Annotated in this window: 108 protein-coding genes, 2 tRNA genes and 1 pseudogene (2 of these 111 running past the window's edge); 58 read left to right on the forward strand and 53 right to left on the reverse strand. The window is 69.3% G+C overall.

Features of this window, described 5'->3' with window-relative positions:
- The 4 genes from CK500_RS03270 to pyrB form a co-directional block, all read right to left on the reverse strand.
- Nucleotides 1-197 carry the 5' portion of a hypothetical protein gene (locus CK500_RS03270; protein ID WP_095635825.1) on the reverse strand. It extends 106 nt beyond the left edge of the window, so only the first 197 of its 303 coding nucleotides appear in the window; it begins with the start codon at nt 195-197; its stop codon lies off the left edge, out of view.
- A 441-nt stretch (nt 198-638) separates the two neighbouring features.
- Nucleotides 639-1,499 carry a glycoside hydrolase family 10 protein gene (locus tag CK500_RS03275; RefSeq protein ID WP_095635826.1) on the reverse strand — a complete coding sequence of 287 codons (861 nt, stop codon included), beginning with the start codon at nt 1,497-1,499 and terminating at the stop codon, nt 639-641.
- A gap of 355 nt (nt 1,500-1,854) precedes the next feature.
- The gene (pyrI, locus tag CK500_RS03280; RefSeq protein ID WP_050026268.1) at nt 1,855-2,313 is read right to left on the reverse strand and encodes an aspartate carbamoyltransferase regulatory subunit; all 459 of its coding nucleotides are present in this window, start codon (nt 2,311-2,313) and stop codon (nt 1,855-1,857) included.
- Nucleotides 2,310-3,251, reverse strand: coding sequence for an aspartate carbamoyltransferase (pyrB, locus tag CK500_RS03285; RefSeq protein ID WP_095635827.1), 942 nt, complete (start codon nt 3,249-3,251; stop codon nt 2,310-2,312). Before pyrB ends, pyrI begins: the two co-directional genes overlap by 4 nt.
- 188 nt (nt 3,252-3,439) lie before the next feature.
- On the opposite strand from pyrB, the gene CK500_RS03290 reads away from it, so the two are divergent.
- Complete coding sequence (locus CK500_RS03290; RefSeq protein WP_095635828.1) at nt 3,440-3,757, forward strand: ASCH domain-containing protein; 318 nt, start codon at nt 3,440-3,442, stop codon at nt 3,755-3,757.
- 22 nt (nt 3,758-3,779) lie between these two features.
- Here the strand turns inward: CK500_RS03290 and CK500_RS03295 are convergent, their stop codons facing one another.
- Nucleotides 3,780-4,532: a DUF2797 domain-containing protein gene (locus CK500_RS03295; protein WP_095635829.1), complete on the reverse strand. Its 753-nt coding sequence runs from the start codon at nt 4,530-4,532 to the stop codon at nt 3,780-3,782.
- Between the two features lie 114 nt (nt 4,533-4,646).
- On the opposite strand from CK500_RS03295, the gene CK500_RS03300 reads away from it, so the two are divergent.
- On the forward strand, nt 4,647-5,069 hold the full coding sequence (locus CK500_RS03300; protein WP_095635830.1) for a BsuPI-related putative proteinase inhibitor: 423 nt from the start codon (nt 4,647-4,649) through the stop codon (nt 5,067-5,069).
- Nucleotides 5,066-5,392 carry a hypothetical protein gene (locus CK500_RS03305; protein ID WP_198951490.1) on the forward strand — a complete coding sequence of 109 codons (327 nt, stop codon included), beginning with the start codon at nt 5,066-5,068 and terminating at the stop codon, nt 5,390-5,392. Before CK500_RS03300 ends, CK500_RS03305 begins: the two co-directional genes overlap by 4 nt.
- Nucleotides 5,393-5,414: 22 nt before the next feature.
- On the opposite strand, the gene menD is transcribed toward CK500_RS03305, so the two are convergent.
- The 4 genes from menD to CK500_RS03325 form a co-directional block, all read right to left on the reverse strand.
- Nucleotides 5,415-7,325: a 2-succinyl-5-enolpyruvyl-6-hydroxy-3-cyclohexene-1-carboxylic-acid synthase gene (gene menD / locus CK500_RS03310; RefSeq protein WP_095635831.1), complete on the reverse strand. Its 1,911-nt coding sequence runs from the start codon at nt 7,323-7,325 to the stop codon at nt 5,415-5,417.
- 60 nt (nt 7,326-7,385) lie between these two features.
- On the reverse strand, nt 7,386-8,342 hold the full coding sequence (locus CK500_RS03315; RefSeq protein WP_095635832.1) for a DUF1028 domain-containing protein: 957 nt from the start codon (nt 8,340-8,342) through the stop codon (nt 7,386-7,388).
- A 183-nt stretch (nt 8,343-8,525) separates the two neighbouring features.
- On the reverse strand, nt 8,526-9,647 hold the full coding sequence (locus CK500_RS03320) for a TrmB family transcriptional regulator sugar-binding domain-containing protein (RefSeq protein WP_095635833.1): 1,122 nt from the start codon (nt 9,645-9,647) through the stop codon (nt 8,526-8,528).
- Between the two features lie 99 nt (nt 9,648-9,746).
- Nucleotides 9,747-11,102 (reverse strand): sulfatase family protein, encoded by a 1,356-nt coding sequence (locus tag CK500_RS03325; protein WP_095635834.1) that lies wholly within the window; start codon nt 11,100-11,102, stop codon nt 9,747-9,749.
- A 195-nt stretch (nt 11,103-11,297) separates the two neighbouring features.
- On the opposite strand from CK500_RS03325, the gene CK500_RS03330 reads away from it, so the two are divergent.
- A complete protein-coding gene (locus tag CK500_RS03330; RefSeq protein WP_095636240.1) occupies nt 11,298-12,563 on the forward strand; it encodes an ABC transporter substrate-binding protein in 1,266 nt (421 codons plus the stop codon).
- Between the two features lie 2 nt (nt 12,564-12,565).
- Nucleotides 12,566-12,880, forward strand: coding sequence for a hypothetical protein (locus tag CK500_RS03335; RefSeq protein ID WP_095635835.1), 315 nt, complete (start codon nt 12,566-12,568; stop codon nt 12,878-12,880).
- A 333-nt stretch (nt 12,881-13,213) separates the two neighbouring features.
- Here CK500_RS03335 and CK500_RS03340 read toward each other — a convergent pair whose 3' ends face one another.
- A complete protein-coding gene (locus CK500_RS03340; RefSeq protein WP_095635836.1) occupies nt 13,214-14,260 on the reverse strand; it encodes an enolase-like domain-containing protein in 1,047 nt (348 codons plus the stop codon).
- 58 nt (nt 14,261-14,318) lie between these two features.
- Entirely contained in the window at nt 14,319-15,029 is a 711-nt protein-coding gene (locus CK500_RS03345) for a DUF1405 domain-containing protein (RefSeq protein ID WP_095635837.1), read from the reverse strand.
- Nucleotides 15,030-15,163: 134 nt separating this feature from the next.
- Between CK500_RS03345 and CK500_RS03350 the strand changes: the two genes are divergently transcribed.
- The 4 genes from CK500_RS03350 (at nt 15,164) to CK500_RS03360 (ending at nt 17,901) form a co-directional block, all read left to right on the forward strand.
- The gene (locus CK500_RS03350; RefSeq protein ID WP_095635838.1) at nt 15,164-15,823 is read left to right on the forward strand and encodes an FxsA family protein; all 660 of its coding nucleotides are present in this window, start codon (nt 15,164-15,166) and stop codon (nt 15,821-15,823) included.
- Between the two features lie 132 nt (nt 15,824-15,955).
- A tRNA-Ile gene (locus CK500_RS03355) sits at nt 15,956-16,029 on the forward strand.
- Nucleotides 16,030-16,409: 380 nt separating this feature from the next.
- Nucleotides 16,410-16,997, forward strand: coding sequence for a hypothetical protein (locus CK500_RS16765; protein ID WP_144049513.1), 588 nt, complete (start codon nt 16,410-16,412; stop codon nt 16,995-16,997).
- 70 nt (nt 16,998-17,067) lie between these two features.
- On the forward strand, nt 17,068-17,901 hold the full coding sequence (locus CK500_RS03360) for a hypothetical protein (RefSeq protein WP_095635839.1): 834 nt from the start codon (nt 17,068-17,070) through the stop codon (nt 17,899-17,901).
- Between the two features lie 37 nt (nt 17,902-17,938).
- Here the strand turns inward: CK500_RS03360 and CK500_RS16770 are convergent, their stop codons facing one another.
- On the reverse strand, nt 17,939-18,709 hold the full coding sequence (locus tag CK500_RS16770) for a hypothetical protein (protein WP_144049514.1): 771 nt from the start codon (nt 18,707-18,709) through the stop codon (nt 17,939-17,941).
- 190 nt (nt 18,710-18,899) lie between these two features.
- Entirely contained in the window at nt 18,900-19,301 is a 402-nt protein-coding gene (locus tag CK500_RS03365; protein WP_095635840.1) for a TlpA family protein disulfide reductase, read from the reverse strand.
- A 123-nt stretch (nt 19,302-19,424) separates the two neighbouring features.
- On the opposite strand from CK500_RS03365, the gene CK500_RS03370 reads away from it, so the two are divergent.
- Complete coding sequence (locus CK500_RS03370; protein ID WP_095635841.1) at nt 19,425-20,351, forward strand: PLP-dependent cysteine synthase family protein; 927 nt, start codon at nt 19,425-19,427, stop codon at nt 20,349-20,351.
- 727 nt (nt 20,352-21,078) lie between these two features.
- Here the strand turns inward: CK500_RS03370 and CK500_RS03375 are convergent.
- The gene (locus CK500_RS03375) at nt 21,079-21,411 is read right to left on the reverse strand and encodes a DUF5798 family protein (RefSeq protein WP_095635842.1); all 333 of its coding nucleotides are present in this window, start codon (nt 21,409-21,411) and stop codon (nt 21,079-21,081) included.
- A 145-nt stretch (nt 21,412-21,556) separates the two neighbouring features.
- Here CK500_RS03375 and surE point away from each other — a divergent pair, with 145 nt between their 5' ends.
- On the forward strand, nt 21,557-22,375 hold the full coding sequence (gene surE, locus CK500_RS03380; protein WP_095635843.1) for a 5'/3'-nucleotidase SurE: 819 nt from the start codon (nt 21,557-21,559) through the stop codon (nt 22,373-22,375).
- An 18-nt stretch (nt 22,376-22,393) separates the two neighbouring features.
- Here surE and CK500_RS03385 read toward each other — a convergent pair whose 3' ends face one another.
- Together CK500_RS03385 and CK500_RS03390 are read right to left on the reverse strand one after the other, a co-directional pair.
- Entirely contained in the window at nt 22,394-23,056 is a 663-nt protein-coding gene (locus CK500_RS03385; protein WP_095635844.1) for a nucleotide exchange factor GrpE, read from the reverse strand.
- Between the two features lie 98 nt (nt 23,057-23,154).
- Nucleotides 23,155-24,678 (reverse strand): trehalase family glycosidase, encoded by a 1,524-nt coding sequence (locus CK500_RS03390; protein ID WP_095635845.1) that lies wholly within the window; start codon nt 24,676-24,678, stop codon nt 23,155-23,157.
- Between the two features lie 156 nt (nt 24,679-24,834).
- Here CK500_RS03390 and CK500_RS03395 point away from each other — a divergent pair, with 156 nt between their 5' ends.
- The 3 genes from CK500_RS03395 to CK500_RS03405 are packed head-to-tail and all read left to right on the forward strand — an operon-like array spanning nt 24,835 to nt 27,829.
- A complete protein-coding gene (locus CK500_RS03395) occupies nt 24,835-25,884 on the forward strand; it encodes an ABC transporter ATP-binding protein (protein WP_095635846.1) in 1,050 nt (349 codons plus the stop codon).
- Nucleotides 25,885-25,888: 4 nt separating this feature from the next.
- The gene (locus CK500_RS03400) at nt 25,889-26,827 is read left to right on the forward strand and encodes a carbohydrate ABC transporter permease (RefSeq protein ID WP_095635847.1); all 939 of its coding nucleotides are present in this window, start codon (nt 25,889-25,891) and stop codon (nt 26,825-26,827) included.
- Nucleotides 26,828-26,833: 6 nt separating this feature from the next.
- Entirely contained in the window at nt 26,834-27,829 is a 996-nt protein-coding gene (locus CK500_RS03405; protein ID WP_095635848.1) for a carbohydrate ABC transporter permease, read from the forward strand.
- Between the two features lie 678 nt (nt 27,830-28,507).
- Here CK500_RS03405 and CK500_RS03410 read toward each other — a convergent pair.
- From CK500_RS03410 to CK500_RS03420, 3 genes are all read right to left on the reverse strand, one after another.
- Complete coding sequence (locus CK500_RS03410; RefSeq protein WP_095635849.1) at nt 28,508-30,454, reverse strand: rhomboid family intramembrane serine protease; 1,947 nt, start codon at nt 30,452-30,454, stop codon at nt 28,508-28,510.
- An 80-nt stretch (nt 30,455-30,534) separates the two neighbouring features.
- A complete protein-coding gene (locus tag CK500_RS03415; protein ID WP_008849824.1) occupies nt 30,535-30,813 on the reverse strand; it encodes a UPF0058 family protein in 279 nt (92 codons plus the stop codon).
- A gap of 241 nt (nt 30,814-31,054) precedes the next feature.
- Complete coding sequence (locus tag CK500_RS03420; RefSeq protein ID WP_004045951.1) at nt 31,055-31,270, reverse strand: DUF7120 family protein; 216 nt, start codon at nt 31,268-31,270, stop codon at nt 31,055-31,057.
- A 234-nt stretch (nt 31,271-31,504) separates the two neighbouring features.
- On the opposite strand from CK500_RS03420, the gene CK500_RS03425 reads away from it, so the two are divergent.
- On the forward strand, nt 31,505-32,143 hold the full coding sequence (locus tag CK500_RS03425) for a sulfite oxidase-like oxidoreductase (RefSeq protein ID WP_095635850.1): 639 nt from the start codon (nt 31,505-31,507) through the stop codon (nt 32,141-32,143).
- 74 nt (nt 32,144-32,217) lie between these two features.
- Nucleotides 32,218-33,570, forward strand: a complete 1,353-nt coding sequence (locus CK500_RS03430) for an isochorismate synthase (RefSeq protein WP_095635851.1) — start codon at nt 32,218-32,220, stop codon at nt 33,568-33,570.
- A gap of 33 nt (nt 33,571-33,603) precedes the next feature.
- On the opposite strand, the gene CK500_RS03435 is transcribed toward CK500_RS03430, so the two are convergent.
- Entirely contained in the window at nt 33,604-34,344 is a 741-nt protein-coding gene (locus tag CK500_RS03435) for a proteasome assembly chaperone family protein (RefSeq protein ID WP_095635852.1), read from the reverse strand.
- 131 nt (nt 34,345-34,475) lie between these two features.
- On the opposite strand from CK500_RS03435, the gene CK500_RS03440 reads away from it, so the two are divergent.
- Both CK500_RS03440 and CK500_RS03445 read left to right on the forward strand, forming a co-directional pair.
- A complete protein-coding gene (locus tag CK500_RS03440) occupies nt 34,476-35,417 on the forward strand; it encodes an RsmB/NOP family class I SAM-dependent RNA methyltransferase (RefSeq protein ID WP_095635853.1) in 942 nt (313 codons plus the stop codon).
- On the forward strand, nt 35,414-35,974 hold the full coding sequence (locus CK500_RS03445; protein ID WP_095635854.1) for a DUF7122 family protein: 561 nt from the start codon (nt 35,414-35,416) through the stop codon (nt 35,972-35,974). The genes CK500_RS03440 and CK500_RS03445 overlap by 4 nt, the downstream gene beginning before the upstream one ends.
- A 20-nt stretch (nt 35,975-35,994) precedes the next feature.
- Here the strand turns inward: CK500_RS03445 and CK500_RS03450 are convergent, their stop codons facing one another.
- Both CK500_RS03450 and thiC read right to left on the reverse strand, forming a co-directional pair.
- Complete coding sequence (locus CK500_RS03450; RefSeq protein ID WP_095635855.1) at nt 35,995-37,512, reverse strand: DUF790 family protein; 1,518 nt, start codon at nt 37,510-37,512, stop codon at nt 35,995-35,997.
- A gap of 85 nt (nt 37,513-37,597) precedes the next feature.
- Nucleotides 37,598-39,040 (reverse strand): phosphomethylpyrimidine synthase ThiC, encoded by a 1,443-nt coding sequence (gene thiC / locus CK500_RS03455; protein WP_095635856.1) that lies wholly within the window; start codon nt 39,038-39,040, stop codon nt 37,598-37,600.
- Between the two features lie 117 nt (nt 39,041-39,157).
- Between thiC and CK500_RS03460 the strand changes: the two genes are divergently transcribed.
- The 8 genes and pseudogenes from CK500_RS03460 (at nt 39,158) to CK500_RS03495 (ending at nt 48,987) form a co-directional block, all read left to right on the forward strand.
- The gene (locus tag CK500_RS03460; protein ID WP_095635857.1) at nt 39,158-40,897 is read left to right on the forward strand and encodes a tRNA uridine(34) 5-carboxymethylaminomethyl modification radical SAM/GNAT enzyme Elp3; all 1,740 of its coding nucleotides are present in this window, start codon (nt 39,158-39,160) and stop codon (nt 40,895-40,897) included.
- A 220-nt stretch (nt 40,898-41,117) separates the two neighbouring features.
- Nucleotides 41,118-42,551 carry a S8 family peptidase gene (locus CK500_RS03465; RefSeq protein WP_233138730.1) on the forward strand — a complete coding sequence of 478 codons (1,434 nt, stop codon included), beginning with the start codon at nt 41,118-41,120 and terminating at the stop codon, nt 42,549-42,551.
- Nucleotides 42,552-42,646: 95 nt separating this feature from the next.
- On the forward strand, nt 42,647-44,833 hold the full coding sequence (gene rqcH, locus CK500_RS03470) for a ribosome rescue protein RqcH (RefSeq protein ID WP_095635858.1): 2,187 nt from the start codon (nt 42,647-42,649) through the stop codon (nt 44,831-44,833).
- 96 nt (nt 44,834-44,929) lie between these two features.
- Entirely contained in the window at nt 44,930-45,301 is a 372-nt protein-coding gene (locus CK500_RS03475) for a MarR family transcriptional regulator (RefSeq protein WP_095635859.1), read from the forward strand.
- Nucleotides 45,298-45,648 (forward strand): annotated as a pseudogene (locus CK500_RS03480) (type II toxin-antitoxin system PemK/MazF family toxin); the annotation flags it as partial. The gene CK500_RS03475 and the pseudogene CK500_RS03480, both read left to right, overlap by 4 nt.
- A 56-nt stretch (nt 45,649-45,704) precedes the next feature.
- Nucleotides 45,705-46,088, forward strand: coding sequence for a DUF5820 family protein (locus tag CK500_RS03485; RefSeq protein WP_095635861.1), 384 nt, complete (start codon nt 45,705-45,707; stop codon nt 46,086-46,088).
- 181 nt (nt 46,089-46,269) lie between these two features.
- The gene (gene purF / locus CK500_RS03490) at nt 46,270-47,769 is read left to right on the forward strand and encodes an amidophosphoribosyltransferase (RefSeq protein ID WP_095635862.1); all 1,500 of its coding nucleotides are present in this window, start codon (nt 46,270-46,272) and stop codon (nt 47,767-47,769) included.
- A 153-nt stretch (nt 47,770-47,922) separates the two neighbouring features.
- On the forward strand, nt 47,923-48,987 hold the full coding sequence (locus tag CK500_RS03495; RefSeq protein WP_095635863.1) for a halocyanin domain-containing protein: 1,065 nt from the start codon (nt 47,923-47,925) through the stop codon (nt 48,985-48,987).
- A gap of 132 nt (nt 48,988-49,119) precedes the next feature.
- On the opposite strand, the gene CK500_RS03500 is transcribed toward CK500_RS03495, so the two are convergent.
- Nucleotides 49,120-49,680, reverse strand: a complete 561-nt coding sequence (locus tag CK500_RS03500) for a DUF420 domain-containing protein (protein ID WP_095635864.1) — start codon at nt 49,678-49,680, stop codon at nt 49,120-49,122.
- A gap of 174 nt (nt 49,681-49,854) precedes the next feature.
- Between CK500_RS03500 and CK500_RS03505 the strand changes: the two genes are divergently transcribed.
- Together CK500_RS03505 and gatE are read left to right on the forward strand one after the other, a co-directional pair.
- Nucleotides 49,855-49,939, forward strand: a tRNA-Leu gene (locus CK500_RS03505).
- 620 nt (nt 49,940-50,559) lie between these two features.
- A complete protein-coding gene (gatE, locus tag CK500_RS03510; protein WP_095635865.1) occupies nt 50,560-52,443 on the forward strand; it encodes a Glu-tRNA(Gln) amidotransferase subunit GatE in 1,884 nt (627 codons plus the stop codon).
- Nucleotides 52,444-52,504: 61 nt separating this feature from the next.
- Here the strand turns inward: gatE and CK500_RS03515 are convergent, their stop codons facing one another.
- Nucleotides 52,505-52,759, reverse strand: coding sequence for a hypothetical protein (locus CK500_RS03515; protein WP_095635866.1), 255 nt, complete (start codon nt 52,757-52,759; stop codon nt 52,505-52,507).
- 524 nt (nt 52,760-53,283) lie between these two features.
- The gene (locus CK500_RS03520) at nt 53,284-53,766 is read right to left on the reverse strand and encodes an Lrp/AsnC family transcriptional regulator (protein WP_095635867.1); all 483 of its coding nucleotides are present in this window, start codon (nt 53,764-53,766) and stop codon (nt 53,284-53,286) included.
- A 182-nt stretch (nt 53,767-53,948) separates the two neighbouring features.
- On the opposite strand from CK500_RS03520, the gene CK500_RS03525 reads away from it, so the two are divergent.
- Nucleotides 53,949-54,896, forward strand: coding sequence for a DMT family transporter (locus CK500_RS03525; protein WP_095635868.1), 948 nt, complete (start codon nt 53,949-53,951; stop codon nt 54,894-54,896).
- Nucleotides 54,897-54,924: 28 nt separating this feature from the next.
- Here CK500_RS03525 and CK500_RS03530 read toward each other — a convergent pair whose 3' ends face one another.
- A complete protein-coding gene (locus tag CK500_RS03530) occupies nt 54,925-55,509 on the reverse strand; it encodes a hypothetical protein (RefSeq protein ID WP_095635869.1) in 585 nt (194 codons plus the stop codon).
- 213 nt (nt 55,510-55,722) lie between these two features.
- On the reverse strand, nt 55,723-56,073 hold the full coding sequence (locus CK500_RS03535; protein WP_095635870.1) for a 2Fe-2S iron-sulfur cluster-binding protein: 351 nt from the start codon (nt 56,071-56,073) through the stop codon (nt 55,723-55,725).
- A gap of 107 nt (nt 56,074-56,180) precedes the next feature.
- Between CK500_RS03535 and CK500_RS03540 the strand changes: the two genes are divergently transcribed.
- Nucleotides 56,181-57,221: a biotin--[acetyl-CoA-carboxylase] ligase gene (locus CK500_RS03540; RefSeq protein ID WP_095635871.1), complete on the forward strand. Its 1,041-nt coding sequence runs from the start codon at nt 56,181-56,183 to the stop codon at nt 57,219-57,221.
- Between the two features lie 72 nt (nt 57,222-57,293).
- Here the strand turns inward: CK500_RS03540 and CK500_RS03545 are convergent, their stop codons facing one another.
- Entirely contained in the window at nt 57,294-57,842 is a 549-nt protein-coding gene (locus CK500_RS03545; protein ID WP_095635872.1) for a universal stress protein, read from the reverse strand.
- A gap of 127 nt (nt 57,843-57,969) precedes the next feature.
- Between CK500_RS03545 and CK500_RS03550 the strand changes: the two genes are divergently transcribed.
- The 3 genes from CK500_RS03550 (at nt 57,970) to yqeC (ending at nt 60,411) form a co-directional block, all read left to right on the forward strand.
- On the forward strand, nt 57,970-58,227 hold the full coding sequence (locus CK500_RS03550; RefSeq protein WP_095635873.1) for a DUF5789 family protein: 258 nt from the start codon (nt 57,970-57,972) through the stop codon (nt 58,225-58,227).
- A 123-nt stretch (nt 58,228-58,350) separates the two neighbouring features.
- Nucleotides 58,351-59,553 (forward strand): redox-regulated ATPase YchF, encoded by a 1,203-nt coding sequence (locus CK500_RS03555; protein WP_095635874.1) that lies wholly within the window; start codon nt 58,351-58,353, stop codon nt 59,551-59,553.
- Between the two features lie 93 nt (nt 59,554-59,646).
- Nucleotides 59,647-60,411 carry a selenium cofactor biosynthesis protein YqeC gene (gene yqeC / locus CK500_RS03560; RefSeq protein WP_095635875.1) on the forward strand — a complete coding sequence of 255 codons (765 nt, stop codon included), beginning with the start codon at nt 59,647-59,649 and terminating at the stop codon, nt 60,409-60,411.
- Nucleotides 60,412-60,456: 45 nt separating this feature from the next.
- Here yqeC and CK500_RS03565 read toward each other — a convergent pair whose 3' ends face one another.
- From CK500_RS03565 to CK500_RS03575, 3 genes are all read right to left on the reverse strand, one after another.
- Nucleotides 60,457-61,101 carry a DUF7109 family protein gene (locus tag CK500_RS03565; protein ID WP_095635876.1) on the reverse strand — a complete coding sequence of 215 codons (645 nt, stop codon included), beginning with the start codon at nt 61,099-61,101 and terminating at the stop codon, nt 60,457-60,459.
- 2 nt (nt 61,102-61,103) lie between these two features.
- Nucleotides 61,104-62,297: a glycosyltransferase family protein gene (locus tag CK500_RS03570; protein WP_095635877.1), complete on the reverse strand. Its 1,194-nt coding sequence runs from the start codon at nt 62,295-62,297 to the stop codon at nt 61,104-61,106.
- A gap of 98 nt (nt 62,298-62,395) precedes the next feature.
- Nucleotides 62,396-63,580 carry an MFS transporter gene (locus CK500_RS03575; protein ID WP_095635878.1) on the reverse strand — a complete coding sequence of 395 codons (1,185 nt, stop codon included), beginning with the start codon at nt 63,578-63,580 and terminating at the stop codon, nt 62,396-62,398.
- 100 nt (nt 63,581-63,680) lie between these two features.
- On the opposite strand from CK500_RS03575, the gene CK500_RS17310 reads away from it, so the two are divergent.
- Nucleotides 63,681-63,851, forward strand: a complete 171-nt coding sequence (locus CK500_RS17310; RefSeq protein WP_008849790.1) for an HVO_0758 family zinc finger protein — start codon at nt 63,681-63,683, stop codon at nt 63,849-63,851.
- A 478-nt stretch (nt 63,852-64,329) separates the two neighbouring features.
- Here CK500_RS17310 and CK500_RS03580 read toward each other — a convergent pair whose 3' ends face one another.
- Together CK500_RS03580 and purD are read right to left on the reverse strand one after the other, a co-directional pair.
- Nucleotides 64,330-64,836 carry an acyltransferase gene (locus tag CK500_RS03580; RefSeq protein WP_095636242.1) on the reverse strand — a complete coding sequence of 169 codons (507 nt, stop codon included), beginning with the start codon at nt 64,834-64,836 and terminating at the stop codon, nt 64,330-64,332.
- 186 nt (nt 64,837-65,022) lie between these two features.
- Nucleotides 65,023-66,306, reverse strand: coding sequence for a phosphoribosylamine--glycine ligase (gene purD, locus CK500_RS03585; RefSeq protein ID WP_095635879.1), 1,284 nt, complete (start codon nt 66,304-66,306; stop codon nt 65,023-65,025).
- Between the two features lie 128 nt (nt 66,307-66,434).
- Here purD and CK500_RS03590 point away from each other — a divergent pair, with 128 nt between their 5' ends.
- Together CK500_RS03590 and CK500_RS03595 are read left to right on the forward strand one after the other, a co-directional pair.
- A complete protein-coding gene (locus CK500_RS03590; RefSeq protein ID WP_095635880.1) occupies nt 66,435-68,714 on the forward strand; it encodes a thioredoxin domain-containing protein in 2,280 nt (759 codons plus the stop codon).
- 41 nt (nt 68,715-68,755) lie between these two features.
- Nucleotides 68,756-69,865 (forward strand): geranylgeranyl reductase family protein, encoded by a 1,110-nt coding sequence (locus CK500_RS03595; RefSeq protein WP_095635881.1) that lies wholly within the window; start codon nt 68,756-68,758, stop codon nt 69,863-69,865.
- Between the two features lie 29 nt (nt 69,866-69,894).
- Here CK500_RS03595 and CK500_RS03600 read toward each other — a convergent pair whose 3' ends face one another.
- On the reverse strand, nt 69,895-70,356 hold the full coding sequence (locus CK500_RS03600) for a TRAM domain-containing protein (RefSeq protein WP_095635882.1): 462 nt from the start codon (nt 70,354-70,356) through the stop codon (nt 69,895-69,897).
- A gap of 130 nt (nt 70,357-70,486) precedes the next feature.
- Between CK500_RS03600 and CK500_RS03605 the strand changes: the two genes are divergently transcribed.
- From CK500_RS03605 to CK500_RS03665, 13 genes are all read left to right on the forward strand, one after another.
- Nucleotides 70,487-71,725 carry a mandelate racemase/muconate lactonizing enzyme family protein gene (locus tag CK500_RS03605; protein ID WP_095635883.1) on the forward strand — a complete coding sequence of 413 codons (1,239 nt, stop codon included), beginning with the start codon at nt 70,487-70,489 and terminating at the stop codon, nt 71,723-71,725.
- A gap of 209 nt (nt 71,726-71,934) precedes the next feature.
- Nucleotides 71,935-72,285 (forward strand): DUF2209 family protein, encoded by a 351-nt coding sequence (locus CK500_RS03610; RefSeq protein ID WP_095635884.1) that lies wholly within the window; start codon nt 71,935-71,937, stop codon nt 72,283-72,285.
- Nucleotides 72,282-73,631, forward strand: coding sequence for a GTPase HflX (hflX, locus tag CK500_RS03615; protein WP_095635885.1), 1,350 nt, complete (start codon nt 72,282-72,284; stop codon nt 73,629-73,631). Before CK500_RS03610 ends, hflX begins: the two co-directional genes overlap by 4 nt.
- A gap of 126 nt (nt 73,632-73,757) precedes the next feature.
- Nucleotides 73,758-75,722: an acetate--CoA ligase gene (gene acs / locus CK500_RS03620; protein WP_095635886.1), complete on the forward strand. Its 1,965-nt coding sequence runs from the start codon at nt 73,758-73,760 to the stop codon at nt 75,720-75,722.
- Between the two features lie 73 nt (nt 75,723-75,795).
- Entirely contained in the window at nt 75,796-76,032 is a 237-nt protein-coding gene (locus CK500_RS03625; protein ID WP_095635887.1) for a DUF2061 domain-containing protein, read from the forward strand.
- 255 nt (nt 76,033-76,287) lie between these two features.
- Nucleotides 76,288-78,090, forward strand: a complete 1,803-nt coding sequence (locus CK500_RS03630; RefSeq protein WP_095635888.1) for a bacterio-opsin activator domain-containing protein — start codon at nt 76,288-76,290, stop codon at nt 78,088-78,090.
- Nucleotides 78,091-78,200: 110 nt separating this feature from the next.
- A complete protein-coding gene (acs, locus tag CK500_RS03635; protein ID WP_095635889.1) occupies nt 78,201-80,195 on the forward strand; it encodes an acetate--CoA ligase in 1,995 nt (664 codons plus the stop codon).
- A gap of 108 nt (nt 80,196-80,303) precedes the next feature.
- Complete coding sequence (locus tag CK500_RS03640) at nt 80,304-80,786, forward strand: DUF4212 domain-containing protein (RefSeq protein WP_095635890.1); 483 nt, start codon at nt 80,304-80,306, stop codon at nt 80,784-80,786.
- Complete coding sequence (locus tag CK500_RS03645) at nt 80,783-82,549, forward strand: VC_2705 family sodium/solute symporter (RefSeq protein WP_095635891.1); 1,767 nt, start codon at nt 80,783-80,785, stop codon at nt 82,547-82,549. Before CK500_RS03640 ends, CK500_RS03645 begins: the two co-directional genes overlap by 4 nt.
- 2 nt (nt 82,550-82,551) lie before the next feature.
- Entirely contained in the window at nt 82,552-83,013 is a 462-nt protein-coding gene (locus CK500_RS03650) for a universal stress protein (protein WP_095635892.1), read from the forward strand.
- A gap of 156 nt (nt 83,014-83,169) precedes the next feature.
- Complete coding sequence (locus CK500_RS03655; RefSeq protein ID WP_095635893.1) at nt 83,170-83,439, forward strand: hypothetical protein; 270 nt, start codon at nt 83,170-83,172, stop codon at nt 83,437-83,439.
- A 91-nt stretch (nt 83,440-83,530) separates the two neighbouring features.
- The gene (locus CK500_RS03660) at nt 83,531-83,725 is read left to right on the forward strand and encodes a cold-shock protein (RefSeq protein ID WP_095635894.1); all 195 of its coding nucleotides are present in this window, start codon (nt 83,531-83,533) and stop codon (nt 83,723-83,725) included.
- 117 nt (nt 83,726-83,842) lie between these two features.
- Nucleotides 83,843-84,412 (forward strand): hypothetical protein, encoded by a 570-nt coding sequence (locus CK500_RS03665; RefSeq protein WP_095635895.1) that lies wholly within the window; start codon nt 83,843-83,845, stop codon nt 84,410-84,412.
- Between the two features lie 14 nt (nt 84,413-84,426).
- On the opposite strand, the gene CK500_RS03670 is transcribed toward CK500_RS03665, so the two are convergent.
- On the reverse strand, nt 84,427-85,380 hold the full coding sequence (locus CK500_RS03670) for an oxidoreductase (protein WP_095635896.1): 954 nt from the start codon (nt 85,378-85,380) through the stop codon (nt 84,427-84,429).
- Between the two features lie 170 nt (nt 85,381-85,550).
- Between CK500_RS03670 and CK500_RS03675 the strand changes: the two genes are divergently transcribed.
- Both CK500_RS03675 and CK500_RS03680 read left to right on the forward strand, forming a co-directional pair.
- Nucleotides 85,551-88,001: a DNA topoisomerase VI subunit B gene (locus CK500_RS03675; protein ID WP_095635897.1), complete on the forward strand. Its 2,451-nt coding sequence runs from the start codon at nt 85,551-85,553 to the stop codon at nt 87,999-88,001.
- On the forward strand, nt 88,002-89,087 hold the full coding sequence (locus tag CK500_RS03680) for a DNA topoisomerase IV subunit A (RefSeq protein ID WP_095635898.1): 1,086 nt from the start codon (nt 88,002-88,004) through the stop codon (nt 89,085-89,087).
- 30 nt (nt 89,088-89,117) lie between these two features.
- Here the strand turns inward: CK500_RS03680 and CK500_RS03685 are convergent, their stop codons facing one another.
- On the reverse strand, nt 89,118-89,354 hold the full coding sequence (locus tag CK500_RS03685) for a CDGSH iron-sulfur domain-containing protein (protein WP_095635899.1): 237 nt from the start codon (nt 89,352-89,354) through the stop codon (nt 89,118-89,120).
- A 93-nt stretch (nt 89,355-89,447) separates the two neighbouring features.
- Between CK500_RS03685 and msrB the strand changes: the two genes are divergently transcribed.
- Entirely contained in the window at nt 89,448-89,867 is a 420-nt protein-coding gene (gene msrB / locus CK500_RS03690; RefSeq protein WP_095635900.1) for a peptide-methionine (R)-S-oxide reductase MsrB, read from the forward strand.
- A 21-nt stretch (nt 89,868-89,888) separates the two neighbouring features.
- Here msrB and CK500_RS03695 read toward each other — a convergent pair whose 3' ends face one another.
- The 4 genes from CK500_RS03695 to CK500_RS03710 form a co-directional block, all read right to left on the reverse strand.
- Nucleotides 89,889-91,043 carry an acyl-CoA dehydrogenase family protein gene (locus CK500_RS03695; RefSeq protein WP_095635901.1) on the reverse strand — a complete coding sequence of 385 codons (1,155 nt, stop codon included), beginning with the start codon at nt 91,041-91,043 and terminating at the stop codon, nt 89,889-89,891.
- Nucleotides 91,044-91,142: 99 nt separating this feature from the next.
- Complete coding sequence (locus CK500_RS03700; protein WP_095635902.1) at nt 91,143-91,883, reverse strand: GIDE domain-containing protein; 741 nt, start codon at nt 91,881-91,883, stop codon at nt 91,143-91,145.
- Nucleotides 91,884-91,971: 88 nt separating this feature from the next.
- The gene (locus CK500_RS03705) at nt 91,972-93,114 is read right to left on the reverse strand and encodes a pyridoxal phosphate-dependent aminotransferase (RefSeq protein WP_095635903.1); all 1,143 of its coding nucleotides are present in this window, start codon (nt 93,112-93,114) and stop codon (nt 91,972-91,974) included.
- A complete protein-coding gene (locus CK500_RS03710; RefSeq protein WP_095635904.1) occupies nt 93,111-93,599 on the reverse strand; it encodes an Lrp/AsnC family transcriptional regulator in 489 nt (162 codons plus the stop codon). Before CK500_RS03710 ends, CK500_RS03705 begins: the two co-directional genes overlap by 4 nt.
- A 166-nt stretch (nt 93,600-93,765) precedes the next feature.
- On the opposite strand from CK500_RS03710, the gene CK500_RS03715 reads away from it, so the two are divergent.
- Nucleotides 93,766-94,632 carry an aldo/keto reductase gene (locus tag CK500_RS03715; RefSeq protein ID WP_095635905.1) on the forward strand — a complete coding sequence of 289 codons (867 nt, stop codon included), beginning with the start codon at nt 93,766-93,768 and terminating at the stop codon, nt 94,630-94,632.
- Nucleotides 94,633-94,664: 32 nt separating this feature from the next.
- On the opposite strand, the gene CK500_RS03720 is transcribed toward CK500_RS03715, so the two are convergent.
- On the reverse strand, nt 94,665-96,017 hold the full coding sequence (locus tag CK500_RS03720; protein WP_095635906.1) for an adenylosuccinate synthase: 1,353 nt from the start codon (nt 96,015-96,017) through the stop codon (nt 94,665-94,667).
- 272 nt (nt 96,018-96,289) lie between these two features.
- Here CK500_RS03720 and CK500_RS03725 point away from each other — a divergent pair, with 272 nt between their 5' ends.
- Nucleotides 96,290-96,595 carry a hypothetical protein gene (locus CK500_RS03725; RefSeq protein WP_004045854.1) on the forward strand — a complete coding sequence of 102 codons (306 nt, stop codon included), beginning with the start codon at nt 96,290-96,292 and terminating at the stop codon, nt 96,593-96,595.
- A gap of 176 nt (nt 96,596-96,771) precedes the next feature.
- Here the strand turns inward: CK500_RS03725 and CK500_RS03730 are convergent, their stop codons facing one another.
- The 3 genes from CK500_RS03730 to CK500_RS03740 form a co-directional block, all read right to left on the reverse strand.
- The gene (locus tag CK500_RS03730; RefSeq protein ID WP_449404435.1) at nt 96,772-98,907 is read right to left on the reverse strand and encodes a DUF7527 domain-containing protein; all 2,136 of its coding nucleotides are present in this window, start codon (nt 98,905-98,907) and stop codon (nt 96,772-96,774) included.
- Between the two features lie 352 nt (nt 98,908-99,259).
- Nucleotides 99,260-99,733, reverse strand: coding sequence for an NUDIX hydrolase (locus CK500_RS03735; protein ID WP_095635908.1), 474 nt, complete (start codon nt 99,731-99,733; stop codon nt 99,260-99,262).
- 85 nt (nt 99,734-99,818) lie between these two features.
- Entirely contained in the window at nt 99,819-100,793 is a 975-nt protein-coding gene (locus CK500_RS03740; RefSeq protein WP_095635909.1) for a transcription initiation factor IIB, read from the reverse strand.
- A gap of 312 nt (nt 100,794-101,105) precedes the next feature.
- Here CK500_RS03740 and CK500_RS03745 point away from each other — a divergent pair, with 312 nt between their 5' ends.
- Complete coding sequence (locus CK500_RS03745) at nt 101,106-102,281, forward strand: M24 family metallopeptidase (protein ID WP_095635910.1); 1,176 nt, start codon at nt 101,106-101,108, stop codon at nt 102,279-102,281.
- 39 nt (nt 102,282-102,320) lie between these two features.
- Here the strand turns inward: CK500_RS03745 and CK500_RS03750 are convergent, their stop codons facing one another.
- Nucleotides 102,321-103,088, reverse strand: coding sequence for a hypothetical protein (locus CK500_RS03750; RefSeq protein ID WP_095635911.1), 768 nt, complete (start codon nt 103,086-103,088; stop codon nt 102,321-102,323).
- 139 nt (nt 103,089-103,227) lie between these two features.
- Between CK500_RS03750 and CK500_RS03755 the strand changes: the two genes are divergently transcribed.
- Nucleotides 103,228-104,412, forward strand: coding sequence for an MFS transporter (locus tag CK500_RS03755; protein WP_095635912.1), 1,185 nt, complete (start codon nt 103,228-103,230; stop codon nt 104,410-104,412).
- Nucleotides 104,413-104,458: 46 nt separating this feature from the next.
- Here the strand turns inward: CK500_RS03755 and CK500_RS03760 are convergent, their stop codons facing one another.
- The 8 genes from CK500_RS03760 to CK500_RS03795 form a co-directional block, all read right to left on the reverse strand.
- Nucleotides 104,459-104,695, reverse strand: coding sequence for a hypothetical protein (locus CK500_RS03760; protein WP_008003406.1), 237 nt, complete (start codon nt 104,693-104,695; stop codon nt 104,459-104,461).
- 60 nt (nt 104,696-104,755) lie between these two features.
- Nucleotides 104,756-105,013 (reverse strand): type II toxin-antitoxin system HicA family toxin, encoded by a 258-nt coding sequence (locus CK500_RS03765; RefSeq protein ID WP_095635913.1) that lies wholly within the window; start codon nt 105,011-105,013, stop codon nt 104,756-104,758.
- 2 nt (nt 105,014-105,015) lie between these two features.
- Complete coding sequence (locus tag CK500_RS03770; RefSeq protein WP_095635914.1) at nt 105,016-105,291, reverse strand: type II toxin-antitoxin system HicB family antitoxin; 276 nt, start codon at nt 105,289-105,291, stop codon at nt 105,016-105,018.
- 85 nt (nt 105,292-105,376) lie between these two features.
- Complete coding sequence (locus CK500_RS03775) at nt 105,377-105,979, reverse strand: CDP-alcohol phosphatidyltransferase family protein (RefSeq protein WP_095635915.1); 603 nt, start codon at nt 105,977-105,979, stop codon at nt 105,377-105,379.
- Between the two features lie 26 nt (nt 105,980-106,005).
- The gene (locus CK500_RS03780; protein ID WP_095635916.1) at nt 106,006-106,521 is read right to left on the reverse strand and encodes an adenylate kinase family protein; all 516 of its coding nucleotides are present in this window, start codon (nt 106,519-106,521) and stop codon (nt 106,006-106,008) included.
- Complete coding sequence (hisC, locus tag CK500_RS03785; protein WP_095635917.1) at nt 106,518-107,612, reverse strand: histidinol-phosphate transaminase; 1,095 nt, start codon at nt 107,610-107,612, stop codon at nt 106,518-106,520. The genes CK500_RS03780 and hisC overlap by 4 nt, the downstream gene beginning before the upstream one ends.
- 120 nt (nt 107,613-107,732) lie before the next feature.
- Nucleotides 107,733-108,476, reverse strand: a complete 744-nt coding sequence (locus CK500_RS03790; RefSeq protein WP_095635918.1) for a fumarylacetoacetate hydrolase family protein — start codon at nt 108,474-108,476, stop codon at nt 107,733-107,735.
- A gap of 58 nt (nt 108,477-108,534) precedes the next feature.
- Nucleotides 108,535-109,617 carry a zinc ribbon domain-containing protein gene (locus CK500_RS03795; RefSeq protein ID WP_095635919.1) on the reverse strand — a complete coding sequence of 361 codons (1,083 nt, stop codon included), beginning with the start codon at nt 109,615-109,617 and terminating at the stop codon, nt 108,535-108,537.
- A 102-nt stretch (nt 109,618-109,719) separates the two neighbouring features.
- On the opposite strand from CK500_RS03795, the gene CK500_RS03800 reads away from it, so the two are divergent.
- A complete protein-coding gene (locus CK500_RS03800; protein WP_095635920.1) occupies nt 109,720-110,442 on the forward strand; it encodes a metal-dependent hydrolase in 723 nt (240 codons plus the stop codon).
- A 253-nt stretch (nt 110,443-110,695) separates the two neighbouring features.
- Nucleotides 110,696-112,089: the 5' portion of a sugar porter family MFS transporter gene (locus CK500_RS03805; RefSeq protein WP_095635921.1), read on the forward strand. It continues 4 nt past the right edge of the window; the window shows 1,394 of its 1,398 coding nt (coding positions 1-1,394); its start codon is at nt 110,696-110,698; its stop codon lies beyond the right edge, outside the window.

Here is a 112,089-nt window from a genome sequence, read left to right on the forward strand (position 1 = left end):
TCTGTCGAAAGGGACTCGGCGAATCCGGACAGAGCAAATCCGATTGCCATAATGAGCGAACTGATAGAAGAGCCATCGTGTATAATGTCGAAGTAGACGTAGATACTCAGCATAGCGAGTGAGCCAGCGAACATGACGAACGCGGTCGGTCTGCCGGAGGGTTCACTGAACACAACGTCTTCGATCCTGGAGGGCATGGACCAGCCAATTCACTTGATACTGTAAATAATCACGGTAAAATGAAAACGCTCAAGATGTGATTTCTCCGTGGCACGGAACAGTACGTCTCCCCCCCTTCGCTGACCGGCTGTTTCGGCCGGGAATCTCTCTGACCGAGCAGATCGGGACGGAGTCGTATCCGGCACGTCGGAGAACCGATCGACGAGCCGTCGGCTCTGGACTGTAGGATGACCGCCGCTACGGTGCGGACGTTGAAAGGTGGCCGCCCCACGCGAACGCGAGACGACCAGTGGTGTCGCACACCGGCGGCCGGTCGAGTGAACGTCGGCCGCTCCGGTACTTAAACCCTCGTTCGTGCGGCTCCGACCGGACCGACCCGTGAGTGCGGGTCATCCGGATGCGGGTCGATCCGGGAACGCGGGTCGATCCGGGAACGCGGGCCGATCCGAGAGCGCGGGTCACTCCGGCCGGTGGACCTCGCCCTCGCGCGTGTCCGCGTCCTTCCGGCGGAGCGCGGCGGCGGCGTTGTTGGCGTCGTAGCCGAAGAACACGTCTTTCGCGTACGTCTCCGCGACCTCCGCGGCGTGGATCAGGTCGTCGACGTCGACCTCCACCGCGTACAGCTCCAGCGAGAACGGCGTCTCCGGCGGCGCGCCGTGCACGTCGTAGTCGCCGCCCAGCCGCGAGCGGAACCCCCGGGCGATGGTCTCCAGCCAGTAGGTCGTCGCGTACTCGGTGTCGTACACGGGGACCACGAACTCGTCGACGTGCTCGGCGAGCCGGTCGAGGTCGAGCCCGGCCCGCGCCCGCAGGTGGCCGGGATAGGGGTCCGGATACAGCGTGAGCAGGAGTCGGCCCGGGACCCGGTCGGCGGCGTCGGCGACGAACCTGGAGATTACGTCGGCGCGCCAGTCCGCCCACTCGTCGCGGTCGCTCTCTTCGAACAGCCGCTCACACCGGTCGCAGCGACAGAACCCCTCCCTGGGGAACCCCACGTCGTCGAGGCGCACGTCCTCGTTCTCCGCGGCGCAGTCCTCGACGATCTCCAGTAACCCCTCGCGGTACTCCGAGTGGGTCGGACAGATATACGCCCAGTCGAAGTAGTCGCGGTCGCGGGTCGCCGGCTCGCCACGCTCGTCGACCGGGACGAGGTCGGGATTCTCGCTCGCCGCGGCGTTGTCGCCGAAACACGACACCATGTTCACGGCGTTCGGCAGGGGCGCGGCCGCCCGCCCCGTGACGTCTTTCACCTCGTAGAAGCCGAGGTCGAACGGCTCCATTTCGACCTCGTCGGCGTTGCGCGTGACGACCCCGTACATGGGCACCGCTACGGGACTGACGGGTAAAAACGGCGGGCATCCGCCCGCGTCGACGATCAGAAAACGGTTCCACGGGAGCGGTCGGGGACGGCCCGGCCGAAGGCCGGCGCGTCGGTTTCGCTATTCGACTTCGACCGGCTCCTTGTCGCCGGCGAACAGGAAGTACGCGAGGGCGACCAGCGACAGGACCAAGACGAGCTTCAGTTTCTTGCTCATGACTGATGTGTCGGGCGGCGGGCGCTAAAATCTACCGGAGCCCTCGTCGATCGCCGCCGCGGTCGCCGACCGGAGCGCAGTCGTGGTCGTCGGCCGATCCGACGGGAGCGCCCCCGCCACACGTCGATGTGGTCGCCCGTCACACGTCGATGTGATCGGCGATGTCCGCGCGCAGGATCGTCGAGCAGTAGTCGCAGCGGACGCCGTCGGCGACCACGTCGAACCGGGTGTCGACCGGCTCGTCGGCGTTCGTGATACAGTTGCGGTTCGGACACGAGAGCACGCCGGTCACGCTGTCGGGGCGGGTGACGCGGTTCTTCTCGACGACCTCGAAGTCGCGGACGATGTTAATCGTCGCCTCGGGCGCGATGAGCGAGAGCACGTCGACCTCCGACTGCGAGAGCTCCCGCTCTTCGACCTTCACGATGTCCTTGCGACCGAGCCGGTCCGAGGGGACGTTCATCCCGACGGAGACGCCGAACCCCTCGGAGCCGTCGATGCCGAGGATCGCGAGCACGTTGAGCGCCTGCCCGCCCTCGACGTGGTCGATCACGGTGCCGTCGCGGATCTTCGAGACGCGGAGCTCGTGTTCGCTCATCGGCCCACCTCCATTCCCTCGGCGGCCTCGGCGTTCTCCAGGAGGGTGTCGAGCAGCGCCATCCGCACCGGGACCCCGTTGTGCGCCTGCTCGAAGTAGGTCGCGTGGTCGGTCTCGTCGACGTCCGGCGCGATCTCGTCGACCCGCGGGAGCGGGTGCATCACGGTCAGATCGTCGGAGGCGGCTTCGAGCGTCTCGGCGTCGATCCGGTACTCGCCCGCGACGCGGTGGTACTCGTTCTCGTCCGGGAACCGCTCCTTCTGGATTCGGGTGACGTACAGCACGTCGAGCTCCTCCAAGACCGGGTCGAGCTCCTCGTGTTCGCGGATCTGCGCGCCGGTCTCGTGGAGGTCGAAGCGCACGGAGCGCGGGAGCCGGAGCGACTCCGGGCTGATGAAGTGCTGGTTCACGTCGAACTCCGTGAGCGCGGCCGCCAGCGAGTGGACGGTTCGACCGTACTTCAGGTCGCCCATGATCCCGATTGTGAGGTCGTCGAGCCCGTGATTCTCGCGGATCGTGTGGAGGTCGAGGAGGGTCTGAGAGGGGTGCTGGCCGGCGCCGTCGCCCGCGTTGACGACGGGGACCGAGACGTGCTCCGCGGCCAGCGTCGCGGCGCCCTCGCTCGGGTGGCGGAGCACCAGCGCGTCCGCGTAGCCTTCGATGACGCGGACGGTGTCGGTGAGCGACTCCCCCTTCGAGACCGACGAGGAGTCCACGTCCCCCATGTCGATGGTGTCGATCCCGAGGCGTTTGGCCGCGCTGTCGAAGCTCATCCGGGTGCGCGTGCTCGGCTCGAAAAAGCAGAGCGCGAGCACGCGTCCGGCGTGCCGGTCCGCATAGGCGTCGGGGTCGTCGGCGACCTCGCGGGCCCGGTCGAGCACCGCCTCGATGTCATCCCGCGAGAGCTGGGTCGCGGTGATGAGGTGGTCCTGACGCATCGTCGGAGAAGGGGACCGGCAGTATCTTGAATCCCTCGCCTCGGCCGCCGACGAGGGTGTTCACGTCCGTGGTGATCGCCGCGCTCGGCCGTTTCGAGATTCGCAGAACGCGGGGCGCGTCACCACGGATCGCGTCCCCTCGACCCACCGCCAGCGCTTATAAACCGATCCGCGCCCAACGATCGGACATGTCCGACACCGACCCGGCCGACTTGCTACCGAACGACCGCGTGAAACAGAGCGCGCTCGACGGCGACGTGACCCAGCTCCACCGCGGCAACCGCTACGGCGAGGAAGGCGACACCTTCGAGATCGACGGCGTGACATTCGAACTCACCGAGGTGACGGAGCGCACCCTCGGCGACATGACCGACGAGGACGCGAAACGGGAGGGGTCGCCGTCGCTTTCGGCGTACAAAGAGCGGATGGTCCGCGCGCACGGCGGGAGCTTCGACTGGGACGACGACGCCGACGTGGTGCGACACCGGTTCCGGCGGGTGGAGTGAGCCGTCCCGAAAGTTCCGGCTTTTACCCGCCGAACGCGCCCAGACTCGACTGCAGCTCGCGGTCGGGGACCTCCTCGGTGAGCTCGTAGCCGACCAGATCCCGGGCGTCGACCGCGTACGTCGACCCGTCGCGGTCGAGCACGAGCACGCGCCCCTTCCAGCCGCGCACCGTCCCCGCCGCCATCGTCTCCGCGACGGGCCGGTCGTCGAGGTCGAGGCCGTGATCGAACGCGAACCGCTCGATGGGGTCGAACCCCGCGAGGAGCGACTCCCACGTCGCATCGTCCACGTCCCGGCCGAACCCGGCGAGCTTCGTCGGGACGCGCACGCGGTCGACGAGGTCGTCGCGCTCGGCCAGCTCGGCCTCGATCTCCCTCGCGATCCGCCCGTCCGGATACGTCCGAATGTGCGCCGCCCGGTCGGCGCCCTGCTCGCGCAGCCGGGTCTCCAGCCGCCACAGCCGCGTGACGCCCACCTTCAACACGTCCGGCGCGAACGCGGCGAGGTACACCGCGTGCGCCTCGTGGCAGTCCATCTCGTCTTTCAGACAGGTGCCCGTACAGCGGGCGCAGACCCAGACGTGTCGGTGCGCGTCGCAGTAGGGGGCGTCGTCGGCGTCGCAGGCGACGTGCTCGCCGTCGTGGACCGTCCCGGCGCAGCGGCGGTCGCCGAGCCCGAAGGCGAGCTCCGTGCCGGGCGTCGCCTCGACGAACTCGACGGCGCCGCCGCTGGCGACCGAGAGCCCCTCGCCCGACTCGTAGCCGACGACCTGCACGCGCTCCCGTAGGGGGAGCCGCGACTTAGGCGCGTCGTCGCCGGAAGAGGGGGTTCTGAAACCCTCGGACGCTCGCCACGTGTGTTTAAGCCGATCCCCGCGAGACACACCGGCATGCTCGACGCCGCGCTCGCGATCGACACCGGCGACGACGGCGACGCCAGTGACGACGGCAACGTCAGCGACGCCGGCGGGATCGACCTCGTCCTGACGGTCCGAAACGGAGGCGACGCGCCCGAGACCCTGCGGTTCCGGACCGGCCAGCGCGCCGACTTCGCGGCCTATCGGATCGAGGGGGCGGAAGGGGAAGACGGGGACCGCGAAGAGTCCTCCCTCGACGACGACCCGGTCTGGCGGTACGGCACCGGCCGGATGTTCACGCAGGTGCTCGGAAGCGAGACGCTCGAACCGGGCGAGACGGCCACCTACGAGGCGACGTGGGGAGATCCGCCGCCGGGCCGCTACCGGATCGTCGGCGAGGTGACCGCGGAGGAGTGCGATCTGAGCGCGAGCACCGTCGCTCGGGTGAGTCCGTGAGCGCGTCCCAGTCCGCGGACGCCGAGGGCTCGGTCCGCGTACTGCCCCTGCTGGCGATGCTCGTCGGCGCCGCGCTCGGCGCGCTGGGGCTCCTGCTGCTTCCGGGGTCGCTACTGGGCGGCGTTCACGTCGCCGCGATCGGCGCCTCGCTGTTCCTCTCCGGCGCGGTCTCGACCCGACGGGTCGCGGCCCGGTTCGGTCTGTCGCCGGCGGACCAGCGCCGGTGGTCGCTGGCGTTCGCGACGCTCGCGGGGCTCCTCGCGCTCCTGTTCGTCGTGCTCAACTGGGCCACGTTCGAGGCCGGCGAGCCGATCGCGGAGTGAGCGGGATCGAAACGGGGTGACCTTAGGCGCCGCCGTCGCCGACGGATCCTCCGTGAACCGCGCGCTCGACCGCCGCTTCGAGGCGTTCGCGGGTGCGGTGGCTGGACTCGGCGTCGGTCCGGACCTCGATCAGGTGCGAGCCGTCCGCGTCGCGAGCCCGGGCGTACGCGTCGGCGAGGTCGCCGAGGGCGTCCGCGGCGGACTCGGCGGCGTCAGGTCGCGCGTCTATCCGCGCGTATTCGAGCCCGTGGAGGTCGGAAAGCGGCTCGAACGCGACGCCGTGCGGCGTCTTGAACGCCTCCGTGAACTCCGGTTCGAACGACTCGATCGGGAGCGCGTGGAAGATCCCGCCGCCGTCGTTGTTGATCAGCACGACCGTTACGTCGGCGTCGCAGCGCTCGACGGCGAGCAGGCCGTTGCTGTCGTGGTACAGCGCCAGGTCGCCGACGACGAGGGTGAGGTCGTCGGTCGTCGCCGAGCCGGCGCCGAGCGCGCTTGAGACGATCCCGTCGATGCCGGAGACGCCGCGGTTGCCGAGCGCGGTGACGCTCGTCGTCGTCGGGCCGACGAAGCGGTCGAGGTCGCGGACGGGCATCGAGTTGGAGACGAACAGCGTCGCGGGGTCGGGGAGCGCGTCGGCCACCGCGCGGAGCGCGTCGCCCTCGTGGAAGGGGACGGGCTCGTCGCCGTCGGAGGCGGTGGGAGCGTCGTCGCCCTCTCGGTCGTGGATCTCCCTCGCCGCTCGGTCGGCGTCCTCCCACTGCGCGCGCCAGTCGGGGTCGCTCCCGCCCCCGGGAACGAGCCGGGAGAGGCGGGCGCAGAGGCGGCTCGGCTCGGCGACCACGAGGTCGGTCGCCGCGAACTCGGCCTCGCGCCAGCGCCCGGCGGGGTCGACCTGGTACTGCTCGGCGCCCGTCTCGGCCAGGTACTTGCGGAGGCGCTTGGAGGTGGGCGACGCCCCGAGCCGGACGACGAGTTCGGGGTCGGCCCAGCCGGCGGCGGGGTTCGCGTCGCCGTCGTCTGCCTCCCCGGCGGATCCCTCCCCGACGGATCCCTCGCCGGCGACGGCGGCCGAGAGGTACGCGTCGTAGGCGCCGATCACGGGCGCGACCCGCGTGTGGCCGCCGAACCGCACGCCCGAGAGCGGGTCGGCGAGGACCGGGAACCCCGTCGCGTGCGACAGCGCCGTGACCGCCTCGGCGTCGAGCCCCGGCGGGTCCGCGGGGCCGGCGACGATCAGCCCGCGGTCGGTCGTCGCGAGCTCGTTGGCGAGCCGCTGGAGCTCCTCGTCGCCCGGCTCGGGGGATCCGGGCGTCACGTCCACGTAGGGGCCGTCGCGGCCGCTCTCGGCGACCGGGTCGAGGTCGGCGGGCACGTCACCCGAGACCGGCGTCGGCTCCAGCGGCTTCTTGAAGGGGACGTTGAGGTGGACCGGTCCCGGGTCGGCGCCCTCGGCGGTCCCGACGGCGCGGGCGACGGTGGTCCGGAGCGACCGGAGCGCGCGGTCATTCGGGGCGGGCTCGGGGAGGTCCTTGTAGAACCGGACGGCGTCGCCGTACAGCTTCTCTTGGTCGGCGGTCTGGTTCGCGCCCGAGTCGCGCAGCTCCGGCGGGCGGTCGGCCGTGAGCGCGAGCAGGGGGACGCGGGCCTCGCTCGCCTCCATCACGGCGGGGTGGTAGTTGGCGGCGGCGGTGCCGGAGGTGCAGATCAGCGGCGTCACCGTCCCGGTCCGGCGCGCCCGGCCCAGCGCGAAGTAGGCGGCCGAGCGCTCGTCGAGCTGGGAGAAGACGCGCAGGTCGTCGTTTCGCGCGGCGGCCATCGTCAGCGGCGTCGAGCGACTTCCGGGCGAGGCCACGACGGCGTCGACGCCCGCGGCGACGAGCTCGTCGACGAGGGCGCGCGCCCACAGCGTGTTCCGGTTCGGCGCGGTCATTGCGATCGTTTGGAGGTCGCGATTTAAATACTCCCGCGGGTCGGCCGCGGCGGATTCCGGCTACACCCGATCGAGCCGCGAGAGGCCGTGCCACACCGCGTCGACGAGGCGGTCCTCCCCTTCGCCCTCGGCGTCGGCCCAGCCGCGAGCGAGGGCGTCCTCGAGCACGGGGACCGGGTGGTTCTCGAAGTTGTTCATCCCGCGGAACGTCTCCAAGGCCTCGCGCTCGGGCTCGCCGAACGACTCGGGGTCGTCGCGTGCGGCGGCCTCGCCGCCGGCCTCCGCCTCGTCGAGGAACCCGAGGTCCGCGAGCGCGGCCGCCACCGCCGCGGCGGTCTCGCCGGTCAGCTCCCGGGTGTCGTCGGGCGCCTCGCGCTCCAGGAGAGTCACGTCGTACAGCTTGAACACCCGCTCTAACTCGTCGATCGGGGCGTCGTGGTCGTCGACGCGCACGTCGACCCACCGGTCGTTGCGCCCGTCGTACCCGCCCTCGGGCTTGGCGACGTACAGGGCCGCCGACTGCTCGCCGCGCTTGTCGCCGCCGGCCTCGTTGCCGGCATGGAGCGCCGCGATCAGCCGTTCCGGGAGCCCGCCGGCCGTCTCCTCGAACGCCTCGGCCATCGCGGTCAGCGTCTCGGCGTTCTCCAGGATGTTCCCCTGGACGGTGTAGTTCTCGCCCTGCAGGTCGCCCGCGTGGTCGTGACACTCGTCGCCGGTGAACGCGGCCACCGAGCCGTCGGCGCCGACGACGCCCACCTGTCGCGAGGGCGCCTCGTCGTCGGCGTCGGTGAGCTCGTCGACGACCGCGGCGGCGTCGCGACCCTCCCGCAGGAGGCCGAGCCCGTCGGGGCCGTAGGCGACGTTCGCGTAGCTCTGCGTCGCGATCGCGCCCGCGTCGGCGCTGACGAACGGCACGACGGCGCCGACGCCGACGAACTTCGACTGGACCGCGACGCCGACGGCGTCGGTCTCCGGGTCGCGCGCGGCGATCGAGAAGGTCGAGGGACGCGGATGCATACGAGTCTCGCCTCGGTCGCGGCGAGGATAAATCCGCCCGTAGCGGCGCGTCGCGCCGATTCCCGGTCGGGGTCGGCGGTGCCGGCCGTCACTTCCCGGTCGGGGTCGGCGCCCCCGGCCGTCACTTCCCGGTCGGGGTCGGCGGCCCCGGCCGTCACTTCTCGGTCGTTGGTTCGCCGGCCGTCACTCCGCCGGTTCGGGGCCGTCCGCGGGCGCCGCGTCCAGCACGCCGATCCGGTGCGCCTCCACGTCCTCGTAGGTCGCGCCCCACCCGCCGACGGACCGTCGGGTGTCCCCGTCGTCGACGACGATGGAGGCGGTCCCGGTCAGCGACATCACGCTCGGCTCGCGGTCGGCGTCGGCGTCGGCGCGGCCGTCGTCGACGCCGGTCTCGCCCTCGGCGTGCTCGGCGTCGACGACGGTACCGGAGAAGGTCACGGTCCGGTTGCTGTCGGTCTCGCGGCCCTCGATCTCGACGGCGAGGGGGTCGTCCCCGCGGAGCCGGTCGCGGTTCTCCAAGAGGAACTGACGGATGTCGGCGTACTGCTTCGGCGACCCCGCGTCGCTCTCGTAGACGACGGGCGAGGAGAGCCACGTGAAAAGCAGGAAGTGCCAGAAGAAGACGTACGTGAACGACCGGTTGCGTAAGATTAGCCCGTAATCCTCGATCGCGGCGGGGTTCGGAGCGAACGCGGTGCGTCGCAAGTCGGAGGTGAGCACGAACGGCGCGGGCCGCGAGAGGCTGTGCGCGACGCTCACGGCGCCCCGGTAGTCGTCCTCGTCGAGGGGGTCGTCGCCGTCGCGACGGAGGACCGTGACGTTGACCGTGACGCCGCGGTCGCGGGCGTCGGCGAGGTCGCTCCGCAGGGCCTCGAACTGGTCGCGGGTGAGCGTCGCGTGGACCTGGATGTCGGCGTCGCGGACGAAGGTGCGGGCCGCCTCGAGCACCGTGTCGAAGCGCTTGACGATGCTGACCGTCTGGGTGTCCAGCGTCGGGCGCTCGTAGCGCTCCTCGATCTCCGCGGCCGCCGACTCGAACGCGCTCGCGCGCTCGGTGAGCCCGGTGACGATCGTCTCCGGGTCGGTCGCGCGCGCCTGGAACGTCTCCTGTTCGTACAGCTCCACGTAGCCGAGGTCGTCGAGGTCGCGCAACACGTCGTAGATCCGGGCGTCCGGCACGTCGCTGGCCTGCGCGACCTCCGTCGCGGACGCGGTCCCCAGTTCCAGCAGCGTGACGTACGCGTTCGCCTGATAGTAAGAGAGATCCGCCGCCTGGAGCGTCTCCAGGAGTTCCTCGGTGTCCATGTCGATCTTTTGACTACCCGCGTGTATAAAAGACACCGAGACGGACCGGTCCGGGTCGGGCGGGCGTGACCGGAGCCGCCGACCGGCTCCGAAACGGGCTCACTCCACGTCAGGGTACGGGACCGGCCCTTCCAACAGCGGGTCGTCGGTCGCCGCCATCCACGACTCCAGCTCCTCGCGGAGCCGGTCGAGGGCGTCGGCGTGGGCGGGGTCGGGGTCGCTCGCCGCCGCCGCCGGCTCGAACGGCTTCTTGTCGGAGGCGAGGTTCTCCGACTCGTCGGGATCGGCCTCGAGGTCGTACAGCTCCTCGGTCGGGCGCTGCGGGACGTGGAACCGCTCGTGGACCTCGCGGCCGGAGGCGGTCGGCGCGACGTCCATCGGGACGAACACCTTCGGGAGCACCGAGAAGTTCCGGACGTACTTGTACCGCTCCGTCCGGATCGCGCGGATCGGGTTGTACCGGTCGTGCCAGGTCATCTCGGCGAAGATCCGGTCGCGCCCCTCGTGCGGCTCGCCCCGGAGCAGCGGCGCGAACGACTCCCCCGACGCCTCCGCCGGCGGGTCGACGCCGAGGAGATCGAGCATCGTCGGCGTGAAGTCGACGTTGGTGACCAGGGCGTCGTGGACGTCGCCGCCCTCGACCGAGCCCGGTTGGTGAACCAGGAGCGCGGTCTCGATCCCGGCGTCGTAGCAGGTGCCCTTCGCGCGCGGCATCGCGAGCCCGTGGTCGGTCGTGAACACGAACACCGTCTCCTCCGCCAGCCCGGCGTCGGCGAGTGACTCGCGGTACCGGCCCACCGCCGGGTCGAGGACCTCCGAGATGACCGCGTTCAGGTCGGCGGCGTCCTCGCGGACCCCGGGTTCGTCCGGGAGGTACGGGAAGTCACCGAGGTCGACCGCGTCGGGGTCGGCGCCGTCGTACGTCTCGTCCGGCAGGTACTCGCGCCGGAACGGGCGGTGCGGCTCCTCGATGCCGATCGAGACGAAGAACGGCTCGTCGGCGTCGGCGCGCTCCGCGAAGAAGTCGTCCACCACGTCCACGAGGTCGAGCGCGCGCTTTGTCCCGCTGTCGACGTAGTCGTAGCCGAGCCGCTCGGGCTCGTCGGGGACCTCGTGCTGGAACCCCAGGAGGGCCGTCTCGTACCCCGCCTTCCGGAGGTGTTTCGGGAGGGTCTCCCAGTCGTCGCCGAGCGACCATCCCATGTGCGCGAGCCCCATGACGCCGTTCTCGTGGGGGTAGTACCCGGTCATCATGCTGGACCGGCTCGGCGAGCACTGCGGGGCCGTACAGAAGCTGTTCGCCATCCGGGCGCCGTCGGCGGCGATCCGGTCGATGTTGGGCGTGTCGACGTCGGCGCCGTAACAGCCGAGGTGCTGGCCGAGGTCGTGACAGTGAACCAAGACGAGGTTCGGGCGGTGCGACGGGTCGGAGGCGGAGTCGGCTCCGGCTGCCATGTCCTCGATACTCCGGGATGAGCCAATAAAAAACCGTGATCGCGTTTCGGGACGGGGTCGGTTGTAGTTAGTAACTATAGCAGTAATTAATAAGCAAATTTGAAGTGAGTGGGCCGACAGGGTTGGAACGACATGTCCGATGATCGATCCTGTACTACGCGGCGGGACGTACTGAAGACGACCGGCACCGCGTCGGTGCTCGGGAGCGTTGCGCTCGCCGGCTGTTCCGGCGACGGCGGCGACGGCAGTGACGGTTCGGACGGTTCGGACGGGTCCGACGGCAGCGACGGCTCGGACGGGTCCGACGGAGGCAGCGGCGGGAGCCTCGAGATCACCGGCGTCTGGTCCGGCGGCGAACAGGAGTCGTTCAGCAAGGTGATGGACCACGTGGAGGAGTCGACCGGCACGAGCCTCGAGTACTTCCCGCGCGACACCGACAGCCTGCTCACCGGCACGCTGATGGACTACGAGTCCGGCGTCGCCTCCGCCGACATCGTCGTGATGCCCTCGCCCGCGCGGATCATTTCGGACGCGCAGAACGGGCACCTCGCGCCGGTCGGCGACGCCTGGGACGCGGAGAACTTCGCGGTCGACCCGTCGCGGGTGACCGTCGACGGCGAGGTGTACGCCGCGCCGTTCAAGATGGACCTCAAGCCCGGCTTCTGGTACCGGAAGTCGTTCTTCGACGAGCACGGCCTCTCCGAGCCGGAGAGCTGGGACGAGTTCATGACGCTGCTCGACGAGCTCGCGGCGATCGAGGGGGTCGACGCCCCGATCGCCTCCGGGAACGGGACCGGGTGGCCGCTCAGCGACCTCACCGAGGGCTTCTTCATGCGGCAGGACGACGGCGCCGCACTCCAGCAGGGCCTCATCGACGGCGACGCCTCCTTCACCGACGACCGGATCGCGACCGCCTTCGACGAGATCAAGACCCTCCACGAGGAGGGGTACTTCAGCCAGACGCGCGACTTCGGCGTCCAGTACGAGTACTTCTGGGACAACAGCCTCCCGCTGTACTTCATGGGCTCGTTCACGCCGGCCCAGGACGCGGTCCAGGACCCGTCCGACCTCGGCGTGTTCCGGCTCCCGGGCGTCGACGGCATCTCCTCGTCGGTCAACTGGTTCACCGTGCCGGCGTACTCGGACAACGTCGACGCGGCCCGCGAGGCGCTGAGCTCGTTCGTCTCCGCAGAGGGCCAGCAGGTGTGGGTCGAGGACGGCGGGTTCATCGCCTCCAACACCGAGGTGCCGGACGAGGCCTACGAGATCGAGGTCATGGCGAACCTGCCGGACCTCGCCGCCGAGGTGACGGTCGTGCCCGACCTCGACGACGCGCTCGGGAACCCGTTCCAAGAGGAGTTCTGGTCGGTGCTCAAAGGGCTGTGGGCCTCCCCGGACACGGCGACCGAGGACATCGTCAGCCCGCTCGACACCGCCCACCAGGAGACGCTGGATAACTGACGATGGAGTCGACGTCGACCGCGGACGACCGGGGCGACCGGGGCGACCGCCGCGGGGAGCTCGCCCGGATGTTCGACCCGGAGGAGATCCGGCGCCGGAACCTCGTCTCGCTCGGGATGGACGTGCTCATCCTCGCGACGACCGGCCTCCTCGTAATCCTGTTCACCAAGGGCCTGTGGCCGGCCGTCATCGGAGCGATCCCGATCGCGGCGCTCCTGTACTTCGGATGGGCCTCCTCGAAGGCGTTCTTCGTCGCGCAGGTGCTCGCGATCGGCGTGACGCTGCTCGCCACCGCGACCGGCGTGCTGCCGTACTGACACGAGGGGATTCGGGAGGTCACGTTTTCGTCCCGCCGATCGGACTCGCGTTTTGCTTGAGTCAGGCGCAACGGGTTTGCTTGGGTCAGGCACAGCCGTGCGTGATCGCGCGAGTGAGTCTCACACGGTGGTCGAGTGGTTGCTTATAAGTCGGATCGTCGCGGAGCCGGCGGGTGTTTATGAGCGGTCGTCGCCGTTGCTCACCCTCTTTTAAATACCCTCACGTGTCCACAGATCTGCACTACCGGCTCCCGCCATCACTCACCGCCGTTTCATGCACTGGGTGACGGGGCGTGGGACGCGATCTGTCGTGGAGATCGCCAAGGCCTCCGGCTAGAATTCGAGGCCGACGGCGTCGCGGTCGGGTCGGATCGGGCTCGTCGGGTACGGCGGCGACGCCTCGGGGTCGTTGAACGGCCGGGGGGCCACGTCGTTGGGCGCGCCGGGGTAGAAGAGCGCGGCGAGCGTCTGGATCGCGGTCCGACCGCTGGCGAGCTCGAACTGGCCGCCGCCGTACAGCTCGATCCCCCGTTCCTCGCAGTACGCGATCGTCTCGAACAGCGATTCGAGGGTGCCGAACCGGGAGGGCTTGATGTTGCACCACCCCGGCTCGACCGGGAGCAACTCGAGGCTCTCGACGCCGTCGATCGGGTAGTCGAAGGAGAGCCGGTCCGCCTGCGGCTCGACGAGCGGGCGCGTCTCGGGCGTGAACGCGGCGTCCTCGACGATCGCGGCCGGGAACGCGGCGAACACGTCGCGGTACAGCTCGGGGTCGGCCTCGACGTCGACGTCGGTGTCTTCGTACCAGCCCTTGAGGTCCAAAATGCGGACGGCGTCGGTCTCCCTGAGCGTCACGAACGCCTCCTCGGGCCAGTCGGGCGTCGGGTCGAGCTTGAACTCCAGGTCGTCGTCGAGCGCGAGCAGCTCCTCGACGCGGGCGGTCGTCGGCGGCTCTCCCAGCCGCGTCGAGACGACGAACCGGACCGGATCGGGGTCGATCCCGAGGTATTCGCCGAGCGACTCCCCGCGTTGCCGGAGCGCCAGGTCGAGCGCGGCGCTCTCGACTGCCCACCGGCGGTAGTTGCGGAAGTACTCCCGTTCGGGCGGCTTGTGCGCGAAGAGATCGATCTCGTCTAAACGGGCCGACAGCCCGTCGATCGTCCACTCCCCCTCGATGTCGATCGGGTCGGTCCCGACGAGCGCGGCGTGGTCCTCGGTCTCGTACGTCACGTCCTCGCCGCGGCCGATGACCCCGTCGCCGGTGAGACGGAACTCGGTGGTCGTCCGCTCGAACCCGCTGGTCGTTTTCCCGGTGTACCGGCGCCGGTCCACCGATTCGATCGTCACCGAGAGGTCCGCGATCCGCTCGTACGCGCTCATGGCGTCCCCGACGGTCCGCGGGGACTTAAACGGAGGACGCCGTCGACGGCGTCAGTGGTCAGGTCCGCTCCCCGGTTCGGAGCTGACACCGGAGCGTCGCGACCCGCGTCGCGAGCGCCCAGAACAGCGGGATCACGGTGAGCGCGACGGCGCCGGCGGCCGCGACCTGCAGCACGGTCGTCGTGAACCACGGCTCGGCGTCGGGATAGGGGATCGACGTGTGGGTCACCTCGCCGATCACGGGGATGAAGTAGTCCATCAGGAGGTCGACCGTGTACCACGCGGTCGCGACCCCCACCGCCTTCAGCGGGAAGTCCGTGATCCGGTGGAGCACGAACGCCTGCACGACCATCCCGAGGTGGCTCACGAAGAGGAACGCGTACATCGCGGGCCCCGAGTTCGCGAGGAACGCGGGGTAGAAGACGACGAGCACGTACGGGGTCCAGAGCCCGAGCTTGACGTTCCCGAAGAAGGCGAGCGCCGCGAGCGTGTCGCTCGACCGCCCGAGCGCCCACGCCGCGAGCGCGACCGCGATGAGGAGCGTCGCGCCCGGGCTGTCGGGGATGAAGGGCCACATCTCGACCGGGAGCTCGCGGAACTGGAACCGGTAGTACCAGAAGCCGAACGCGGTGCCGAGGAGGTTGACGGCGACGATCACCCAGACGAGCCGGAAGGCGACGTCTTCCAGCGCCTTCGGAAGCGGGGCGAGCCACCGCGGCAGCGACTCGCGGTCCGGGGGATCGCGGCCGAGCGCGCCGACGATGTCCATACGGTCGGCTCGGACCGCCCGGTCAAAGCCGTGGCGGTCGCGGATCGGTAACGGCGGGGGACGGTGGGGCGAAGGAGAAACGGCGGGAGTCCGGGACGAAAAGGGCTATGGGTCCCCGGCGGGAAGGCGACGGTATGCGCCCGCGAACGCTGCTCGCGCTGCTCCTCGTCGTCCCCCTCGTGGACGCGCTGTTCCTGATCGTCGTCGCGACGCGTCTCGGGTGGGCGGTCACCGTCGCGCTCGTCGTGTTGACGGCCGTTCTCGGGATGCTCCTCCTCCGCGCCGAGGGGCGCGCGACGCTCGCGCGGGTCCAGCGCAAACTGGCCCGCGGCGAGCCCCCGACCGACGAACTGCTCGACGGCGGCCTGTTGATCGCCGCCGGCGCGTTCCTGCTCACGCCGGGGCTCGTCACCGACGCGGTCGGGTTCCTGCTCGCGCTCCCGCTCTCACGGGTTCCGATCCGCATGGCCCTCAAGAAGTACGTGGTGATCCCGTACCTCGACAGCGAGACCGGCGGGTTCACGACCGGCAACGTCTACATCGGCGGGTTCCCCGGCGGCGACGGTGACGGCGCCGGCGGCGGATTCACGATGGGCGGCGGCGCCGGATTCGGCGGCGGGAACTGGGACTTCGGCGGCGGCGACTTCGATCAGGGCGATTTCGGCGACGAGTTCGACGGCGGGAACGCCGGCGGTGACGCCGACGGCGACCGCTTCGACGATCCGGACCACGCGGACGACGTCGTCGACGTGGACTTCACGGTTGAGGACGACGAGTCGGAGCGGACCGACTGAGGCGCGCCTTCTGCGGGCGTTCTCCCTCCCCGTGAGCCGTTTCCGGCGCGATCTGAAACCGACCGCCTGCGGGCGATTCGCGAAAGGAAACCCTTAAAATCCTACCAGCGCAACGAACGAATGCGCTCACCTGGGCCAATAGCTCAGTCAGGTTGAGCGCTCGGCTGATAACCGGGAGGTCCACGGTTCAAATCCGTGTTGGCCCACCTACTGCGCGTCCGGTCTTCGACCGGGCGGGATTGGTGGGCTGGGACTCCCCAGCCACCCAATTTCGGTATTCTAACACTCCTGAGATGAGAGTGCAAAATCAGAGGACGTATCGCAGTTTTAGATAGCTCTCCGTCCGATCAACGAGCTCGAGTTAGAGGATGATTGGATCTGTTCGTGTGAGGATCTGCTGAGGGGTCGAAGGGATGTACGTGGTAGACTGCGACGTGAAGCAGTTAATCAACAACGAGAATATGAGTCGATAAATCGCTCTCCTTCGTCATAATATTCTATCACTCCGCGGTTTCGGAGCTCTAAAATATGTTCTCGGACTGTCGTCCGTGGCATTTATTGGATATACAACTGTTCTTGTTGGTAAATGTCAATTCCTGATTATGCAGAACACATTGACACCGACTTCTGGAAACCCATCTGGGATGGCGTGGTAGAAACTTTAGACATGCTTGATACGCAGTACCAGTCAATCAATCGGTCCGTCATCGAGATCGCCGTTTTGCACTTACATATGACGAATAATATTCTGTATTCAAAAACGGGCCGTGGTCCTGTTGATATGGATTCAATGTATAACGAGCCATATGTTTTTTCTGGAGATTGTGAAGACCAAAGTGTTCAGTTGGCATCAGCGTACAAACATGCGGGATACAGATGCTTGTTAGTCGCTATTCTGGATGCGAACGATTCTAACGGACACCTGCTTGTACTAGTTGAGAATCCGCTTAATTCTCAAGCGGAATTTGAACGCCAATTGAGGCAATTCTATATGTCTATTCATACCCCTGCTGTACCAACGGGTAAGACGAAATACTTCGGTGAAGAGTGGTATATTGCCGACCCAGTCAACAGTATGTTTATCGGTGATGTAACCTCGTCTGGGATGTATATCGACGGAGACCCAAGCGGTTACTTTGAATTTGTGAACGAACTACAGGTCGAGAAGGTTTGAGGTACGGTAAATATATGAATAAAGTCGGGGCTCCCAGTCGCATATAGCTCAATACAAAACGTAGAGTAACATGGTAGAGACAACCTCTCCGCATCATCAAGAATGGAGCTCAGATCTCGCTCTCATTCTATCAGTCCCGATCCTGCTTACATCAATTCTTTTCTTCACACCAACCAGCCTCCAACAGCAACTCGCACTCAGACCAACCGATCCACAGTGGTACACGGTGTTTACGGCGGCGTACGTCCATGCGGGCGTTGACCACCTCCAGAGTAACGTCGTCGGATATCTCCTCGCGGTGAGCTACGCATATTGGCTCTGTCTCCACACTCGTCGACGCCGATGGTTCAGGCGGACGACGGTCGGCCTGCTGATCGTGACGCCGATCGTGGTCAACGGGGTCGATCTGCTGCTCTTCGGTACCTACCTCCCCGAGATCGAGGGACTTTCTCGCGGCTTCTCTGGTGTCGTCGGCGGGTTTGGTGGGTTCCTGTTGGTCGCGTTCGTGGTCGCCGTTCGCGATACCTACAACTCGGAACTCGCGCAGATCGTCGGTGTCGCGCTCGTCCTGCTGCTGTTGCAGCTGATCGACGTGGTGTATGCCGGAATGGTACGGCCACTCGTTGCCGGGCTCGTCACGTTCGGGATTGTCATGCAGGTGATTGGGGTCCTCTACGAGCGTGGGTGGGAAATTCCGGTCATCGAAGCATCACCGCGGACGCTCGCACTTCGCGCCATTTCTGGGACGCTTGTGCTGAGTGTGTTAGCGATTCTGGTGCTCCAAATGTTTCCGGGGACTCTGGTGGAAGGCGGGACGTTCGTGAATATCGTCGCTCATGGAGTGGGATTATTGACTGGGATCGTGTTATCTACGACAGCCACAAAAGTGAGTACACAGCGCTGACAAGAGCTAAGGACGGAAGTTAGTATTCTAGTCACTACTAAAGATCCAGTTGTGGCAGACGGATTACGAAGATAATAGTGATAGCTATTGACCCTAGCGCCGAAAAGATCAAAAGTATAAATCCAGCAAGTTGTTCAGTGTTTGCCCCAAGAGACGCTGCAGTCTGTACAATCCCGGCTAGAAGGAAGAAAACAAATTCGTAATGTGTAGTAGCTCGTTGTCGAACATCTGATTGGATGCTATTATTTATATTAGAAGGCGAATGATGAAAAGTATTTGATCGGCCTTGGAGAAAAATCGCTGTAATTAGATAACTACCAGCTAGAAGCTGCAAATTCACTCTACCGTAGTATCCCAATGTAAATGGCAAAGGCGCAAGCAACAAGACAAATCCCACTGGTGCCAATTGTGAAAAGTAGCTCAAATACTCGTCTTTGTATTCTTGATAAGATCCTCTTTCATCATACGGCTCAGAAAACGCGTCCACATCTGTAGTTGCGCCCCAGATCATATCACCAATACTTTCGATCAGATTGTCAAATTGTTCTATATATTCTGTTGCTGTTACCCACGCCAGAAACAAGAATAAGATTCCCACTGACCATTTGATAAATGTGGGATTCAGGATGTCTAGGTTGACAAGTTCAATCAGATCAAATTGAGCTAAAACCACTGTAATAAATGAGAATATAAACAATGAGAAGGTGAATATAATTACAATAGCAGCCCCCCCAAACACATCATACAATATCCTAATTACGGCAGACCGGATCACATTTCGTATCTTCTTGTCATTTTCTGGATCCACGGGAAGGTCGCTATCATGTTCTGCCATAATTTTCGGATAGTTATTATATCCTACTCAGAGTAATTATAAACAACTTTTTTGTCTGTCGAAATACACTTTTTGTTTTTACGATCCGCTGAGAAGCTAGTTTTATATTGTAGTCAGATCGGTGATCGGCGTCGACCTCGTCAGTGTCGGCTTCGCACTCGTTTCAGGTGCGAACGTCCACGCCCGCCAGCTCCCGCGCGAGGTACTCCGCGATCGACACGTCTTCCTCCTCGACGAACCGGGCGACCTCCTCGCCGTCGGGGGTCTCGACGACGACCGTGGGGATCAGCTCGATCCCGTACTCGTCGACGCCCTCGCCCTCTTTGCCGGTTGGGCCCTTCGTCACCGGGAAGTGTTCGATGCGGTCGTCGGGGACGCCGGCCGCGGCGAGCGCCGCGCCGAAGGTCGGGAGCTGTCGCTGACAGTCGCCACACCAGTCGCCGCCCCACACCTTGAACCGGTAGTCGTCGGCCGCGAGCGCGTCGAGGACGGTCTGGTCGAAGTCGTCGGCGTCGGGGGCGTTCGGGGCGCCCTCGAAGTCGGGATCGAGCGTTTCGAGCGTCATACCCGGTCGTACGCCGGCGACGCTTGTAAACGCCGCGTCGGTGGCAACGGGTCGGTGGGGTCCTTCGGACGCGTTTTGCCGGTGTCCGCCGGGCCTTTGGGCGGCGCCCTCCTCGGGTTGCACATGGACGACGACGCGTTGGACACGCTCGGCTCGCCGCTCGTGCGGGTCGACTCACCGCCGGAGACGACGGTGGCGGCGAAGGTCGAGTCGCGCAATCCCGGCGGCTCCGCGAAGGACCGCCCGGCGCTGTACATGATCGAGGCGGCCGAAGAGTCGGGCGAGCTGACGCCCGGCGACGGGATCGTCGAGCCCACCTCCGGCAACACGGGTATCGGGCTGGCGATGGTCGGCGCGGTGAAGGGGTACGACGTGACGCTCGTGATGCCGGAGGGCAAGTCGATCGAGCGCCGGCGGCTCATGCGCGCGTACGGCGCCGACGTGGAGCTCGTCGACGGCGACATCTCCGACGCCAAGGCGCGCGCCGACGAGCTCGAACGCGACGCGGGCATGGTCCAGCTCCGCCAGTTCGAGAACCCCGCGAACCCCCGGGCCCACTACGAGACGACCGGCCCGGAGGTCCTCGATCAGGTCGGCGACCGCACCGTCGACGCCCTCGTCGCGGGGGTCGGCACGGGCGGGACCATCACCGGGATCGGGCGGCGGCTTCGCGAGGCGTTCCCCGACGTGCGGATCGACGCGGTCGAGCCGAGCGACAACGCCGTGCTCTCGGGCGGCGAGCCCGGAAACGACCGGTTTCAGGGGATGGGTCCGGGGTTCGTCGCGCCGAACCTCGACACGAGCCTGATCGACGAGGTGCACACGGTCGACATCGACAGCGCCGAGGCCGAGTGCCGCCGGCTCGCGCGCGAGGAGGGGCTGCTCGTCGGGCAGTCCTCCGGCGCGTCCAACCTCGCGGCCAAAAATGTCGCCGAGGAACTCCGCGAGTCGGGCGACTTCGCCGGCGACGAGCCCCTCGTCGTCACCGTGTTCTGGGACAGCGGCGAGCGCTACCTCACCGCCGGCACCTTCGGTGCCTTCGACGCCTGAGGGTCCGCCGGCGTCACAGCGACTGGAGGGCGCGGTCGTGTGCGAAACCCGTCTTCTAGTGGCGGGTCAGTCCGACACGGCCGATCGGTACCGACTGATCTGATCGATAGCGGGAGCGTGTCCGTCGAGACGGCGATGTGGTTGTTTATAAACCGGATCGGGGTGTCGCTGTCGGTTGTTTATGAGTGATCGAGGTGCCCGTGCATGGGCGGTGAAGACCTCCAAGGACTCAGCCGCGAGGCTGTACGACGACGCGATCGCTTATAAACCGCTGAGCGACGCGGACGAGACCTCCAAAGCCCCAGCCGTGAAGCGGGCGCACGCTCGCTGCGCTCTTCGGTCGCTCACTTCGTTCGCTCCCTGCGGTGCTTGCGTTGCCTGCGCCCGCTTCACGGCTGCCCCTTTGAGTCCCACCCACCCGCAACCGCACAGCACCTCACGCCTCCCCAGCCTCGCCGCTCGCGCTTAAAAGCGCTCGCGGCGTCCCTCGCGCGTGCTCCTCGGCCGCGAAGCGGCCTCGGAGGCACGCGCCGGCTGCATTGTTCTTATAAGCGGTCGGCGGCGCCGCTCACGGGTGTTTACATCCTGTGTATCCACCACCGATCTGCAACACTCCCGCTATCGCTCATCGCTGTGAGCTTCCACCTCGGTTCGCTGTGACCTACCGGAACCGGACTCGGCCCGTCACACCGTCAGTTCGAGTTCGTCGAGGTCGGTCGTCTCGGAGTTACGTTTCGTCGCCGGACTCGTCGGCGGCGGTCGCGTCGTCGTCGGATTCCGCGTCGCCCGCGTCGTCGGCCGCAGCCGCCTCCTCGGCGTCGGTGATGTGCGCCTCGGTGCTCACGCTCTCCAGATCGACGCCGACCTCCTCGGCGACCGCGTCGAGGACGGCCCGCTGTTCTGCCATCTCGTTTTCGAGCCGCTGAACTCGTTCGGAGGTGTCGAGCACTGTCGACTGCGTCGTCTCGACCTCCTCGCGGAGCTCGTTGATCTTCTGGTACGTGCGCTCCGCCTTGTCGGCGAGCGTCTGGATCTTCTTCGCCGTGTCCCCGAATCCCATACCGGTCGATCGAATCCGAGGTACGTGGGCCTTTCCGTTCGCCGCGGCGGCACACCGCTCCGGCCTCGCCTCCGACGAGTCCGTGGCCACGCTCCGGCCTCGCCTCCGACGGTGGACTTTTGCCCGAACCGCCCGAAGTAACGGTATGAGCGTCGAACGCGTCCTGTTGACGAACGACGACGGGATCGACGCCGTCGGCCTCAGAGCGCTCTACGACGCGCTCGCGGCCGACTACGACGTGGTGGCGGTCGCGCCGACCGAGGATCAATCGTCTACCGGGCGCACCCTCTCCGACGGGGTCGACATCGCGGACCACGAGCTCGGCTACGCCGTCGACGGCACCCCGGTCGACTGCGTCGTCGCGGGGCTCGACGCGCTGGTCCCGGACGCGGACCTCGTGGTCGCGGGCTGTAACGAGGGGGCGAACCTCGGGGCGTACACCCTCGGGCGGTCGGGGACCGTCTCCGCCGCGGTCGAGGCCGCCTTCTTCGGCGTGCCCGCGGTGGCGACCTCGATGTACGTCCCGGGCGGCGACGACTGGTGGAAGCGGGAGCTGGAGCCGGCGGAGTTCGAGCACGCGACCACCGCGACCCGCTACCTCGTCGCCGAGGCGACCGCGACCGGGGCGTTCGACCGCGTGGACTACCTCAACGTCAACGCCCCAATCGCGGGCGCGGACGACGGGTCCGACCCCCCCGCGCCGATGCGCGTCACCGCGCCCTCGCCGTGGTACGGGATGGAGGCGGCCCACGACGGGAACGGCCGCGTCACCTTCTCCGACCCGATCTGGGGGAAGATGAACGCGGGCGACGTGCCCGACCCGGTCGGCACCGACCGCCGGGCCGTCATCGACGGGGAGGTCTCGGTCTCGCCGCTGTCGGTCCCCCACGCCGCGGAGCCGGACGCGGGGATCGACGAGCTGGCGGCCGCGTACGGGCGCGCGACCGAGAACGCTCAGAAATAGCTCCGCAGACCGCCGCGACTACTCCTCGTCGGCGCTGACGGTGACCTTCGCCTCGCTGACCACGCGGTCGCCCATCTCGTAGCCGGGCTCGTACACCTCGTGGACGGTCCCCTCCGGCTGGTCGCTCTCGACCCGCAACATCACCTGATGGCGGGCGGGGTCGACCGCCTCTCCGGGGTCGGGGTCGATGGGTTCGACGCCCTCGTCGGCGAGCACCTCGTCGAACTTCTCCAGCGTCGACTCGACGCCGGGGCGGAGGTCGCTCCCCTCCTCCTGGTCGAGCGCGCGCAGGAGGTCGTTGCGGACCGGGGTGATGCGCTCGACGAGCGCCTCCGAGGCGCGCTCGCGGATCTCGTCCTGCTTCCGCTTGGCGCGCTGCTTGTAGTTGCTGAAGTCGGCCTTCACGCGGGCGAGCTTGCTCGTCAGCTCCTCTACCTCCTCCTCGGCGTCGAGGAGGTCCTCGCGCGTCTCGGCGAGGTCCGCCTCCAGCGCGGCGACCTCCCGGGCGAGCGCCTCGTCGTGCTCGGCGACCGCGGCGGCCAGCGCCTCGCGGTCGCCGGGGGCGTCGGCGTCGCTCCCTTCCCCGGCGGTCGCCTCCGCCGTGCCGTTCGCGCTCGCCGCGTCGGCCGCGGCGTCGTCGGGGGACTCGACCTCGACGTCGACGGCGTCGTCGTCGCTCATGTCCGATCGAAGTCGGTCGGCGTGCATAAGCGTTGCAGAACGGAGCGGGGCGATGCCGGCCGACCCGGGACGGCTCTGGGGGCGCGCGCTCGCGACGACTACTGCCCGGCCGACAGCGCCGTGACGACGCCGTTCGTCCAGCCGAAGCCGTACTGGAGGTCGTACTCGCCCGGATCGGCCGCCTCGCCGACCGAGCGAACGTCGTACTTCTCCGCCATGCGCCCGGTCTCCTCGAAGGAGCTTCGCACGAGGTCGAGCCACCGGCCCGCGATCTCGTCGGCCAGGGCGTCGTGGCCGTACCGCCGGAGCCCGGCGACGGCCATCCACTGGAGGGGCGCCCAGCCGTTCGGCGCGTCCCACTGTTCGCCCGTGTCCTCAAGGGTCGTCACCAGCCCGCCGGGCCGCAGGAAGTCGTCGCGGAGCCGGTCGGCGACCGCCGCCGCGCGGTCCGGCGTCGCGGCCCCGGTGAACAGGGGTACGACGCCGGCGAGGGTGAGCCGCTCTGAGGGGCGCCCGTCGACCCAGGCGTAGTCGACGTAGAACCCCGCGTCCGGGTCCCAGCAGTACCGGTTTATCGCCGTCCGGCGCCGCGCGGCCAGGTCGGCGTACCGCTCGCCGGCCTCGGGCGACCCGACGCGGGGGAGCCACTCGGCCAGCGCCGACTCCATCCCGAACAACACCGCGTTGAGGTCGACCGGCACCAGCTCCGTCGTCCGGATCGAGGTGAGGTCGTCGCCCGCCAGCCACCGCGAGCTGAAGTCCCACCCGGACTCGCAGGCGGCCCGGAGGTTCCGGAACAGCGCCGGTCGGTCGTCGACCGGGACCCGATCGGCGACCCGCCGGTCCTCGAGGTGCGACTCCGGACGCGGGCGGGCGCGGTCGTCCCAGTAGCGGTTGAGGACCGCGCCCGCCGGGAGCCCGACGGTCCGCCGGTGGGCCGCGGCCCCCTCGGCGTCGGCGACGCGGTCGCGCCCGTCCATCCAGAAGCCGTGCTCCGTACGGAGCGCGCCGACGTGAGGCTCGACGGCGTCGAACCCCTCCTCCCGCTCTAACACCCGGAGCATGCGGTAGAACAGCGGGACCTGCGACCGGCTGTCGTAGTACGCCCGGTTCCCGAGCGGGACGAACCCGAACCGGTCGATCAGCGACGCGATGTTCCCGGCCATCCCCGCAACGAGGTCGGTCCGGTCGGCCGCGGCCAGCCCCTCCGCCGTGAAGTAGCTGTCCCAGTAGTACATCTCCCGGAAGCGCCCGCCGGGGACGACGTGGGGGTTGGGGAGGCCGACGAGCGTCGACCCCGCCCCGCCGGCGTCCTCGAACGTCCGGGTCAGCGCCCCCCACAGCGACGAGACGTGTTCCGCCATCGACCGCGAGGCCGCGAGGTCCGGCGACGCTCCGACCGGCTCCGGCAGCTTGAACTGGTCGTCGACGAACGACGCCAGGTCGAAGTCGGGGTCGTCGCGGCGCGCCAGGTACCGCTCGAACACGAGGTCCGGCGACGCGCGGGGCTCGGCGTCGACGATCCGCTTGTCGTCGTCGAAGAGGTCTCGACGCTGTACGGCGCGGAAGAGCTCGCCGGAGATCTGCGGGAAATTGCTGTAGTCGAAGAGACCGGAACTCATCCTCGACACGTAGTGAAAGGATTGATAAGTAATTATTGAATCGACCGGAAACCGAGCGATCCGAACCCGTTGTCGGCCGTCTCTTCATCAATGGACGATGATTAATTATAAGTGCAGTAAATGAGTATCGGCGGGTAGTTGATGACTCGCATTAGCATGCGGTCCGTGAGCAAGTACTTCGACGGGGGTGACACGGTCGCGAACTACAAGCTGGACATGGAGATAGACGACGGGGAGTTCGTCGTGTTCCTCGGTCCGTCCGGCTGCGGGAAGACGACCGCGCTCCGGATGATCGCCGGGTTAGAGGACCCGTCCGACGGGGAGATCTACTTCGACGACGACCGCGTCGACGGCACGCCGCCGGCCGACCGGAACGTCGCGATGGTGTTCCAGAACTACGCGCTGTATCCCCACATGACCGTCCGGGAGAACATCGAATACCCGCTGAAGGTCAGGGGCGTCCCGCCGGAGGAGCGCGACGAGCGCGTCGCGCAGGTCGCCGAGCTGTTGCACATCGAGGACCAGCTGTCGAGCGACCCCGGCGAGATCTCCGGCGGGCAGCGCCAGCGGACCTCGCTGGCGCGGGCGATCGTGCGAGAGCCCTCGGTGTTCCTGCTCGACGAGCCGCTCAGCAACCTCGACGCCAAGCTCCGCTTAGAGATGCGCTCCGAGCTCAAGCGGATCCAGAACGAGCTCGGGATCACGACCGTCTACGTCACGCACAACCAGGAGGAGGCGATGAGCATGGGCGACAAGATCGTCGTGTTGAACGACGGGACGATCCGCCAAGTCGCCGAGCCCCAGGAGCTGTACCGGCGGCCCCGGACCACCTGGGTCGCGAAGTTCATCGGCTCCCCGCCGATGAACCTCTTCGAGGGGGCGAACAATGACGGCACCGTCCAGCTCGACGGGGGGAACTCCCTGCCGACGACCGCGGAGACGTCGTCGCCGACCGTGTCGCTCGGGGTCCGCCCGGAGGACATCGCGCTCTCGACGGAGCCGCCGGACACGGACTGGACCGTGCCGGGCACGGTCAAGACGGTCGAACCGCTCGGGGAGTACGTCCTGGTCAACGTCGAGGTCGGCGGCTCCGTGGTGAACGTCAAGGTTTCCCACACCGACGCGGGGCCGGGCGACCCGGTGCACCTCACGTTCGACCCGGAGGACGCGTACCTCTACGACGAGAACGGGGAGCTGGTGGCCTGAGACGATGTCGGTCGAATCGTACCTCGAGGACAGGCTCGACCGCGACGTGGACGGGGAGAAGCTCACCGCGATCCTCGTGTTCATGCTCCCCGGGCTCACCCTGTTCGCCATCTTCTCCGTCGGGCCGATGGTGTACTCGGCGGTCGGGAGCTTCTTCACCTGGAACGGGTTCGACATCGGGCAGTTCGCCGGCTTCGAGACGTGGGTCGCGACCTTCCAGGACGACGCGATCATCAACTGGAGCAACCTCCGGGCGCTGGAGTACCCGATGGGCGCGCTCCCGCAGAACCTCATCTGGATGCTGGTTCACGTCCCGCTGAGCACCCTGCTCGGGCTCGGCCTCGCGCTGCTCTTCGCCGACCTGCGCGGGCGGAGCGTCCTCCGGTCGATGGTGTTTCTGGCCTTCACGACGCCGACCGTCGTGATCGGGCTCGTGCTGCTGTTCGTCTACGACCCGCAGGCCGGCATCTTCAACGAGCTGCTCCGGGCGCTCGGACTCGAAGGCCAGGTCCGCAACTGGGTCCAAGAGCCGCAGATCGCGATCTACGCGCTGATCGCCGGCGGCGTCTGGGTCCAGACCGGGTTCAGCATGCTGTTGTACAGCTCCGCGCTCGCCGGGATCGATCCGGCGCTCTTAGAGTCGGCCCGGGTCGACGGCGCCGGCCGGTTCCGGCGGTTCAAGGACATCATCTGGCCGCTCGTCAAGCCCGTGACGGCGGTCGTCGTGATCATGAGCATGATCTGGGTGATCCGGATCTTCGCCATCGTCTACGCGGCCGGCGGCCCGTCCGGCGGTCCGGGGGGCGTGTTCTCGGTGCTCGGCCTGGAGGTGTATCAGGCCGCGTTCTCGACGCCGATCGAGTACAGCAAGGCGATGGTCGTCGCGCTCATCGAGCTCGTGATCGCGCTCCCGATGGCGTGGTACATCGCGTCAATGGACTGATCAGCAATGACCGACACACATCACTCAGACGATTCGACCGACGCCGAGCCCGATACCGACCGCGACAGCGACGCCGACACCGATCTCAGCACCGACGGCGGACGCGTCTACCACGAGCCGCCGGAGACCGCGCCGACTGCGGACCGGTCCCCGGTCGAGCGGGTCCGCGCCGCGGTCCCGAGCGGGCCGCGTGCCCTGCGCTACGCGGTCGCCATCGGCGTCGCGCTGCTGTGGCTCGTCCCGCTCATCGGGCTGTTCATGGCCTCCGTCCGCCCCCTCGATCAGGTGATCCAGGGCTGGTGGAGCTTCGAGGGGATGACGATCACCTTCGAGAACTACGCCCGCGCGTGGGAGTTCCAGTCCGGCCCGATGCGGCAGGCGATGTGGAACACCGCGATCGTCACGATCCCGTCCGTCCTCGCCGTGACGCTGCTCGGGACGATGGTCGCGTACCCGTTCGCCCGGTTCGACTTCCCGCTGAAGACCGCGCTGTTCTTCCTGCTCATCGTGGTCATGGCGGCGCCGCCGGAGCTGGTCGCGATGGGCAACTACAACACGCTGCGGACGACCGGGCTGTTCGACACGTACATGGGGCTCATCCTGGTCCACATCGGGTGGGGGATGGGGTGGGTCGTCATGTTCCTCCGGAACTTCCTGCTCGGGCTCCCCGAGGAGCTCGAGGAGGCCGCGCGGATCGACGGCGCGTCCCGGTACCAGATCTTCAAGTCGATCGTGCTGCCGTACTCGGCGCCGGCGCTGGTCTCCGTGGCCGTCATCCAGTTCACGTGGGTGTGGAACTCCTTCTTCTTCCCCCTCGTGTTCATGCGCTCGCGCGAGAACCAGCTCGCGCCGCAGGTGCTCCCGCTGATGAAGGGCCGCCTCCAGATCGACTGGGGGCTCGTCGCCGCCGGATCGGTCCTGACGATGATCGTCCCCATCGTCCTGTTCGTCACGCTCCAGCGGTACTACAAGCAGGGGATGGTGGCCGCGGTCGCGGACTGAGTCGGCCGCCGCGTTCGCCTTTTTAAGTCCGTCGACGCCCCGGGTTCAGAACGTGTGAACCAGTCGTCGCCGAGGTGGGCGCCTCGATCGACAGCGGGAGTGAGTCTCGCACGGTGGTGGAGGTGTTGTTTATAAGTCGGATTGTGGTGGTGCTGGCGGATGTTTATAAGTGATCGATGTGTCTGCGGTGAAGACCTCCAAAGCCCCAGTCGCTGCGGGCGGCTCACGCTCGCTGTCGTTCGAGACGCCTTCGGCGTCTCGTGATGTCGTCAGAACGCAAAGCGTTCTGACTGCTAGCCAGAAATCTGCGATTTCTGGCGATGACGAAACGGCTCCGCCGTTTCGAACCACGCGCCTCACTCGGTCGCTACCCCTCCCTCGTTGCGGTGCTTGTGTCGCCTGCGCCGCCCGCAGCGACTGCCCCTTTGAGTCCCACCCACACCGCAACCGCGCCTCACGCCTCCCCAGCCTCGTCGGCCGGCGGCGAAGCCGCCGGCGACGCCACCGCGCGGTTCTTTATAAGTTCCCATCGCCGTTGCTCACAGCCGTTTAAATACTGTCTCGCCGCTATCGATCTGCAAGACCCATTCCCGCTGTCGATCGAGAGGTGGTCTTCGGCCGCCAACGGTTTCCGAAGTACACATCCGCCGAACGGGAGGTCGACAGGGCGGTCTCGACCTATCGCCGGCCCTCGTACTCCTCCCGCGCCGCGATCCGCACCCGGGTCTCCCCGCGCTCCGCGAACACCGCGTCGTCCTCGCGGACGAACGTGACGCCCCGCAGGGTCACCGACTCGTTCGCCGCCGGGAGCGCGGCGCTCTCGGTCTCGCCCTCACCGTCGACGCGCAGCTCGAACCCGCCCTCGACGGCGGCCACGGTGACGTTCCGTCCGTCGATCCGCGGTTCGGCCCGGGCCGGCTCGCTCGTGAACAGCGTCGAGCGCGTCTCGTTTCGCACTGCGTCGACCCGATAGGTCGGCCCGCCGTTCGCCGCCACCCAGCCGGTGCGCTGGACCCAGACGGTCTCGCGCCACCCCGTCCCGCCCACGTCGACCGCGCGGTACCCCCAGAAGGCGAGATTCCCCTTCGAGACCGCCGTGGTCCAGATCTCCCGGTCGGCGTTCGCCACGATCACCCCGGAGGTGTTGACGCTCGTCGACCGGCCGAACGCCTCCACGTCGACGACGCTCACCACCCGGTCCTCGACGTTCTCGGCGTACGTCACCTGATACCCCTCGACCTCGATCGGGTCGCCCGGGAGCTCGTCGTCGTCGACGGCGACGAGGTTCGGGCCGATCCCCGGTCCGGCCACGACCGCGAGCGCCGAGACGAGCAGCAGCAGGCCGACGGCCGCGGGCGTCGCGGACCGGATCGCCCCCCGGACGGTCTCCGGGTCCGGCACGGCCAGATCCGGACGGAGCGGCTCGTCGCGGCCGGCGACCGCGAGCGCGACGATCGCCGCGAGGACCGCCAGCAAGCCGACCCCGACGGCGCGGTACATCTCGTACCGCTCGTTCCCGAGGTACCAGTAGACGGCCCAGAGCCGCCGCGACGCCCCGAACAGCATTACCGCGCCGAACGCAACCAGCGCGGTCGTCCTCGCCCGCGGGTCGAGCCCCGCGGTCCGCGAATCCTCCGTGGTCCGCGTGCCCGCTGCTGACCGCGCACCCTCCGCGGTCCGCGAACCCTCCGCCCGCCGGCGTCGCCGTCGGACGAGCCACACCGCGGCGAGGATCCCGCCGATCAGCCCAATCGCGTGCCCCTGTATCGCGATGTTCGCCCAGCTCGGCGGCCCGTACGACCCGCTCGCCTCGGAGACGACGACCGGATTTCGGAGGGCCTCGTACGTCACGTTCACCAGCGTCGCCCCCGTGAGCGCGGCGATCGTCGTGATCGGGTAGAAGACGAGCGCGAACCCCCACAGCGCGAACACCACCCCCGAGAAGCCGATCACCGGGCCGAGCGCGAACAGCGACGAGAGGACGCCGAACGACAGCATCGCCCCCGGAACGACGACGAACGCGCGGGCGAAGGGGTTCGCGGCGAGCGATCCGACCGCGAGCGACCGCCGGATCGACCGTCGGGTCGGGAGCGACTCGCGGACCGACTCCCGAGACGGGAGCAATCGCCGGAGCGACACGGACGAGAGCACGGCGGGCAGCGACCCGACCGGCGGCAACGAGCGAACCGACGGCAGCGCGGACCGCAGCGTTCCGGCCCGGTCGTCGACCTCGCGACCGCCGGGGAAGTGCCCGTAGGCGTACTCGGCGAGCGCGCCGGCGACGAGCGTCGACAGGAGGTTCCCGGTGATGTGTCCCCGGCCGGAGTGGGCGAGCCCGGACCAGAGCATCCCCTCCGGGTAGAAGTACGACCACGAGCGGAACGGGATCACCACGGGGCGGCCCGGGTTCTCCAGCCCGCTCTGCACGAACAGGTACACCGCGACGACCGCGGCGACCGCGACGAGCGTCCCCCACGGGATGCCGAGGAGGAACCGGGACCGCAGCGCTCGGGTCCACGCGCCGCTCGGCCTGTCGGTCCGATATACGACCGCGAGCGCGACGGCGACGAGGAGCCCGCCGGCGGCGAGGTGGGCGGTGTCCGACGAGAGCGCCTCCGCGACCATGTGGGTGAGGGGGCGGCCGGGCGCTTAAGCGTTCTCGCGGGGACGGCCCCCTCGCGGGGCGGCTTCGTCGGGGCGGCGGCTCAGATCTTGCTTTCGGCGTCGTCCGCGAGCTCCTCCATCCGCTTGCCGACGCGACCGGCGGGGGAGAACTCGTCTTCGCTCATCGCGTTCGCGAGGGCGTTGCCGAGCACGAACACGGCGTGTTTGTGCTCGCTCTTCGATTTGTGGACGTGGGAGGGGTCGACGTCGAGCTCGTCGTACGGGTCGAAAAGCGAACCGTCGACGGTCTCGTGGCTGCGGAAGTGCTCCATGATCGTCACCATCTGCTCGTGGAGTTCGAGGAGCTCGTCTTTGTGCATGTCCCTTGATACGGGCCGTACGCCCTTTAAGCGTTGTTGAGGGGTATACGCACGGTTCTGGAGCGTTTCGACTCGCGGCCCGCGCCGATCCGGGACGAACCGGGGACGGCGCGGGGTCGAACCTGGAACTGGGAGGGAAGGGAACCGAGACCCGCCCGAAGCGAGCCGGAACACGGGGAGAGAATCGGTGCCGGTCGAAGCGCTCGGACCCGGTCGAGGCGAAGCCGAGCGGATCGCGCTCTCAGAAGACGTACTCGTCCTCGTGGCCCATCATGCCCTCGTCTTCGAACCCGCTGGAGTCCTCGTCGTCTCGCGGACCGCTCGTCTTGAACGCCTTTATCCCCGTCGACAGGAGCTCTTCGACCGCCTCCTCGCGGTTGAGGAACTCCCCCTGCTCGACCATCTGAGCGATCTGCATCTCCAGATGCTCCGGCACGGTTATCTCTACTTGTGGCATTTCCTGCCCGGGAGTAATGGAAATGGGTATATAAATGTGGCGTCGATGCTACGGCTATTAGAAACCGATTTCGGGCGTTATCATAACTCTATTTTCTCCTTTCGAATCTACCTTTCCAAAATCGGAATTTGTGATTTATTTCCAATACTTATTCGGGGCGATCTCTCGACTGTCCTCGTCGCCCGCCGTCGCGAGAGCGACATTCATAGGTGACGCCGGCACCTACGGTCGGTCATGACCGAAGCCGGCGCATCCGACGCCGACGCCGCGAACGCCGACGCGATCGAGGACCTCACCGACCTCTACCGCCAGTACGGGGACGAGCGGCTCCCGCCGGGACAGCGCGAGACCGACCGCTTCCCGGTGCTCTCGAAGAGCGGGACGCCCTCGTGGGACCCCGAGACGTTCGAGTTCGAGGTCTGGGGCGCCGTCGAGGAGCCGCTCGCCTACTCGCTCGCCGAGTTCCGCGACCTCCCCGCAGTGACCCAGCGACAGGACTTCCACTGCGTCACCGGCTGGAGCAAATTCGACTGCGCGTTCACCGGCGTCGAGTTCGGCGAGATCGTCGACCGCGCGGGCGTGCGCGACGACGCCGACCACGTCATGTTCCACGCGCTCGACGGCTACACGACGAACCTCTCGCTGGCGGAGTGCACCCGCGAGGGCGTGCTGTTCGCGTACGGGTTCGACGGGGACGACCTCCCCGCCGACCACGGCGGCCCGATCCGCGTCGTCACGCCGCACAAGTACGCGTACAAGGGGGCGAAATGGGTCACCGGCGTCGAGTTCCTCACGGAGAAGGAGCTCGGCTACTGGGAGAAGCGCGGGTACAGCGACACCGCGAACCCGTGGAACGAGGAGCGGTACAGCTGAGCCTCGCGGGAGCGTTCCGCTGCCGGTCCCCGGGATAGTCAGGATAAAGGGTCCGCGGGCCCGATCCAACGTCAATGGAACGGGTGCGATCGTCCCCGGCGCCGCCCCTCGTTAGCCGCACGACCGGGATCGACGCGCCCGCCTTCGCGGCCGCGTTCGACGCCCTCCCGGCGCCGCGGATGACGTGGAACGCCCCCGACGACGCGCTCGTGCTCGCCAGCGGCGAGGCCGCGACGCTGACCGCGGACGGCCCGGACCGCTTCGCCGAGATCCGGGCCGGCGCCGACGAGCTGTTCGACTCCGGCGACGTCCACGCCGGGACCGAGGCCGCCCGCCCGCGCCTGTTCGGCGGGTTCGCCTTCCACGAGGGGGGCTGCGACGGCGACCCGTGGGAGCCGTTCCCCGAGGCGCGGTTCGTGCTCCCGCGCGTGCAGGTCACGTTCGCGGACAACGGCGCGTGGCTCACGGTGAACGCGGTCGGCGCCGAGGCCGACCCCGACGCGGTCGAGGCCCGACTCGCCGAGGAGCGCGACCGGCTCGCGGGGCTCGGGGAGGCGTCGGATGTCTCGGCGGCGGACCGCCCGCCGCGCCCCGGGATCGCGGCGACCCGCCGGACGACGAGCCGCGAGGCGTGGCGCGAGAGCGTCGAGGCCGCGGTCGACCGGATCCGGGGCGGCGACCTCCGGAAGGTGGTGCTCGCGCAGGCGCTGGAGGCCGACCTCGCCGCGACGTTCCCGCGGGCGGCGACGCTCGACCGGCTCGCGGAGAAGTACCCGGACTGCCACCGCTACTACTTCGAGCCCGACGCCGGCGGGAGCGCCTTCTTCGGCGCGACGCCGGAGCGGCTGGTCGCGCTGCGCGGCCGGACCGTCGAGACCGACGCGCTCGCGGGGACGACCGGTCGGGGGGAGACGCCGGCCGAGGACGAGTGGCTCGCGCAAGAGCTGCTCGACGACGATAAGAACGTCCACGAACACGAACTCGTCGCCGACACCGTCCGCGAGCAGCTGGAGCCGTTCGCGGCCTCCATCTCTCCGGGCGAGCGTCGCGTCCGGCGGCTCGCCACGGTCCAACACCTCCACACGCCGATTACGGCCGAGCTGAGCGCGGACCGCCACGTCCTCGAGCTCGTCGAGGCGCTCCACCCGACCCCCGCGGTCGGCGGGCTCCCGCCGGACCGCGCGCTCGAGACGATCCACGACACGGAGCCGTTCGACCGCGGCTGGTACGCCGCGCCGGTCGGGTGGATCGACGCCGCCGGCAACGGCGCGTTCGCGGTCGCGATCCGCTCCGCGGTGGCGACCCCTCGCCGCGCGACCCTCTTCGCCGGCGTGGGGCTCGTCGCCGACTCGGACCCCGATCTCGAGTGGGACGAGGTCCAGCTCAAGTACCGCCCGATCCTCGACGAGCTGGAAGACGAGGGCTGACGGGTCGCCGCCGGTCGAAGTCCGGGCCGGCCCTCACTGGAACATCTTCAGCGGTTCCGCCTGCGAGCTCTCTTCGGTCGCCTCCTGCATCCGCTTCGCGAACGCCCGCTTCGCGTCCCGGATCTCGGTCGCCTGATCGACGAGCCCCTCGGTGGGCGTCTCCGTCCCGGCGATCGGGTCGATGCCGTCGAGGATGAGGACCCGCGCCGCTTCCGGGTCGGGGAACTGCGGGTCGGACTCGACGACGAGCCCCACCGCGTCGCGGCCGCGCTCCAGCGACTCCGCGAGCATGGCGCCGGTCGGCCCGGAGACGAGCCCCGACTCCGGCGGCTCGTCGACCTCGGCGCGGGAGAGCGCGTCGCCGCCGTTCCCGGTCGCGACGCCGTACAGGTCGGGCGGCGACTCGTCCTTCTCGCGGCCGAGCCCGGAGAGGAACACGGGTAACGCGTCGGTCTCCGCGAACCACGTGTCGAGACAGCCGGCGACCTCGGTCGCGGCGCCGGGATTCACCGGCACGTCGCTCCGGAGCGCGACGAGGTCTCGTTCGGGGTCGGCGTACAGCCGCACCGGCGTCGTCAGCGAGGTCTCCGACTCCTGGTAGACGGCCACCCGCGGGAGCCCGTCGCAGTGGACGTTCGCGTAGTGGACCATGTCGTGGGCCTCGATCATGTGGTCCGTCGCGATCTTGCCGACGAGCCCGATGCCCGGGAACCCCTCGACCAGGGTCGGCTCGTCCAGCGACACCTCGTCGTCGAGCACGGATATGCGCGCCATGCGCTCGCGTACTCCCGCCGCCGACCTAAAGGTGAACTCCCGCCGCCGACCTAAAGGTGAGCCGCGAGGGCGGAGTCTGGCGGCCGACCCCGTCCCGAAACCGACTAACCGTCCGGCGCGCAAGGGGTGCCATGAATCCGTTAGAGCGGTACGAGCCGCTCGTCGACGACGCGGCGGCGTTCCGCGCGGCCTGCGACCGGCCGCTGCCGTCGGTCGTCCGCGTGAACGAGATGGCGGCCTCGCCGGCCCGCGTCCGCGAGGCGTTCGACGACGAGGGCGTGGCCTACGAGCCCGTCGACTGGAACGACGGCCTCTTCCGGCTCCCGGACGGGAACCCCGGCGGGAACTGGCCGTACGTCCACGGCTGGACGCACGGGCAGGAGGAGGTCTCCGTCTTGCCGGGGCTCGCGCTCGACCCGCAGCCCGGCGAGCGGGTGTGGGACGCCTGCGCTGCCCCCGGCAGCAAGACCACCCAGATCGCCGACGCGATGGACGACGAGGGGACCGTCGTCGCCAACGACAACAACCTCGGGCGGCTCTCCGCGCTCCGGCACAACGCCGAGCGGCTCGGGATCACGAACGCGATCGTCACGAACCAGGACGCGCGCAACTTCTCGACGAAGCCGCTCGCGTTCGACGAGTTCGACCGCGCCCTCGTCGACGCGCCCTGCTCGTGTGAGGGGACCTGCCGCAAGAACCCGGACGTGGTCGACCAGTGGACCCTCGACCACGTCCACGCGGTCGCCGGGATCCAGAAGGGGATCCTGGCGCGAGCCGTGCAGGCGACCCGCCCCGGCGGGACCGTCGTCTACTCCACCTGCACGTTCGCACCCGAGGAGAACGAGGCGGTGCTCGACCACGTCTTGGCGGCCGAGGACTGCGAGGTCGTCGAGTTCGAGCTCCCGCTCGACACGGTCCCCGGCGTCACGGAGTGGGAGGGCGAGACCTACGACGAGTCGGTGACGCGCGCGCACCGCGTCTACCCGCATCACAACGACACGGGCGGGTTCTTCTGCGCGAAGCTCCGCGTGGGGGGAGACGAGGCGGTCGACGCCGAGGGGGTGGCCGCGTGACCGACGGCGCCGACACCGCCGGCGACGCGGACGACCCGTCCGCGACCAACGACGGCCAGCGCTTCGACCGGCTCCCGGAGACGCCCGCCGACCGCGAGGTCGACGGGCGCGCGAGCCGGCGGGAGGTGCTCGACTGGTGGGAGGAGCGGTTCGGGGTCGAACCGAGCGTCTTCGAGGGGTACAGCTTCTGGGAGAAGGGCGCGGGGAAGGTCTGGATCTTCAACGGCGAGGCGACGGACCCGAGCCGGGTCGAGGCGATCGGGATGACGTTCCTCCGCACGCGACAGGAGCACTGGAAGCCGACGAGCCGGGCGGTTACCCGGTTCGGACACCACGCGACGGAGAACGTGATCGAGCTGGATCCGGAGCAGGCTGTCACCTTCATGGCCGGCGACGACCAGGACCTCCCCGAGTGGGACGGCGACTGGGGGTACCTGATCGCGACCCATGAGGTCGCCGGCGAGTCGGCGCCGATCGGGGTCGGGCTGTACCTCTACGACGAGCTCCGCTCGGTGGTGCCGAAGGGGAGCCGGGCGGACCTGCCGGTCGTGGAGTAGGCGCTCGGTCGGACCGCCGACTACTCCCCTTTCTCCCGCAGCGTCCCGCCGCCGAGCCCCTCCCACTCCACCCGGAACCCGAGCCGCGAGAGCGCGGCGCTCGCGTCGTCGATGGCGCGCTCGTCGAGGAGCGCCTCGGCCGCCGAGAGCGACATCCCCGCCTCCAGCTCCTCGCCCGCCGCCTCCAACACGGCGGGGCGGACGAGGGTCCGCCCGACCAGTTCGTGGTCCGGGAACGACTTCTCCCCGACCGCCTCGACGCTCACGCCGTGCGCGTCGGCGAGCGCGTCGAGCCCGATCGCGTCCGCGTCCGGCGAGAGCGAGTCGGGGAGGGCGGCGGCGGCGTCGGCGACGAACTCGGCCTCGTACTCGCGGAGCACGTCGACGATTTCTTTCACGCGGACGGTCCCGGAGTAGGTGACGACGCGGTGGTCTCGCGCCGCGATCTCCTCGCCGACCCCGAGGCTCTCGTCGACCGCCACGAGGAGGTCCACGTCCTCCACGTCCGCGAGCTGCGAGAGCTTCTTCTCGACGTATGCGGGGGTCCAAAAGCCCATCACCTCGAAGAACAGCCGGAAGTCGGCGTGGTCGTAGTCGAACGCGAAGTCGGGGATCATCACCCGCGTGCCGGTTTCGAGCGGCTCAGGCTCGCGCACGAGCGTCCAGTCGAGGTCGAGGCCGCGGAAGCGCGCCGCGAAGTCGGCCTCGACCCCGCTGTCGAAGTCGGGCTCCGCGACCGGCTCCACGTCGGGCACCGTCACGTCGCCGTCGGAGAGCCGCATGGTGCGCTCGCGCCCGCGGTCGTCGATCGTCGCCTCCAGGTTCCACTCCGCCGACTCCGCGACGGTCCGGAGCAGGCGCGCGAAGGCGGTCCCGTACCGACGGGTTCGCGAGAACAGCGCGTCCGGGCCGGTGACGACCAGCTCGCGTCCCTCAGGGGTCTTCTCCACCTCGTACATCAGTCGGAGCCGCTTCACGGCCGAGACGAGCCGCTTCGGGTCGTTCGATCGCACCCGGACCTCGGTGGCGTCGAAGAGCGCGGTCTGGGCCAAAGAGAGGTCGTACTGCTCCAAGAGCGAGTCGGGGTCCCACCGCACGTCGGCGTCGACGAGGACCTCGTTGACGTCGCGGTCGGCGTACAGCGAGTCCTCGACGTCCGCGGAGTCGATCCCGAGCGCGGCGGCGGCGCGATCGACCGCCTCGTCGCGCTCCGCCTCGCTCGCGACGCCCACCGCCTCCCCGGCCTCGAACGCGGCCCGCCGGACGCGGCGCGGGGGGACCGGCGCCCGCGTCTCGAAGGCGCACTCGCGCTCGACGAGCGCCGCGAGCCCGCGGACGAGCTTGAAGTCGCCGCCGGCGTCGGCCGCGTCGGCCTCCAGCGCCGCCAGCGCGTCGTCGAGGTCGCCGCGCCGCTCCCCGACGTGGGACTCGAAGGCCCCGAGCACCCGCGCCGCGAGCGGGCGGTGCTCGCGGGTCGCGAAGCGCGGGCGGTAGCCGCCGCCGGCCCGCGAGACGCGCAGGAGGTCTTTTCGTAGCACGCTCTCGCGGTACGGTCCGGGCGACCTAAAACGGGCGGATCCGGTACAGCGCCTCCGGCGACCGGGGGCCGACACCCGGGCGGGATCAGTCGTCGGCGTGCGGCGTCTCCGGCGTGAACGTGACGCCGCCGATCTCGATCTCGTCCGGAACGCCGCTGGCGTCGTGCGTGCCGACCGGCGGCAGGTTTACCGCCGCGGCGTCGGACGCGTCGAGGTCCGTGTCGCCGTCGATGGAGGCCATCTCCCCGTCCGCGTCCCGCGCGTCCTGATCGATGCGCATCGAGCAGAACTCCGCGCCGCACATCGAGCAGAACCGGGCCTCCTTGTAGTTGTCTCCGGGCAGCGTCTGGTCGTGGTAGGCCCGCGCGCGCTCCGGGTCGAGCGCGAGGTCGAACTGCCGTTCCCAGTCGAACTCGTAGCGCGCCTCCGAGAGGGCGTCGTCCCAGTCGCGCGCCCCCGGAAGCCCGTTTGCCACGTCGGCGGCGTGGGCCGCGATCCGGTACGCCGCGAGCCCGTCCCGCACGTCCTCCGCGTTGGGGAGTCCCAGGTGCTCCTTCGGCGTGACGTAGCAGAGCATCGCCGCGCCCGCCCGCGCCGCCTCGGTCGCACCGATCGCGCTCGTGATGTGGTCGTATCCGGGAGCGACGTCGGTCACGAGGGGGCCGAGCACGTAGAAGGGCGCGCCGTCGCACACCGCCTGCTGCCGGTCGACGTTGTCGCCGATCTCGTCCATCGGGACGTGGCCCGGCCCCTCGACCATCACCTGCACCCCGTGATCCCACGCGACGCGGGTGAGCTCGCCGAGGGTCTCGAGCTCGGCGAACTGCGCCTCGTCGCTCGCGTCGGCGAGACAGCCGGGACGGAGGCCGTCCCCGAGCGACACCGTCACGTCGTGCTCCGCGAAGATCTCGCAGATCTCCTCGAACTCCGCGTACAGGGGGTTCTGCATCCCGTTCTCCTCGATCCACTGGGCGAGGATCGAGCCGCCGCGCGAGACGATCCCGGTCTTGCGACCGTCCGTCAGCGGCAGGTGTTCCATCAGCACCCCCGCGTGGATCGTCATGTAATCGACGCCCTGCTCGGCCTGCTTCTCGATCACGTCGAGCAGCAGCTCGTGAGTGATGTCGGCGGGATCGTCGGCCCGCTTCACCGCCTCGTATATCGGGACCGTCCCGACCGGAACCGGCGAGTACGCGACGTTCGCCGCGCGGGTCTCGTCTAAGCGCTCGCCCGTCGAGAGGTCCATGACGGTGTCGGCGCCGTAGTGGACGGCGGCGTGCAGCTTCCGCAGCTCCGCGTCGAGGTCGCTCGTCGTCTCGCTGTTGCCGATGTTGGCGTTGACCTTCGTCGAGAACTCCCTGCCGATGATCATCGGGTCGAGCGAGTCGTGAGCGTGATTGTTCGGGATCACCGCCTGTCCGCCGGCGACCTGCTCACGAACGAACTCCGGGTCGCGCTCCTCGCGCTCCGCCACGCGCTCCATCGCGGGCGTGATCTCCCCGTCTCGGGCACGCTGGATCTGGGTCATCGTTGTGATTACTTTGTTATACCACTAGTTAATATACCCTCGGATCGCCGGGTCGCCGTCTCCGATCGGGGCGCGGGTGCGACACGCTTAACCCCGAAACGCGTCGATCGACGGGTAATGAGTACAGACGCGGCAGGCGACGCGGCCGCCGGAGAGGAGTCCGGCGGCGAGGAGGGCTCCGGCGACGAGCCCGAGGCGTTCGTCCGGACCTGCGAGCACCTCGTCGACCGGATCCTCGCGGGCGAGATCGACCGCGACGACCTCGAGTCCGCCAAGCTCGACGCCTGCTCGGAGTTCGGCTCCCCGAAGGTCCCGAAGAACACCGAGATCTTAGATCACGCGCCCCCGGAGGCCCGCGACGACGTGATCGAGGTCGTCCGGCGGAAGCCGGTCCGGACCGCCTCCGGCGTCTCGCCGGTCGCGATCATGACCTCGCCGAAGCTGTGCCCCCACGGGAAGTGCCTCTACTGTCCCGGCGGGCCGGCCTCGGAGTTCTCCTCGGCGCAGTCGTACACGGGCCACGAGCCCGCCGCGGCCCGGGGCGAGCAGAACGACTACGACCCGTACGGACAGGTCACCCTCCGGCTCGAACAGCTCCGGAAGATCGGTCACCCGGTCGACAAGGTGGAGCTCATCCTGATGGGCGGGACGATGACCGCGCGCTCGCACGACTACCAGGAGTGGTTCGTGAAGCGCGCCTTGCAGGCGATGAACGACTACGACCTCGACAAGGAGCCCGAGCCCGCCGAGGAGGAGTCCTTTGCGCCGGCCCCCGAGGAGACCGAGTTCGAGTACTTAGCGGACGTGATCGCGGAGAACGAGACGAACGAGATCCGCAACATCGGCACGACCTTCGAGACGAAGCCGGACTGGTGTGACCCCGAGCAGATCGACCGCATGCTCGATCTGGGCGGGACGAAGGTCGAGGTCGGCGTCCAGACCACCTACGAGCGGATCAACCGCGAGATGCACCGGGGCCACGGCAACGAGGCCTCTCGCAACGCCAACCGTCGCCTGCGCGACGCCGCGTTCAAGGTCGGCTTCCACATGATGCCGGGCCAGCCGGGGATGACCCGCGAGATGTGTATCGAGGACTTCCGCCAGCTGTTCGAGAACCCCGACTGGCGGCCGGACTACCTGAAGATCTACCCGACCCTCGTCGTCGAGGGGACCCGGATATACGACCGATGGCGCCGCGACGACTTCGAGCCCCTCTCGAACGAGGAGGCGGCCGACGTGGTCGCCGAGGCGATGGACCACATCCCGAAGTACACCCGGCTCCAGCGCGTCCAGCGCGACATCCCCGCCGACTTCATCGAGGGCGGCGTCTGGAAGTCGAACCTCCGGCAGCTCGCCGACCAGCGGGCCGAGGAGAAGGGGATCACCCAGCGCGACATCCGCGCCCGCGAGGTGGGGCACAACGACGCCGATCCGGACCCCGACGACGTGGAGCTCGACGTGCTGACCTACGAGGCCGGCGGCGGGACGGAGCACTTCATCTCCTTCGAGGACCCCGTCCGCGACTTACTCGTCGGCTTTTGTCGCCTACGGTTCCCCTCCTTCGCGCCCGGCCAGCCCGGCGCGCCCGGCACCGAGGACGACGCGATCCGACGCGAGCTGGCGGACGCTGCGCTGATCCGCGAGCTGCACGTGTACGGCAGCGAGGTCGCCATCGGCGGCGACGGCGACTGGCAGCATCAGGGGTACGGGACGAAGCTCCTCGAGCACGCGGAGGAGCTGGCCCGCGACGCCGGCTACCGCAAGCTGGCGATCATCTCGGGGATCGGCGCCCGCGAGTACTACCGCAACAAGCTCGGCTACCACCAGGACGGGCCGTACGTCTCGAAGCGACTCTGATCGGAAGACTCAGACGGTGGAGACGAGGAAGCGCCACGAACGCTTTTTGCGGGTCTCGTGATCGGGCCGACCGAAATCGTTGGCTCGATCTGTCTCGCGATCGATCGGGCCCCCTCGGGTTATGCAGAGAAACACGACCTCGATTTTATCGGATTTAAGTAAGATTTTTTAACCAACTATTCGCGTTTATTGACACCATCTCACATAGTGGATGGCGATCATGAACTTCGACAGACGCTCCCTCTTAAAAGGTATCGGTGCGGCAGGCGTAGCTCCGGCGTTCTCGGGACTGGCGTCCGCCGAAGGCGACGGGGATCCGGCGGCGGATCGGTTCCTCATCGACTTACGGGAGGTGGACCGGGCCGACGTACCGGGCGAGGTCGAAATCGTCCACGACATCTCCGATATCGATCTGTTGGCGGCACGGGGCGATCCCGAGTCGGTTCCGGGTGTCGACTCGACGGCGCCGGACGTCGCCGTCTATCAGGACGACGCGGGATCCGTCCCGGAGAACGCGGGGCCGGCGGCGGAGGTCGATAAGGGGGCCGACAACAGTGGCAGTCCGGGATGGGACGACGGACTGTCTAACAACGAGCTTCAGTGGGACAAGCGCGCCCAGCGGGTTGGAGAGCTCTCCGATCGGCCTGGTAACCAGCGAACGGTCCACGACACGACCACGGGCGAGGGCGCTCGCGTCGCCGTGATCGACAGCGGCGTGTCGGACGCTCACCCCGATCTCGCAGACGTGGTGAACGAGGAACTCTCCGAGAACTTCACGACCGACGAGTACGACTTCCGCCCGAACGGGGCGGGCGACCACGGCACCCACGTCGCGGGAACCGTCGCGGGGACGAACGCGAGCGGCGACGGGGTGCTCGGCACCGCGCCGGACGCGGAGATCGTCTCTCTCCGAGTGTTCTCGGGCGTGGAAGGGGCGAGCGGCGACGTCATCGCGGCGATCGTCGCGGCCGCGAACAGGGGCTGTGACGCCGCAAATCTGAGCCTCGGCTACCCGGTCCCCTTCGTCGATCCCGAGGAGTACCCGTTCCTGTTGGATATTAAGGAGGCCTACGAGCGCGCCGCCGCGTACGCCCGCGAGCAGGGCACCCTCGTGATCAACTCCGCAGGCAACGACGGCATCGACATGGACGCCGAGGGCGTTTTGAGCCTTCCGACGGAGGCGGAGGGGGTCTTCGGCGTCTCCGCGACCGGCCCCATCGGCTTCCTCTGGGACGACCGGCAGCAGCGCGAAGACCTCGCGCTGAAGCGGCTCGCGGACCCGACTTCCTCGCCCGCCTTCTACACGAACTACGGCAGCGCGGTCGACGTGAGCGCGGCCGGGGGAGATGTCGACCTCGAGGCGCTCAACGAGGGCGACAAACCGGCGTACTACGACCTCGTGCTCTCCACGGTCGTGTCCCCGGACGGCGAGGGCGGCGTCGAGCCCGGATACGGGTGGAAGGCCGGCACGTCAATGGCGGCACCGCAGGTGGCGGGCGCCGTCGCGCTCGTGCGGTCGCTTCGGCCGGACGCAAGCGCCGCGGAAGTCGAGTCGCTGATCCGCGAGACGGCGTCGGAGGGCGAGCCCGGCGGCGAGCCGTTCCACGGCGCCGGCCACCTCGACCTGCGACGGCTCGTGAAGGCGGCCCGGTAGGGGCCGACCGGCTCGCGGTCGTATTTGCGGGGCTCGCGGCGCGGCTCGCCGCCGTAACGACACGCCTTTTTCCGGGCCGGCTGTCTCCTTGGAGTATGGACCAGAAGCGGGAGCTGTCGAGCATCGACCTCGGCGCGCTCGTCACCGAGCTCAATCGGTACGCGGGCGCGAAGGTCGACAAGGCGTACCTCTACGACGACGACCTGCTCCGGCTGAAGCTCCGTGACTTCGACCGCGGCCGGGTCGAGCTCATGATCGAGGTGGGCGAGGTCAAGCGCGCCCACGTCGCGGACCCCGAGAACGTCGCGGACGCGCCCGGCCGGCCGCCGAACTTCGCGAAGATGCTCCGGAACCGGATGTCCGGCGCCGACTTCGCGGGCGTCGAGCAGTACGAGTTCGACCGGATCCTCACCTTCGAGTTCGAGCGCGAGGACGAGAACACGACCCTCGTCGCCGAGCTGTTCGGGCAGGGGAACGTCGCCGCGCTCGACGAGACCGGCGAGGTCGTGGGCGCGCTCCAGACCGTCCGGCTCAAGTCCCGGACGGTCGCGCCCGGGTCGCAGTACGAGTACCCCGCCTCGCGGCTCAACCCCCTCGACGTGAGCCTCGGCGGGTTCAAACGGAACATGCGCGAGTCCGACAGCGACGTGGTCCGGACCCTTGCCACGCAGCTGAACCTCGGCGGGCTCTACGCCGAGGAGGTGTGCACCCGCGCGGGCGTCGAGAAGGAGACGCCCATCGACGAGGTCACGGACGACCAGCTCCGCGCGCTCCACGACGCGCTCGAGCGCATCGGCGAGCGGCTCCGCTCCGGCGACGTCGACCCGCGGGTGTACGAGGAGGAACTCGACGGTGAATCCGACGAGGACCGCGACCCCCGCGTCGTCGACGTCACGCCGTTCCCGCTCTCGGAGCACGAGGGCCTCCCGAGCGTCGGCTTCGACTCCTTCAACGCCGCCGTCGACGAGTACTTCCACCGGCTCGAAGGCGAGGACGCCGACGCGGGCGAGGCCCCCGCGGATGCGAGCGCCTCGCGCCCGGACTTCGAGGAGGAGATCGCCAAACAGGAGCGGATCATCGAACAGCAGAAAGGGGCGATCGAGGGGTTCGAGGAGCAGGCGGAGGCGGAGCGCGAGCGCGCGGAGCTGCTGTACGCCCGGTACGACCTCGTCGACGAGGTGCTCTCGACGGTGCAGGAGGCCCGCGAGGACGAGGTCCCGTGGGACGAGATCGCGGAGACCCTCGACGCCGGCGCCGAGCGCGGGATCCCGGCAGCGGAGGCCGTCGTCGACGTCGACGGCGGCGAGGGGACGGTGACCGTCGAGCTCGACGCCGAGGGCGACGACGGGGGGACGACCCGAATCGAACTCGACGCGAGCGCGGGCGTGGAGGTCAACGCCGACCGGCTCTATCAGGAGGCCAAGCGGATCGAGGGGAAGAAGGAGGGCGCGATGGAGGCGATCGAGTCGACCCGGAGGGAGCTGGAGGCGGTCAAGGAGCGGAAGGCCGAGTGGGAGGCGAAGGAGGCGGCCGACGACGGCGACGGGAACGGAGCCGATGACGAGGACGGGGACGAGGACGAGGAGTACGAGACCGACTGGCTCTCGCGGTCGTCCATCCCGATCCGGAGCCCGGACGACTGGTTCGAGCGGTTCCGCTGGTTCCGCACGTCGACGGGGTACCTCGTCATCGGCGGCCGCAACGCCGACCAGAACGAGGAGCTGGTGAAAAAGTACATGGGCAAACACGACCGGTTCTTCCACACGCAGGCCCACGGCGGGCCGGTGACGCTGTTGAAGGCCGCGGGCCCCTCCGAGTCGGCCGACCCGGTCGACTTCTCCGAGGAGACCCTGCGGGAGGCCGCGCAGTTCGCCGTCTCCTACTCGTCGGACTGGAAGGACGGGCGCGGCGCGGGCGACGCGTACATGGTCGAGCCCGATCAGGTGTCGAAGACCCCCGAGAGCGGCGAGTACATCGAGAAGGGGAGCTTCGTGATCCGCGGCGACCGCACCTACTTCGAGGACGTTCCCTGCCGGGTCGCCGTCGGCGTCCAGTGTGAGCCCGTCACCCGCGCCATCGGTGGGCCGCCCTCGGCGATCGTCGACCGCGCCGCGACGAGCGTCACGCTGGAGCCGGGGATGTACGCCCAGAACGACGCCGCGATGATGGTGTACCGCGAGCTGAAGGAGCGCTTCGCCGACACGTCGTTCGTGCGGAAGGTGGCCAGCGCCGACCAGCTCCAGGAGTTCCTGCCGCCGGGCGGCTCGGACATCGTGGACTGATCGCGGTCCGACACCGCACACAACGTCGGGATTTCACGGCTTTCGTTTCTATCGCTCCGAACACTAATTACGCCACGCGCCGTACGTGCTCGCGAGATGTCGATCGATCGGGAGACGTTTGAGAACGCCAGCGAAGACGAGCTCGGCGAACTCTCCGCGCCCGAGCGGGTGCTCGGATTCCTCGTCGCTCACGACGACCGCGCGTTCGAGGCGCGTGAGATTGCGTCGCGGACCGATCTCGACGACGGGGCCGTCAGCACCGCCCTCTCGCGGCTGAAAGACCGTGGTCTCGTCGAACACAAGGCCACGTACTGGGCCGTGACCGACGACAAGGGGCGTCTCGACGAGGTCGGCGGGTACGAACGCGCAACGCGAGCGTTCAACGAGCGGCTCGGCACCGAGGACCGCGACGCCTGGCGCGAGCACGCTCCAGAGGAACCGCATCCGAACGCCGACGACGAACCGTGAGCGACGGCGAATCGACCCCGGTTTTCGAACGCGGAGATGTCGTCTATGGCGTGGACCCGTTCAAACGAGCTGGAGTCGCCCGTCCGTGGCTGATCGTCTCCAATCACGAGGGGCGACCGTTCCACGGCGACCAGTACGTCGCACTCACGCTGACGACGAAGTCGTGGATGGACGGACTCATCGAGGTTCCGGCGGAGAGTTGGATCCGGGGCGGGACACCGGACGAAAGCCGGATCGTTCCCTGGGGCGTCCAGTCTCTCGGCCGAGCGGATATCGACTTCTGGCAGGGTCGTCTCCTGAGCGAACTCGTCGATGCGGCGGTCGAAGCACTGGTCGACGAGATTCGACAGCGCTCGCACACCGGAGCGCGACCCTTTCAAGCCTCCGCCACCGACTCCGCCCCATGAGCTTCGAGGCGCTGCCGGACGGCTGGCGGGTGTGGAACGAGGAGCCGAGCGGCCGGGCGATCCTCGTGTACCGGCCCGACGTGTTCGGCGGCGACGACCTCCCGTCCGAGTGTCTCCCGACGATCTACCTGACGAACGGCGCGCGCAACGCCCGCCCCGGATCGGGTCAGTACGCGACCGAGGAGTGGCACGTCGTTCTCTTCCTCGAGCCCGAGATCGAGGCGGTCTCCGAGACGTACGAGAGCCGCGAGGCCGGCGCGGCCGCCGCCGTCGACGTCGCGGAGCGGTTCGCCGCCGGCGACGTGGACTACCGGGCCGCCTATCAGGTGCCGCGGGAGGAGTACTTCGAGCGGTTGGACGAGCACGTCGGCGGGGAGTAGCCGTCGTCGCTGTCGTACCGTCACCGCTGTTGCGTCGCCCCCGCTGGCGCATCGCCACCGTTGTCGCATCGGGGAGATCAGCCGCGTCTGATCCACGCATGTGGATACTTCGGTAGTTTAAACGGAGTATTGTGCCACGAACACGAGGGTTTTTATCGACTCACGCCCCACCGACGTGTATATGCAAGCCGGTGGGGACAACACCGCTGACGAGCCGCGAGAGAAGTGCGGCGTCGTCGGCGTCTCGCTCGCCGACCGCGAGGCCGCGCGACCGCTGTACTACGCGCTGTACGCGCTCCAACACCGGGGACAGGAGTCCGCGGGGATCGTCACGCACGACGGGTTCCAACAGCACAGCCACGTCGAGCGCGGGCTCGTCGGCGACGCGTTCGACGAGGGCGACCTGGAGTCGCTGTCGGGCGGCACCGGCATCGGCCACGTCCGGTACCCGACCGCCGGGAGCCTCGACAAGAGCTGCGCGCAGCCGTTCTCGGTTTCCTTCAAGTCCGGATCGCTCGGCCTCTCGCACAACGGGAACCTCGTCAACGCGGACGAGGTGCGCGAGGAGCTCGCGGCGGCGGGCCACGCGTTCACCTCCGACGGCGACACCGAGGTGATCGCCCACGACCTCGCGCGCAACCTCCTCGAAGAAGACCTCGTACGGGCGGTCAAACACACGATGAACCGCATCCACGGCTCCTACTCGCTGGCGATCACCCACGACGACACCGTGCTCGGCGTGCGCGACCCGCTCGGGAACCGCCCGCTGTGTCTCGGGAAGATCGACGGCGGCTACGTCCTCGCCAGCGAGTCGGCCGCGATCGACACCCTCGACGGGGAGCTGATCCGGGACGTGCGCCCCGGCGAACTCGTCGTCTTGGACCCCGACGGGACCGGCTACGACACGTATCAGCTCGTCGAGCGCGAGTCGACGGCCCACTGCTTCTTCGAACACGTCTACTTCGCCCGCCCCGACTCCGTCATCGACGAGAGCCTCGTGTACGAGGTGCGCCGGAAGCTCGGCCGGAAGCTCTGGGAGGAGTCCGGCGTCGAGTCGGACGTGGTGATGCCCGTTCCGGACTCCGGGCGCGCGTTCGCCTCCGGCTACGCCGACGCCGCCGGCGAGACGACCGCCGACGGCGACCCCCGTCCGGAGGGCGACGGCGGCATCGAGTTCGCCGAGGGGCTGATGAAGAACCGATACGTCGGGCGGACGTTCATCATGCCGACCCAAGACGAGCGCGAGCGCGCGGTCCGGCTGAAGCTCAACCCGATCCGATCGACCGTCGAGGGGAAGTCGGTCACCATCATCGACGACTCGATCGTGCGGGGGACCACGTCGACCCAGCTCGTCGAGCTGGTCCGCGAGGCGGGCGCCGAGGAGGTCCACCTCCGGATCGGCGCGCCGGCGATCGTCGCGCCCTGCTACTTCGGCATCGATATGGCGACCCGCGAGGAGCTGATCGCCGCCGACGCCTCGACGGAGGAGATCCGGGAAGAAGTGGGGGCGGACTCGCTGTCGTACCTCTCGATCGACGCCGTCGCCGACGCGCTCGGCGAGAGCCGCGCGGACCTCTGTCTGGGGTGTGTCACCGGGGAGTACCCGTTCGACGTGGCGGGCGAAGAGGCGGATCGGGACTTGGAGGGCACCGCGTCGGGCGTGACTCCCGCGGACGACTGAGCGGTCTCAATCCGCCGACGGCTGAGCGGGTCTCACCCCCGGCGCCCGGCCGCGTTCCGCTCACGCCCGCCCTCGCACTCCGCCGACGGCGCGTTCTCACGCCGCGGCGGCGGAATCGGGAATTTAAATACGCCCACGCCGGGAGGTACGCGTATGACATCCGACGCCGACGAGACGACGATGAGTCGCCGCGGGCTGTTCAGGGCCGGGGCCGCGGGGGCCGCCGCCGCGACGGGGCTCGCCGCCGGTTCCGGAGGGGCAGCCGCCCAGTACGACGGCTGGCTGGACGACGTCGACAACTACGACGGCACCCACGACTACCGGGGGGAAGACGAGGTCACGGTCGAAGTCGGCGCGGTCGACGGCCTCAAGTTCGGACCGGCGGCGATCCTGATCGACCCCGGGACGACGGTCGTCTGGGAGTGGACCGGGGAAGGAGGCGCACACAACGTCGTCGCCGACGACGGGACGTTCGACAGCGGCGAGACGGTCAGCGATGAGGGAACCACCTTCGAGTACACCTTCGACGGCGCCGAGGAGGGCGACACGTTCAACTACCTCTGTGTCCCCCACGAGGCGGTCGGGATGAAGGGCTCCGTGGCGGTCGGATCCGTGGACGACGACCTCGTCGATCCCGAGGGCGGCGACGGGAGCGACGGCGGCGACGGGAGCGACGGCGGCGACACCGCCGGCTACGGCGACTGGTTCGAGGACGTCGGCAACTACGACGGCACCCACGACTACCGGGGGGACGACGAGGTCACGGTCGAGGTCGGGGTCGGCGAAAACGGCCTCCTCTTCGGCCCGGCCGCGATCCTCGTCGACCCCGGCGCGACGGTGGTGTGGGAGTGGACCGGGGAGGGAGGCGCACACAACGTCGTCGAGGAGAACGACGCCTTCTCCAGCGGGTCGGCCGTCGACGGGGCGGGCGAGACCTTCGAGCACACCTTCGAGGACGCCTCCGAGGGCGACGTCTTCCGGTACGTCTGCGAGCCCCACGAGGCGGTCGGGATGAAGGGCGCGGTCGCGGTCGGTGCGGTCGACGACGACATCGTCGGTGAGGGGGGCGACGGCGGCGACGGCGGCGACGGCGGGGGCGGCTCGGGCCGCGATCTCACCGCGAGCGACGTCGGCGCGCTGGCGCTCGGCTTCGGCTTCGCCGGGGCGCTTCTCGTCCCGCTGTTCTACGCCGCCCACAAGAAGGCGAGCGAGGAGTAGCGGGCGAGGAGCGGCGAGACGGACGAGGGGCACCGGGATGAAACGAAGCGAGACGGCGAGCAGCGGGCGACTGTTTCGAGGCGAAGTGTTCGAGCGTTTGCGCCCGGATTTCCGTCGGGCTTCCGATCCGCGTCAGAAGACGTGGTACAGCATGAGGTAGACGCCGATCCCCATCGTGAAGGAGACCAGCCAGAGCGCCGCGGCGGCGGCCCCGACCTGCGCGTGCCGGGTGTGGTACAGCTCTTCGTACGGGCGCGTGGCGGCGAGCAGCAGCGCGTGGAAGACGAACGGGACGCAGACGATCGCGAGCAGCACGTGGATCGCCAGAAACGGGAGGTAGACGTAGGTGTAGACGACCTCGGGACCGGGGAACTCGGCGGTCCCGACCAAGATCAGCCGGTAGAGGTAGCTGCCGAGGAACGCGACGAACAGCCCGAACGACGAGAGCATGAGCGCCCTGTGACGGGCGACGTTCCCCCGGGAGATCGCCCGCCAGCCGAGCAGGATGGTGGCGATCGCCGTCGCGGAGATCGCGGCGTTGAGGTGCGGGAGCGCCGCGAGGACCGCGTCGTTCGCGCGCGGCAGCACGCCGCTCGGGATCGCGCCGCCGACGGCGCCGAACACCAGCGCGAGCGCGGCGACGGACAGGAGGGCGGTCAGTAACGGGACGTTCTCGCGGGCCCACTCGGACATGGGCGATCGGACGGACGCCACTCCCAAACCCGTGCCGGTTTCGACGGCGCGGTTCCGGTGGACCGGCTCGTCGCGCCGTCCTTCCCGACCGGTGGCAACCTCCGACACGGTCCGGCCGAATGGAAGGGCTTTTAATTAGGGGAAGGGTACGTGGAGATGCGAAAAAGACAGCGAGCGTGGGTAGCCAAGCCAGGCCAACGGCGCAGCGTTGAGGGCGCTGTCCTGTAGAGGTCCGCCGGTTCAAATCCGGTCCCACGCATCGCTCGGGGCACACCCCCACCGATGCACGGTGTTGTCTCTACGACAGCACCCACGCACAATTCCTTTCCACCGCTACGCGACGAGTGATTACTCTACGGTATGCTTGTGAGGATCGGCTTTCAAGTAGTCACGCTGTTCCAGTCACTTGCTTATAAGCGGTTACTGACGGCTCGACGACGGAGACCTCCAAAGCCCCAGCCGCTCGGCTGTACGATGATGCGATTGCTTATAAGCCTCTGATCGGCGCGGATAAGACCTCCAAAGCCCCAGTCGCGAGGACACCACACGCTCGCTGCGCGCCTCGGTCGCTCACTTCGTTCGCTCCCTGCGGTGCTTGCGTCGCCTGTGGTGTCCTCGCGACTGCCCCTTTGAGTCCCGCCCTGCACAGCGACCGCACCTCACGCCTCCCCAGCCTCGTCAGTCGCCTCCGCTTCGCTCCGGCGACTGACTCCCTCGCGCGTGCGAGTCGCGCCCTCCAGGCGCTCCTCGGCACGCGCCACCGCTGCTCATTTATATATCGTATCGTCGGCCATCGATCGTCACCGCTCTTTTAAACACTCGATCACCGCTCGCGCGAACTGCCACCCTTTTAGTCGCGCGCCGTCGGAGTGAGACGTAATGAGTACGGACGCGACCCCCGAGTACGACTACGAGGAGCTGGGGCTCGTCGCCGGCCTGGAGATCCACCAGCAGCTCGACACCGAGACGAAGCTGTTCTGCGACTCTCCGACCGTCGAGCGCGACCCCGAGGAGTCCGACCGGTCGATCACCCGCCGGCTCCACCCGACGAAGAGCGAACTCGGCGAGCTCGACGACGCCGCCATGGAGGAGAGCCGCGTCGACCGCGAGTTCACCTACCTCGCGTACGACACCACCTGCCTCGTCGAGGAGGACGACGAGCCGCCCCGCCGCGTCGACGACGAGGCGCTCTCGGTCGCCCTCCAGATCGCCGACCTGCTCGACATTTCCGTCGTCGATCAGGCCCACGTCATGCGGAAGCTCGTCATCGACGGCTCGAACACCTCCGGGTTCCAGCGCTCGATCCTCCTCGGACAGGAGGGCGAGATCGAGACGAGCGAGGGGGCCGTGTCGATCGTCGATCTCATGCTCGAGGAGGAGTCGGCGAAGCGCGTCGAGGAGACCGAAGAGGGGGTCGTCTACTCGCTCGACCGGCTCGGCGTCCCCCTCGTCGAGATCGGGACGGGACCGGACATCCGGAGCCCCGAGGGCGCCCGCGAGGCCGCCGCGCGCATCGGGATGCTCCTCCGGTCGACGGGCGCCGTCAAGCGCGGGCTCGGCACGATCCGTCAGGACGTGAACGTCTCCATCGCCGACGGCGCCCGCGTCGAGGTGAAGGGTGTCCAGGACCTCCAGGGCATCGAGGACATCGTCCGCGGCGAGGTCGGCCGGCAGGCGGAGCTGCTCGCCATCCGCGACGAGCTCCGCGAGCGCGACGCGCGCGTCGGCGAGGTCACGGACGTGACCGACACCTTCGCCGACACCGAGTCGGGCGTGATCCGCGGCGCGCTCGATTCGGGCGGGAAGGTCACCGCGGTCCCGCTGTTCGGCTTCGACGGGCTCGTCGGCCGCGAGATCCAGCCGGACCGCCGGCTCGGCACCGAGCTCTCGGACCACGCGAAGCGCCACGGCGCCGGCGGTATCTTCCACACCGACGAGCTGCCGGCGTACGGCGTGACCGAGGAGGAGGTGTCGGCGCTCCGCGACGCGGTCGGCGCCGGTGAGGGCGACGCGGTCGCCATCGTCGCCGCCGACCCTGAGACCGCGGACCTCGCGATCGAGGCCGCCGCCGAGCGCGCCGAGACCGCGATCGAGGGCGTCCCCGAGGAGACCCGCGGCGCGAACGACGACGGGACCACCCGGTACCTCCGCCCGCTCCCCGGCGCCGCCCGGATGTACCCCGAGACGGACGTGCCGCCGGTCGAGCCGGACCCCTCCGACGTGGAGCGGCCCGAGCTGCTCGACGAGAAGGCCGAGCGGTACGCCGACGAGTTCGGGCTCGACGCCGGCCTCGCCGAGCAGGTCGCGTTCGGCCAGCGGTTCCCGCTGTTCGAGACCGCGGTCGACCGCGGCGTCGACCCCACCTTCGCCGCCTCGACGCTGGAGTCGACGACGACGGAGATCCGGCGGGAGGGGGCGGCCGTCGAGAACCTCACCGACGAGCACTTTCTCGACCTGTTCGATCTCGTCGAGGACGGCGACCTCGCGAAGGAGGGCGTTCCGGAAGTGCTGACGACGCTCGCCGAGAGTCCCGAGCTGTCGGCGGCCGAGGCGGTCGAGGAGGCCGGCCTGTCGGGCGTGAGCGAAGAGGAGGTCCGGGAGGCCGTGGTGGAGGTCGTCGAGCGGAACGCGGACCAGATCGAGGCGGAGGGGATGGGCGCCTTCTCCGGGCTGATGGGCGAGGCGATGGGCGCGCTCCGCGGGAAGGCGGACGGCGAGGTCGTCTCCGACGTGCTGCGCGAGGAGATCGGAAAGCGGTCGTAGGTGTTGAGGCGTGTGGTGTGTTCGTTTTTAAGTATCAGCGCGTCATCCCCGAGGATTCGTCTTATCTCCCGTAGAGGAGATAGAGAAGGTACAGACTCGCACCGATTATCAGTGTTCCCGCGATGAGGAGCCCTCCTGTCGCCGCGATCGACGCCGCATGTACTGCAAGCTGGACCAATTGGAGACCTACCAAAATCGTGAAGACGGAGATCAGTGTCCAGACAACGGTTCCCAACAGTGTGCGAGTTGTCCGAGCGAGCTCCTCGCGCACGATCGACCGGACCGTTTGTTCGTCGAGGTCATCGGAGGGCGACATATCTGCACACGTCGCGGTCAGTAGCAATAAACTGTTGGCTGATTGGTGCTACTGAGTTAACGTAGTCGTCAGATACTCAATTCCGGAACTGACCACACATGGGTCAGAGCGAAACACCTTCTGAGAATTTAGCAGATTTACTTGCTTATAAACGGCTGATAGCAAATCGGCGGGGACTATCTCCAAAGCCCCAGCCGTGAGGACGGCGCACACTCGCTGCGCGCTTCAGTCGCTCACTTCGTTCGCTCCTTACAGTGCTTGCATCGCCTGCGCCGTCCTCACGGCTGCCCCTTTGAGTCCCACCCGTCCGCACCGCAACCGCAGCCTCACGCCTCCCCAACCTCGCCGCTCGCTCGGGGCTTCCTTCGGTCGCCCACGTCACTCGCGGCGTCCCTCGCACGCGCTCCTCGCGGCCTGCCGGCCGCTCGGAGGCGCGCGCCACCGCACATTCGTTTATAAACCGTTGTCGTTACTCCCGGTTTTCCTTCAAAACACCGCCGCCTTCCGACGAGACCGCCTTTTCCTCAGTCGACCAGTTCCTCGATCAGCGTGTCGAGGTCGTACGTCGCCGGCGCGCGCGGCTCGTCGCGCAGGGTGGCGATCGTGAACGTCGAGTTCGTGCGCTCGACCTGCGGGATCGCCTCGAAGTCGCTAATCAGTCGCTCGACGGTGTCCGACGAGGAGAGCCGCGCGAGGACGACGAAGTCGGTCTCGCCCATCGTGAAGAACGCCTCCGTGACGCCCTCGACCGCGAGCAGCTCGTCCGCGAACTCCTCGTAGGGCCCCTCGTAGTCCGCGAGCACCTCGACGATCACGGTGACGCCGAGCCCCAGGGCCTCGTGGTCGAGGTCGTACAGGTCGTTCTCGATCACGCCGTCCTCGCGGAGGTTGTTCAGCCGGTAGTGGATCGTCGACACCGGGATGTCCGTCTCCTCGTGGAGCCGCTCCGGGCTCCCCGTCCCGAGGTCCGATATCGCCTTCAACAGCCGCACGTCGCGCTCGTCCATACCCCCCGTTTGCGTGATGGTCTGTTATATATTACGACCGATATACTTGGATCGGAGTGCAAGATACCCGACTGATCTGGAACGAAATTGCATCAAATTCGTATGCGTGATTGTTCATTCTGAATATCGGCCGATCCGAGAGAATAGTTTAACTATCTCTGCCGATTTCGAACAGACAGCCAATGAATCTGCGGAGCCTTATTTCCACTCCCGAATCGATCGTCGCCGCGTTCGTCCTCCTCGCGACGCTGTGGGGCACCTCCTTCGTCGCCATTGAGGCCGGGCTGCACTACTTCCCGCCGCTCCTGTTCGCCGGCGTGCGCTACGCCGTCGCCGGCGCCATCGTGCTTGGCGTCGCCGCGGTTATGTCCGGCCGGACGGTCCCCCGGGGTCGCGACGAGTGGCTCGGCGTCGGCGTCGCCGGCGCCTTCGTGATCGCCGCGTACCACGGCCTGCTGTACGTCGCCGAGCTCCACATCACGGGCGCGGTCGCCGCCGTGATCGTGAGCCTCGCGCCGGTGTTGACCGCCACGTTCGCGGCGCTCATGCTCCCGAACGAGCGCCTCGGGCCGCTCGAGATCGGCGGGTTCGCGCTCGGGATCCTCGGCGTGATCGTGATCGCCGACCCGATGGAGGCGGGGCTCGGTAGCTCCGCGCTGCTCGGTGTCGGGCTCGCGTTCGCCGGCGCGGTCGCCTTCTCGCTCGGCGCGGTGCTGCTCCGCCCGCTCCGCACCGACCTCCCGATCGCCGCGCTGCAGGGGTGGGCGATGGTCTCCGGCGCCGGGATGTTATTCGTCGGGGCCGCCCTGCTCGGCGAGTCGCCCGCGGCGATCGTCTGGAACGCGACCTCGCTCGCCTCGCTGTCGTACCTCACGCTGCTGTCGGGGGTCGTCGCGTTCCTGATCTACTTCGCGCTGCTCGACGAGGTCGGCCCGGCCCAGCTCCACCTCGTCGGCTACGCGGAGCCCGTCGTCGCCGCGGTCGGGAGCTGGGTCCTGCTCGGCAGCCTGATCGACGCGGAGGCGATGGTCGGCTTCGTCGCGATCCTCGCCGGCTTCCTCGTCTTAGAACGACACGAGATCGCCGCCTACGTCGGCTTCGACGTCGAGGACGCGCTCCGGACGCGCTGAGTCGACAGCCGCGGCCGTTTCCCGCTTTTCACCCGCCGATATCCTGCGTCAGCCCCGCCCGGAGGTCCCGACCGAAGTAGTGTCCGAGCAGCGCCAGCACCAGCCCCAGCCCGCCGCCGACGGCGAGCAGGGGGAGCCCCCACTGCTGGAGGTAGTCGATCCCGATCGGGAGGAAGCCGATCCCGAGGACGCTGGTCACGGCGGTCCCCGCGCCGGCCGCGGCGCCGGCGAGCCCGGTCTCCACGTACTTGCGCGCCGAGAAGACCAGCCCGACGAGGAACGAAGCGAGGAACACCCCGGCCGCGGAGCCGATCGTGCCGCCGATAATCGGGATCGCGCCGCCGGCGAACACCCCGACGCCGACGGCGACGAGCGCGAGGACGAAGGACTTGGCGGAGAACCAGCGCCCGTCCATTCCGACCCGACCGCTCCCGGACCCGCCCGCTCCCGACCCCGTTCCGGCGGCGGGGGCGGCGTCCGACCCAGCGCTCGCGGCGCTCCCGGAGTCGGCCTCGCCCCCGCCGTCGCCGTCCGCGAGGTCGTCGTCGAGGAGGTCGTCGAGGTCGTCCATCGGGTCGCCGTCGGACGCCTCCCGCTCCTTGGAGGGTTGCATACCCGAGCGTTCGCCCGTGAGACCTTGTGTCTTGCGCCGAGGGCGGGTCGCGCGCTTCGTGCCGGATCAGACGGCGTCCCGTGCGACTCGGTAACGCTCGCCGTTTCACCGGAAACCCGGTGTCCCCTGCTCGGACCGCAGGGATCCGATCCCCGCCGTCGACCGCGGGGCTTCGGGGGCGCGGCGGCTTCGGCCGCCGACCGCGGTTCGCGCTTACTCCTCGCCGTCCGGTTGCTCCCGCGATCCCCACACCAGCTTGTCGACCAGCTCGACGCTCATCGGTCCGTCGACGGTCACCTGACAGGAGAGCCGGGGGTAGCCGAACCGGTCCGCCAGCCGGTCGTGCCAGTGCTCGGGCGGGGGCCCCTCGCGGATCCGAACGCCGCAGGTCGCACAGAGCCCCCGCCCGTCGCAGTTGAGGCGGCGCGTCGCGGCGGCGTACGGCGAGAGGCCGGCGTCGAGCAGCGCGTCGCGGAGGGTCCGTCCGGGCTCGACCGCGAGCTCGATCCGGTCGTCGCCGTCGCGGACGGTCAGCGGGACGGTCTCGTCGTCGGCTCCGGGCATTCGGTCTCGCTTTCGCCCTCCGAACGGATAGCTCTGTGCTCGGTTCCGCGAACCGGCGCGAACCGAGACCCGGAACGGCTTTGCGCGTCCGCGCCGACCCGACCGATATGGACACGCGCCGCGCGCTGCTCGACGCCCTCGGCGACGGCCCGGTCTCCGGGCCCGCGCTCGCGGACGACCTCGGGGTGTCGCGAGCGGCGGTCTGGAAGGCGGTCGAGTCGCTCCGCGAGGAGGGGTTCGCGGTCGAGTCAACGCCGGAGGGGTACGTCGCGCCCGCCGACCCCGGCTACTCCGCCGCCGGCATCGAGTTCGGGCTCGACGCGCCCTACGCGGTGGAGTACCACGATCGGATCTCGTCGACGAACCGCCGCGTTCGGGAGCTGGCGGCCGGGGGCGAGATCCCGGAGGAGGGGGTCGCGGTCGTCGCCGACGAGCAGACCGGCAGCCGGGGGCGGCTCGACCGCGAGTGGGTCGCGCCGAGCGGGGGGGTCTGGCTCTCGCTGGCGGTCCGGCCCGACGCCCCGCCGGCCCGGGCCCCGCTCTTCACGCTCGCCGCCGCGGTCGCGACCGCCGACGCCTGCCGAGAGGCGGGCGTCGACGCGCACATCAAGTGGCCGAACGACGTGCTCGTGGGCGGTCCTGGAGGCGAGGACGAGGACGAGTACGCGGACGCCGACGGCGACGCCGACGGCGACGCCGACGGCGACGCCGCGGACGAGGGTAGTCGCGGCGGCCGCAAGCTCGCCGGGATCCTCACGGAGATGGAGGGGGAGGCCGACCGGATCTCGTGGCTGGTCGCGGGGATCGGCGTCAACGCCAACATCGACGCCGAGACGCTCCCGGCGGGGGCGACCTCACTGCAGGAGGAGCTGGGCGAGCCGGTCGACAGGCGCCGGTTCGCCGCGACCCTCCTCGAGCGCTTCGACGCGCTCGCCGGGACGCCGGACCGGATGGACCGGATCCTGCCGGCCTGGCGCGAACGCGCGAGCACGCTCGGCCGCCGGGTCCGCGTCGACACCCCGAACGGTCCGGTGACGGGCATTGCGGTCGACGTGGAGCCGCCCGGGGCGCTCGTGATCGAGACGGACGACGGCGTCAGGCGGGTCCACGCCGGCGACTGCGAGCACCTGCGCGACGCCGACGGCTGATCGTCGGTCGTCGCGAGGCGTCGGGGGACATTCGAGCCGCGATGGCGCGCAAAACGCGGCTCCGGACTCCCGCTAACTCTGTCCGGTCGCTTCCGGCTCCCCGTCGGCCGGGGCCTCCGTTTCGGCCGGCGTCTCCCCCTCGGCGGACACCTCGGCGCCGACGGCCCCGTCCCCCGGGATGTTTCCGTCCAACCGCACCGTCAGCACGGGGACGCTCGACCCGCGCACCACCTTCTCGGCGACGCTCCCGAGGAGGAGCCGGTCGATCCCGCCCCGGCCGTGGGTCCCCATCACGATCAGGTCGCAGCCGTTCCCCTCGGCGTACCGGATGATCTCCTTGCTCGGGGAGCCCTCCGCGACCGCCGTCTGGACGGCGAGGTCGGTCCCGGCCGCGAGCGACTCGACCTCCGCGACCGCCTCGTTCGCGTCGTCCCGCAGGAGGTCGCCGACCCCCTCCCACGAGCTCTCCATCGGCATCCCCGCGTAGCTCGCCGTGTCGACCACGTACAGCGCGTGGACGCCCGCGCCGTGGACCGACGCGAGGTCGAGGGCGTGCGCGACCGCCCGCTTCCCCTCGGCGGAGCCGTCGGTCGGAACGAGGATCCGATCGTATAGAGTCATACGTTCACACGTATCAGGGTACCGCCGCCACATAACTCTTTGCGCGTTTTGCCGGTTCTTTTCGGGCGGACGCGTTCGGATTCGGGCCGGGCGTGCGTTTAAGTCCTCACGCGCCGATATCCATCCCATGACATCCGAAGTACACCTCTCGCGCGTCGAAGACGAGTTCCGCGAGCACTCCTACCCGGCCGCCCGCGAGGACCTGGTCGACTCCTGTGCCGGCACCACCGTGCTGTTCGCCGACGGCGACGCCGACCTCGGCGACCTCGTGGCCGACATCGACCAGGAGCGGTTCGAGAGCGCCGAGGACGCCTTCGCCGCGCTCCAGAACGTGCTCCCGGTCGAGGCGGTCGGCGAACCCGGGCAGTCCGACGGCGACGCCTGACTCGGGTCGAGTCGCGGGCCGACCTGCGCCGTCGCCACCGCCCCTCGCGTCCGCCTCGTCACCCGTACCCACGCCACGACGCGTCTCGCATCGCTTTTTACCGCGGGTCGCGCACTGACGGTAATGAGTTACCGGATCGGTCTCGTCGGCAAGCCCTCCGTGGGGAAGTCGACGTTCTTCAACGCCGCGACCATGAACGACGTGCCCGAGGGCGCGTACCCGTTCACCACGATCGACCCGACCGTCGGCGAGGCGTACGTCCGCGTCGACTGCGCCGCCCCCGAGTTCGACGAGACGTGTACGCCGAGCGTCGGCGTCTGCCGCGAGGGCACCCGCTTCGTCCCGGTCAAGCTGGTCGACGTCGCCGGCCTCGTCCCCGGCGCCCACGAGGGGCGCGGGCTCGGCAACCAGTTCCTCACCGACCTCAACGAGACCGACGTGCTGATCCACGTCGTCGACTTCTCCGGGAAGACCGACATCGAGGGCGAGGCCACCGAGGGCCACGACCCGCGCGAGGACATCGACTTCTTAGAGGAGGAGCTCGACGCGTGGTACCTCGACGTGCTGGAGAAGGGCCTCGAGAAGTTCGAGACGCGGTACCACGGCGCGGACGCCGCCATCGAGGCGGAGCTCGCCGACCAGATGTCCGCCTTCGGCATCGACAAGGACCGGATGAAGCGGGTGATCCTCGCCGAGGGGCTCGAGCTCGACCCCGAGACGTGGGACGAGACGGACAAGGCCGACCTCGCCCGCGAGATCCGCAAGCGCACGAAGCCGATGGTCGTCGCCGCGAACAAGATGGACACGCCCGAGGCGCAGGCGAACTGGGAGGAGATCACGGCGGACCCCGACTACGACCACCTCTCCTTCGTCCCCGCGAGCGCCCACGCCGAGAAGGCCCTGAAGAACGCCGACGACGCGGGCGTCGTCGACTACACGCCCGGCGACAGCGACTTCGAGGTCGTCGGCGACGTCTCCGGCGAGCAGGCGGCGGGCTTGGATCAGATCGGCGAGTTCGTCCACGAGTACGACGGGACCGGCGTGCAGGGCGCGCTCGAAGAGGCCGTCTTCGACGTGCTCGGCTGTATCGCCGTCTTCCCCGGCTCCGCGAACGGGAGCAAAGACGAGAAGGGGGTCTTCCGCGACTGCTTCGTCCTCCCCGAGGGGTCGACCACCGAGGACTTCGCGTTCCACATCCACTCGGACATCGGCGAGGGGCTCCTCCACGGCACCGACTGCCGGAGCGGTCGGCAGGTCGGCGCCGACCACGAGCTCTCCCACCGCGACGTGATCGAGCTGGTCTCGACGAAGCAGGCGGCCCCGTAGCTCGGTCGGCCGGGGCCTGACCGCCCCCTGACCGAGACGGTCGCCCCCTTCTGACCGACGGATTTTCGCCCCCGGCCGACCACCGGTTCGGACGTGAACGACATCGTCGACGCCCTCGGCGCGGCCGCGGGGACGACCTGTCTCGTCGGCGCCGGCGGGAAGAAGACCACGCTCTACGCGCTCGCCGACCGGCTCGACCGGGCGGTGCTCACCGCGACGGTCCGGATCCCGATCTTCGACCGCGAGGTCGCCGCGGTGCGCGTCACCGGGGACCCCGTGAGCGCGCTCGACGCGATCGAGGGGGCCGACGCAGCCGAGGTGGCCAACGGACCCGAGGACGCCTTCCCGCTCGGGCTGGTCCCGGAGCGCGAGCGCGACGACCGATACCGGGGGTACGACCCCGCGGTTGTCGACGAGATCGGGGCCGCCCACGACGGGCCGGTCCTCGTGAAGGCCGACGGCGCGCGGACGCGGCTCCTCAAGGCGCCAAACGACCGCGAGCCGCAGGTCCCGGCGGGCGCGGACCGCGTGATACCGGTGGCGAGCGTCGGCGCCGTCGGGGAGCCGCTGACGGCGGAGACGGTCCACCGCCCCGAGCGCGTCGCGGCGATCGCGGACGCCGCCGTCGGCGACGAGATCACGCCCGAACTGGTCGGCGGCGTCCTCGCGCACGAGCGGGGCGGCTTAAAAGGGATCCCGGACGGGGCGACCGCGGTCCCGCTCGTGAACGCCGTCGACGACGCCGACGACGAGGCGACGGCGCGCGAGATCGCTCGGGTCGTCCACGAGCGCGCGGACGTGCCGCGGGTCGTCCTCGCGCGGATGATCGAAGGGGAGATCGTCGACGTCGTGGAGTGACACCGGCGGCCTGACCGCCCCGTCACCGCTGTCCGACGGGGGCGCCTACCCGTCCAGCTCGGCCACGATCCGCTCGCGGATGTCCCCCGCGTCCACGGGCGCCCACGCCTCGATGTCGTAGGTCACGTCGGCGAGGACCTCCAGCCGCTCCGCGTCGCCGGACTCGATCGCGGCGACCGCGTCCCTCGACAGCCGTTCCAACACGGCCTCCGAGAGCGCCTCCCGGTCCACGTCGCGCTCCGGCACGTCGAGGATGTGCGGGAGGTCCTCGGCGTCCGCCGGCAGCGAGGGGAACGCCGCCGGACCGACCGCGAGCGCGACCGCGTCGGGTTCGTCCCCGCCGACGGAATCGTCTCCGCCCTCCGAGTCACCCCCGTCGTCGGAGCCGTCCCCGTCGTCGGATGTCGCGGGATCGGTCACCCCTTCCAGTGTGTTCCCCGCTCCCGCTTCCGAGAGCGCCGCGGGGGGCGCGGGGACGAGCGCGTACTCCGCGACGGCGACGTCGATGGCGGCGGCGATGGCCTCGTCGTCGACCTCGGCGCGCTGTTTGAAGGCGAGCTCCGAGAGCGCCTCCGACAGCTCCGCGCGGGTGAGCCACTCGAACAGGTCGACGACCCCGGCGAGGTCGTCGCGCGCGGCGACGCTCGGGGCGCCGCCGTCGGACCGACTGGGTCCGTCCGCGTCCCCCACGGTCAGTCCTCCCCCGGCGCGGCGTCGGCGCCCGGGTCCGCCGGTCGCGGGCGGTCGGCTTCCGGCAACGTCCGGTCGGTTCCCCCCGAACGGTCGTCTCGCGCGCCCTCGAGGTCGGCCCGCGCCGCGTCGGCGACCTCGGCGGGCGTGACGGGCGCGTCGCGCCACGCCGGCAGACGGGTGTCCGGGCCCGGCTCGCCGAGGGCGTCCGCGTACGTCTCGACCTGCTCGCGTTCGGCCGCGCGGTCGTAGTCGAGGCCGTTGAACGCGGCGTCCGTCTCGTAGCCGCGGATCAGCCCGTCGGCCGCCTCGCGGTAGCGGTCTGCGAGCGCGTCGTACTCGACGTCGACGCCCGCGCCTTCGACCGCGCGGAGGGTCGCCTCGCCGACCGCCCGGCTCATGTCGGCGAGCCCGGTCGGCCCGTCGACGGAGCGGTGGTCGTGCTCGTACCGCCCCAGGTCGACCTGCGCGCTCTCCGCGAAGCCGGCGTGCGCGAACGCCTCGCCGAGCGTCCCGACCTCCAAGCCCCAGCCGCGCTGGACCCGGAGCCGGGAGACGAGGTCGGTCGTCGCCGCGAACTCGCCCGCGAGCGCGTAGCGGAACGCGTCGAGGTACTCTAAGACGCCGGGCTCGCGCCGCTCCGTCGCGTCGGCGAGCGCGCGGACCAGCGGCCGGAAGAACAGCCGGAACAGCCGCCCGTACAGCGAGCCGTCCTCGACGCGGGCGTAGTACCCCTTCGAGAACTCGTGGCCGCGGGCGAGCGGGAACAGCAGGCGGTTCACGAACGCCGGCGAGTACGTCTTCGTGTCGGCGTCGTGGACCACGACGAACTCCTCCTCCAAGGCGCGACCGAGCCCGAGCCACACGTCCCGCCCCTTCCCGCGGTCGCCGTCGAGCCCGCGCTCCGCGAGCAGCTCCGTGAGCCGCGGGCCGCCGCACCACAGGGGCTCGACGTCCACGTCGAACCCGTCGAGCCAGTCGGCGAAGGGACCGACGCGGTCCGCGGGGGCGCGGAGGGGGACGACCACGCGGGCGGGGTCGACCGACTCCAGCGCCGTCAACACCCGATCGGCCGCGAGCGTCCCGTACTCGCGTTCCGTCATCGGCACGACGACCGCCGCCCGGTCGGTGGGGGCGTCCGGCCGGTGGTCGGTCAACGCGTGCAGCGTGGTCACGCGCTCTTGTACGTACTCCATCTATCCGGTACACGGGCGGGACGCCCTAAATAGGTGCGATACCCGTCCCCCCTGCCGGTCTCCCCCTTCGGCGCGCCGCGCCACCCGTGCGCGGACGATCAGGCCGCGCGCTCCGCCCCCGCGGCGCCGCCGGGGACCCGACCGAGGCGCTCCAGGACCGCGTACGCGGCGACGACGACCGCGAGCCCCCCGGCGAGCGCGAGGAAGACGGCGTCGTAGCCGGCGCCGGCCTCGATCGCCTCGCCGACGACCCACGAGCCGGCCGCCTGCGTCGTCATCATCCCGGCGGAGAAGACGGCGTACGCCGACGCCCGCGACTCGTCCGGCAGCGACGCGAGCAGGTAGGTGTCGCTGGCGGGGAACAGCATGTGGATCGCGAAGCCGACGACGACGCTGGCGGCGACGACTGCGACCAGTCCCGAGGAGACGACCACGAAGACGACGCCGACGAGGAACGTCGACACGATGCCGAGCAGGTACGGGACGTGCGGGAGCCGGTCGGCGAGGTCGCCGGAGACGAGGAACGCCGGGACACCCGCGGCGAAGATCACCGTCAGCAGGTTCCGCGCGGTCGCCGCCGGGATCCCCTTGTCGATCATGTACAGCTCGTAGAAGTTGAAGAGCCCCTGCCAGACGAAGCTCGTGAGCCCCATCAGCACGACCCCGGCGAGGATCAGCTTCCACTCCGAGAGGGCGCCGGCGACGAAGTCCGTGTCGCCCGCGCCGGCGTCCGGGAGGTCGGTCCGGCGCGCGAGGGCGACGAAGACCGCGGTGGAGACGGCGGCGGCGAGCGCGAGCCCGTGGAAGGCGAGCCGCCAGTCGTACCAGAGCGCGACCGTCACGACCGGCGCGGCGGCGACGGCGGCGAGCTGGCTCGCCATCCCGTGCACGCCCATCACGCGCCCGACGCGGGTCGGGAACAGCTCCGAGATGAAGGGGTTGGCGGCGACGAAGTAGACGCCGGACGCCAAGCCGATCGCGAACGCCGCGGTCATCAGCGTCGGCACGCCCGGCGCCAGTGCGACGCCGAGCGCGCCGAGCGTCAGCATCGCTCCCGAGACGAGGATCACGAACTGGCGAGAGAAGCGCGTCAGCGCCCAGCCCGCCGGGAGTCGCGGGGCCGCCGAGCCGAGCCACGCGAGCGTGACGATCAGTCCCGCCGTTCCCTCGCCGATCGCGAACTCGCCGATGAACTCCCCCACGAGGGGGGCGAACACGACCCGCGCGAAGTTGACGAGGAAGACGATCGCACACAGGGACCCGAACAGCCGACTCCGTGACACGGGCGCCGTTGTCGACGGCGGGAGACAAGGGTTGCGAAAGCGACGCGTCCGACCGGCGTCGTACGGGGTTTTTATACGCTCACGCGATCAACTTCGAGCCATGAAATCGACGCGGAAGGGCCTTCGCGACGGCGACCTGTTCAAAGACACCTACGAGCGGTTGAACTGCGCCGACTGCGAGAAGGTGTTGAAAAAGCAGAACGACCCGGACGAGGTGTTCTCCGTCCGCGTCTGCCCCGAGTGCGAGGCGACGTTTAAAGAGCTGCGCTGACGAGTTCTCCGTCCTTCGTACCGTCGCTGAAGTCGATGGTCCCCGCGTCCCCGTGCCGCCTTCTCGGCCGCATCGCGTCCGTCTCCAGACGCGATGACGACTGACGCGACCGATCACCGCGGATAACACCTCGATCGACTGCGGGAGTGGGTATAGCAAACTGGCTGATCGATTGTTTATAAGTGGAGTTGTGGTGTTGCTGTCGGCTGTTTATAAGTGATCGACGGTGTTGCGGTGAAGACCTGCAAAGCCCCAATCGCGAGGGCGCCGCACGCTCGCTGCGCGCCTCGCTGCCGCTCGCTACGCTCGCGGCGTCCCTCGCGCGCGCTCCTCGCGCCTTATCAGGGCGCGCGGAGGCGCGCGCCACCGCAACAGCCGTTTTTAAGTAATCGTCGCCGCCGCTCACGCCCCGTTTAAATACGATATCGCTCTCCTCGATCTGCAAGACCCACCCCCGCTATCGGTCGAGACGATCCGATCAGTCGCCGCCCCCGGCCGCGCCGCTCTCCCCGTCCGCTCGCGAGACGACCTCTGCCGGCACGCCGGCGACCGTCGTTCCGGGCGGTACGTCCTCGGCGACGAGGGAGTTGGCGGCGACCTGCGCGCTCTCGCCGATCGTGACGCCCGGGAGGACGACCGCTCCCGCGCCGATCATTGCGCGGTCCTCGACGACCACGTCGCCGAGCCGGTACTCGTCTTGGAGGAACTCGTGACAGAGCAGGGTGGCGTCGTAGCCGACGATGGCGTCGTCGCCGACCGCGATCCGCTCGGGCCAGAACACGTCCGGCGTCGACTCCAACCCCCACGAGACGCCGGCGCCGACCGTGACGCCGATCCGGCGCAACAGCCAGTTCTTCAGCCGGAGGCTCGGGCAGATCCGCGCGAGCACGATCACGACGTAGTTGCGGACGACCGCGAGCGGCGACTTCGCGTCGGGCCACGACCACAGGGAGTTCCGCACGCCGCCGGTCGGGTGGCGCTCCAGCCGATCGGTGCGGTGGCCGCCGGACTCCGCCTCGTCCGTCTCGGACCCCGCGCCGGCGGTCTCGGACCCCGCGCCGCCCGTTCCAGACCCCGCGCCGTCGGTGTGGGCGGCGTCGGAATCTCCGTCCTCGTGAGTCACGGACGCCCGTTCGGGCGGCTCCGGTAAAAGGGTCGCTGACGCGGCGCGCTACTCCCGCAGCTCGGCCATGTGGTCGATCCGGCGCTGGACGAGATCCGCTTTGCCGATGTCGTGGCGGATGCGGACCCGGTCGCCGGCGGCGGCGAGCGCGTCCTCGGCCTGGGCCTCCGCGGCCGCGATGGAATCGCCGCGGCCGACGACCGCGAACGACCGCGAGGTGGTGGTGTACAGTCCGTCCTCGCGCTCGTCGACGCTCGCGTAGTAGAGGAGCGCGTCGCCGACGCTCTCCTCGTCGACCGCGACCTCCGCGCCCGCGTCGGGGTCGGTCGGGTACCCCTCCGGGACCGCGTACTTACAGACGGTCGCCTCGCCGGAGAAGGCGAGTTCGGGGAGGTCGTCGCCGTCGCGCGCGGCGGTGAGCACGTCGAGGAAGGGGGTCTCTAGGACGGGGAGCGTGTTCATCGCCTCGGGGTCGCCGAAGCGCGCGTTGAACTCGACGACCTTCGGGCCCGCGTCCGTGAGCATGAACTGGCCGTAGAGGACGCCCTTGTAGTCGGGCAGCGCGTCGACGACCGCCTCCAGCACGTCGACGGCGGCGTCGTAGTCGCCCTCGGCCATGAACGGGAGCGAGAGCCCGGTGTCTGTGTACGAGCCCATCCCGCCGGTGTTCGGCCCCTCGTCGCCCTCGTAGGCGCGCTTGTGGTCCTGCACCGCGGGGGTCGTGCGGAGCTCGCCGTTCGCGACGAACGCCTGCACCGTGAACTCCTCGCCGACGAGGCGCTCCTCGAGCACGACCCGATCGTAGTCGGAGTCGCGGAGGTACGCCTTGGCCTCCTCCGCCGTCACCTGATCGCCGATCACCTTCACGCCCTTGCCGCCGGTGAGCCCGGCCGGCTTCACCGCGAGGTCGCCGTCGTACGCGTCGATGTGCTCGCAAGCGGCCTCGATGTCGTCGAACACCGCGTAGTCCGGGCAGCCGGGAACGCCCGCCTCGTCCATGAACTCGCGCTGGTACGCCTTGTCCGTCTCCAGGCGCGCCTCCTCGGCCCGCGGGCCGAACGCGTACACGCCCGCCTCGTCGAGGGCGTCGGCGACCCCCGACTCCAGCGCCGACTCCGGCCCGATCACGGCCAGGTCCGCGCCGACCGCGGTCGCGTAGTCGGCGACCGCCGCGGCGTCGGTCTCGTCGATCGTCTCGAACCCGTCCGCGAGCCGGCGGATCCCCGGGTTCCGGTTGCTCGCGCAGGCGTACAGCGCGCAGTCGTCGGCGACGGCGCGGGCGATCGCGTGCTCGCGTCCGCCGCCCCCCACCAAGAGTACGGTCTCCGTCATGTGCGACCGATCACTACACGGTAGTGTAAGCTTTACTCTCCATCTGCGTTCGGATATACATGTTCGTGCAGTACTTCCGGCGGGCGCTCGTGTGACGGGTTTTTGCCGCGCCGGGCCGAATCGGACGTATGTCACAGCCGACCGAGCGGAACCGTCTCGACGGGGAGGCGAGTCCGTACCTCCGACAGCACGCGGACAACCCCGTCAACTGGCAGCCGTGGGGCGAGGAGGCGTTCGAGCGCGCCCGGGAGCACGACGTGCCGGTGTTCGTCTCGATCGGGTACTCCTCGTGCCACTGGTGTCACGTGATGGCCGAGGAGAGTTTCGAGGACGAGGCGGTCGCGGAGGTGCTCAACGAGGAGTTCGTACCGATCAAAGTCGACCGCGAGGAGCGGCCCGACGTCGACAGCACCTTCATGACCGTCTCGCAGCTCGTCACCGGCGGGGGCGGGTGGCCGCTCTCGGCGTGGTGTACGCCCGAGGGAGAGCCGTTCTACGTGGGGACCTACTTCCCGCCGGAGCCGCGCCGGAACCAGCCCGGGTTCCGTGACCTCTGCGAGCGCATCGCCGACTCGTGGGCGGACCCGGAGCAGCGCGAGGAGATGAAGCGGCGCGCCGACCAGTGGACGACGAGCGCCCGCGACGAGCTGGAGTCGGTGCCGGAGTCGGAGCCCGTCGGCGACGCGGACGTCGCTGGGGACGCCCCCGACGCCGAGGCGCCCGGCCCCGACCTCCTCGACGAGGCCGCGGCCGCGGCGATCCGCGGGTACGACGACGAGTACGGCGGGTTCGGGGGCGGCGGCGCGAAGTTTCCGATGCCGGGCCGGATCGACGTGCTCATGCGGGCGTACGCGCGGACCGGCCGCGACGCCGCGCTCACCGCCGCGACGGGCACCCTCGACGGGATGGCCCGCGGCGGGATGTACGACCAGATCGGCGGGGGATTCCACCGGTACGCGGTCGACCGCCAGTGGACGGTCCCGCACTTCGAGAAGATGCTCTACGACAACGCGGAGCTCCCGATGGCGTTCCTCGACGCCACCCGGCTCACGGGCGACGCCTCGTACGCCCGGGTCGCGAGCGAGACCCTCGGCTTCCTCGACCGCGAGCTCCGCCACGAGGACGGCGGGTTCTTCAGCACGCTCGACGCCCGGAGCCGACCGCCCGAGAGCCGGCGCGGTGACGCGGGCTCCGACGGGAGCGACGCCGACGCTGCCGACGTCGAGGGGGCCTTCTACGTCTGGACGCCCGGCGAGGTCGACGCCGTCCTCGACGAGCCCGCGGCGTCGCTCGCGAAGGACCGGTACGGGATCGAACCCGGCGGGAACTTCGAGCGGGGCACGACTGTCCCCACGATCGCGGCGACGGTCGCGGAGCTCGCCGACGAGCACGACATGTCCGCGGAAGCGGTCCGTGAGACCCTGACCGAGGCCCGCGTCGCCCTCTTCGAGGCGCGTGAGTCGCGGCCGCGGCCCGCCCGCGACGAGAAGGTGCTCGCGGCGTGGAACGGCCGGGCGATCTCCGCGTTCGCCGCCGCCGGACAGGTTCTCGGCGAGCCGTACGCCGAGATCGCGAGCGACGCGCTCGCGTTCTGCCGCGAACGGCTGTACGACGAGGAGACCGGCGACCTCGCGCGGCGCTGGCTCGACGGCGACGTGCGCGGTCCGGGCTACCTCGACGACCACGCGTTCCTCGCGCGCGGCGCGCTCGACACCTACGCCGCCACCGGCGACCCGGAGGCGCTCGGCTTCGCGCTCGATCTGGCGGAGGCGATCGTCGCGGACTTCTACGACGACGATGACGGCACGATCTACTTCACGCGGGATCCCGACGAGACCGCAGGAGGGGGAGACAGCGAGGCGCAACGCGCCTCTGGCAGCCGGACGCAGTCCGGCGACAACACCCTCTTCGCCCGCCCGCAGGAGTTCACCGACCGGTCGACCCCGTCGAGCCTCGGCGTGGCCGCGGAGACGCTCGCGGTCCTCGACGGGTTCCGGACCGACCGCGAGTTCGCCGACGTGGCGGAGCGTGTCGTGACGACCCACTCCGACCGGATCCGCGCGAGCCCGCTTGAGCACGTCTCCTTAGTGCGCGCGGCCGACCGCGTCGCGTCCGGCGGGATCGAGGTGACCGTCGCCGCCGACGCGGTGCCGGACGCGTGGCGCGAGACGCTCGGCGAGCGCTACCTGCCGGGCGCGCTCGTCGCCCCGCGCCCGCCGACCGACGACGGGCTGGCGGCGTGGCTCGACCGGCTCGGGATGGACGAGGCGCCGCCGATCTGGGCCGACCGCGACGCGGTCGACGGCGAGCCGACCGCCTACGTCTGCGAGGGCCGGACGTGCTCGCCTCCGGAGACCGACCTCGACGCGGCGCTGGAGTGGCTGGCGGCGCGGGAGCGGTCCGAGTAGGCCGCGTCGCAGTTATAAGTCCCCGTCACCACGCTCCCTCCATGCACGATTTCGTCGTCGTGGGCGCGGGGCCGCCGGGGTCGCGGTTCGCCCGGCGCGCCGCCGCGGCCGGCCGCGACGTCGTCGTCTTCGAGAAGGGGTCGGTCGGGACCCCGCTGGCCTGCTCCGGACACGTCTCCGACGACGTGTGGGAGTACGTCCCGGACGACGCGCGCGGCGAGCTCCTCCAGAACCGGGTGTACGGCGCGCGCTTCCACGTCGGCGGGCCCGGGTCGAAGGCGTATCCCTTCTACAAGCCCGAGCCCGTCTCGAACGTGATCGACCGCGTCGGGCTCGACCGGACCCTCGCCGACTGCGCGCGGGAGGCCGGCGCGGACGTGCGAGAGGACCACACGGTCGTCGGCGTCGACGAGCGCGACGATCGGGTCGTCGTCGAGGTCCGGACGCCCGCGGGCGACGTGGAGGAGGTCGCGGCGCGGATGGTCGCCGGCTGCGACGGCCCCACGTCGCGGGTCCGGCGGTCGCTCGACCTCCCCGAGCCGGACGAGCTGCTCCACGGGGTGCTCGCGTTCGACGACGCGCCGGACGACGGCGACCTCGTCGACGTTCACCTCACCGCCCCGACGTTCTTCGCGTGGCGGATCCCCCGCGGCGACGCGGGCGTGGAGTACGGGCTCGCGGCGCCGCCGAGCGACGACGTGTCCGCGATGTTCGACCGGCTCACCGACGCCTACGACGTGACGACGGACCGGTTCTGCTCGGGGGCGATCCCGATCGGTCCCCCCGAGCGCGTGACGACCGACCGGGCGTTCCTGATCGGCGACGCCGCCGCGCAGACGAAGCCGTTCACCGGCGGGGGGATCCTCTACGGGATGACCGCGGCGGACGTGGCGGCCGAGGCGATCGACCCCGACGACCCCGCGACGCTCGCCCACTACGAGTCCGGGTGGCGGGAGGCGATCGGCACCGAGATCCGGCTCGGCGCGGCGATCCGCCGGTGTTACTCCCTCCCAGAGCCGGTCCAGCGGGCCGGGCTGCGGGCGCTGTCGGGCGAGATCGGCGTCCACATGGACCGGCCGAGCTCCTTCTTCTCGCCGGGGCACCTCAGGAAGCTGTTCTCGCGGAGCGACCCCGAGGACGCGCCGCGGTAGACGACCTCGCCGGACGAGAGAGAAGAGACCTACTCCCCGACGACTTCCGCGAACGAGACGTTCTCGCGGACGCTCGTGATCTCGACGGTCGGCTCGTCGCCCGGCTCGGAGTCCGGGACGATGACGACGTACCCCCGCTCGATCTTCGCGATCCCGTCGCCCTTGTCGCCGAGCGTCTCGATCGTCACCTCTCGCACGTCGCCCTCGGAGACCGGCGGGCCGGAGGCTTCGGCGTCGGTCGCCGCTCGCGTCGTCGTCGACGCTGGGCTTCCCCCCGCGCCGTTGGTGGCGACGGCGCCGGCGTCGTCGGCCGCGACGGTCGCGCCGCCGTCGTCCCCCTCCCGTTTGATCAGGGCGACCCGGTACGACTCGCCCGCCTCGATCGTCCCGTGTTCGATCTCCGTGGCGGGGATCCGAACGACGTGCTCGTCGCCGCGCTCCTCTACTGTCCCGGTAAAGAGACACTTCAGCGAATCCGTGAGTTCGACCATGCGGATAGTTGCGGACACGTCAATGAAAAACCCCCTATTTACGCGGGGGACGGAAAGCGGCGTTCGCGCCGAGCGAACCCTCCCTCAGAGGAACATAAACGTTTACCCTGTTCCGAATGAATCGCCGTCTATGAGCCGAAACTACGAGTCGCTCCACGACCCGAACGCGGAGTACACGATGCGGGAACTCTCCGCCGAAACGATGGGGACCACGGGCTCGCGCGGCGGCGGGCGCGACGTCGAGATCACGGACGTACAAACGACGATGGTCGACGGGAACTTCCCGTGGACGCTGGTCCGCGTGTACACGGACGCGGGCGTCGTCGGCACCGGCGAGGCGTACTGGGGCGCCGGCGTCCCCGAGCTGATCGAGCGCATGAAGCCGTTCGTGATCGGCGAGAACCCGCTCGACATCGACCGGCTCTACGAGCACCTCATTCAGAAGATGTCGGGCGAGGGCTCCGTCGAGGGCGTCACCGTCACCGCGATCTCCGGGATCGAGGTCGCGCTCCACGACGCCGCCGGCAAGATCCTCGACGTGCCCGCCTACCAGCTGCTCGGCGGCAAGTACCGCGACAAGATGCGCGTGTACTGCGACTGCCACACCGAGGAGGAGGCCGACCCCGAGGCGTGCGCCGACGAGGCCGAGCGCGTCGTCGACGAGCTCGGCTACGACGCCCTGAAGTTCGATCTGGACGTGCCGAGCGGCTTCGAGAAGGACCGCGCGAACCGCCACCTCCGTCCCGGCGAGATCCGCCACAAGGCGGAGATCGTCGAGACGGTCACCGAGCGCGTGAAGGACAAGGCCGACGTGGCCTTCGACTGCCACTGGACGTTCTCGGGCGGCTCCGCGAAGCGCCTCGCGGACGCCATTGAGGAGTACGACGTGTGGTGGCTCGAAGACCCCGTCCCGCCGGAGAACCTCGAGGTGCAGGAGGAAGTGACGAAGAACACGATCACGCCGATCACGGTCGGCGAGAACCGCTACCGCGTCACGGAGCTCCGCCGCCTCATCGAGAACCAGGCGGTCGACATCGTCGCGCCCGACCTGCCGAAGGTCGGCGGCATGCGTGAGACCCGCAAGATCGCGGACGTGGCGAACCAGTACTACGTCCCGGTCGCGATGCACAACGTCGCCTCCCCGATCGCGACGATGGCGGCGGCCCACGTCGGCACCTCCATCCCGAACTCGCTGGCGATCGAGTACCACTCCTACGAGCTCGGCTGGTGGGAGGATCTGGTCGAGGAGGACGTCATCGAGGACGGCTACATCGAGGTGCCGGAGAAGCCCGGGATCGGCCTCACGCTCGACATGGACACCGTCGAGGAGCACATGGTCGAGGGCGAGACGCTGTTCGACGAAGCCTAGCGAAGCCGACCCGTCACGCGGCGTTATTTATCAGCGATCGTCGCCGACGACGCGGTTACTTTTGAGTACTACCTCGATCCCGACCACGGAAACGTTCAATTCGCCGGGCGGCCTATCGGAGCGTATGGACACGACAGCCCCCGCGACGGAGCCGCGTTCCGACCGAACCGAGGTGGCGGGCGCCCGCCCCTGAGGTCGTCGGCGTCGACATCAGCGGTCGCCACGAGGAGGCCGGCGAGTACCTGATGGTCGCGGCCGCGGTCCACGCCCGGATCGACTCGACGCGGATCCGGTCGGTCGAGGGGATGGGTTTTGCCGCCGTGCGCGAGGGGCCGACCCTCGAGGCGACCGTCGCCCTCACGGCGGAGGCGGTCGGGGACCTCCCGGAGCCGCCCGAGGGACCGATCGTCGCCGAACACGGCGAGTTCTACGAGGAGCCCGCCGAGCGGGTGGGGCTGAGTTTCCAACCCGAGTTTAAATACGTCGAGAGCATAGGGGAGCGCGAAACAGTGCAGGCAGCACACCACGCCGCGTACGCCGCCCGGGACCTCCTGTTATGACCGGGAGCACTCAGGGGACGGCGACCGACACCGAGCCGACCGCCGCGGAGAAGCGCGCGGTCGTCGCCAAGCGCGTCGAGTCCGGATCGGCGGACCTGACCGAGATCAGCCAGCTCGCGGCCGCCGCAGGCTACGACGTGGTCGGCGAACTCACCCAGACCCGGACCGAGGACGCCGCGTTCATGTTCGGGAAGGGGAAGGTCGCGGAGCTCCGCGACCTGGTCCGCCGGACCGACGCGACCGCCGTGATCGTCGACAACGACGTGGGGCCGTACCAGACGTTCAACATCGGGGGCGAGCTCCCCGAGGGCGTCGAGGTGATCGACCGGTTCACGCTCATCCTCGAGATCTTCGGGCAGCGCGCGAACACCCGGAAGGCCCAGCTGCAGGTCGAGCTCGCGGAGCTGCGGTACGAGCTCCCGCGCGCCGAGGCGAAGGCGAGCCTCGCGAAGCGCGACGAGCGGCCGGGGTTCATGGGGCTCGGCGAGTACGACGAGAGCGTCGAGCGCGACATCAAACGCCAGATATCGGAGATCCGCGACGAGCTCGAGTCGATCGCGGAGAAGGAGGAGGCGCGGCGCGAGCAGCGCCGCGACTCCGGGTTCGACCTGGTCGCGCTCGCGGGCTACACCAACGCCGGCAAGTCGACGCTGATGCGGCGACTCGCGGCCGAGATCGATGTCGACGAAAACGCCGAGCGTCACCCCGACCTCGACACGACCGCGGAGTCGCAGGACATGCTCTTTACCACCCTCGGCACCACCACCCGCCGGGCCGAGATGGAGAAGCGCGACGTACTCTTAACCGACACGGTCGGGTTCATCGCGGACCTCCCCCACTGGCTGGTGGAGTCGTTCGAGTCGACGCTCGACTCGGTGTACCGCGCCGACCTCGTGCTGCTCGTCGTCGACGCGAGCGAGCCGGTCGAGGAGATGCGCGAGAAGCTCGTCACGAGCCACGACACCCTCTACGAGCGCAACGAGGCGCCGATCGTCACGGTGTTCAACAAGGTCGACCGGCTGGCGCCGGGCGAGCTGGCGGACAAGCGCGCCGCGCTCTCGGGGGTCGCGCCCGACCCCATCGCCGTCTCGGCGAAGACGGGCGCCGGCGTCGCGGAGCTCCGCGACCGCGTCGAGGCCGAGCTGCCGGACTGGGAGCGCGAGCGGCTCGTCCTTCCCCTCTCCGACGACGCGATGAGCCTCGTCTCGTGGGTCCACGACCACGGCCACGTCGAGGCGGAGACGTACGCGGACGACCAGGTCACGCTCGACTTCGAGGCGAAGCCGTCGATCGTCGCGCGCGCTCGGTCGAAGGCGGCCGGGCTCGCGCCAGCGGAGTCGACGTAGGATTCTGGCTCTCTGTCGGCTCCGGTCTCCACCACCCTTCGTCGGCTCCGGTCCCCCGTTTCCGATCGGTTCCGGGCGCCGGGTTCGCGGACAAAGTATACATTCCTTCGATTGTGAGGTAGTATCATGGATTACGCCGGAGTCGACGGCCGGCGGACGGACGAGGCCGCCGCCGGCGACGACGAGGAGGTCGTCGAGCCGCCCGCCGCGTTCAGCGACCGGGCCGTCGCGAGCGACCCGGAGCTGTACGCGGCCTTCGCGGAGGAGGGACCCGAGGCGTGGCGCCGCGCCGCCGACCTTCTCGAGTGGGAGCGTCCCTACGAGACCGTCCTCGACGACAGCGACCCGCCCTTCTACGAGTGGTTCCCGGACGGGCGGCTCAACGCCGCGGCGAACTGCGTCGACCGCCACCTCGACGAGCGCCGGAACCAGCTCGCGATCCGCTGGTTCGGCAAGCGCGGGGAGCGGCGGTCGTACACCTACCTCGACCTCCACCGCGAGGTGAACGCGCTCGCGGCCGGACTGCGGGAGCTGGGCGTCGAGGAGGACGACGTGGTGACGTTATACCTCCCGATGATCCCGGAGCTGCCGATCGCGATGCTGGCCTGTGCCCGGATCGGCGCGCCCCACAACGTCGTCTTCGCGGGGCTGTCGGCCGAGGCGCTCGCGACCCGGATCGACGCCGCCGACTCGGAGTACCTCGTCACCTGCGACGGCTACTACCGCCGGGAGGACGCGTTCAACCAGAAGTCGAAGGCGGACAACGCCCGGCTCCGGGCGGACGCCGACCTCTCGGCGACGGTGGTCGTCGACCGGCTCGGCGACGCGCTCGACGTGACCCTCGGGGACGGCGAACACGAGTACGAGGCGCTCGTGGACGCCCACGACGGGGAGGCGGTCGAGCCGGTCGCGCGCGACGCCACCGACCTGCTCTTCGTGATGTACACCTCCGGGACCACGGGGCGCCCGAAGGGCGTCGAGCACGCCACCGGCGGCTACCTCTCGCACGTCGCGTGGACGACCCGGAACGTGCTCGACGTGCGCCCCGACGACACCTACTGGTGCGCGGCCGACATCGGCTGGATCACGGGCCACTCCTACGGCGTATACGGCCCTCTCTCCGTCGGGACCACGACCCTCCTCTACGAGGGCTCGCCCGACTACCCCGACCGGGACCGCGTGTGGGACCTGATCGAGCGCAACGCCGTCAGCGTCTTCTACACCTCGCCGACCGCGATCCGCTCGTTCATGAAGTGGGGCGCGGAGTACCCCGAGGCCCACGACCTGTCGTCGATCCGCCTGCTGGGGACGGTCGGCGAGTCGATCACCCCGAAGGCGTGGCGCTGGTACCGCGAGCACGTCGGGGGCGGCGAGGCGCCGATCGTCGACACGTGGTGGCAGACCGAGACGGGCGCCATCTCGCTGGCGACGCTGCCGGGGGTCACGCCGATGAAGCCCGGCAAGGTCGGGCCGCCCCTGCCGGGGATCGACGCGCGCGTCGTCGACGAGGACGGCGAGCCCGTCGACCCCGGCGAGCCTGGCTACCTCACGATCGCCGCCCCGTGGCCGGGGATGCTCCGCGGGCTCCGCGAGGGCGACGAGCGCTACCGGCGAGAGTACTGGCTGGAGGGCGAGGACGGATGGCGGTACCGCACCGGCGACGGCGCCACCGTCGACGAGGACGGCTACGTGACCATCCTCGGCCGCGTCGACGACGTGATCAACGTCCGGACCCACCGGTTCAACACCGCGGAGCTTGAGTCGGCCATCGTCGGGTGCGACGGCGTCACGGAGGCCGCGGTCGTCGGCGACGACGACGGGCGGATCGTCGCGTACGTCACGACCCGCGGCGACGTCGACCCGGACGGATCCCTCCGCGAGGAGATCGGAGAGCGGCTGGCGCGGGCGGTCGGCGACGTGGCGCGTCCCGATCGGATCGTGTTCACGCCGGATCTCCCGAAGACCCGGTCCGGAAAGATCATGCGCCGCCTGCTGGAGGACATCGCGCGGGGCGACGAGTTCGGCGACGTGAGTGCCCTCCGCAATCCCGAGGTGGTCGGCGAGATCGAGTCGACGGTTCGCAGCGAGTAACTCATACTGGTTACGTTTCTACGGTTTAGAAATGTCTATGGGTTTCTTATTGCTGTAGGCCGTTTGGCGTTCCATGAGCTCTCTCATCTCGCGCACGCCGCTCCATGCGCGGAAGCGAGCGCTCGCCAAAACCCTCTGCTACCGGGCGCTCATGGTGGCGATCACCGTTCTGGTGGCGTGGGTCGTCGTCGGCGACGTCAGCGACGCCGTGAACATCGGGCTGGTCGCCAACGTGGTGAAGACAATAACCTACTACAGTTACGAGCGACTGTGGGACCGCGTCTCGTGGGGCGTCGCCGACCGGGCCTGATCCGGGGAACTCGGAGAGCCGCCGAGGCGATCCGGATCGAGTGTCCCGACACGGACAACGGTCCCGTTTCGATCGTTATTTCGGAACTCAATCTATAAGCGAAACGTATTCTCGACGTGTCGCGCCCACTGAGGCTCGAATCGGCGACTGCGAGCGGACGGCGAGTTCGGGAACGGAAGAGAACGGCTGAATATCCGATATCGAACGGCAACAGGGGAAAGACTTACTTCGCTTTTCTGAGTGTACGCGAAACGAATGGCCGACGGACTGGACGACGAGGCGTACGAGGCGCTCGTGACCGCGGCGGAGACGTACCGCGCCGCGCTGACCGTCCGCCTCGCCGGTGAGGCCGGCCTCCGGACCGGCGAGATCACGCGCGTCGCCCCGCGTCACCTCCGGGAGCCGGAGGGCGACGCGGACCTCTCCGTGCTCGCGGTCCCGTCCGACGACGCGGCGACGGGTGTGGAGGCGGGTGCAGACGACGGCTCCGAGTCGGAGGCCGCGGCGCGTGACGGGAGCCCGATCGACCGCGAGACGGCAGTTCCGGCGTCGCTGGCGGCGGAGCTGCGGCGGTACGCCGAGAGCGCCGACCTCGGGGAGTCGGAGCCGTTCGTCGACGTGTCGCCCCGCCGCGTCCAGATGATCGTGAGCGAGACCGCGGAGCGCGCGGCGGCGCGGACCGACGGCCTCGTCGACCCCGGGGTTACCCCGCGGGACCTGCGGCGGACCTTCGCGCGGCGGCTCCTCGTCGACCGCGGCGTCGACCCCCACGCCGTCCGCGAGGCCGGGGGCTGGGAGACGATGGCGACGCTCGACGGCTACCTCGGACCGCTCGACGGGGAGGCGATCGCCGAGGCGTTCGGCGGCGACGGTGTCGGTTCGCCGGACGGATCGGGGGCGATGACGGCGCCGACCGCGCTCGGCGGGTTCGAGGCGCTCGCGGACCGCGAGGGGCGGGAGGACCCCCTCGCGGCGGTCCCGGACGGGGTCGTCGAGGCCGACCGCTGGGCCGAGTCGTGGGTCGTTCGCAGGGCGGGCGACCGCGACCGCGTCGAGATCGCGGGCGCGGCCGGCGTCGGTCGGGAGGCGCTCCGCGACCGCGGCGCGACCGCCGAGGGCCCGTGGCGGGACGCGGTCGCGGAGGGGGAGCCGGTCGCGACCGAGGGGGCGACCGCGACCGCGGGGCGGCCGGCGATCGCGGTCCCCGTTCGGTACCGCGACGTGACCCACGGCGCGCTGTGCGTCGTCGCCGGCGGAGACGCTCCGATTTCCCCCGTCTCGTCGGCGGAGCGGCGTGAGATCGCGGCGCTCGGTCAGTGCCTCGGATGGGCGGTGACCGCGGGGCGCTGGCGCGACCTGCTCCACTCCGACGCGGTGACCGAGGTGGAGTTCCACACCGGCGACGAGGGGGCGTTCCTCGCCCGCGCGAGCGCGGCGCTCGGCTGCCGGATCGGGCTGGCCTCGACGGTGGCGGTCGACGACGACGCCTCCCGCTTCTACCTCTCGGTCGAGGGCGCGCGGCCGCAGGCGCTCGCCGACGTGATCGCCGGCGCGTCCGGCGTCTCCGACCTCCGCGTGATCGAGACCCGCGAGGACGGCTGCGACGTGTCAGCGCGCGTGGCGGGCGGGTCCGCGGTCCGGACGCTCACCGAACACGGCGCGACCGTCCGCGACGCGACCGCCGAGGACGGGCGAGTCCGGGTCGTCGCCGACCTCCCGGAGGGGGCCGACGTCCGCCCCGTCGCCGACGGGTTCCGAGACGCCTTCGCCGACGCGCGGCTCGCGAGCAAGGAGTCGGTGCCGCGGTCGCCCCGGAGCGAGGACTCGCTGCGGGAGGGCGTCGCCGACCGGTTCACCGACAGGCAGTGGGCGGCGCTGTCGGCCGCGTACCACGGCGGCTACTTCGACTGGCCGCGGGGGAGCACCGCCGAGGAGGTCGCCGACGCCATGGACGTCTCCTCCCCGACGTTCCACAACCACCTCCGGAAGGCACAGCGCAGGCTGCTCGACGAGCTCTTCGAAGACGGTCGTCGGACGCGGCGCCCCGATCGGGAGTGAATCGGCTCCGAGGCGGTCGGAGCGTTCCGAATTACACCGCGTATCTATAACGATTTTTCGTATTTAGCGCCAGCGTTTATATGCTGAGATCGGTTGGGTATGCCCGTACCATGACAGAGGGAGACGGTCAACTGGAAGCGAGACTGGCAGAGCAGGAGGTGTTCGAGCCGCCGGAGTCGTTCGTCGAGCAGGCGAACGTCTCGGATCCCGGCGTCTACGACGAGTTCGACGAGAACTGGCCGGAGTGTTGGGAGGCGGCCGCCGATCTGCTCGACTGGGAGACGGACTACGACCAGGTGCTGGACGACAGCAACCCTCCCTTCTACGAGTGGTTCACCGGCGGCGAGCTGAACGCGTCGGCCAACTGCCTCGACCGACACCTCGACGAGCGCGGCGACGAGGTCGCGATCGAGTGGGTCGGCGAGCCCGTCGACGAGGACGACCGGTCGTTCACCTACGAGGAGCTGCACCGCGAGGTGAACGAGTTCGCGGCCGCGCTCCGAGCGCAGGGCGTCGAGGAGGACGACGTGGTGACGATGTACATGCCGATGATCCCGGAGCTGCCCATCGCGATGCTGGCGTGCGCCCGGATCGGCGCGCCCCACAGCGTCGTGTTCGCCGGGTTCTCGGCGGACGCGCTCGCGACGCGAATGAACTCCGCGGACTCGGAGTACCTCGTCACCTGCGACGGCTACTACCGCCGCGGCGACCCCCTCGACCACCTCGACAAGGCCAACGAGGGGCTCGCGGAAGTCGAGCACGACACGACCACGGTCGTCGTCGACCGGCTCGGCCCGAACGGCGACGACTTCGGTCACGAGCTCGGCGACGACCAGATCGACTACGGCGACCTCGTCGCGGACCACGAGGGCGCCGAGGTCGAGCCGGTCACCCGCGACGCCGAAGATATGCTGTTCCTGATGTACACCTCGGGGACGACGGGGAAGCCGAAGGGCGTGAAACACACGACCGGCGGCTACCTCTCGTGGGTGTCGTGGACCTCGCAGTCGGTCCTCGACATCAAGCCGGATGACACGTACTTCTGTTCGGCCGACATCGGGTGGATCACGGGTCACTCCTACATCGTCTACGGGCCGCTCGCGCTCGGGACGACGACGATGATGTACGAGGGGACGCCGGACCACCCGGAGCGCGACCGCCTCTGGGAGATCGTCGAGGAGCACGAGGCGACTCAGCTGTACACCGCGCCCACCGCGATCCGCGCGTTCATGAAGTGGGGCGAGGAGTTCCCCGACCGCCACGACCTCTCCTCGCTCCGGCTGCTCGGCACGGTCGGCGAGCCGATCAACCCGCGGGCGTGGAAGTGGTACTACCAGCACATCGGGAACGAGGAGTGCCCGATCGTCGACACCTGGTGGCAGACCGAGACCGGCGGCATGATGGTGACGACGCTGCCCGGGGTCAAAGACATGAAGCCCGGGGCGGCCGGACCGCCGCTCCCGGGGCTCGACGTGCAGATACTCGACACGCTCGGCGACGAGGTCGAGCCCGGAAAGGCCGGCTACCTCACGGTACAGAAGCCGTGGCCCGGCATGCTCCGGACGCTGTACAACAACGACGAGCGCTACATCGAGGAGTACTGGGCGGAGTACTCCGACACCGACAGCGACGACCCCGACGACTGGGTGTACTTCCCGGAGGACGGCGCCAAGATCGACGAGGACGGCTACATCACCGTCCTCGGGCGCGTCGACGACGTGCTCAACGTCTCGGGCCACCGGCTCGGGACGATGGAGATCGAGTCCGCGATCGTCGGCGTCGAGGGCGTCGCCGAGGCCGCCGTGGTCGGCGGCGACCACGACATCAAGGGCGAGGCCGTCTACGCGTACGTGACTACCGAGGACGGGTACGAGGGCAACGACGAGCTCCGCGACGCGATCGTCGCGGGCGTCGAGGACGCCATCGGCCCGATCGCCCGGCCGGAGCAGGTCGTGTTCACGCCCGACCTGCCGAAGACCCGGTCCGGGAAGATCATGCGTCGCCTGCTGGAGAACATCGCCGACGGCAAGGAGCTGGGGAACACCAGCACGCTCCGGAACCCGGAGATCGTTGAGGAGATCCAGCGGAAGGCGAAAGGCGAGTAACCGGCACACCACCGTTTTCGAGACACCAGACGACGACGCGTTCGACACCGCAGACAACTATCACGAAAAAACCGCACAAACGAACCATGTCAATACACACCACAACACATGACAGACAATAGCTCACGAAACTCGGACGGCGCGGTCACCGATGGTGGCAGCGTAGCCGACGATGCAGCCACCGACGGGGGGCGCGCAGCGGACGACGCGGCCACCGACGGCGGCGTCGCCGCGACCGGCGCGGCACAGGCGCACAACGACACCGACTACCTCGGCGCGGAGGTGAACATCCTGAATCCGAGCACGCCGTACATGCGCGATCACCTCCGCATCGTCTGGGCCGGGTTCGCGGTCTGGGTCCTCGCGGTGTGGGGACCGGTAACGCTGACGCGGCTCGCGCCCGATACGATGACGTCGACGATGCCGATCCTCGGGTTCCCGATCCACTACTTCCTCGTGGCGTTCGGCGCGCCGACCAGCGCGCTAATCTTAGCGTTCTGGTACTCGCGCAAGCGGGACGCGCTCGACGACAAGTACGGTATCGATCACGGCGCCGCTGACGTCGCGGCCGACGGAGGGACCGACGAATGACGGCGAGTTCAATCCTCCTCCAGAGTGACCTCCTTCCGGAGGCCCTCGACATCTCGTTCAAGGCCGCCCCGGCGCTCCTCGTGCTCGGGATGCTGGCGCTGTTCCTCACCATCGGCTTCGTCTTCCGCGTGGCCGACACGGACGACATGTGGGTCGCCGGTCGGTCCATCGGGAACGTCGAGAACGGGATGGCGATCGGGGCCAACTGGATGTCGGCCGCGTCCTATCTCGGGATGGCGGCGTCGATCGCGCTGGCGGGGTTCTACGGACTGGTGTTCGTCGTCGGCTGGACGACGGGTTACTTCATCCTGCTCATCTTCCTCGCCGCGCAGCTGCGCCGGTTCGGGAAGTACACGGCGCCGGACTTCGTCGGCGACCGCTTCAACTCCGACACCGCGCGCGCCATCGCGGCGGTGACGACGTTCCTCATCGGCTTCGTCTACGCCATCGGGCAGGCGAAGGGGATGGCCTTGGTCGGCCTGTACATCTTCGGTGACTACGGCGGCCTCATCCCCGGCTTAGACGGGTACCAGGTGATGGTCGTCGCCATGATGGTCGTCACCGTCGGCTACCTGACGCTGTCCGGCATGCTGGGCGCCACGAAGAACCAGGCGGTCCAGTATGTCATCCTCATCCTCGCGTTCGTCGTCGGGCTGTTCGTCGTCGGATACACCAACGGCTACTCCACGGTGCTGCCGCAGCTCGAGTACGGGATGCTGATCAGCGAGCTCGGCGGCGAGTTCTCCGAGCCGTTCGCGTCCTCGAGCTACTACCTCTGGGTCGCCACGACGTTCTCGCTGATCGTCGGCACCTGCGGGCTGCCGCACGTCCTCGTCCGGTTCTACACGGTCGAGAGCGAACGGACGGCCCGCTGGTCGACGGTCTGGGGGCTGTTCTTCATCTGTATCCTCTACTGGAGCGCCCCGGCCTTCGCGGCGTTCGGGACCGACCTGTACACCCAGAACGTCGGCGCCACCTACGGCGATCCCGGCATGTCTGGCGCGGCCAGCGAGGTCATCGTCGTGCTGGCGGCGCAGCTGTCCGGGCTGCCCGAGTGGTTCGTCGGCATCGTCGCGGCGGGCGGTATCGCCGCGGCCATCGCGACGGTCGCCGGGCTGTTCATCGCCGGCTCGTCGGCGATCAGCCACGACATCTACACCAACATCATCAACGAGGACGCGACGCAGCGCCAGCAGATCCTCGTCGGCCGCCTCTCGATCGTCGCGCTCGGCGCGCTGACCACGCTGGCCGCGCTCAACCCCGCGTCGTCGATCGCGGCGCTCGTGGGCTACGCGTTCTCGCTCGCCGGCTCCGTGCTGTTCCCGATGTTCTTCCTCGGCATGTGGTGGGAGAACGCCAACCGGCAGGGGGCGCTGGCCGGCATGACGACCGGGCTCACGCTCTGGTCCATCCCGATGATCAACCAGATCGTCCCGACGTACATCAGTTCGCTCGAGGCGCCGCTGTCGGCCGGGCTCGCGACCTGGATGCCCGCCATCGGCTCGGCGCTCATCACGCTCCCGGTCGTGTTCGTCGTCACCATCGTCGTCTCGATGGCGACCGACGAGCCGTCGCTCGAGACGAAGCGGATCGTCCGGCAGTGCCACAGCCCCGAGCCGATGGGGCAACAGGAGACCGCCGAGGACGTCGTCGCCGCGGACGGCGGCGAGGACGTCGCGACCGACGGCGGCCGCACGGTCGACGACGCGGCCGCAGACGGTGACCGCGCAGTCGACGAAGACGCCACGGAGGAGGCGGAGTAATCATGTACGAACGCATTCTCGTACCCACGGACGGAAGCGACGTCGCGGAGTCCGCCGTCGACCACGCGCTCGACCTCGCGGAGAAGTACGACGCCGAGGTCCACGCGCTGTACGTGGTCGACATCGACTCCGTGAACTTCAGCCTCGGAACCGAACAGGTCGACCGGCTCAAGCAGGGCCGGTTCGACGAGATGGGAGAACTGAAAGACCGGGCGGACGAGGCGACCGGCGTGGTCGCCGGGCAGGGCGCCGAGCGGGGCGTCGACGTCGTCGAACACGTCTCCGGCGGTCGGCCGCACAAGGTGATCGGCGACTACGCCGAGGACCACGACATCGACCTCATCGTGATGGGGAGCCACGGGCGCGCTGGCGTCCGCCGCGCGCTCCTCGGGAGCGTCACCGAACGGACGCTGCGGTCGACGCACGTGCCCGTCCTCGTCGTCGACTACCTCGAAGAGGACTGACGCGGCGCGGTTCCGCCTCTCTCCGCTTTCGCTGCGAAGTACCAGCCGACCAGCCGACCAACCGAGACGCCTTCCTCCGCCCCTCGCGTCTGCGACGGGCGGGACCGACCCGGTCGGTTCCGGAACACCGACGTAGCCAGCCACACACGCCCACCCATGACCGACGCGAACGACACGGACTACGCGAACGACTCGGAGCCCGACGAGACGGTCGCCGACCGCCTCCGGAGACACGTCAGCGAGAACCGAGGTGGGATGCTCTACGACCTCGCGTTCGCGGTCGTGTGGGTGACGACCGTCTCGCTTCTGTACGACTTCCTGTTCTCGAACTCCCCGCGGTGGGTGCTGTACATGTTCATGCTCGCCGGGATCCCGGCGTATTTCGGGTTCTTCATCTCGCTGGAGATGGCGCGGAAACAGGGGTAATCCGAGGGTTCCGGGCCGCGTATCCGGAATTTACGTCCGATTCCGGCGGCACACAACACTTATGACGCAGTCGGGAGTGTGTCCAGACGCGATGGCGACAGGCAAGGTCGACTTCTTCAACGACACCGGCGGCTACGGATTCATCGAGACTGACGACGCTGACGAGGACGTGTTCTTCCACATGGAAGACGTCGGCGGCCCGGACCTCGAGGAGGGACAGGAGGTAGAGTTCGAGATCGAGGAGGCGGACAAGGGTCCGCGCGCGAAGAACCTCACTCGGCTGTAACTCGTTCGGCAGCATCCGCTACCGGCGACATCGGACAGCTCTCGAAACGCGTCTCGCGTATATGACACGCCCCAGCGGCGGCGCCGGTATTTTGACCGTCGAGCGGGGACCTCCGACATGGACGCCGCCGACCTCGACAGCGCCGACCTCGACAGCGCCGACCTCGACGCGTTCGTCTCCGAGCATCTCGATCGGTACGCGGAGACGCAGGGCGTCCTGCCCGAGCGGCTCGACGAGTTCGGCGAGACGTACCGGTCGCAGGGGTACCTGACGCGCGACCAGCTGTACGAGATCGCCTACGAGTCGTCGACGCGGAGCGCGTACCACGTCGAGAAGAACCCCGAGGCCCGCTGCCGAGAGGTGACTCGCAACGCCCGGACGGTCGACGGCGACTTCTCGGCGATCCAGCTGATTACCGGCCTCTCGGGGTTCAAGGCGCCGACCGCGTCGTGCGTGCTGGCCGCGCTCGACGGCGACCGTCACGCCGTCGTCGACACCCGCGTGTGGGCCTCGCTGGAGCGGCTGGGCTACCTCGACCGGCGGAAGGAGTCGTTCGACGCCGCCGACTACGTCGCGATGATCGGTCCGATCCGCGAGATCGCCGACCGGACCGGTCATCGGGCGGTCGACGTGGGATACGCGCTGTTCGCCCACGACGACCGCGTGCGGGAGGGAACGTTACACTAGCGCGGGCCGCCGACTCAGACCGGGAACTCCACGCCGGTCGCCTCCTCGGAGTACTCCCAGAGCTTCCGGGCGTCCTCGCGGTCGTAGGAGGCGTCGTTTGACCGGCCGATCGTCGGCGCGCCGCGCATGTTCAGCAGTCCGCCGGGCTCGACGTAGGCGCCGCCGTCGACGTCGGCGGTGGTCGCGTACAGCATCGGAAGCGCACCGGTGGCGGCGTCCTGCCCGAGCACCGCGTTCGCCAGCCGCATGCCGACCTTCATGAGGGGGTTGCCGCTCTCCTCGCCGGTCCGGATCTGGAGGTTCGTGTCCGCGTATCCGGGGTGGCACGCGACGCTGCAGACGCCGACGTCGTCGTCGCTCGCGGCGTCGATCCGGCGCTGGAGCTCGTAGGCGAAAAGCAGGTTCGCGAGCTTGCTCCGGCCGTACGCCTTCCACTTCCCGTACGACTCCTCCCAGTTGAGGTCCGAGAAGTCCATCTCGCCGCTCTCGTGGGCGCCCGACGACTGGGTGACGACGCGCGCGTCACCCTCGATCCCCTCGGCGGCGTTGAGGAGATCGAACACCCGTCCGGTGAGCGCGAAGTGCCCGAGGTGGTTGACGCCGAACTGCGTCTCGAAGCCGTCCTCGGTCTCGCTGCGGGGAATCGCCATCACGCCGGCGTTGTTACAGAGGGCGTCCACCGCGTCGTAGTCGTCTCTCAGTCCCTCCGCGAAGGCCGCCACCGAGTCGAGAGAGGCGAGGTCGCACTCGCGCACGTCGAGCTCCCCCACGACCTCGCCGCCGGCGTCGGCCCGGAGCTCGTCGGCCGCGCCCTCGCCGCGCCCGACGCTCCGGCACGCCAGCACCACGGTGGCGCCCTTGGCGGCGAACGCGCGCGTCCCCTCGTAGCCCAGCCCGCTGTTCGCGCCGGTGACGACCACCGTCTTCCCGTCCAGTCGCGGCATCTCGTCGGTCGTCCAGCCTGACATGGCCGAACGGAGGGGCGTCACGGGGAGAAAGCTGTCGGCGGGATCGGACGTTGCTCGTTCGTGCGACGCGTTGTCGATCAGGGCGACTAGACGGCGTCTGACGCCGGGATACACTTTCACCGCGCCGGCGGTGCGTTTTTAGGTGCCTCGGTGAAAGGGGAGGGTACCGAATGACGTCCTTCCAGTCGACGATCGGCGACGAGGAGGGGATCGCGGAGGAGCTGGCCGAGGGCCAGCGCGAGATCTCCATCGCCGAGTTCTTCGAGAAGAACAAACACATGCTCGGGTTCGACTCGGGCGCCCGCGGGCTCGTCACCGCCGTCAAGGAGGCGGTCGACAACGCCCTCGACGCGACCGAGGAGGCCGGCGTCCTCCCCGACATCTACATCGAGATCGAGGAGGTGGGCGACTACTACCGGCTCGTCATCGAGGACAACGGGCCGGGCATCACCAAAGAACAGCTCCCGAAGGTCTTCGGGAAGCTCCTGTACGGCAGCCGGTTCCACGCCCGCGAGCAGTCGCGCGGCCAGCAGGGGATCGGGATCTCGGCGGCCGTACTGTACTCACAGCTGACCTCCGGCCAGCCCGCGAAGATCACCTCGCGCCCGAAGGGGCAGTCCCGGGCGCAGTACTTCGAGCTCATCATCGACACCGACACGAACGAGCCGGAGATCAAGGCCGACGAGGAGACGACGTGGGACCGCCCCCACGGCACGCGGATCGAGCTGGAGATGGAGGCGAACATGCGCGCCCGCAACCAGCTCCACGACTACGTGAAACACACCGCGGTCGTCAACCCCCACGCGCGGCTCGAACTGCGCGAGCCGGGGCTCGACGAGCCGCTGAAGTTCGAGCGCGCGACCGACGAGCTGCCGGCGGAGACGAAGGAGATCCGCCCGCACCCCCACGGCGTCGAGCTCGGCGCGCTGATCAAGATGCTGGAGGCGACCGAGTCGTACTCCGTCTCCGGGTTCCTCCAAGGCGAGTTCACGCGCGTCGGGAAGAAGACCGCCGACAGCGTGATCGACAACTTCCGCGACGTGTACTACGGGCGCGAGCTCGCGTGGTCGCCCCCCAGGGCCCACGACGACCGCGACGTCGCGAACGCGGTCGCGGACGCGGTCGCCAACAAGGGTGCGGAGGCGACGACCGCCTTCGCCGAGGGAGTCGCCGAGACGGTGTCGAACAGCGACCGGCTCTCTCGGTCCGAGCTCGCGACGATCGTCGACAACATTGCGGAGACGGTCGAGGGCGACACGGGCAAGACGTTCGGCGGGACGGTCCGCGAGAACGCGGTCGACGCCGCGTGGCGGGCGATCACGGGGGCCGGCGGCGAGGACGACGACGGAGCGGACGACGACGAGGACGGCGCGACCGAGTCGCCCCTCGTCGCCGACGCCTACGCCCTCGTCGACGACGCGACCTCGACCCGCAAGGACGACGCCGCGGTGCGGGCGATGGCCGAGGCGCTCGCGCGCCGGTTCGAGAACCTCGACGGCGACGCGTTCCGGGCCACCCTCGACGACCTCGAACGGCTCGTCGCGGACGCGGCCTCGTTCGTCGCCGAGCAGCACGACGCGACCTTCGGCGAGACCGCCCGCGAGAACGTCGTCGAGGCGTTCTGGTCGCGGGCGCGCACGGTCCCGGACGACCCGCCGAAGGTGAAGTCGATCGCGGGGAGCCGCGACGCCGCCGCCGACCTCCTGGAGGCGATGCGGACGACCGACATCCTCGCGCCCCCCACCGACTGCCTCGCACCGATCACGGAGGAACTGGTCGAGGCCGGGCTCCGCAAGGAGTACGACGCCGACTTCTACGCGGCGGCGACCCGCGACGCCGAGGTCCACGGCGGCGACCCGTTCATCGTCGAGGCCGGCATCGCCTACGGGGGCGAGATTCCGGCCGAGGGGTCGGTGGAGCTGCTCCGGTTCGCGAACCGCGTCCCGCTGGTGTACCAGCGCGGCGCCTGCGCGACGACGGACGTGATCAAGAACATCGGCTGGCGCAACTACGGGCTCGACCAGCCCGGCGGGTCGGGGCTGCCGAACGGCCCGGCCGTCATCAGCATCCACGTCGCCTCCACGAACGTCCCGTTCACGAGCGAGTCGAAGGACGCGCTCGCGAACGTCCCCGAGATCGAAGACGAGATCGAGCTGGCGGTCCGCGAGGCGGCCCGCGAGCTGAAGTCGTTCCTCAACAAGCGGCGCTCGATGCAGCAGCGCCGAGAGAAACAGGACGTGCTCGGGCGCATCCTCCCGGAGATGGCCGACAAGGTCTCGGAGGTCACGGGCCGGTCGCGCCCCGACATCGACGGCGCGCTGGCGCGGATCATGAACAACGTCAGCGTCGAGCGCGAGGTGACCGACGAGACGGTGACGCTCGTCGTCGAGAACCACTCGGACGTGAACGAGCAGTTGGAGATCACGGACATCGTCTCGTCGGAGCCGACTGACCTGTCCGACGGAACGGTGGTGGACATGGACGGCGAGTGGTTCGTCCAGTGGAAGCCCGAGGTCCCCTCGGGCGACGAGCGGGAACTGACGTACGCGATCGACGGCGACGCCGACTTCGAGGTCAGCGTCGGCGGCGTGGAGACGGAGAAACTCACGGTGAACGCCTAAATGACGACCGAAAGCGACGCGCGAGACGAGCTGATCGACCTGGCCGCGGACTTCTACGACCAGTTCGCCGACGGGGAGATCCCGGAGATGACGCTTCCCACGCGGACGAAGAGCAACATCGAGTACGACACCGAAAGCGGCGTCTGGACCTACGGCGACCGCACCTCGACGCGCAGCGCCAACTCGGTGCGGGGCGCGCGCAAGCTGCTGAAGGCCGCGTACACGATCGAGTTCCTCGCGGAGCAGCTCGACGAGGACCGCTCGTCGACCCTGCGTGAGCTGTACTACCTCTCGGAGTCGTGGGACAACGACGAGGCGCAGTTCTCCTCGCAGGACGAGTCGAACGACCTCGTGGAGGACTTGGAGATCGTCACGGGCGTCACCCGCGAGGACTTCCACATGCGCCCGGAGGAATCGGGCGCGACCCTGATGGGTCCGCTTCTCATCCGCGAGCAGACCCGCCGCGGGGAACGCGAGATCCACTGTCAGGAGGACGTGGGCGCGGGCGGGTACCAGATCCCGAACAACCCGGACATGATCGAGTTCCTCGACGACGACATCGACTTCGCGCTCGCCGTCGAGACCGGCGGGATGCGCGACCGGCTCGTCGAGAACGGGTTCGACGAGGAGTACAACTGCCTCGTCATCCACCTCAAGGGCCAGCCGGCGCGAGCGACCCGCCGGATCACGAAGCGCGTCCACGACGAACTGGACGTGCCCATCGCCGTCTTCGCCGACGGCGACCCGTGGTCCTACCGGATCTACGGCTCCGTGGCGTACGGCTCGATCAAGTCCGCGCACCTCTCGAAGTACCTCGCGACGCCGGAGGCGCAGTTCGTCGGGATCCAGCCGGAGGACATCGTCGAGTACGACCTCCCCTCGGACCCGCTCTCCGACTCCGACGTGAACGCCCTCGAGTCGGAGCTGGAGGACCCGCGCTTCCAGACCGACTACTGGGAGGAACAGATCGAGCTCCAGCTCGACATCGGGAAGAAGTCGGAACAGCAGTCGCTCGCGAGCCGCGGGCTCGACTTCGTCACGGACACCTACCTCCCCGAGCGGCTCGACGCGATGGGCGTGCTGTAGGCGGGGACCCCTCCGTCGAGCCGCGGCGCCTCACTCGTTCTCGTAGACGATCTCGTCGATCTCGCGGCGCTCGCCGTCGGCGTCGTCGTTCGCGTACTTGTACACGACGCCGTCCTCCTCGTCTGCCGTCGCGTTGTGCGAACCGTCACAGAGCGGCTGCGTGTCCGAGAGGCCGCACCGGCAGACGTAGATCAGGTCGTCGTCGCCCATATCCGACTCGTCGAGCACCGTCGGGCCGCGCTCCTCGTGGGTCACTTCGCGTGCCATGCCGGTGGATCCGCCGCGAGGGGCAAACCCCTTGCGCCGCGGCCCGTGTCAGATCGCCGCAACCCCCTTGAGCGTGCGGTCCCTACCCGAGGTATGAGCGAAACCGAGGCGGACGACGCGGTCGACCCGCGGGACCTGACCGACGAGGAGTGGCGCGAGCGGCTCTCCGAGGAGGAGTACCGCGTGCTCCGTGAGAGCGGCACGGAGGCGAAGTTCTCCGGCGAGTACGTCGACCACCACCCCGACGACGGCGAGTACCGCTGTCGCGCCTGCGGGACGGTCCTCTTCGACGCCGAGACGAAGTACGAGTCCGGCTGCGGCTGGCCCGCCTTCTACGCCGCCGAGGAGGAGTCCGTGACGACGACGGTCGACACCAGCCACGGAATGCGCCGCACCGAGGTCCGGTGTGCGAACTGCGACTCGCATCTGGGTCACGTGTTCGACGACGGCCCCGAACCGACCGGCAAGCGGTTCTGTATCAACTCCGTCGCGATGGAGTACGACGGGGAGTGAGCGGTCTCAGCGGCCCCGACCTCACATCCCCTCGTCGAGCAGCTCGCGGGCGATGATGTTCTTCTGTATCTCCGTGGTCCCCTCGTAGATCTGGGTGATCTTCGCGTCGCGGTAGAGTCGCTCGACGTCGTGGTCGTTGACGAAGCCGGCGCCGCCGTGGACCTGGACCGCCTCGTCGGCCACGTCGACGGCGACCCGCGAGGCGAACTCCTTCGCCATCGACGCGAGCGCGGTCAGGTCGCCGGCCTCGTTGTCGACCGCCCACGCGGAGCGGTAGGTGAGCCACCGGGCCGCCTCGGTGTTGGTGTGCATCTCCGCGAGCTTGTGTTTGATCGCCTGGAAGTCGCTGATCGGGCGGTCGAACTGCTCGCGCTCTTCCGCGTACTCCAGGGCGCGCTCGGCCGCGCCGCGGGCGATCCCGACGCCCTGCGCCGCCACGGCGGTCCGGGTCTCGTCGAAGAACTGCATGAGCTGGAGGAACCCCATCCCGCGCTGGCCGATCAGGTTCTCTTCCGGCACGCGCACGTCGTCGAACCGGAGCTCGGCGGTGTCGCTCGCGCGGATGCCGAGCTTCCCGGTGATCTTGTCACGGGTGAGACCGTCGCGGTCGCCCTCGACGAGGATCTGCGAGTAGCCGGAGTAGCGGTCGTCGATCTCGGGGTCGGTCTCGCAGACGACGACGAAGTAGTCGGCGACGGTGCCGTTCGTGATCCACATCTTCGAGCCGTTTATCACCCACTCGTCGCCGTCCTTCTCCGCGCGGGTCGCGACCGAGGTCACGTCCGAGCCCGCCTGCGGCTCCGAGATCGCCGACCCCATCACCGCGTCCCCCGCGGTCACCTCGGGGAGGACGCGCTCCTTCTGCTCGTCCGTGCCGAACTCCATCAGCGCCTCCGCGCCGAAGCCGGCGCTGGAAACGCAGAGGCCGATCCCGGGGTCGGCGGCGAACAGCTCCTCGGTCAAGATCGCGTTCTCCAGCGAGGAGTAGCCGACGCCGCCGTACTCGACCGGGACGTGGGGCGCGAGCAGCCCCATGTCGGCGGCCTTCTCCATCACCTCGTGGGGGTACTCTTCCGCCACGTCGTACTCGGTCGCGACCGGTCGGATCTCCTCGTCCGCGAACTTCCGCACCTCCTCGCGGAGCTGTTTCTGCTCGTCGGTCAGCTGGAACTCCATGTCCGACCCTTTCGCCGAATCTATGATAATAATTCGCAAACGTTGAGAAATTCGGACCGCGTTTACAGTTTAGCGGTCGCGCACCCGTCGATCAGCGTCTCAGATCCCGCTCACGCCGAGCGCGGCGGCGATCCCGGGGAACGACGTGAGAAGCAGGTATCCGAAGCCGGCGACGAGGCCCGCACCGAGGAAGATGCTCCCCAGCGACCGCCCGAACATCCGCGCGACGGTCTCTAACTCGCCGCCGTCGGTGACTCGGAACGGTGGCGCTTCCTCGCCGTCGCCGATGTACGTCCGGTGATCGTCCAGGTCGGCGTCGGCCTCGTTCGCGGAGCGCTTCTGCCCGATCACGTGGACCCCGTCGCCGGGGTCGATGCGGCTCTCCGTCTTTTTGATGTCTCCCGTGCGATCGCTGTACTCGTTGTCCATCCCGAGCGTCGCCGCGGCGGGGTCGACCGGGATCGATCCGGTGTCGTCGGCGACGAGGAAGGGGACCGACTCGCTGCCCGACTCCAGAGTCCGCCACTCCGTCTCGTACTCGCCGTCCTCGTTCCTCTCGCGTTCCTTCCGTTTCTTCGAGTAGCTGTACGCGAGCGAGCGGGCGCCGTCGTACGGGGACCGGAGGGTCCGGGAGAGCTCCTCCGCCGTCCCTTCGACTTCGATCGTGCCGTCGATGAGGTGCGCCTCGCCGATCGGTGTCGGATCGCTCTTCCACACCGCGATCGTCCGCCTGAGTCCGTTAACGCCCCAGACGACGAGGTAGACGCCGATAACCGCCGCGGCGACGCCGCCGGCCAGCACGAGCATCTCCTCGGTTACCGGTCCGATCACGGTGGACACGATCGATCACTCCCGAGCGAACCTCATCGTGTCAACTGATTAATCTTGTGGTTAGATAACAAGAGACGAGATATGGTGGCGTGCGCCGTCAGTCCCGCGACTCGACGAACGACGCGATCCGGTCTGTCGCCTCCTTCAGCTCCCGCATCGAGGTCGCGTAGGAGACGCGAAGGTGGCCCTCGCCGCCCTCGCCGAAGACGGAGCCCGGGACGACCGCGACGCCCTCCGCCTCCAACAGCTCCTCCGCGAAGACTTCGTCGTCGCCGCCGCAGTCCGGGAACGCGTAGAAGGCGCCGCCCGGCTCGAAGGTGTCGAGGCCCATCTCGTTGAACCGAGAGACGACGAGCCGTCGCCTGCGGTTGTACTCGTCGACCATCTCGGTCACCTCCTCGTCGCACCGGTCCAGCGCCTCGCAAGCCGCGTACTGCGGCGTCGTCGGCGCCGACAGCATCGTGTACTGGTGGATCCGGTTCATCGCGTCGATCGCCTCCGCGGGGCCCAGCGCGTACCCGAGGCGGAGGCCGGTCATCGCGTAGGCCTTCGAGAACCCGTTGACGACGACGGTGCGCTCGCGCATTCCCGGCTGCGTCGCGATCGAGGCGTGATCGGTGCCGTAGGTGAGCGCGGAGTAGATCTCGTCGGCGATCACCCGGAGGTCGTTGTCGCGACAGAACGCCGCGACCTCGGCGTACTCCTCCTCCGTCATCGTCGCGCCCGTGGGGTTGTTCGGGTAACAGAGCACGAGCAGATCGGCCTCCGCGGCGCCAGCGGCCTCCAGCGACTCCCGCGTGAGTGCGAAGTCGTCCTCGGCGCGCGTGGGGACCGTCAGCTGCTCGCCGCCCGCCAGCTCGATCCCCGGCCCGTAGGAGATGTAGGTCGGCTCGTGGACCGCGACCGTGTCGCCGGGGTCGACCAGCGCCCGGAAGGCCAGGTCGACCGCCTCGCTCGCGCCGGTCGTGACCAGGATCTCGTCGGCCGGGTCGTACGGCTGGTCGTAGCGCTCGTGGTGATCGGCGATCCGCTCGCGGAGCGCGGCCATCCCGCGGTTCGAGGTGTATGAGGTCTTCCCGCGTTCCAGCGAGTCGATCGCGGCGGTGCGGGCGGCCCACGGCGCCGAGAAGTCGGGCTCGCCGACGCCTAAGGAGATCACGTCGTCGCGCGCCTCGGCGAGCTCGAAGAACTTCCGGATCCCCGACTCCGGGAGGTCGCTCGCGCGGTCCGAGAGTCTCATGGCGAGACGGAGAGCCGATCGTCGTCGTCGCCGTCCTCGAACCGGATCCCGCCGTCCTTGTAGGTCTCCATGATGTAGTGGGTCACCGTCTGGGTGACCTCCGGCATGGGCGCGACCTGCTCGGAGATGAACCGCGAGACGTCCTGCATCGTCTCGCCGAGCACCTCGACGGCGAAGTCGTAGTCGCCGGAGACCAGATGGAGGGCGTCGACCGCGGGGAACTTCGCGATCCGGTCGGCGACCTGCTCGTAGCCGGTCTCCCGGTCGAGCTCGACGTTGATCTCGACGATCGCGCGGATCTTCCCCTCGTCGACGCGGTCCCAGTCGACGACCGCCTGGTAGCCGTGAACCACGTTATCCGCCTCCAGCGCGTCGATCGCCGCCGCTACCGCGTCCGCGTCGAGGCCCGTCTGGGCCGCGATGTCGTCGATGTCCTCGCGGGCGTTCCGCGCCAACACGTCGAGTACCTCGCGCTCGGCGTCCATACCCCACGATCACGCGGGGGCGGTTTATGAGTAGCGACGCGCGCAAGACGGGCGATCGGTCGGACCGATCGGTCGAGGATCGAAAGGACGTACCGCCACGCGCGTTTCCGCCTCCCGCGCTTCCGCCATCCCCACGGCTTTCCGCGTGGCGCGCGACCGTCCGCCCATGGCTTCAGACCCTACCGACCGCAGCGACACGTTCGACATCGGCGGCGACCTGACCGTCAACCGCCTCGGCTTCGGCGCGATGCGGGTCACCGGCGAGGAGATCATCGGCCGACCGGACGACGAGGAAGAGGCCAAGCGGGTCCTCCAGCGGGCCGTGGACCTCGGCATCGACTTCGTCGACACCGCGGACTCCTACGGCCCGGGCGTCTCGGAGCGCCTGATCGGTGAGGCGCTCGGCGACCCCGATGACGTGGTCATCGCCTCGAAGGCCGGCCTGCTCCGCAACCGCGAGGGGGACTGGCTGCCCCACGGCGACCCGGACTTCCTCAAGAACCAGGTGCTGTGTAGCCTCGATCGGCTCGGGACCGACACGATCGACCTGTACCAGTACCACCGCCCGGACCCCGACACCGACTTCGAGGAGTCGGTCCACGCGTTCGCGGAGATGAAGGACGCCGGCCAGATCGCCCACGTCGGGCTCTCGAACGTCACCGTCGAACAGCTGGAGACCGCCATGGAGATCGTCGATATCGCGACGGTCCAGAACCGGTACAACGTCGGCCACCGCGACGACGAGGACGTGTTGCGGGCCTGCGAGCGCCACGACGTGGGGTTCATCCCGTGGGGTCCGATGTATGCGGTCGACGGAGACGAGACCCCCGGCGCGCTCGCCGAGGTCGCCGACCGGCGCGACGCGACGGCGCGGCAGGTCGCGCTCGCGTGGCTCCTCGACCACTCCGACGTGACGCTGCCGATCCCGGGGACCTCCAGCGTCGACCACCTCGAGTCGAACCTCGCGGCCGCGGACCTGTCGCTGACCGACGAGGACCTCGCCGCGCTGAACGGCGTCGACGCGCAGGAATAGTCGGGAAGTCCGAACGACGGACGAGCGAGAGACTACTCGTCGAACGGGTTCGTCAGCTCGACCGTCTCCTCGCGGTCGGGGCCGACGCCGACCGCGTAGACGGGGGTGTCGATCTCGTCGGCGACGAACTCCAGGTACTCGCGGGCCGCCTCGGGGAGCGCGTCGTAGCCCTCCTCGGCGACCGCGGCCGAGTCGAACGGCTCCCACGTGTCGAGCGTCTCGTAGACGGGCTCGCACTGCTCCCAGCGCTCGGTCGTCGTCGGGACGGTGTCGAGCTTCTCGCCCTCGAGCTCGTAGCCCGTACACACCTTCAGCTCGTCGAGCCCCGCGAGCACGTCGACGTGGTTGACCGCGACGCCGGTGAACCCGGAGACGCGCGCGGCGTGTCGGAGCATCGGGAGGTCGAGCCAGCCGATCCGACGCGGACGACCGGTGACGGTGCCGAACTCGCCGCCCTTCTCGCGGATATCGTCGGCGAGCGCCTCCTCGTCGGCGTCGCCGTCCAGCTCGGTCGGGAGCGGCCCCTCGCCGACCCGCGAGAGGTACGCCTTCACGATGCCGACGACCTCGCCGTCGCCGACCTGGGTGACGCCGAGCCCTGAGCCGACTGACGCGGCGCCGGCAGTCGGGTTCGAGGAGGTGACGAACGGGTAGTTCCCGTGATCGACGTCGATGTGGGTGCCCTGCGCGCCCTCGAAGAGGATCTCGTCGCCCGCCTCGCGGCGGCGGTGGAGGTAGTCGGAGCAGTTGACGGTCATCCCCTCGTCGGCGAGGCGCTCGCCGATCGCGGCGAACTCCTCGTGGAGCGCGTCGACGTCGAACGCGTCGGCGCGGTCGTCGTCAGCGAGGTCGAGCCCGTACACGTCCTCGACGAGCGCGCGCTTCTGCGGGACGACGTACTCGAGTTTCTCGCGGAGCACGTCGGGGTCGAGCAGGTCGGCGATCCGGATCCCCCGCCGACCGGCCTTGTCCTCGTAGGTCGGACCGATGCCGCGGCCGGTGGTACCGACTTCGTCGCCCGCGTCGTCGTCCGCCTTGACCTCCTCTTCGATCCCGTCCAGTACGCGGTGGTACGGCATGATGACGTGCGCCCGACGGGCGACCCGCACGTCGGGGTCGAGCCCGCGTTCGCGCAGGTCGTCGATCTCGGTGAACAGCGTCTTGGGGTTGACGACGCAGCCGTTGCCGAGGATCCCGGTCGTGCCCCGGACCGCGCCGCTCGGCACGAGCGACAGCTTGTACTCGACGCCGCCCTCGACGACGGTGTGGCCGGCGTTGTCGCCGCCCTGATAACGGACTACGACGTCCGCGTCCCCTCCCCACCGGTCGACGAGCGCGCCCTTGCCCTCGTCTCCCAGCTGGGAGCCGACGATGGTGAGTGTCATACGACCCGGTGGTTTCCGGCGGGGGGTAAAACCGATTACGGTCCAGCGCCGGGAATACACCACGAACGTGCATTAGATCCGACCAGCGTGTGCGTCGCTATCGCCGTTCGTGCAGGTGCCTTCGCCGCCCGCGACGGAGTGGTCCGCTCGCGTCGGCGGTCGGCGCGATCGAATGCGTTAACTACTCCCACGTCAAAGCGTCGGGTCGAGCGATTCCGGGCCGGTCCCCGACAGCAACTTTTAAACGGGGGCATGACGAGTTAACATGTGCCATGATAGATCGACTAGAGAAGGAGGTAGACATGCTCGAACGTCACCTCCAGGTCCTGCGGATGGTCATCGAAAACGAGCCGATCGGCATCGTGAAGATGTCGAACGAGACGGGATACCCCCATCACAAGGTCCGCTACTCGCTGCGCGTGCTCGAGGAGGAGAACCTCATCGAGCCGTCCAGCCAGGGCGCGATCACGACCGAGCGCACCCACGAGTTCGTCGACGAGCTCGACGAGAAGCTCGACGAGACGGTCGACAAGCTCGGCTCCATGCGGATCGACGACGCCGCAGAGCTCGAGAACTGAACCGATTCGACTTCGCGCGGGGCGACGCACGGATCGTTTGTGACGGCGGGAAGCGGCGTTTACGTCGCGTTTGAACCGCGTTTGAATAGGCGTGTTTCCTGCGATTGACCGCGTTTCGACCGGATTTTCACCGGACATTCTCGACCACCTGCCGGAAATACTGCTGGCCCGGCCAGCTACAGGTCCGGGACCGTCATGTGGAAGCCGCCGTCGCGGGCCTCGACCAGACAGAGGTGGTACCCCCGCTTGCGCGAGAGCTTCACGAAGCTCGCGCGCTTCGACCGGCTGAACAGCCCGCCGCCGACCGCGTCGCTCGCGGTCTCTAGGGCGCCCGGCTCGAAGAAGCTCTCCGTCACCGCGAACGCCGCGGCGAAGGGCTCGTTCGACTCGGCGATGTCGCGCCCGTTCTCGACCAGCGACTCCAGCGTGCCCTCGGCGGTCGGGTCGCGGCTGTCGTTGAGGTCGGCGACGAACAGGGGGTTCCCCATCCGGTCGCGCAACACCAGGTCGAACGAGCGCTGTTCGCGGGTCTCCTCGCCGTTCTCGCGGATCGCGATCGACACGCTGCCGCCGATCTCCGCGCGGTCGATCTCCGGGATGGCGTCGTACAGGTCCCGGAGCACGCTCTGGTTGCCGGTGCCGCTGACCTCGAAGGGGAGGTCCTCGACGAGCCACCGGGTGAAGCCGTACTCGATGGTGTCCTTGAGGAACTCCTCGTACGGGCGGCCGTCGACGGCCAGCCCGTCCGTCTCGAAGCTCGTGTGGTGTTCGATCCGGAGGTTCTCGCGGAGCGCGTCGCGGTCGACCGTCCCGTCGTGGGCGTCCTCGAGCGTCGCGCCGCCCTTGGACTCGTACCTGACGAAGAGGTTCGTCCCGCTCCGCGCCTCCGCCGGCGAGATCGTCCGGTCGCTCTCGGGGAGCCGGTCGCGGGCGGCCGACAGCTCCGACTTCAGTCGGTCGCGCTCCTCTCGGAGCGTCGACAGCTCCGACTCCAGCCGGTCGACCTCGGACGCGAGCTCGTCGCGCTCCGCGGCGACCTCGTCTCGTTCGCTCGCCAGGTCGTCGCGTTCCGCCTCCAGGGACGCCCGCTTCTCCTCGGCCGCCTCCAGCTCGCGCCGGAGCTGTCGGAGCCGCTCGTCGACGCCATCGCCCGAGTCCGACTGCGACGCGCGCTGCGAGACGGCCGACCGGTTCGAGCGATCGCGGTCCGTGGAGCGCGGCTCCGGGGACCGGTCGTCGCCGTTCGCGGCGGCCGATCCGGACGCTCCGCTCCGACCGCCGCTCCCGGAGCGCTGTCGCGCCTGATCTCCGCGCTGAGACTGCTCGCCGCCGTTCGGACCGGCCTCACCGCGACGGCGGCCGCCAGCCGGCTCGCTCGCCTCGGACGGGTCGAGCGCCGGGATCGACTTCTGCTCGCGCCACTCCTCCTCCTCCGAGAACACGTCGTCGCCCGGGCGATCGCCATCGGAGTCGGGAGCGTCGGAGGGATCGTCGACCGACTGCGGGCCGGCCCGATCGGTCAGGGGGTCGGACCGATCGCCGGCCGCTCCGCGCCCGCCCTTGCGTCCGGACCCCGGCCGCTCGGTCGCGTCCGCGGCGGTGTCGGCGGCGGTGTCGCCGTCGTTCGAGCCATCGGACCGCCCCGCGTCTCCGGTCTCCTCTCCGCCGGCCGACCCCGGACGGACCTCCGCATCGGAAGGCTGCCGTCCGGAACTCGATCGGTCGGGTGGTTCCGGGTCGGTCGATTCGCGGCCTGTCGCACGGGTCCCGGCCGCGCCCTCGTCGTCGGGTGACGCGTCGGGTGCGGCGTCGTCGGTCTCGTCGTCGACGACCACCGGGTCGTCAGTGCCCGCCTCGGCACCCCCGACGCCGGCCTCGTCTTCGGTGTCGGTCGCGCCCGTCTCGTCGGAGCTCGCGTTGTCGGTGCCCGGCCGGTCGGTTCCCGCCACGTCCGCGCTCGCTTCGTCCGCGTCCGCGTCCGCGTCCGACGCGTCGGTCGCTTCGGCCGCCGGCTCGGGCTCTGGGATCTCCCGGACGTTCAGGTCCACCTCGTAGACGGTGTAGATCCCGACCTCGTCGTCGGCCAGCTCGAAGGCGTCGTCGCCGGTCTCGAGCCGGCGCGAGTTGCCGACGTACGCCGCGGCCATCGACTCGCCCGCGGTGTAGGTGACGTAGTAGTCACCCGAGAGCACGTTCTCCGACAGCTCGACGTAGCCGGTGAATCCCCCCTCGGAGAGCTTCCGGTCGGCCTCCGACAGCGGCGTGTCGTTCGTGTAGTACTGCGCCCGCGGCTCGCCGCCCCGCTCCTGCATGGCGAACAGGACCGGGAGGACCTCCGCCGGTGCCTTGTAAATCGTCCCGGAGGCGTCCGCGAACGCGTCGAGGTCGGCGTCGGCGGTGCCGACGACGCGGCCCTCGAACACGAACAGCCACCCCGTGCCGTTCGTCACCGCGCCGGAGAACCCCCGGTCGACGAGACGCCGGAGCCCCGCGAACCCGTCCGAGAACTCCCGGGCGTCCCACCCGGTTATCTCCGCTCTTCGCTCTGCGTCCATTTGCGTTTACGTCGCCTGCAACGACCCAAATACCTTCCGGAGCGTGAGACGGCCGTCTGACGCCGGCCGTCGGCCGATCTGTCACTAATTCTGATCGTTCCGCTCCCTGCTAGGCCCCGTCGACGGCGGCGATCGCCTCGCGGCCGAGCTCGATCACGTCGGGCTGGAGGTCGCTCTCCGCCAGCTCCGCCGGCGTGTACCAGCGCCAGCCGTCGGGATCGACCTCGTCCGCGCCGTTCGGCGCGATCTCCCGCGAGTCGACCCGGGCGTAGTAGAGGTGGTCGACGTGTTGGTGGCCGACCGACCCGTCCTCGTGGACGTTGATGTCGTGGAGCATGAGGTGGGCCGGCTCCGGGAGCCCGCGCGTGTTCGGCCCCGAGATCGACGACTCGGTCGCGACGAGCTCCGCCTCCAGCCCCGTCTCCTCGCGGACCTCTCGGAGCGCGGCCTCGTGCGGGAGCTCGTCGCGGTCGACGTGACCGCCCGGCGGGAGCCGGATCCCCAGCCGCTCGTGGGCGTGGAGCGCGGTCGCGCCGTCGTTGACGACGTACGTCGTCGCCGTGAAGTGACGAGTGGTCTCCATACCCGTGGCTCGCCCTGCGGGGGCTTGGGCGTTCGGAAAAGCGGCGGGCGCCGACGGGACGAATCGGTTCGGAGCGGCGGCGGCGTCAGTTCAGCGCGACGCCGTCCTCGGCTTCGAGCAGCTCGTGGTACCGGTTCCGGATCGTGACCTCGCTGATGTTCGCCACGTCGCTGACTTCGCTCTGGGTCACCTTCTCGTTGACGAGGAGCGAGGCGGCGTAGACGGCGGCGGCCGCGAGTCCCACGGGCGATTTGCCCGAGTGGATCCCCTGCGACTTCGCGGTGTCGAGCAGGGAGCGCGCCCGACGCTCGGCCTCGTCGGAGAGGCCCAGGTCGGAGGCGAACCGCGGGACGTAGCTCTCGGGGTCGGCGGGCTGGATCTCCAGTTTCAGCTCGCGGACGACGTAGCGGTACGTCCGCGCGATCTCGTCTTTCTCGACGCGGGAGACCGCCGAGATCTCGTCGAGGCTCCGGGGGGTCCCGGCCTGCCGGGCGGCGGCGTACAGCGACGCCGTCGAGACGCCCTCGATGGAGCGTCCCGGCAGGAGGTCCTCGTCGAGCGCGCGACGGTAGATGACGGAGGCGGTTTCGCGGACGTTGTCCGGGAGGCCGAGCGCCGAGGCCATGCGGTCGATCTCGCCGAGCGCCTGCTTGAGGTTGCGCTCCTTCGAGTCGCGGGTGCGGAACCGCTCGTTCCAGGTGCGGAGCCGCTGCATCTTCTCGCGCTGCCGGCTGGAGAGGGACTTGCCGTAAGCGTCCTTGTCCTGCCAGCCGATGTTGGTCGAGAGCCCCTTGTCGTGCATCATGTTCGTCGTCGGGGCGCCCACGCGGCTCTTTTCGTCTTTCTCCTTCGAGTCGAACGCGCGCCACTCCGGCCCGCGGTCGATCTCGTCTTCCTCGACGACGAGCCCGCAGTCGACGCAGACGGTCTCGCCGTGTTCCGTGTCGGTCGCGAGCTGGCCGCCGCACTCCGGGCAGCGCAGCTCCTCGTCGGCCGACTCGGTCTCGGACTCGGTCTCGTCGGCGTGCTCCGCCGTGTACGTTCGAACGTTTTCGCTCATTGGTTAGTTCAAGTGGAGGGAACGAGGGGACCGAGAGACGCGTCTCGGTTGGTTTCCTCACCGTTACGTAAGTGCCGAGAGTATTTAAATCCTTGGCCAAGTTTCGAATCAGAGAAAGTCTATTTGAGGCCCGAACAAGGCCGTATATGACGATTATTGCCGGCTTTTCGGTCGACCTTAACATCGGTCTGAACCGATCGGCGTTCGGCGAGGCTCACCTATATAGCTATTTCGCGGCCCGAGCGTCGTCTCGGACGCACCGCGGCGTTCCGCGAGGGCAACGGATTTGGGGGTCGCCCGAGCAGGTGTCGTATGAACCGCGCGCGACTCGACGACCGGCTGGCCGACCTCGAGACGGACGGCTACCTGATCGACGCCTCGCAGGACGACGCCAACCAGCTGTACCTCTCCGGGTTCACCGGCCCCGACCCGTTCCTCACGCTGTACGCCGACGGCGAGATCCACGTCCTCGTCGGCGGGTTGGAGTACGGTCGGGCGAAGAGGGAGGCGGCCGCCGACGGGGTCGAGCGACACGCCGACTACGACTACGAGTACGGCGGCCGCGAGGCCCGCAACGACATGTACGCCCGGTTCGTCCGCGACAAGGGAGTCGAGTCCGTCTCGATGCCGCCGCGGGGTCCGGTCGGCACCGCGGACGCGCTCCGCGAGCGCGGGATCGAGGTCGCCGTCGACGCCGACGACCGACTCCGGGAGGTCAGGGCCGTCAAGACCGACGAGGAGGTGGACGCGATTCGCGAGGCCCAGCGCGCCAACGAGGCCGCGATGCGGGCCACCGAGGACCTGCTCGCCGGCGCCGACGTGGCCGGTGACGGGGACGACGCGGAAACCGGGGTGCTGCTGCACGAGGGCGAGCCCCTCACCAGCGAGCGGGTGACCGAGGAGATCGAGGTGACGCTGCTGCGGCGCGGCTGCGCGCTCGACCAGACGATCGTCGCCGGCGGCGCGCAGGCGGCGGACCCCCACGACCGCGGATCGGGGCCGCTCCGAGCCAACGAGGCGATCATCGTCGACATCTTCCCGCGGTCGAAGGCGACGAAGTACAACGCCGACATGACCCGGACGTTCTGCGTCGGCGAGCCGAGCGAGACGCTGCGCGAGTGGTACGAGCTCACCGAGCGCGCGCTCGACGCCGCGCTCGACGCGGTCGAGCCCGGAGCGACCGGCGAGGACGTGCACGCGGCGGCCTGCGAGGTGTACGAGGAGGCGGGCGAACCGACGTTCCGGACCGACCCCGAGACGGAGACGGGGTTCATCCACTCCACCGGCCACGGGGTCGGCCTCGACGTCCACGAGTCGCCGCGCCTCGCGACTGGCGGGGAGGAGCTGGAGCCCGGCCACGTGATAACCGTGGAGCCGGGGCTCTACGACCCCGACGTGGGCGGGGTTCGGATCGAGGACATCGCCGTCGTCACCGAGGACGGCTACGAGAACTTCACGGAGTACCCGATCGAGTTCGTCGTCGGGTGACCGCGGACGCGCCTCTCCGTCCGGACTCGGGGACCGCCGTTACGCCGCCGGCGCGGAGCCGGGATCGGTCGCACCGCTCTCGCCGGCTTCGCCTCGGGAGTCGCCCTCGCGGAGGCGCTCGAACGCCTCGGCGATCACGCCGAGGACCACGATGCTGAACGCCATCGAGATCGCGACGGTGACGAGCGTCGCCGCGCCCGACGCCGGACCGACCGCGATCGTGAGCGCGATCGACAGGGCGGTTATCGCGACGGTGAACGGGACGGTGACGATGAGGATCAGCACGAACAGCCGGATCCAGTTCCCGCGGGTGAGCCGCCAGCTGTCCCCCATCGCGGCGACGAAGTTCTCGTCTTCGACCGCGACGAAGACCGCCATGAACAGCAGGGCGACGTAGACGATGATTCCGGGAACCACGAACAGAACGGTCCCGACCATGACAAGCACACCGAGGACCATGCCGCCGACAACGAGGTTCGCCACGACCCAGCCGATCCGGCGGGTGACGAACTCGCGCGGAACGCGGTCGGTCTCGCCCGCGACGAAGGTCCGGATCGCCGCGACCGAGACGACCGGTAGCACGAGGAACGAAACGACCGCGAAGGCGGCGAGTACGGGGAACGGCGCGTCGACCACCGGCGCGAGCTGGCCGGCGACCTCGGGCGGGAGCGACGCCGCCATGGCGCTGTTGAACGCCACCTGCCACGCCGTCCCGACGAGGACGGACGCGAGGACCAGAAGCAGGCCGTTCCGATTCGCGACTCGGCGGAGACCGTTCGTTACCGTCGAACCGATCTGGAGGGACATGCGGGCCTTCGTTATTCGGGATGTAAAGTAAACCTATTGAAACGAACGCGGGATCGCGGCGAGGGCGAAGGCGTGCCGCGATCGGAGGCTCCCATGCCGCGATCGGAAGCCGCTTTTTGACCCGGACGCAACGGCGACCGTGAACTGGCGGTACAAACACGCCGCGCTCGCGCTCTGTACGCTCGCGTTCACCGCGACGATGGTCGCGCGCTTGGTCATCAGCCCGCTCGTTCCGGCGATCACGGCGGAGTTCGGGGTCACGAACGGAACCGTCGGTCTCGCGCTCTCCGGGATGTGGCTGGCGTACGCGATCTCGCAGTTCCCCTCCGGGGTGCTCGGCGACCGGTACGGCGAGCGCGCGGTCATCCTGACCGCCGTCGGCGCCACCGCGGTCGCCTCGCTGCTCATCGCCGTCTCCCCGTCGATCGCGGTCTTCGGGCTGTTCACCGTCCTCCTCGGCGCCGGCGCCGGGCTCCACTACTCGGTGGCGACCACCTTCCTCACGCGGCAGTTCGACGACATCGGCCGCGCCATCGGGGTCCACGTCGCCGGCGGGCCGGTCGCGGGACTGGCGGCGCCGCCGCTGGCAGCGCTCGTCGGATCGCGGTACGGCTGGCGCGCCGGTATCGCCCTCGGCGTCGCCGCCGCGGTTCCCGTGTTCGTCCTCTTCGCGTGGCGGGTGCGACCCACCGAGCCCCTCCGCCCAGACCAGCCGATGCGCGAGCGGTTCGCCCTCGGACCCCTCGCGGAGCTGCTCTCCCGGCCTCCAATCCTCTACACGACCGCGCTGGCGACGATGGGCGCGTTCACGTGGCAGGCGACCGCCTCCTTCCTCCCGTCGTTCCTGGAGTTCGGAACGGGGCTCTCGACCGGGCTGTCGGCGCTTTTGTTCTCGCTGTACTTCCTCGTCCACGGCGCGACGCAGCCGGTGACGGGGTCGGTGTCCGACCGGATCGGCCGCGACGCGACCGTGATGGCGACGATGGCCGCCGGAGTCGTCGGCTACGGCCTGCTCGTCGCGTCCGCGGAGCTCGGTCTCGGCCGCCCCGCCACCGTCGTCGGCGTCGTGTTCGTCGGGCTCGCGATGTCGTGGGGCGCGCCGCTGCAGTCGCGGTTCATGGACCTCCTCTCGGACGCCGAGCGCGGTGCCGGCTTCGGGCTCGTCCGGACCGCCTACATGGTGATCGGCGCGTCGGGGAGCGTCGTCGTCGGCGTGATGTCGGACGCCGCCGGCTGGTCGGTCGCGTTCGGGCTCCTCGCCGGCGTGATGGGGCTGGCGCTGACGGCGCTGCTAGCGAACCGACTGCTGCGGCTCGGCTACTAGCGGGCCGCTCGTCGGTTTAAAAGAACGATTCGCGAGTCGACCTCGACTACAGTCGGTCGTCTTCGAGGCTCCCCGGGTCCTGTGCCGTGTCGAACATGTTGTTCTCCGCGCCGTCGAGCATCTCGTCGCGGGGGTCGTCGTCGACGACGCTCACGTTGTACGCCTCGATGCCGGAGGCGATCAGGTCCTCGGCGGCCTGCTCCTCGGAGACGAACTCCTGTTCGGCGAGCTGCTGGAACTCCGCGTACACGTCGTCGGATAGGTTCAGCTCGAAGGTGGGCATACGCACTCGTTCCGCCCGGACACTTTTAAGCATTCCTTCGCCGGCGGCTCTCTGACAGTCTCACCGATTCCGATCGATCCACTCGCAGAACGCCTCGAAATCCTCCGCGCCGGCGTCGGCCGCGATGTCGTGAAGCGTCCCGATACTGATCGAGTCGTGTGCGGGTACGGTCACGACGCGGGCGTCCGTGTCCTCGTGTTCCGCCGGTGGATCCCATCGAAGGATCAGGTGATCTCCCGTCGTCCGAACGTGCTGGAACCCGCCGACGTTCACCAGTACCTTGTACACGTCTTCGCCGGAGAAGTCCCGCGTTACCATCGCTACTGCAGCGGATCTGGGAGATCGTCGTCCTGAGATCGAGCCACCTTCGGATCGACGCCGAGATCGCGGATCTCGTCGTCCGTCGGCGGGTTTCCCCCTTCGTTCTCGACCGCCTCGACGACGGCGTCGAGGTTGTCGAGGGCGGCAGTCCGGCTCTTGCCCTGTGCAGTCACCTCGGCGCGGAGGTCGCGAGCCGTCCACTGGCCGTCTGGATTCTCGATCAGCCTGATCTCCCGAGTGGGAGCGTCCGAGTCTCGCGGGTCGGCTCGGGCCATGACTGGCCGTAACTCGTCAAGACTCAAAGTGTTTCGGGGACCGCTGGGTTCGATGGGGAGAGCGTTTCGAGATTCCCACCAGGCCTCACAGGTCGCGCCACGCGCCGAGGAACCGCTGAACAGCCGTGAGGTGGCCGACGGCCGCGAACAGCGCGAGCAGGAGGCCGACGACGTTCAGCCCGGCGACGATCGGTGCGGCGTACGCCGCGGCGACGACGCCGACGATCCCCATCAGCGCGAGCCGGTCGGCCCGCCCCAGGAGGCCCCCGTACTCGCGGCCGATGCCGACCGCCTGGATCTGGGTGCCCATGTAGGAGGTCATCAGCACGCCGGTCACGGCGGCGAAGCCGAGCGCGTACGCCCCGATCCCGACCGTGAAGCCGGCGATCACCGCGATGTCGGCGTAGCGGTCGAGGACGTGATCGAGGAGGTCGCCGCCGTCGGAGGAGACCTCGAGGTGGCGCGCGAGCGCGCCGTCGACGAGGTCGAGCCAGCCGTTGAGCAGGACACAGACCGCCCCGGCGACGTAGAAGGCGGGCTCGCCGACGGCGAACGCGGCGGCGGCGGCGACGGCGACGCCGAACGCGATCACGCTCACTTGGTCGGGCGAGAGGCCGATCTTGGCCGCGGCGCGCACCCACGGACCGAGCAGACGGTCCGCGACGGAGCGGTACTGGTCGAGGGTCATCTATCGACCCGAACCTCGCGGCGGGCTCATATATAATCGATGAAGTCGACGGTCCCCGCGCTCGGCTCGCGGTCGCCCTCGATCGCCGCCCGGACCGCGTCCGCGACGGCCTCGGGATCGCGGTCGGTGGTGTCGATCTCGTAGACGTTCTCGATCCCGTGTTCGTCGACCGCCTCCGAGAGGATCACGTCGAGCGCCTCGCTCTCCGCGTTCTCCTGGGCGGTCGCGGCTGATTCGCCGCGGGCTTCGAGCCGCCGTTCGATCTCCTCCGGGCGGCAGCGAAGGACCACCACGCGGTCGACGTCGAACCGGTGCGCGAGGTGGGAATCGAGCACGCCGGACCAGTCGCCGAGGCGCTCGCGGACCGCGTCGAGGTCGGCGACGAGCGTGTCGCGGTCGGCGTCGCGGTCGGTCCAGAGCTCGTCGTTCTCCTTTATCAGGTCGTTGAGGTGGATCACGTCGTACTCGTCTTCGAGCAGCGCCGTCGCCGTCGACTTGCCGGTCCCGGGGGTGCCGGTGACGGCGACGCGGTCGGCGGTCATGGCCGGGCACCGAGCTCCAGGTCCGACAGCGTCTCGTTGAGCAGGTCGACGGCCTCGCGGGTCCCCTCGCGCGTGCCGGTCGAGATCCGGACGTGCTCGGGGAGCCCGAAGGAGGTGCAGTCGCGGATGATCACGCCGCGCTCCTGCGCCGCCTCGGCGACCCGCTCCGCGTCGCCGACCTCGGCGAGCACGAAGTTCCCGGCCGACTCCACGGTCGGGGCGTCCAGTTCGGCCGCGATGTACTCGCGGGCCCAGCGCGCCGTCTCGACCGACTCCGCGACGTGCTCCTCGTCGTCGAGGGCGGCGAGCGCGGCCCGGCACCCCAGCTCGCTCGCGGCGAAGGGGGTGTTGACCCGGGCGTACGCCTCGCCCCACGCCTCCGGGACCACGCTGTATCCGACCCGGAGCCCGGCGAGGCCGTACGCCTTCGAGAACGTCCGGAGCACCGCCACGTCGTCGCGCTCGTCGACCAGCGGGATCGCGCTGTCGACCTCGGCGAACTCCCCGTACGCCTCGTCGACGACGACGAGCGTCTCCTCCGCGGTCGCGTCCGCGATCGCCTCGACCGCGTCGAGGGGCATCACCGAGCCCGAGGGGTTGTGCGGCGAGGTGACGTAGACGATCCGCTCGCCGCCGTAGGCGGACAGCACCGTCTCCGCGTCCTGCGCGAACCCGTCGTCGGGGGTGAGCGCGTACTCGGCGACCTCGCCGTGGTGGTAGCGGGCGGACATCGCGTAGTAGGCGAAGCCGGGCTCCGGGACGAGCACCTCGTCGCCGGGCTCCAACGCGGCCCGCGAGAGGTAGTCGATCGAGCCGTCGGCGCCGGGCGAGACCCACACCTGCTCGGTCGACACGTCCCACTTCTCCGCCAGCTTTTCCGTGAGGTCCGTGTGCGAGGACTTCGGGTACTGGTGGACGCGGTCGGCGTGCTCGCGGATCGCCTCGACGGCCGCCGGGCTCGGGCCGTGCGGGTTCTCATTCGATGAGAGCTTGATGAGGTCGTCGGGGTCGAGCCCGCGGTCGCGGGCGACCTCCTCGACGCCCCGGCCGGGCACGTACGGCGAGTGATCGGAGAGATCCCGTGGTTGCATGCGCGTGGATCCGGGCGGGGCGCTCTTAAGGGTGGCCGAAGCGGCCGTTCACCGGAAACCCGGTGTGTTATCGGACGCCACGGCGGCCGAGGCGTCCGACTCGGACCGGTGTGGACCCGGTCAGGGGACCCGCACGTCGTGTTCGAGCGTCCCGACCCCCTCGACCTCCACCTCGACGGTGTCGCCGTCGGAGAGGGCGCCGACGCCCTCGGGCGTGCCGGTCGAGATCACGTCGCCGGGCTCTAGGGTGAGGTAGGTCGTGATCTCCTCGATCAGCGTCGGCACGTCGAAGATGAAGTGCTCGCGGTCGCTGGACTGCTTCGTCTCGCCGTTGACGCGGAGCTCGACGCTCGCGTCCGCCGGGACCTCGTCGGGGGTCGCCAGCACCGGGCCGAGCGGCGCGGCGTTGTCGAACGCCTTGCCGCGCACCCAGTTCTGCTCGCGGTTCTGGTCGTCGCGGTTCGACACGTCGTTCATGCAGGTGAAGCCCGCGACGACGTCCATCGCGTCGTCGGCGTCGACGTCCTTGCACTGCTCGCCGATGACGACCGCTATCTCGGCCTCCCAGTCGATCCGGTCTTTCCCGGCGGGCGTCGTGATCTCGTCGCCGTGGCTCGCCAGCGCGTTCGGCGGCTTCAAGAAGAGGAGCGGTCGGTCCGGCACCTCGTTGCCGAGCTCGGCGGCGTGGTCGGCGTAGTTGCGGCCGATACAGACGATCTTCGTCGGCTCGGCGGGCGGGAGCACGTCGATCGCGGGGTCGTCGAGGGCGTACTCCTCGCCGGCGAAGGCGACGGTGTCGGTGTCGGGGTCGTAGGTCCCCTCGCGGATCGAGCCGGCCGGGTCGCGGAACCGTGCGTGGTGCATGTCTCGGCAATCGGGCGGCCGCCCGAAAAGCGTTCCCGGAGAGGCAAACGCGACGGGGCTACTCGGCCCGGTCGACCGCGGACTCGGCGTCGGCCGCGGACCTAGTGTCGAGCTCGGAGTCGATGTCGAGTTCGGAATCCCGGTCGGTCCCGGAGTCCGGGACGAACACCGAGCTGGCGTCCGCGCCCGAGTCGCCGCCGAACAGCTCCGCGCGGGCGCAGTCGGCGCAGTAGTGGTTGCGCCGGATCGAGTGGGTCCGGACCGGGACGCCGGCGACGACCGTCTCGTCGCGACGCCGACGGACGACCCCGCGCTCGAACGCCTCGCCGCAGACGACGCAGGGCGCCTCGGTCCGCTCCGTCGCGGGGGTGATCCGGTGGTCGACGGTGCGGACCCGACCGAAGCGGGAGAGCCCGTGTCGGCGGTCGAGCCGCCGTTCCACGGGCGGGGAGAGCGCTAGCCCGATCGCGGCGAACGCGAGCCCGAACAGGGTCCCGAGAACCGACCCCGCCCCGACCGAGACCGCGGCGATCCCGGCTCCGATGAGCAGCAGCAGTCCGCCCAGGAGGTAGCCGGAGAGGGTGACGAGCGGGTCCTCGTCGCCGGGGGTCGCCAGTTCGCCGTCCGGGAGCGGTCCGTCGGAGACGCCGAGCCGCCGCGTCTCGGCCTGCTCGGCGTAGTTGTACCACCCGTACAGCAGGTTCCCGACGCCGCCGGTCGTCGGGAGCAAGAGGACGTGGACCGGGAGCGACCCGATGTCCCGGTCGACGAGCACGACCCGGTCGCCGTGGTCCTCGGTGAGCTCCCAGCCCGCGTCGAGGTGGTCCCGCACTCGGGCGCGGAAGGCGCGGCGGGCGTCCGGGTCCGCAGTGGCGGTGGTCTCTGCGGTCGGGTCGTCGGCTTCGGCGGTCGGGCCGTGAGCACCCTCGCAGGGCGCCCCGCAGTTCGCGCAGAACTCGTCGTCCGGGCCGACGAGCTCGCCGCATTCGGTACAGTAGGTGGACGAGGCGTTTCCCAGGGGGTCCTCGGCGCGCAGATCGGCGCCGCAGCCCGGACAGAAGTTCGCGTCGGGGCTGACGGCTCGGCCGCACTCGCGACACCGGTCGGTCCGCGGGACGCGGTCGTTCCGCTGGGAGGGCATCGGCGGCCGTTCGTGCGGCGGGCGGTTAACTCCTCTCCCGGCGGGGGCAGTGGCCGCGGCGTCGACTTTTATTACGGCTCGCCGAGACGTACCAGGCGTACCATGGAACTCACCTGGCACGGCCACTCGACGTGGCACGTCGTCGTCGACGACACGGAGCTGCTGATCGATCCGTACTTCGACAACCCGAAGACCGACGTCGACCCGGAGGAGCTCGACCCCGACTACCTCCTCTTGACCCACGGCCACGCGGACCACATCGGCGACGTGGACCGCTACGAGGGCGCGACGGTGGTCGCCACCCCGGAGCTGACGGGGTACATCCAGGACAACTTCGGCCACGAGGACGCGGTCGGCGGCATGGGGATGAACATCGGCGGCACCGCCGAGTGCGGCGACGCGTGGGTGACGATGGTCCGCGCGGACCACTCGAACGGGATCGAGACCGGCTACGGCACCTCCGCCGGGATGCCGGCCGGCTTCGTGATCGGCGACAAGAAGCCGACCCAGGAGTCGGACCCCGACTGCACGACGTTCTACCACGCCGGCGACACCGGGCTGATGTCCGAGATGGTCGACGTGATCGCGCCGTACCTCGAACCCGACGCCGCCGCCCTGCCAGCCGGCGACCACTTCACGATGGGTCCCGCCGGCGCCGGCATCGCGGCCGACTGGGTGGGCGCCGACGTGGTGTTCCCGATGCACTACGACTCGTTCCCGCCGATCGAGATCGAGACGCAGGAGTTCGTCAACGAGGTGAAGGCGGCGGGCGCTGCGGCCGAGCCCGTCGTCCTCGACGGCGACGAGACGTACGTGCTGGAGTAGCCGGTCCGACGCGCGACTGCGGTTTTTTCACGCGACATCGACATCGGAGAGCCGCGGTGTTCCGACCGTCGATCGGCGACCGGACCGCCGCGTTCCCACGGGTGTAGAATGCTATTCGGAGACGAATAAATATTATATGAACCTCGGTAGATTCCGTATGTCTCCAAGGGCACAAAATAACTTCATAGATGTAAATTAATAATAAATCAGAAGCCTTCTAAATAAAAGACGGTTACGGTCGGATTGGTACCTCATGTCAACCGCAGATATGCGGGCTGTGATCCGCGGGGAGGGCGGACGGTTCGTGTACGTCGTCTCCGCGCTCGCGGCGCTCAACGGACTCCTGTTCGGGTTCGACACCGGGATCATCTCCGGAGCCATCCTCTTCATCGACACGACCTTCGAGCTGACCCCTCTGGTGGAGGGGATCGTCGTCAGCGGCGCGATGGTCGGGGCGGCCGCCGGCGCGGCCGTCGGCGGACAGATATCCGACCGCGTCGGCCGCAAGCGGTTCATCCTGCTCTCGGCCGGGGTGTTCTTCCTCGGCTCGTTCCTCATGGCGGTCGCGCCGACCGTCGAGGTGCTCGTCGCGGGACGGATGATCGACGGGATCGCCATCGGGTTCGCCTCGATCGTCGGTCCCCTGTACATCTCTGAGATCGCGCCGCCCTCCGTCCGCGGCGGGCTCACGTCGCTGAACCAGCTGATGGTCACCGTGGGGATCCTCTCGTCGTACTTCGTCAACTACGCCTTCTCCGGCTCCGGATCGTGGCGGATCATGCTCGGCGCGGGGATGGTCCCGGCCGTCGTGCTCGCGATCGGGATGCTCCGGATGCCCGAGAGCCCGCGGTGGCTCTACGAGCAGGGCCGGACCGACGAGGCCCGCGCCGTGCTCCGCCGCACCCGCGAGGGCGACATCGAGTCGGAGCTCTCCGAGATCGAGGCGACCGTCGAGGCGCAGTCCGGAAACGGGGTCCGCGACCTGCTCAGCCCCTGGATGCGTCCGGCGCTCGTCGTCGGGCTTGGGCTCGCGATCTTCCAGCAGATCACCGGGATCAACGCCGTGATGTACTACGCCCCGACGATCCTGGAGTCGACCGCGTTCGGGAGCTCGCAGTCGATCCTCGCGTCGGTGGTCATCGGCACCGTCAACGTCGCGATGACGGTGGTCGCGATCCTGCTCGTCGACCGCGTCGGCCGGCGTCCCCTCCTGCTCGTCGGCACCGGCGGGATGATCGGGTCGCTGGGCGTCGCCGGCCTCGTCTTCCAGTTCGCGGACCCGACCGGGGGGATGGGCTGGCTGGCGACGCTCACGCTCGTGTCGTTCGTCGCCTTCTTCGCGATCGGGCTCGGCCCGGTGTTCTGGCTGCTCATCTCCGAGATCTACCCGCTGGCCGTCCGCGGGAGCGCGATGGGGATCGTGACCGTCGCCAACTGGCTCGCGAACCTCGCCGTGGCGCTGTCGTTCCCCGTGTTACTCGACGGGATCGGGACGCCGATGACGTTCTGGCTGTTCGGCGCCTGCAGCGTCGTCGCGCTCCTCTTCACCTACCGCGTCGTCCCCGAGACCAAGGGCCGGACGCTGGAGGCGATCGAGGCGGACCTCCGGAGCGCGACCGGGGCGGCGGCCGACGTTCCCGGCGACGA

The sequence above is a fragment of the Halorubrum salipaludis genome (assembly GCF_002286985.1).
Lineage (GTDB): Archaea > Halobacteriota > Halobacteria > Halobacteriales > Haloferacaceae > Halorubrum > Halorubrum salipaludis.

Coding starts and splice junctions, on each gene's coding strand:
- gatE (WP_095635865.1), top strand. CDS start 50,560: ATGAGTACGGACGCGACCCCCGAGTACGACTACGAGGAGCTGGGGCTC.
- pyrB (WP_095635827.1), bottom strand. CDS start 3,251: ATGCGTCAGGACCACCTCATCACCGCGACCCAGCTCTCGCGGGATGAC.
- CK500_RS03725 (WP_004045854.1), top strand. CDS start 96,290: ATGATAGATCGACTAGAGAAGGAGGTAGACATGCTCGAACGTCACCTC.
- CK500_RS03675 (WP_095635897.1), top strand. CDS start 85,551: ATGACGTCCTTCCAGTCGACGATCGGCGACGAGGAGGGGATCGCGGAG.
- CK500_RS03345 (WP_095635837.1), bottom strand. CDS start 15,029: ATGGACATCGTCGGCGCGCTCGGCCGCGATCCCCCGGACCGCGAGTCG.
- CK500_RS03320 (WP_095635833.1), bottom strand. CDS start 9,647: ATGGACACCGAGGAACTCCTGGAGACGCTCCAGGCGGCGGATCTCTCT.
- CK500_RS03765 (WP_095635913.1), bottom strand. CDS start 105,013: ATGGTAACGCGGGACTTCTCCGGCGAAGACGTGTACAAGGTACTGGTG.
- CK500_RS03400 (WP_095635847.1), top strand. CDS start 25,889: ATGTCGGTCGAATCGTACCTCGAGGACAGGCTCGACCGCGACGTGGAC.
- CK500_RS03735 (WP_095635908.1), bottom strand. CDS start 99,733: ATGGAGACCACTCGTCACTTCACGGCGACGACGTACGTCGTCAACGAC.
- CK500_RS03525 (WP_095635868.1), top strand. CDS start 53,949: ATGAATCTGCGGAGCCTTATTTCCACTCCCGAATCGATCGTCGCCGCG.
- CK500_RS03775 (WP_095635915.1), bottom strand. CDS start 105,979: ATGACCCTCGACCAGTACCGCTCCGTCGCGGACCGTCTGCTCGGTCCG.
- CK500_RS03595 (WP_095635881.1), top strand. CDS start 68,756: ATGCACGATTTCGTCGTCGTGGGCGCGGGGCCGCCGGGGTCGCGGTTC.
- CK500_RS03530 (WP_095635869.1), bottom strand. CDS start 55,509: ATGCAACCCTCCAAGGAGCGGGAGGCGTCCGACGGCGACCCGATGGAC.
- CK500_RS03605 (WP_095635883.1), top strand. CDS start 70,487: ATGAGCCGAAACTACGAGTCGCTCCACGACCCGAACGCGGAGTACACG.
- menD (WP_095635831.1), bottom strand. CDS start 7,325: ATGACCGCGCCGAACCGGAACACGCTGTGGGCGCGCGCCCTCGTCGAC.
- CK500_RS03495 (WP_095635863.1), top strand. CDS start 47,923: ATGACATCCGACGCCGACGAGACGACGATGAGTCGCCGCGGGCTGTTC.
- CK500_RS03475 (WP_095635859.1), top strand. CDS start 44,930: ATGTCGATCGATCGGGAGACGTTTGAGAACGCCAGCGAAGACGAGCTC.
- CK500_RS03760 (WP_008003406.1), bottom strand. CDS start 104,695: ATGCCCACCTTCGAGCTGAACCTATCCGACGACGTGTACGCGGAGTTC.
- acs (WP_095635889.1), top strand. CDS start 78,201: ATGACAGAGGGAGACGGTCAACTGGAAGCGAGACTGGCAGAGCAGGAG.
- CK500_RS03645 (WP_095635891.1), top strand. CDS start 80,783: ATGACGGCGAGTTCAATCCTCCTCCAGAGTGACCTCCTTCCGGAGGCC.
- CK500_RS03290 (WP_095635828.1), top strand. CDS start 3,440: ATGTCCGACACCGACCCGGCCGACTTGCTACCGAACGACCGCGTGAAA.
- CK500_RS03535 (WP_095635870.1), bottom strand. CDS start 56,073: ATGCCCGGAGCCGACGACGAGACCGTCCCGCTGACCGTCCGCGACGGC.
- hflX (WP_095635885.1), top strand. CDS start 72,282: ATGACCGGGAGCACTCAGGGGACGGCGACCGACACCGAGCCGACCGCC.
- CK500_RS03415 (WP_008849824.1), bottom strand. CDS start 30,813: ATGCACAAAGACGAGCTCCTCGAACTCCACGAGCAGATGGTGACGATC.
- CK500_RS03300 (WP_095635830.1), top strand. CDS start 4,647: ATGCTCGACGCCGCGCTCGCGATCGACACCGGCGACGACGGCGACGCC.
- CK500_RS03710 (WP_095635904.1), bottom strand. CDS start 93,599: ATGGACGCCGAGCGCGAGGTACTCGACGTGTTGGCGCGGAACGCCCGC.
- CK500_RS03720 (WP_095635906.1), bottom strand. CDS start 96,017: ATGACACTCACCATCGTCGGCTCCCAGCTGGGAGACGAGGGCAAGGGC.
- CK500_RS17310 (WP_008849790.1), top strand. CDS start 63,681: ATGAAATCGACGCGGAAGGGCCTTCGCGACGGCGACCTGTTCAAAGAC.
- thiC (WP_095635856.1), bottom strand. CDS start 39,040: ATGACCCAGATCCAGCGTGCCCGAGACGGGGAGATCACGCCCGCGATG.
- CK500_RS03660 (WP_095635894.1), top strand. CDS start 83,531: ATGGCGACAGGCAAGGTCGACTTCTTCAACGACACCGGCGGCTACGGA.
- pyrI (WP_050026268.1), bottom strand. CDS start 2,313: ATGAGCGAACACGAGCTCCGCGTCTCGAAGATCCGCGACGGCACCGTG.
- CK500_RS03500 (WP_095635864.1), bottom strand. CDS start 49,680: ATGTCCGAGTGGGCCCGCGAGAACGTCCCGTTACTGACCGCCCTCCTG.
- CK500_RS03685 (WP_095635899.1), bottom strand. CDS start 89,354: ATGGCACGCGAAGTGACCCACGAGGAGCGCGGCCCGACGGTGCTCGAC.
- CK500_RS03795 (WP_095635919.1), bottom strand. CDS start 109,617: ATGCCCTCCCAGCGGAACGACCGCGTCCCGCGGACCGACCGGTGTCGC.
- CK500_RS03715 (WP_095635905.1), top strand. CDS start 93,766: ATGGCTTCAGACCCTACCGACCGCAGCGACACGTTCGACATCGGCGGC.
- hisC (WP_095635917.1), bottom strand. CDS start 107,612: ATGCAACCACGGGATCTCTCCGATCACTCGCCGTACGTGCCCGGCCGG.
- CK500_RS03630 (WP_095635888.1), top strand. CDS start 76,288: ATGGCCGACGGACTGGACGACGAGGCGTACGAGGCGCTCGTGACCGCG.
- CK500_RS03385 (WP_095635844.1), bottom strand. CDS start 23,056: ATGAGCGACGACGACGCCGTCGACGTCGAGGTCGAGTCCCCCGACGAC.
- CK500_RS03515 (WP_095635866.1), bottom strand. CDS start 52,759: ATGTCGCCCTCCGATGACCTCGACGAACAAACGGTCCGGTCGATCGTG.
- CK500_RS03485 (WP_095635861.1), top strand. CDS start 45,705: ATGAGCTTCGAGGCGCTGCCGGACGGCTGGCGGGTGTGGAACGAGGAG.
- CK500_RS03550 (WP_095635873.1), top strand. CDS start 57,970: ATGACATCCGAAGTACACCTCTCGCGCGTCGAAGACGAGTTCCGCGAG.
- CK500_RS16765 (WP_144049513.1), top strand. CDS start 16,410: ATGTCAATTCCTGATTATGCAGAACACATTGACACCGACTTCTGGAAA.
- CK500_RS03370 (WP_095635841.1), top strand. CDS start 19,425: ATGGACGACGACGCGTTGGACACGCTCGGCTCGCCGCTCGTGCGGGTC.
- CK500_RS03790 (WP_095635918.1), bottom strand. CDS start 108,476: ATGCACCACGCACGGTTCCGCGACCCGGCCGGCTCGATCCGCGAGGGG.
- CK500_RS03325 (WP_095635834.1), bottom strand. CDS start 11,102: ATGGCAGCCGGAGCCGACTCCGCCTCCGACCCGTCGCACCGCCCGAAC.
- CK500_RS03705 (WP_095635903.1), bottom strand. CDS start 93,114: ATGAGACTCTCGGACCGCGCGAGCGACCTCCCGGAGTCGGGGATCCGG.
- CK500_RS03395 (WP_095635846.1), top strand. CDS start 24,835: ATGCGGTCCGTGAGCAAGTACTTCGACGGGGGTGACACGGTCGCGAAC.
- CK500_RS03800 (WP_095635920.1), top strand. CDS start 109,720: ATGGAACTCACCTGGCACGGCCACTCGACGTGGCACGTCGTCGTCGAC.
- CK500_RS03655 (WP_095635893.1), top strand. CDS start 83,170: ATGACCGACGCGAACGACACGGACTACGCGAACGACTCGGAGCCCGAC.
- CK500_RS03695 (WP_095635901.1), bottom strand. CDS start 91,043: ATGGAGTTCCAGCTGACCGACGAGCAGAAACAGCTCCGCGAGGAGGTG.
- CK500_RS03625 (WP_095635887.1), top strand. CDS start 75,796: ATGAGCTCTCTCATCTCGCGCACGCCGCTCCATGCGCGGAAGCGAGCG.
- CK500_RS03350 (WP_095635838.1), top strand. CDS start 15,164: ATGCGCCCGCGAACGCTGCTCGCGCTGCTCCTCGTCGTCCCCCTCGTG.
- CK500_RS03440 (WP_095635853.1), top strand. CDS start 34,476: ATGAATCCGTTAGAGCGGTACGAGCCGCTCGTCGACGACGCGGCGGCG.
- CK500_RS03460 (WP_095635857.1), top strand. CDS start 39,158: ATGAGTACAGACGCGGCAGGCGACGCGGCCGCCGGAGAGGAGTCCGGC.
- CK500_RS03430 (WP_095635851.1), top strand. CDS start 32,218: ATGGAACGGGTGCGATCGTCCCCGGCGCCGCCCCTCGTTAGCCGCACG.
- purF (WP_095635862.1), top strand. CDS start 46,270: ATGCAAGCCGGTGGGGACAACACCGCTGACGAGCCGCGAGAGAAGTGC.
- CK500_RS03555 (WP_095635874.1), top strand. CDS start 58,351: ATGAGTTACCGGATCGGTCTCGTCGGCAAGCCCTCCGTGGGGAAGTCG.
- CK500_RS03640 (WP_095635890.1), top strand. CDS start 80,304: ATGACAGACAATAGCTCACGAAACTCGGACGGCGCGGTCACCGATGGT.
- CK500_RS03410 (WP_095635849.1), bottom strand. CDS start 30,454: ATGGTCGCGGAGGCGCTCTCGTCGGACACCGCCCACCTCGCCGCCGGC.
- CK500_RS03390 (WP_095635845.1), bottom strand. CDS start 24,678: ATGAGTTCCGGTCTCTTCGACTACAGCAATTTCCCGCAGATCTCCGGC.
- CK500_RS03425 (WP_095635850.1), top strand. CDS start 31,505: ATGACCGAAGCCGGCGCATCCGACGCCGACGCCGCGAACGCCGACGCG.
- CK500_RS03335 (WP_095635835.1), top strand. CDS start 12,566: ATGGAGTCGACGTCGACCGCGGACGACCGGGGCGACCGGGGCGACCGC.
- CK500_RS03665 (WP_095635895.1), top strand. CDS start 83,843: ATGGACGCCGCCGACCTCGACAGCGCCGACCTCGACAGCGCCGACCTC.
- CK500_RS03570 (WP_095635877.1), bottom strand. CDS start 62,297: ATGGAGTACGTACAAGAGCGCGTGACCACGCTGCACGCGTTGACCGAC.
- rqcH (WP_095635858.1), top strand. CDS start 42,647: ATGGACCAGAAGCGGGAGCTGTCGAGCATCGACCTCGGCGCGCTCGTC.
- CK500_RS03670 (WP_095635896.1), bottom strand. CDS start 85,380: ATGTCAGGCTGGACGACCGACGAGATGCCGCGACTGGACGGGAAGACG.
- CK500_RS03435 (WP_095635852.1), bottom strand. CDS start 34,344: ATGGCGCGCATATCCGTGCTCGACGACGAGGTGTCGCTGGACGAGCCG.
- CK500_RS03420 (WP_004045951.1), bottom strand. CDS start 31,270: ATGCCACAAGTAGAGATAACCGTGCCGGAGCATCTGGAGATGCAGATC.
- purD (WP_095635879.1), bottom strand. CDS start 66,306: ATGACGGAGACCGTACTCTTGGTGGGGGGCGGCGGACGCGAGCACGCG.
- CK500_RS03405 (WP_095635848.1), top strand. CDS start 26,834: ATGACCGACACACATCACTCAGACGATTCGACCGACGCCGAGCCCGAT.
- CK500_RS03545 (WP_095635872.1), bottom strand. CDS start 57,842: ATGACTCTATACGATCGGATCCTCGTTCCGACCGACGGCTCCGCCGAG.
- CK500_RS03360 (WP_095635839.1), top strand. CDS start 17,068: ATGGTAGAGACAACCTCTCCGCATCATCAAGAATGGAGCTCAGATCTC.
- CK500_RS03275 (WP_095635826.1), bottom strand. CDS start 1,499: ATGTACGGGGTCGTCACGCGCAACGCCGACGAGGTCGAAATGGAGCCG.
- CK500_RS03730 (WP_449404435.1), bottom strand. CDS start 98,907: ATGCAGGAGCGGGGCGGCGAGCCGCGGGCGCAGTACTACACGAACGAC.
- CK500_RS03365 (WP_095635840.1), bottom strand. CDS start 19,301: ATGACGCTCGAAACGCTCGATCCCGACTTCGAGGGCGCCCCGAACGCC.
- msrB (WP_095635900.1), top strand. CDS start 89,448: ATGAGCGAAACCGAGGCGGACGACGCGGTCGACCCGCGGGACCTGACC.
- CK500_RS03315 (WP_095635832.1), bottom strand. CDS start 8,342: ATGCATCCGCGTCCCTCGACCTTCTCGATCGCCGCGCGCGACCCGGAG.
- CK500_RS03750 (WP_095635911.1), bottom strand. CDS start 103,088: ATGTCCCTCCAGATCGGTTCGACGGTAACGAACGGTCTCCGCCGAGTC.
- CK500_RS03650 (WP_095635892.1), top strand. CDS start 82,552: ATGTACGAACGCATTCTCGTACCCACGGACGGAAGCGACGTCGCGGAG.
- CK500_RS03600 (WP_095635882.1), bottom strand. CDS start 70,356: ATGGTCGAACTCACGGATTCGCTGAAGTGTCTCTTTACCGGGACAGTA.
- CK500_RS03340 (WP_095635836.1), bottom strand. CDS start 14,260: ATGAGCGCGTACGAGCGGATCGCGGACCTCTCGGTGACGATCGAATCG.
- CK500_RS03465 (WP_233138730.1), top strand. CDS start 41,118: ATGAACTTCGACAGACGCTCCCTCTTAAAAGGTATCGGTGCGGCAGGC.
- CK500_RS03740 (WP_095635909.1), bottom strand. CDS start 100,793: ATGAGCGAAAACGTTCGAACGTACACGGCGGAGCACGCCGACGAGACC.
- CK500_RS03770 (WP_095635914.1), bottom strand. CDS start 105,291: ATGGCCCGAGCCGACCCGCGAGACTCGGACGCTCCCACTCGGGAGATC.
- CK500_RS03520 (WP_095635867.1), bottom strand. CDS start 53,766: ATGGACGAGCGCGACGTGCGGCTGTTGAAGGCGATATCGGACCTCGGG.
- acs (WP_095635886.1), top strand. CDS start 73,758: ATGGATTACGCCGGAGTCGACGGCCGGCGGACGGACGAGGCCGCCGCC.
- CK500_RS03745 (WP_095635910.1), top strand. CDS start 101,106: ATGAACCGCGCGCGACTCGACGACCGGCTGGCCGACCTCGAGACGGAC.
- CK500_RS03540 (WP_095635871.1), top strand. CDS start 56,181: ATGGACACGCGCCGCGCGCTGCTCGACGCCCTCGGCGACGGCCCGGTC.
- CK500_RS03780 (WP_095635916.1), bottom strand. CDS start 106,521: ATGACCGCCGACCGCGTCGCCGTCACCGGCACCCCCGGGACCGGCAAG.
- CK500_RS03375 (WP_095635842.1), bottom strand. CDS start 21,411: ATGGGATTCGGGGACACGGCGAAGAAGATCCAGACGCTCGCCGACAAG.
- CK500_RS03680 (WP_095635898.1), top strand. CDS start 88,002: ATGACGACCGAAAGCGACGCGCGAGACGAGCTGATCGACCTGGCCGCG.
- CK500_RS03590 (WP_095635880.1), top strand. CDS start 66,435: ATGTCACAGCCGACCGAGCGGAACCGTCTCGACGGGGAGGCGAGTCCG.
- surE (WP_095635843.1), top strand. CDS start 21,557: ATGAGCGTCGAACGCGTCCTGTTGACGAACGACGACGGGATCGACGCC.